Source organism: Paenibacillus sp. WLX1005, assembly GCF_046603685.1.
Lineage (GTDB): Bacteria > Bacillota > Bacilli > Paenibacillales > Paenibacillaceae > Saccharibacillus.
Window position 1 is genome coordinate 2266345 of sequence record NZ_CP176756.1, and the last position, 115343, is coordinate 2381687.

The 115343-nt window shown below is 46.5% G+C and carries 94 protein-coding genes, 1 tRNA gene, 1 pseudogene and 1 riboswitch (2 of these 97 only partly in view); of the genes and pseudogenes, 72 read left to right on the forward strand and 24 right to left on the reverse strand.

Annotation, left to right across the window (positions count from 1 at the left end):
- A protein-coding gene (locus ACE3MZ_RS09875) for a diguanylate cyclase (RefSeq protein WP_411346263.1) crosses the window boundary here: on the forward strand, positions 1–1447 show its 3' portion. 161 nt of this gene lie to the left of the window's left edge; only the last 1447 of its 1608 coding nucleotides appear in the window; its start codon lies beyond the left edge, outside the window; it ends in the stop codon at positions 1445–1447.
- Here the strand turns inward: ACE3MZ_RS09875 and ACE3MZ_RS09880 are convergent.
- The gene (locus ACE3MZ_RS09880) at positions 1444–1635 is read right to left on the reverse strand and encodes a hypothetical protein (protein WP_411346264.1); all 192 of its coding nucleotides are present in this window, start codon (positions 1633–1635) and stop codon (positions 1444–1446) included. The genes ACE3MZ_RS09875 and ACE3MZ_RS09880 overlap by 4 nt on opposite strands.
- 256 nt (positions 1636–1891) lie before the next feature.
- Here ACE3MZ_RS09880 and ACE3MZ_RS09885 point away from each other — a divergent pair, with 256 nt between their 5' ends.
- The gene (locus ACE3MZ_RS09885) at positions 1892–2299 is read left to right on the forward strand and encodes a MarR family transcriptional regulator (RefSeq protein ID WP_411346265.1); all 408 of its coding nucleotides are present in this window, start codon (positions 1892–1894) and stop codon (positions 2297–2299) included.
- Positions 2300–2571: 272 nt separating this feature from the next.
- Positions 2572–3162, forward strand: coding sequence for an NAD(P)H-dependent oxidoreductase (locus tag ACE3MZ_RS09890; protein ID WP_411346266.1), 591 nt, complete (start codon positions 2572–2574; stop codon positions 3160–3162).
- Between the two features lie 373 nt (positions 3163–3535).
- On the opposite strand, the gene ACE3MZ_RS09895 is transcribed toward ACE3MZ_RS09890, so the two are convergent.
- Complete coding sequence (locus ACE3MZ_RS09895) at positions 3536–5236, reverse strand: methyl-accepting chemotaxis protein (RefSeq protein WP_411346267.1); 1701 nt, start codon at positions 5234–5236, stop codon at positions 3536–3538.
- A 652-nt stretch (positions 5237–5888) separates the two neighbouring features.
- Between ACE3MZ_RS09895 and ACE3MZ_RS09900 the strand changes: the two genes are divergently transcribed.
- From ACE3MZ_RS09900 to ACE3MZ_RS09930, 7 genes are all read left to right on the forward strand, one after another.
- A complete protein-coding gene (locus ACE3MZ_RS09900; RefSeq protein WP_411346268.1) occupies positions 5889–7229 on the forward strand; it encodes an MATE family efflux transporter in 1341 nt (446 codons plus the stop codon).
- 150 nt (positions 7230–7379) lie between these two features.
- Entirely contained in the window at positions 7380–8480 is a 1101-nt protein-coding gene (locus tag ACE3MZ_RS09905; RefSeq protein ID WP_411346750.1) for an ATP-binding protein, read from the forward strand.
- Between the two features lie 133 nt (positions 8481–8613).
- Positions 8614–11181: a DUF5682 family protein gene (locus ACE3MZ_RS09910; protein ID WP_411346269.1), complete on the forward strand. Its 2568-nt coding sequence runs from the start codon at positions 8614–8616 to the stop codon at positions 11179–11181.
- The gene (locus ACE3MZ_RS09915) at positions 11178–12347 is read left to right on the forward strand and encodes a VWA domain-containing protein (RefSeq protein WP_411346270.1); all 1170 of its coding nucleotides are present in this window, start codon (positions 11178–11180) and stop codon (positions 12345–12347) included. The genes ACE3MZ_RS09910 and ACE3MZ_RS09915 overlap by 4 nt, the downstream gene beginning before the upstream one ends.
- Before the next feature lie 39 nt (positions 12348–12386).
- Complete coding sequence (locus tag ACE3MZ_RS09920; RefSeq protein WP_411346271.1) at positions 12387–15959, forward strand: DUF4132 domain-containing protein; 3573 nt, start codon at positions 12387–12389, stop codon at positions 15957–15959.
- A 23-nt stretch (positions 15960–15982) separates the two neighbouring features.
- Positions 15983–17821 (forward strand): SWIM zinc finger family protein, encoded by a 1839-nt coding sequence (locus ACE3MZ_RS09925; RefSeq protein ID WP_411346272.1) that lies wholly within the window; start codon positions 15983–15985, stop codon positions 17819–17821.
- A gap of 93 nt (positions 17822–17914) precedes the next feature.
- A complete protein-coding gene (locus ACE3MZ_RS09930) occupies positions 17915–18220 on the forward strand; it encodes a hypothetical protein (RefSeq protein WP_411346273.1) in 306 nt (101 codons plus the stop codon).
- A 306-nt stretch (positions 18221–18526) separates the two neighbouring features.
- Here ACE3MZ_RS09930 and ACE3MZ_RS09935 read toward each other — a convergent pair whose 3' ends face one another.
- Both ACE3MZ_RS09935 and ACE3MZ_RS09940 read right to left on the reverse strand, forming a co-directional pair.
- Positions 18527–19372: a WYL domain-containing protein gene (locus ACE3MZ_RS09935; RefSeq protein WP_411346274.1), complete on the reverse strand. Its 846-nt coding sequence runs from the start codon at positions 19370–19372 to the stop codon at positions 18527–18529.
- A complete protein-coding gene (locus tag ACE3MZ_RS09940) occupies positions 19359–20657 on the reverse strand; it encodes a helix-turn-helix transcriptional regulator (RefSeq protein WP_411346275.1) in 1299 nt (432 codons plus the stop codon). The genes ACE3MZ_RS09935 and ACE3MZ_RS09940 overlap by 14 nt, the downstream gene beginning before the upstream one ends.
- Positions 20658–20955: 298 nt before the next feature.
- On the opposite strand from ACE3MZ_RS09940, the gene ACE3MZ_RS09945 reads away from it, so the two are divergent.
- From ACE3MZ_RS09945 to ACE3MZ_RS09955, 3 genes are all read left to right on the forward strand, one after another.
- Positions 20956–21020, forward strand: a tRNA-OTHER gene (locus tag ACE3MZ_RS09945).
- Between the two features lie 523 nt (positions 21021–21543).
- Positions 21544–23139, forward strand: coding sequence for a TROVE domain-containing protein (locus tag ACE3MZ_RS09950; RefSeq protein WP_411346276.1), 1596 nt, complete (start codon positions 21544–21546; stop codon positions 23137–23139).
- A gap of 217 nt (positions 23140–23356) precedes the next feature.
- Positions 23357–24787 (forward strand): N-acetylmuramoyl-L-alanine amidase, encoded by a 1431-nt coding sequence (locus ACE3MZ_RS09955; protein WP_411346277.1) that lies wholly within the window; start codon positions 23357–23359, stop codon positions 24785–24787.
- Positions 24788–25097: 310 nt separating this feature from the next.
- On the opposite strand, the gene ACE3MZ_RS09960 is transcribed toward ACE3MZ_RS09955, so the two are convergent.
- The 3 genes from ACE3MZ_RS09960 to ACE3MZ_RS09970 form a co-directional block, all read right to left on the reverse strand.
- Positions 25098–26825, reverse strand: a complete 1728-nt coding sequence (locus tag ACE3MZ_RS09960; RefSeq protein WP_411346278.1) for a cellulase family glycosylhydrolase — start codon at positions 26823–26825, stop codon at positions 25098–25100.
- Positions 26826–27155: 330 nt separating this feature from the next.
- Positions 27156–27656 carry a GNAT family N-acetyltransferase gene (locus ACE3MZ_RS09965; protein WP_411346279.1) on the reverse strand — a complete coding sequence of 167 codons (501 nt, stop codon included), beginning with the start codon at positions 27654–27656 and terminating at the stop codon, positions 27156–27158.
- Positions 27657–27965: 309 nt separating this feature from the next.
- Positions 27966–28952, reverse strand: coding sequence for a glycoside hydrolase family 5 protein (locus ACE3MZ_RS09970; RefSeq protein WP_411346280.1), 987 nt, complete (start codon positions 28950–28952; stop codon positions 27966–27968).
- A gap of 269 nt (positions 28953–29221) precedes the next feature.
- Here ACE3MZ_RS09970 and ACE3MZ_RS09975 point away from each other — a divergent pair, with 269 nt between their 5' ends.
- The 4 genes from ACE3MZ_RS09975 to ACE3MZ_RS09990 all read left to right on the forward strand — a co-directional run bounded on the left by ACE3MZ_RS09975 (position 29222) and on the right by ACE3MZ_RS09990 (position 32489).
- On the forward strand, positions 29222–29782 hold the full coding sequence (locus ACE3MZ_RS09975) for a DinB family protein (protein WP_411346281.1): 561 nt from the start codon (positions 29222–29224) through the stop codon (positions 29780–29782).
- Between the two features lie 327 nt (positions 29783–30109).
- Positions 30110–30736 carry a YdcF family protein gene (locus ACE3MZ_RS09980; protein ID WP_411346282.1) on the forward strand — a complete coding sequence of 209 codons (627 nt, stop codon included), beginning with the start codon at positions 30110–30112 and terminating at the stop codon, positions 30734–30736.
- Between the two features lie 202 nt (positions 30737–30938).
- Positions 30939–31568, forward strand: a complete 630-nt coding sequence (locus ACE3MZ_RS09985; protein WP_411346283.1) for a hypothetical protein — start codon at positions 30939–30941, stop codon at positions 31566–31568.
- A 180-nt stretch (positions 31569–31748) separates the two neighbouring features.
- The gene (locus tag ACE3MZ_RS09990) at positions 31749–32489 is read left to right on the forward strand and encodes a spermidine synthase (RefSeq protein WP_411346284.1); all 741 of its coding nucleotides are present in this window, start codon (positions 31749–31751) and stop codon (positions 32487–32489) included.
- A 129-nt stretch (positions 32490–32618) separates the two neighbouring features.
- Here the strand turns inward: ACE3MZ_RS09990 and metE are convergent, their stop codons facing one another.
- On the reverse strand, positions 32619–34907 hold the full coding sequence (metE, locus tag ACE3MZ_RS09995; protein ID WP_411346285.1) for a 5-methyltetrahydropteroyltriglutamate--homocysteine S-methyltransferase: 2289 nt from the start codon (positions 34905–34907) through the stop codon (positions 32619–32621).
- 361 nt (positions 34908–35268) lie between these two features.
- On the opposite strand from metE, the gene ACE3MZ_RS10000 reads away from it, so the two are divergent.
- The 3 genes from ACE3MZ_RS10000 to ACE3MZ_RS10010 all read left to right on the forward strand — a co-directional run bounded on the left by ACE3MZ_RS10000 (position 35269) and on the right by ACE3MZ_RS10010 (position 37325).
- Positions 35269–35871 carry a hypothetical protein gene (locus ACE3MZ_RS10000; RefSeq protein WP_411346286.1) on the forward strand — a complete coding sequence of 201 codons (603 nt, stop codon included), beginning with the start codon at positions 35269–35271 and terminating at the stop codon, positions 35869–35871.
- A gap of 123 nt (positions 35872–35994) precedes the next feature.
- Positions 35995–36888 carry an NAD-dependent epimerase/dehydratase family protein gene (locus ACE3MZ_RS10005; RefSeq protein WP_411346287.1) on the forward strand — a complete coding sequence of 298 codons (894 nt, stop codon included), beginning with the start codon at positions 35995–35997 and terminating at the stop codon, positions 36886–36888.
- A gap of 56 nt (positions 36889–36944) precedes the next feature.
- The gene (locus tag ACE3MZ_RS10010; RefSeq protein WP_411346288.1) at positions 36945–37325 is read left to right on the forward strand and encodes a hypothetical protein; all 381 of its coding nucleotides are present in this window, start codon (positions 36945–36947) and stop codon (positions 37323–37325) included.
- Between the two features lie 3 nt (positions 37326–37328).
- Here the strand turns inward: ACE3MZ_RS10010 and ACE3MZ_RS10015 are convergent, their stop codons facing one another.
- Entirely contained in the window at positions 37329–38561 is a 1233-nt protein-coding gene (locus ACE3MZ_RS10015) for an MDR family MFS transporter (RefSeq protein WP_411346751.1), read from the reverse strand.
- Between the two features lie 242 nt (positions 38562–38803).
- Between ACE3MZ_RS10015 and ACE3MZ_RS10020 the strand changes: the two genes are divergently transcribed.
- The 3 genes from ACE3MZ_RS10020 to ACE3MZ_RS10030 all read left to right on the forward strand — a co-directional run bounded on the left by ACE3MZ_RS10020 (position 38804) and on the right by ACE3MZ_RS10030 (position 41351).
- The gene (locus ACE3MZ_RS10020; protein WP_411346289.1) at positions 38804–40270 is read left to right on the forward strand and encodes an aldehyde dehydrogenase family protein; all 1467 of its coding nucleotides are present in this window, start codon (positions 38804–38806) and stop codon (positions 40268–40270) included.
- 227 nt (positions 40271–40497) lie between these two features.
- Positions 40498–41016, forward strand: a complete 519-nt coding sequence (locus ACE3MZ_RS10025) for a VOC family protein (RefSeq protein WP_411346290.1) — start codon at positions 40498–40500, stop codon at positions 41014–41016.
- A gap of 191 nt (positions 41017–41207) precedes the next feature.
- The gene (locus tag ACE3MZ_RS10030) at positions 41208–41351 is read left to right on the forward strand and encodes a hypothetical protein (RefSeq protein WP_411346291.1); all 144 of its coding nucleotides are present in this window, start codon (positions 41208–41210) and stop codon (positions 41349–41351) included.
- Between the two features lie 225 nt (positions 41352–41576).
- Here ACE3MZ_RS10030 and ACE3MZ_RS10035 read toward each other — a convergent pair whose 3' ends face one another.
- A complete protein-coding gene (locus ACE3MZ_RS10035; RefSeq protein ID WP_411346292.1) occupies positions 41577–41930 on the reverse strand; it encodes a winged helix-turn-helix transcriptional regulator in 354 nt (117 codons plus the stop codon).
- Positions 41931–42301: 371 nt separating this feature from the next.
- Entirely contained in the window at positions 42302–42541 is a 240-nt protein-coding gene (locus tag ACE3MZ_RS10040; protein ID WP_367056988.1) for a hypothetical protein, read from the reverse strand.
- A gap of 425 nt (positions 42542–42966) precedes the next feature.
- On the opposite strand from ACE3MZ_RS10040, the gene ACE3MZ_RS10045 reads away from it, so the two are divergent.
- The 17 genes from ACE3MZ_RS10045 (at position 42967) to ACE3MZ_RS10125 (ending at position 61488) form a co-directional block, all read left to right on the forward strand.
- Positions 42967–43800: a hypothetical protein gene (locus ACE3MZ_RS10045; RefSeq protein ID WP_411346293.1), complete on the forward strand. Its 834-nt coding sequence runs from the start codon at positions 42967–42969 to the stop codon at positions 43798–43800.
- A gap of 202 nt (positions 43801–44002) precedes the next feature.
- Positions 44003–44806: an SDR family oxidoreductase gene (locus tag ACE3MZ_RS10050; protein ID WP_411346294.1), complete on the forward strand. Its 804-nt coding sequence runs from the start codon at positions 44003–44005 to the stop codon at positions 44804–44806.
- Between the two features lie 265 nt (positions 44807–45071).
- On the forward strand, positions 45072–45443 hold the full coding sequence (locus ACE3MZ_RS10055; protein WP_411346295.1) for a DnaJ family domain-containing protein: 372 nt from the start codon (positions 45072–45074) through the stop codon (positions 45441–45443).
- 266 nt (positions 45444–45709) lie between these two features.
- Positions 45710–48427 (forward strand): ATP-dependent helicase HrpB, encoded by a 2718-nt coding sequence (hrpB, locus tag ACE3MZ_RS10060; protein WP_411346296.1) that lies wholly within the window; start codon positions 45710–45712, stop codon positions 48425–48427.
- Positions 48428–48699: 272 nt separating this feature from the next.
- Complete coding sequence (locus ACE3MZ_RS10065) at positions 48700–49242, forward strand: general stress protein (protein WP_411346297.1); 543 nt, start codon at positions 48700–48702, stop codon at positions 49240–49242.
- 1 nt (position 49243) lies between these two features.
- Entirely contained in the window at positions 49244–49435 is a 192-nt protein-coding gene (locus tag ACE3MZ_RS10070) for a hypothetical protein (protein WP_411346298.1), read from the forward strand.
- 310 nt (positions 49436–49745) lie between these two features.
- The gene (locus ACE3MZ_RS10075) at positions 49746–49988 is read left to right on the forward strand and encodes a hypothetical protein (protein ID WP_411346299.1); all 243 of its coding nucleotides are present in this window, start codon (positions 49746–49748) and stop codon (positions 49986–49988) included.
- Positions 49989–50036: 48 nt separating this feature from the next.
- Positions 50037–51191, forward strand: a complete 1155-nt coding sequence (locus ACE3MZ_RS10080; RefSeq protein ID WP_411346300.1) for an acyltransferase — start codon at positions 50037–50039, stop codon at positions 51189–51191.
- Between the two features lie 76 nt (positions 51192–51267).
- Entirely contained in the window at positions 51268–51630 is a 363-nt protein-coding gene (locus ACE3MZ_RS10085) for a helix-turn-helix transcriptional regulator (protein ID WP_411346301.1), read from the forward strand.
- Between the two features lie 115 nt (positions 51631–51745).
- A complete protein-coding gene (locus ACE3MZ_RS10090; RefSeq protein ID WP_411346302.1) occupies positions 51746–52753 on the forward strand; it encodes a Gfo/Idh/MocA family protein in 1008 nt (335 codons plus the stop codon).
- A 206-nt stretch (positions 52754–52959) separates the two neighbouring features.
- Positions 52960–53964 carry an aldose 1-epimerase gene (locus ACE3MZ_RS10095; RefSeq protein ID WP_411346303.1) on the forward strand — a complete coding sequence of 335 codons (1005 nt, stop codon included), beginning with the start codon at positions 52960–52962 and terminating at the stop codon, positions 53962–53964.
- A 580-nt stretch (positions 53965–54544) separates the two neighbouring features.
- On the forward strand, positions 54545–55249 hold the full coding sequence (locus ACE3MZ_RS10100) for a metal ABC transporter ATP-binding protein (RefSeq protein WP_411346304.1): 705 nt from the start codon (positions 54545–54547) through the stop codon (positions 55247–55249).
- Positions 55195–56124 carry a metal ABC transporter permease gene (locus tag ACE3MZ_RS10105; protein ID WP_411346305.1) on the forward strand — a complete coding sequence of 310 codons (930 nt, stop codon included), beginning with the start codon at positions 55195–55197 and terminating at the stop codon, positions 56122–56124. The genes ACE3MZ_RS10100 and ACE3MZ_RS10105 overlap by 55 nt, the downstream gene beginning before the upstream one ends.
- 128 nt (positions 56125–56252) lie before the next feature.
- Positions 56253–57272, forward strand: a complete 1020-nt coding sequence (locus ACE3MZ_RS10110) for a metal ABC transporter substrate-binding protein (protein ID WP_411346306.1) — start codon at positions 56253–56255, stop codon at positions 57270–57272.
- A gap of 490 nt (positions 57273–57762) precedes the next feature.
- Positions 57763–58680, forward strand: a complete 918-nt coding sequence (locus ACE3MZ_RS10115; RefSeq protein ID WP_411346307.1) for a TetR/AcrR family transcriptional regulator — start codon at positions 57763–57765, stop codon at positions 58678–58680.
- Positions 58673–60166, forward strand: coding sequence for an MDR family MFS transporter (locus tag ACE3MZ_RS10120; RefSeq protein WP_411346308.1), 1494 nt, complete (start codon positions 58673–58675; stop codon positions 60164–60166). The genes ACE3MZ_RS10115 and ACE3MZ_RS10120 overlap by 8 nt, the downstream gene beginning before the upstream one ends.
- Positions 60167–60339: 173 nt before the next feature.
- Entirely contained in the window at positions 60340–61488 is a 1149-nt protein-coding gene (locus ACE3MZ_RS10125) for an NADH-dependent flavin oxidoreductase (protein WP_411346309.1), read from the forward strand.
- A 294-nt stretch (positions 61489–61782) separates the two neighbouring features.
- On the opposite strand, the gene ACE3MZ_RS10130 is transcribed toward ACE3MZ_RS10125, so the two are convergent.
- Entirely contained in the window at positions 61783–63402 is a 1620-nt protein-coding gene (locus ACE3MZ_RS10130) for an esterase/lipase family protein (protein ID WP_411346310.1), read from the reverse strand.
- Positions 63403–63701: 299 nt separating this feature from the next.
- Here ACE3MZ_RS10130 and ACE3MZ_RS10135 point away from each other — a divergent pair, with 299 nt between their 5' ends.
- Both ACE3MZ_RS10135 and ACE3MZ_RS10140 read left to right on the forward strand, forming a co-directional pair.
- On the forward strand, positions 63702–64916 hold the full coding sequence (locus ACE3MZ_RS10135; protein WP_411346311.1) for an MFS transporter: 1215 nt from the start codon (positions 63702–63704) through the stop codon (positions 64914–64916).
- 138 nt (positions 64917–65054) lie between these two features.
- A complete protein-coding gene (locus tag ACE3MZ_RS10140) occupies positions 65055–65501 on the forward strand; it encodes a nuclear transport factor 2 family protein (RefSeq protein ID WP_411346312.1) in 447 nt (148 codons plus the stop codon).
- 219 nt (positions 65502–65720) lie between these two features.
- Here ACE3MZ_RS10140 and ACE3MZ_RS10145 read toward each other — a convergent pair whose 3' ends face one another.
- The gene (locus tag ACE3MZ_RS10145) at positions 65721–66437 is read right to left on the reverse strand and encodes an AAA family ATPase (protein WP_411346313.1); all 717 of its coding nucleotides are present in this window, start codon (positions 66435–66437) and stop codon (positions 65721–65723) included.
- Positions 66438–66759: 322 nt separating this feature from the next.
- On the opposite strand from ACE3MZ_RS10145, the gene ACE3MZ_RS10150 reads away from it, so the two are divergent.
- The 4 genes from ACE3MZ_RS10150 (at position 66760) to ACE3MZ_RS10165 (ending at position 72828) form a co-directional block, all read left to right on the forward strand.
- A complete protein-coding gene (locus ACE3MZ_RS10150; RefSeq protein WP_411346314.1) occupies positions 66760–68322 on the forward strand; it encodes a catalase in 1563 nt (520 codons plus the stop codon).
- Between the two features lie 387 nt (positions 68323–68709).
- On the forward strand, positions 68710–69471 hold the full coding sequence (locus tag ACE3MZ_RS10155) for a DUF4085 family protein (protein WP_411346315.1): 762 nt from the start codon (positions 68710–68712) through the stop codon (positions 69469–69471).
- A gap of 54 nt (positions 69472–69525) precedes the next feature.
- On the forward strand, positions 69526–69678 hold the full coding sequence (locus ACE3MZ_RS10160; RefSeq protein ID WP_367057057.1) for a hypothetical protein: 153 nt from the start codon (positions 69526–69528) through the stop codon (positions 69676–69678).
- Between the two features lie 480 nt (positions 69679–70158).
- Complete coding sequence (locus ACE3MZ_RS10165; RefSeq protein ID WP_411346316.1) at positions 70159–72828, forward strand: cation-translocating P-type ATPase; 2670 nt, start codon at positions 70159–70161, stop codon at positions 72826–72828.
- Positions 72829–73144: 316 nt separating this feature from the next.
- Here ACE3MZ_RS10165 and ACE3MZ_RS10170 read toward each other — a convergent pair whose 3' ends face one another.
- Positions 73145–74470, reverse strand: a complete 1326-nt coding sequence (locus ACE3MZ_RS10170) for a hypothetical protein (RefSeq protein ID WP_411346317.1) — start codon at positions 74468–74470, stop codon at positions 73145–73147.
- A gap of 230 nt (positions 74471–74700) precedes the next feature.
- Entirely contained in the window at positions 74701–74874 is a 174-nt protein-coding gene (locus ACE3MZ_RS10175; RefSeq protein WP_411346318.1) for a hypothetical protein, read from the reverse strand.
- Positions 74875–75052: 178 nt separating this feature from the next.
- On the opposite strand from ACE3MZ_RS10175, the pseudogene ACE3MZ_RS10180 reads away from it, so the two are divergent.
- From ACE3MZ_RS10180 to ACE3MZ_RS10215, 8 genes and pseudogenes are all read left to right on the forward strand, one after another.
- Positions 75053–75166 (forward strand): annotated as a pseudogene (locus ACE3MZ_RS10180) (oxidoreductase); the annotation flags it as partial.
- 335 nt (positions 75167–75501) lie between these two features.
- On the forward strand, positions 75502–77571 hold the full coding sequence (locus tag ACE3MZ_RS10185) for a bifunctional aldolase/short-chain dehydrogenase (protein ID WP_411346319.1): 2070 nt from the start codon (positions 75502–75504) through the stop codon (positions 77569–77571).
- A 152-nt stretch (positions 77572–77723) separates the two neighbouring features.
- Complete coding sequence (gene rhaI / locus ACE3MZ_RS10190) at positions 77724–78944, forward strand: L-rhamnose isomerase (protein ID WP_411346320.1); 1221 nt, start codon at positions 77724–77726, stop codon at positions 78942–78944.
- Positions 78941–80416, forward strand: a complete 1476-nt coding sequence (locus tag ACE3MZ_RS10195) for a rhamnulokinase (protein ID WP_411346321.1) — start codon at positions 78941–78943, stop codon at positions 80414–80416. The genes rhaI and ACE3MZ_RS10195 overlap by 4 nt, the downstream gene beginning before the upstream one ends.
- A 21-nt stretch (positions 80417–80437) precedes the next feature.
- On the forward strand, positions 80438–81196 hold the full coding sequence (locus tag ACE3MZ_RS10200) for a DeoR/GlpR family DNA-binding transcription regulator (protein ID WP_411346322.1): 759 nt from the start codon (positions 80438–80440) through the stop codon (positions 81194–81196).
- 376 nt (positions 81197–81572) lie between these two features.
- Entirely contained in the window at positions 81573–82301 is a 729-nt protein-coding gene (locus ACE3MZ_RS10205) for a (Fe-S)-binding protein (protein ID WP_411346323.1), read from the forward strand.
- On the forward strand, positions 82298–83824 hold the full coding sequence (locus ACE3MZ_RS10210) for a LutB/LldF family L-lactate oxidation iron-sulfur protein (RefSeq protein ID WP_411346324.1): 1527 nt from the start codon (positions 82298–82300) through the stop codon (positions 83822–83824). The genes ACE3MZ_RS10205 and ACE3MZ_RS10210 overlap by 4 nt, the downstream gene beginning before the upstream one ends.
- On the forward strand, positions 83814–84626 hold the full coding sequence (locus tag ACE3MZ_RS10215) for a LutC/YkgG family protein (protein WP_411346325.1): 813 nt from the start codon (positions 83814–83816) through the stop codon (positions 84624–84626). The genes ACE3MZ_RS10210 and ACE3MZ_RS10215 overlap by 11 nt, the downstream gene beginning before the upstream one ends.
- 118 nt (positions 84627–84744) lie before the next feature.
- Here the strand turns inward: ACE3MZ_RS10215 and ACE3MZ_RS10220 are convergent, their stop codons facing one another.
- Complete coding sequence (locus tag ACE3MZ_RS10220; RefSeq protein WP_411346326.1) at positions 84745–86058, reverse strand: MFS transporter; 1314 nt, start codon at positions 86056–86058, stop codon at positions 84745–84747.
- A gap of 334 nt (positions 86059–86392) precedes the next feature.
- Here ACE3MZ_RS10220 and rpsN point away from each other — a divergent pair, with 334 nt between their 5' ends.
- Both rpsN and ACE3MZ_RS10230 read left to right on the forward strand, forming a co-directional pair.
- On the forward strand, positions 86393–86662 hold the full coding sequence (gene rpsN, locus ACE3MZ_RS10225) for a 30S ribosomal protein S14 (protein WP_411346327.1): 270 nt from the start codon (positions 86393–86395) through the stop codon (positions 86660–86662).
- 532 nt (positions 86663–87194) lie between these two features.
- Positions 87195–88934 (forward strand): carboxylesterase family protein, encoded by a 1740-nt coding sequence (locus tag ACE3MZ_RS10230; RefSeq protein ID WP_411346328.1) that lies wholly within the window; start codon positions 87195–87197, stop codon positions 88932–88934.
- A gap of 352 nt (positions 88935–89286) precedes the next feature.
- Here the strand turns inward: ACE3MZ_RS10230 and ACE3MZ_RS10235 are convergent, their stop codons facing one another.
- On the reverse strand, positions 89287–89775 hold the full coding sequence (locus ACE3MZ_RS10235) for a hypothetical protein (protein WP_411346329.1): 489 nt from the start codon (positions 89773–89775) through the stop codon (positions 89287–89289).
- Positions 89776–90135: 360 nt separating this feature from the next.
- Here ACE3MZ_RS10235 and ACE3MZ_RS10240 point away from each other — a divergent pair, with 360 nt between their 5' ends.
- The 4 genes from ACE3MZ_RS10240 (at position 90136) to ACE3MZ_RS10255 (ending at position 93276) form a co-directional block, all read left to right on the forward strand.
- On the forward strand, positions 90136–90507 hold the full coding sequence (locus ACE3MZ_RS10240) for an SH3 domain-containing protein (RefSeq protein ID WP_411346330.1): 372 nt from the start codon (positions 90136–90138) through the stop codon (positions 90505–90507).
- Positions 90508–90724: 217 nt separating this feature from the next.
- Positions 90725–91588: a CHAD domain-containing protein gene (locus tag ACE3MZ_RS10245; RefSeq protein WP_411346331.1), complete on the forward strand. Its 864-nt coding sequence runs from the start codon at positions 90725–90727 to the stop codon at positions 91586–91588.
- 108 nt (positions 91589–91696) lie between these two features.
- Positions 91697–92548: a PPK2 family polyphosphate kinase gene (locus ACE3MZ_RS10250; protein WP_411346332.1), complete on the forward strand. Its 852-nt coding sequence runs from the start codon at positions 91697–91699 to the stop codon at positions 92546–92548.
- A gap of 248 nt (positions 92549–92796) precedes the next feature.
- Entirely contained in the window at positions 92797–93276 is a 480-nt protein-coding gene (locus tag ACE3MZ_RS10255) for an NUDIX hydrolase (RefSeq protein ID WP_411346333.1), read from the forward strand.
- A gap of 186 nt (positions 93277–93462) precedes the next feature.
- Here the strand turns inward: ACE3MZ_RS10255 and deoC are convergent, their stop codons facing one another.
- On the reverse strand, positions 93463–94221 hold the full coding sequence (deoC, locus tag ACE3MZ_RS10260) for a deoxyribose-phosphate aldolase (protein ID WP_411346334.1): 759 nt from the start codon (positions 94219–94221) through the stop codon (positions 93463–93465).
- Between the two features lie 212 nt (positions 94222–94433).
- Here deoC and ACE3MZ_RS10265 point away from each other — a divergent pair, with 212 nt between their 5' ends.
- Both ACE3MZ_RS10265 and ACE3MZ_RS10270 read left to right on the forward strand, forming a co-directional pair.
- Complete coding sequence (locus ACE3MZ_RS10265) at positions 94434–95996, forward strand: xylulokinase (protein WP_411346335.1); 1563 nt, start codon at positions 94434–94436, stop codon at positions 95994–95996.
- Positions 95993–96757 carry a GolD/DthD family dehydrogenase gene (locus ACE3MZ_RS10270; protein WP_411346336.1) on the forward strand — a complete coding sequence of 255 codons (765 nt, stop codon included), beginning with the start codon at positions 95993–95995 and terminating at the stop codon, positions 96755–96757. Before ACE3MZ_RS10265 ends, ACE3MZ_RS10270 begins: the two co-directional genes overlap by 4 nt.
- A 125-nt stretch (positions 96758–96882) precedes the next feature.
- Here ACE3MZ_RS10270 and ACE3MZ_RS10275 read toward each other — a convergent pair whose 3' ends face one another.
- The 3 genes from ACE3MZ_RS10275 to ACE3MZ_RS10285 all read right to left on the reverse strand — a co-directional run bounded on the left by ACE3MZ_RS10275 (position 96883) and on the right by ACE3MZ_RS10285 (position 100291).
- Positions 96883–97599 carry a GntR family transcriptional regulator gene (locus tag ACE3MZ_RS10275; protein ID WP_411346337.1) on the reverse strand — a complete coding sequence of 239 codons (717 nt, stop codon included), beginning with the start codon at positions 97597–97599 and terminating at the stop codon, positions 96883–96885.
- 511 nt (positions 97600–98110) lie between these two features.
- Positions 98111–99643 carry a glycoside hydrolase family 30 protein gene (locus ACE3MZ_RS10280; protein ID WP_411346338.1) on the reverse strand — a complete coding sequence of 511 codons (1533 nt, stop codon included), beginning with the start codon at positions 99641–99643 and terminating at the stop codon, positions 98111–98113.
- 303 nt (positions 99644–99946) lie between these two features.
- Entirely contained in the window at positions 99947–100291 is a 345-nt protein-coding gene (locus ACE3MZ_RS10285) for a hypothetical protein (RefSeq protein WP_411346339.1), read from the reverse strand.
- A gap of 629 nt (positions 100292–100920) precedes the next feature.
- Here ACE3MZ_RS10285 and ACE3MZ_RS10290 point away from each other — a divergent pair.
- The 4 genes from ACE3MZ_RS10290 to ACE3MZ_RS10305 all read left to right on the forward strand — a co-directional run bounded on the left by ACE3MZ_RS10290 (position 100921) and on the right by ACE3MZ_RS10305 (position 105557).
- Positions 100921–101310, forward strand: coding sequence for a hypothetical protein (locus tag ACE3MZ_RS10290; RefSeq protein ID WP_411346340.1), 390 nt, complete (start codon positions 100921–100923; stop codon positions 101308–101310).
- Between the two features lie 381 nt (positions 101311–101691).
- Positions 101692–102294: an MSMEG_1061 family FMN-dependent PPOX-type flavoprotein gene (locus ACE3MZ_RS10295; RefSeq protein WP_411346341.1), complete on the forward strand. Its 603-nt coding sequence runs from the start codon at positions 101692–101694 to the stop codon at positions 102292–102294.
- A gap of 511 nt (positions 102295–102805) precedes the next feature.
- A riboswitch (purine riboswitch) is annotated at positions 102806–102906 on the forward strand.
- Between the two features lie 182 nt (positions 102907–103088).
- Positions 103089–104552: an NAD(P)/FAD-dependent oxidoreductase gene (locus ACE3MZ_RS10300; RefSeq protein ID WP_411346752.1), complete on the forward strand. Its 1464-nt coding sequence runs from the start codon at positions 103089–103091 to the stop codon at positions 104550–104552.
- A gap of 366 nt (positions 104553–104918) precedes the next feature.
- Positions 104919–105557, forward strand: a complete 639-nt coding sequence (locus ACE3MZ_RS10305) for an NAD(P)-dependent oxidoreductase (protein ID WP_411346342.1) — start codon at positions 104919–104921, stop codon at positions 105555–105557.
- A gap of 61 nt (positions 105558–105618) precedes the next feature.
- Here the strand turns inward: ACE3MZ_RS10305 and ACE3MZ_RS10310 are convergent, their stop codons facing one another.
- The gene (locus ACE3MZ_RS10310) at positions 105619–106470 is read right to left on the reverse strand and encodes an alpha/beta hydrolase family protein (RefSeq protein WP_411346343.1); all 852 of its coding nucleotides are present in this window, start codon (positions 106468–106470) and stop codon (positions 105619–105621) included.
- 162 nt (positions 106471–106632) lie between these two features.
- Between ACE3MZ_RS10310 and pxpB the strand changes: the two genes are divergently transcribed.
- The 5 genes from pxpB (at position 106633) to ACE3MZ_RS10335 (ending at position 112589) form a co-directional block, all read left to right on the forward strand.
- Complete coding sequence (gene pxpB / locus ACE3MZ_RS10315) at positions 106633–107547, forward strand: 5-oxoprolinase subunit PxpB (RefSeq protein ID WP_411346344.1); 915 nt, start codon at positions 106633–106635, stop codon at positions 107545–107547.
- Positions 107544–108575, forward strand: coding sequence for a biotin-dependent carboxyltransferase family protein (locus ACE3MZ_RS10320; protein ID WP_411346345.1), 1032 nt, complete (start codon positions 107544–107546; stop codon positions 108573–108575). Before pxpB ends, ACE3MZ_RS10320 begins: the two co-directional genes overlap by 4 nt.
- 159 nt (positions 108576–108734) lie before the next feature.
- Positions 108735–109652 carry a LamB/YcsF family protein gene (locus tag ACE3MZ_RS10325; RefSeq protein WP_411346346.1) on the forward strand — a complete coding sequence of 306 codons (918 nt, stop codon included), beginning with the start codon at positions 108735–108737 and terminating at the stop codon, positions 109650–109652.
- Complete coding sequence (locus tag ACE3MZ_RS10330) at positions 109649–110671, forward strand: TRM11 family SAM-dependent methyltransferase (protein ID WP_411346347.1); 1023 nt, start codon at positions 109649–109651, stop codon at positions 110669–110671. Before ACE3MZ_RS10325 ends, ACE3MZ_RS10330 begins: the two co-directional genes overlap by 4 nt.
- A 223-nt stretch (positions 110672–110894) precedes the next feature.
- The gene (locus ACE3MZ_RS10335; RefSeq protein ID WP_411346348.1) at positions 110895–112589 is read left to right on the forward strand and encodes a M3 family oligoendopeptidase; all 1695 of its coding nucleotides are present in this window, start codon (positions 110895–110897) and stop codon (positions 112587–112589) included.
- Between the two features lie 250 nt (positions 112590–112839).
- Here ACE3MZ_RS10335 and ACE3MZ_RS10340 read toward each other — a convergent pair whose 3' ends face one another.
- The gene (locus ACE3MZ_RS10340) at positions 112840–113271 is read right to left on the reverse strand and encodes a hypothetical protein (protein WP_411346349.1); all 432 of its coding nucleotides are present in this window, start codon (positions 113269–113271) and stop codon (positions 112840–112842) included.
- 474 nt (positions 113272–113745) lie between these two features.
- Here ACE3MZ_RS10340 and ACE3MZ_RS10345 point away from each other — a divergent pair, with 474 nt between their 5' ends.
- Positions 113746–114783 carry an NUDIX domain-containing protein gene (locus ACE3MZ_RS10345; RefSeq protein ID WP_411346350.1) on the forward strand — a complete coding sequence of 346 codons (1038 nt, stop codon included), beginning with the start codon at positions 113746–113748 and terminating at the stop codon, positions 114781–114783.
- Positions 114784–114990: 207 nt separating this feature from the next.
- Here the strand turns inward: ACE3MZ_RS10345 and ACE3MZ_RS10350 are convergent, their stop codons facing one another.
- A protein-coding gene (locus ACE3MZ_RS10350; protein ID WP_411346351.1) for a GntP family permease crosses the window boundary here: on the reverse strand, positions 114991–115343 show its 3' portion. Its footprint extends 1006 nt past the window's final position; the window shows 353 of its 1359 coding nt (coding positions 1007–1359); the start codon falls outside the window, past its right edge; the stop codon is at positions 114991–114993.

Sequence of the window (115343 nt, forward strand, 5' to 3'; positions counted from 1 at the left end):
AATTCATGCCAAGGAACTAAGCCGGATTACGCAAAGCTTGATTTACTCTATGCAATCGTCACTTGCCGAAACGAGCCGATACATAATGTTAGAGCCTACCAACGAACCTTCGGCTATACAAAAACAACTGGATTATTTTCGCAAATCGAATAGTTATTTTAACGCTGTACTGACGATGAATGAAAAAGGCGAGGTGCAATATTCATCGCCGGAGCAAGTGTATAATCCCGAGACGTTACCTGTTAACGATCAGATGGAGAAGGCATTGCTAAAACGCAGAGCGTACATTTCTACCCCTTACAGTGATCTGAATGGACGACTTGTCATCATGATGGGACATCCGCTGTATACAGCAGATGGACGTTATATGGGAATGCTGGCAGGTGTGCTATATCTCGAAGAAAGCAATCGTTTGAATGAATTACTGGATGAAGGTAGCAAAAAAGAAGACGGATCGTATTTCTACGTTGTCGACAACAAATCGAATATTATTTATCATCCGATAGAATCGCGCATCGGTAAACGGTTGGTCGGCAATTATATCATGGAACAATTGCAGGATGGACGAAGCGGTTATCAGCGCACGCTTAATGTCAATCAGCAGGAAGTACTTGCTGGATATGCGACTGTACCAGGGATTCGCTGGGGGATTGTATTTCAGACACCAGCAGAAAATACGGAAATCTTTTCCGCACAATTGGTTGAAAATATGTTGTTTTATTTGGTGCCGATTATTGTGCTGTTACTGATGATTATTTATCATCTGGCGGTGCAATTGTCCCATCCGCTGAACTCGCTTGCCGATTATGCGCGCAGCATCGGTGCTGAAGATGGAGATGGTATTCCGCCCCTGCATGCGGGCTGGAATTATGAAGCTCATGAGCTGCATCAGGCAATTATGGTATTAGAGCAGCAAACCCGGGAAAAAGAACGCCGATTGCAAAAAGAAGCGCATTATGATGCGCTGACTGGAGTACTCAATCGGCGAGCGCTCGTATCCATTATGCAAAACTGGGTTGGGAACCGGTACCACTTCACTGTGATGATGCTGGATATTGATCATTTTAAATCAATCAATGATACGTATGGTCATTCGATGGGAGACGATATGTTGAAATGTATGGCGGATGTGATTGCAGAGCAGATTCAGTCACAGGATTTGTGCTTCCGTTACGGTGGAGAGGAATTTGTGATTTTGCTGTATGAGATGGATGAGGATCAAGGTAGAGAAGTAGGGGAACAGATTCGTGAAGCGGCAGAGCAGTGTCCAACTCCATTTGATCGTGCGATTACGGTATCGCTAGGGATGACTGTATATGCGGGTGGTGATGAGAATTTGGAGGAATTGTTGGAGCAAGCCGATCAAGCGCTGTATAACGCAAAAAACACTGGCAGAAACAAAATGGTTGTCTACGAACATCCGACAGCCATCTCAGCCAGTGATTAGTGGACAAACATTGTTTTTGCGCGTTTAATTGTCCAATAAGGGAAAGTTAAGGAGCCTTGCTCCGTATGAATAACAAAAAAATTAGGATTATCATGAGCTTCGCAGGTGCCAATGTAGGTTTCACCGCTGATCAGATGCACATGCATCGGTGTCTGGTTGTAAATAGCTTCTTGAATAGCTGGATTCACTTTAACATTCTCCTTACACGTTGAAGTCGATAGCCTATGAGGCAATACTAGCAAATTCTACGACAAATTTCTACATTTTTTATCATTGTTAAACATTATTACCCTGTTTATTACCCTTTTATATGGATAATAAACAGGGTTTACTAAATTTTTACTATTTATTTTTACATATGGTTAACAGTCATTGCATAAATGTATTGCAATTACATAGATGTCTATATATAATAAGCATATGCCGAAATATCACGCAATATCTATGATTAGCAAAATTCGCGATGAACTGCACCGCTTGATCATATCCGAATTGGAGCAGCATGGTGTGGAAGGAATTGTTCCTTCACACGGCGACATTTTAGTTTTTCTATATCAGAAAAACGGATTATCGGTCAAAGAGCTGGCACAGAAGATTCATCGCAAACAGCCAACCGTCACTGTACTGGTAGACAAACTTGCCCGGCTTGGTTATGTACAGCGGGTCAAGAGTGAGGAGGATAGCCGGATTACTCTGATTCATTTAACAGATCAGGGACGAGAGCTAGAGCCATTATTTCATCAGATTTCCGCTACTGTCAATGCAGCGGTATACGATGGATTCACAGCGCAGCAGCAAGAACAGCTGGAACAGATGCTGGGTGTGATTTTACACAGGGTTTCGGAGCAGTAAGTATAGATTGCATATTGTGACCGAAACCTTCGTTTCTTGCTATAAGTCCATATGGAGTATCTGAATGCTGTGTGTAGGATCTGATATTTTTTTAGAATAATACATAGATATCTATGTTTATTAAAGAGTATCGTCTATGTGTCAGCGGTAAGCTGGCGAGTGTGCTGTTTTGTTTATAACATGGCGAATCCGATCATTGATCATACGTGATCTACTTTGTCTGCTATATAGCTATTCTATTAAAATTACAAACCCATTTGGAGGAATGAACTATGAAACACCTGATCGTCTATGCACATTCTAATGTTGAAAGCTTGAACCATTCTATTCTCGAAACGACGGTACGTGCACTTGAAGAGCAAGGTCATGAGGTTGTTGTGCGCGATCTGTACGCACTAGGCTTTAACCCGGTCTTCACACCAGAAGATAGTGCTGCTATGCGCGCTGGACAGACTCCGGTCGATATTCAAACTGAGCAGGAATATATTCGGAATGCGGACGTGATTACGTTTATCCATCCGGTATGGTGGACAGGCTTGCCAGCGATTCTGAAAGGATATGTGGATCGCGTATTCGCTTACGGCTTTGCTTATGCTTCGGACGAAAATGGTATTGTGCAGCTGCTCAAAGGCAAACAAGGTCTGATCATCAGCACCCATGGTACGCCAAAAGAAGTATACGACAGCATCGGTATGACAGATGGTCTAAAAATCACCTCTGACGATGGTATCTTTGGCTTTGTCGGTATTGAATCGGTAGGGCATCTGCTGTTCGGTAGCATCGGTTATTTAGATGAAGCGGGATATCAAGGCATTTTGAACGAAGTAGATTCGACTGTAAAACGTCTGTTTCCTAGCGCGTAATTTCTTGTAGCTTGTTTTGGATTGGAAGATAGCACTGTACAGAACTTTGATGCAGCATTTCATTGTGAACCTTGAATGCAAGATATTCTCATAAAAGTTTATTATCAGAACTTTAGTGCAAGATGTTCTTATAAAAGTTCATTGTCAAAACAAAGCCTGCGTTCCGTATTCGGAAAACGCAGGCTTTTGCTATGTTATGATATTTATTTAAAACTATCGCAAATGTGTAGGGATGAAGAACCAATACATTTTAGTTAATCATACATAGTAGTAATCCATACACAGTTAGTAATCCATACGGAGTTAATGATCGTAAGCTGTGCTCAATAACGAGAGGTTATACTCCAACATAACGAGAGACTATACTGCAACATTATACTTTGCAGGAAGCGACGATTTGTTGTAATTGTTCTGCTAGCTCGGATAGATGACGAGCAGAAGCAGCAACATCGTCCATCGCGGACATTTGCTGTTCGCTTGCGGCGTTCATCTCTTCAATACCTGCGGATCCTTGCTGTGACAATGCACTTAGATGTTCCATCGCTTCAGCAATGCCGATGGAGTGCCCGGTCGTTTGTACAATCAGCTCACTGGAAGTTTGTACTTGCTCTGACGTACGGGCTACCGCTTCACGAATAGCTGCGAATGCTGTGCTTACCCGTTCGCTACCTTGTACTCCCATCTCTACGCTATCCACTGAGTCCTGTGCTTGTTCCACAGCAGCCTGACTTTCTTGTTGCACATCCAAGACAAGACTAGTAATCCGTGTAGATGAATCGGCGGTGCTTTCGGCAAGCTGCCGGATTTCTTCCGCAACAACGGCAAAGCCGCGACCTGCATCGCCAGCGCGTGCAGCTTCGATGGAAGCATTAAGAGCAAGCAGATTGGTTTGACGAGCAATTTGTTGAATGGCGGAAGAGGCGAAGCCGATCTGCTCAGATTTCTCATTCAACCCAGTCAACACTTGCAACGTTGCCTCGATATGGGTAGCTACTTTACGAATAATAGAGGCGATATGGTTGACTTCATCCTGACCTTCACTGGCGGCAGTTTCCATATGATGCGACAGTGTAATCACTTCATTGCTATTATCAGCGATAATCTGCATCTGTTCAGACATATCGCTGGCAGCACCAGTTACTTCGATGACTGTATTGGCTTGTGTAATGAATCCGTTGGACAATTCACCGGAAGATGAAGCGATATGAGAAGAGGCACGAGCGGTCTGTTCTGCTCCAGCTGTTAGTTCCTCGGCAGAAGCTGTCAATGAAGCAGCGCTTTGGTCAACTTGGCGAATCATCATACGCATACGATCAGCAAGCGTATTAAAGGCAACCGATACTTGACCGATCTCATCGCGTGATACATAGGCGGATTGCACAGTCAGATCGCCGGAAGCTGCTTGCTGCATCAGGAGCTGAATCCGGCGCAGAGGACGGGCAATCAACAGAACGATCCAGACGCCGATACCAAGCGATAACAATAATCCAGCAAATAGGACAACAGCAATAATGATCGAGTTGCGGGCAAATTGGTGATCAGTCATTGTGTTACTGTCACTGGCATCGTCCAGCAGGTTTGTACGTAAAGCTGTTAATGACTGATTCAGCTGCGTTTTGGCATTTTGCAGATCGGTATAGGCTTGTAATGCAGCATTCCGATCATTGCTCGTTATAGCAGAAATTGTACGCTCACGCGCACTGGCAAACTGCTCCGCTAACGGCAGCAACTGATCATATTGCTGCTGGTCATCAGCATCAAACGTAAACTGATTCAGTTGATCGGTCATTGTACGATTAGCAGTTGCTGCTTGACGAATTTCGTCTATTAGTGTTTGTCGTTGACTACGATCTTCAACATTCATCAATTGCAGCAACCGGGTATCATTGGCACTGTAGTTGATAATCATATCGTCCATCAGCGTAATAGGAACGATATTGTCATCGTACATAGTAGATGCTGTATTGGACATATCGCGTGATGTGCTAATGCCATAGTACCCGACAATAGAGAAAATACACAGATTTATGGCAATCAGCAGAATTATTTTGGTACGTACTTTCATATGTTTCATCGTTAATCACTCCATGATTTGAATTTTGTATAGTAGATGACCTAGGATGCGATGGTATATGGAATGAGCGGACATGAAAAGATAAGTCAGTATCCTATGTAAAACTGACAATACACGTATATAATAAATGTTAAAAAATGGTTGTTATACGTAATATATCGTAGTTCCTTATCAAAGTATGTGCATGTGCGTATACTCAATGATCTGTATTTAGCATCTATTATCCAACAATCTTGATAAGATGTCGGTATAAGATGTGCAGTGGTTCATCTCCTTTCGCGATTCAGACTGAAGGAACTATATCGTCTGTCATTCCATACTTTGCTTATATGTCGGAAAGGGGATTTACATTGTTTAGAGCAAATATAGCGATTGTAGCAAAAAGTACGATTCTGTTCATATTCAGAGGAAATAAATTCAATATAAAGTAAAATGATGGATTATAAACCTTCTAACGGATGTATGTGAAAGAATATATAACTATATTGCGTGACACTTCTCTTGTAAACAAACGTGGAGCAGGCGGTTTGCGAATACTTGTGCATACGGTATACTCAAACGGTGCTACATTGTACGTCATCATGAGATCAATCATCATCATCGTAGATGGCACGTCAGCATAAGGTTTGTAGAAACGACAAAGGAGCGGCATATGAATACTTCTGCTATACATACTACACTTCCATCGCATCGCGATTATATTTTGCTTAGTTTGCCGCTGATCGTATCGACGATTACAACTCCGCTACTCGGGCTAGTGGATACGGCGGTAGTTGGGCATTTATTTGATCCGGCTTATTTGGGTGGAACAGCGATTGGAACGCTTATTTTTAATACGATGTATTGGTTGTTTGGCTTTTTGCGTGTAAGTACATCTGGCTTTGCGGCACAGGCGCGCGGCAAGAACGATATGCTGGAAGGCATGGCAGATTTGATTCGTCCGCTAATGATTGCGCTGGTGATCGGACTGGTATTCATTGCTTTGCAGGTGCCGATTGTACAGACATCGTTATGGTTGATGCGACCGACCGATGAGGTGGCACACTGGGCGGCGGTATATTTTCATATTCGTGTCTGGGGTGCACCGCTGACGCTACTTAATTATGTATTGATCGGCTGGTTAATGGGCATGGCGCATATCCGGCAAACACTCATTACACAGATTACGATGAATGTGGTGAATATGATTTTGGCAATCTGGTTTGTACAGGGATTGCACTGGGGCGTAGCGGGTGTGGCGGCAGCGACGTTATTCGCCGAAGCGCTGGCGTTGTTGATCGGATTATGGTTTGTCTGGCGTTCGCCGTATATGGAGCTGGTTGGGCTACGCTGGAAAGGATTGTTTAGCTGGAACAGTCTGCGTCCGATGTTTCGCGCCAACAGCGATCTGCTGGTCCGAACGATCTGTTTGCTGACGATGTTCAATATATTCACAGCGCAAAGTACGTCATTCGGACCGGAGCTGCTGGCAGCGAATTCGATATTGCTGCAAATTCATTATGTGATGGCGTATTTCTTCGACGGACTTGCCAATGCGAGTTCGATCTATGCCGGACGTGCGAAGGGTGCACAGAGTTTGCCATTGTTGCAGCGGAGTTTGCGCTTATCATGGGTATGGACAAGTGTGGTGGCATTGCTGCTAACGCTTATCTATGCGCTTGGGCGAGAAGCATTCATCGGCTTGTTCACGGATAATGAGGCAGTAGCGGGATTAGCGATGCATTATCAGGGCTGGCTATTGCTGTTTCCGCTAAGTACGGGGTTCGGGCTTGTCTTTTACGGTGTGTTTACAGGGATGACATTGACGGCACCGATTCGCAATTCGATGCTGTTATCGATTGCACTATTTATCGTCAGTTGTCTCGTGCTGATTCCGTTGTATGGCAATCATGGGCTGTGGATTTGCTTTATCGTATTCGGCTTGGGGCGTTCGTTATTTCTGCTCCTGTATGTGCCGGGACTAGCAAGACGAGCACAGATGCAGGTGGAATAAAATGCACAACCAAACCATAGCAAAAGTCTTACTTTAGGGTAATAAATAAGGACGATCTTCCCATTTTGCTGCTGTGACTACACAGAAGCAGAATGGGTGTGTTACTATGGGAACATATGATCCTGTTTAATGAGGAGGATTCACATGGCAATGGAAATGATCAAGCCGCCCGCTGAGGTGTTATATGCCCGCGAATTGCAGGCATTGCAGCAGGAGGATACAGGGAAGCGTCCGCCCAACTGGCTATTATCACCGGCATACATACGAGATTTTATTATTGGTCGTCAGCGTCCTGCAGAACTGGATGGCGAGACGGTAGAGATTACGCGCAAGTTTTATGGTAATGACATTCTGATTGAACGGGCAATTGTGACGCTTGCCGGTAACCGTGGACTCATGCTAGTCGGCGAGCCGGGCACAGCGAAGACGATGCTAAGCGAGCTATTGTCAGCGGCAATTTGCGGTAGCAGTACGAATACGATTCAGGGTACAGCCGGTACGACCGAGGATATGATCAAATATTCTTGGAATTACGCGATGCTGCTGGATCAAGGACCGTCGGAGCAGGCGTTGGTGCCATCGCCGCTTTATCATGGGATGAAGCATGGTGTGTTAACACGTTTTGAAGAAATTACGCGTTGTCCGTCTGAAGCACAAGATAGTTTGATTAGTATTTTGAGTGATAAGGTGTTGAATATTCCAGAGCTAGACGGTGGCGTATTATTCGCCAAGCCGGGCTTTAACGTGATTGGTACTGCCAATATTCGGGATAAAGGGGTAAATGAGATGAGTAGCGCCTTGAAGAGGCGCTTTAACTTCGAAACGATTCGCCCGATTTCAAATGTGAAAATGGAAGCACAGATTATTGAAGATCAAGCGCATAATCTGCTGCTGCATAGCGGTATTGAGATTCCGGTAGAGCGGGATGTAGTAGAGCTGCTGGCAACGACCTTTATGGAGCTGCGTACTGGTAAGACGCGCGAAGGCTACAAGATTGATATTCCGCAGTCAGTCATGAGTACGGCAGAAGCGGTATCGGTGTATGTACAGAGTGCAATGACTTCGTATTATTACGAGGATGGTACAGTTTCCATGGATCGGCTCGTGCAGAATATGCTCGGCACTGCTGCCAAAGAAGATGAAAAAGATCTGGGTGCGCTCAAAACCTATTTCTCCCGTGTTGTAAAGGAACGGGCGCGAGATAGCGAATTGTGGTCAGCATATTATGAAGCGAAGAAATGGATTCGCTAATCGTCTCTGAAGTTACGATCTGTACCTGTATTTGGCTCTCTGTACATGTATGTTGGTCTATAAATAAATCTGTATGTGACGGAAGTTGTATGGATCTCCACTGTGACATGGAAGAAAGGAGGAGTGAACATAGATGGGCGATACAATGGTGACAGGCACATATAATACGTTTGCAGATTGTGATGATCTCACAACAGGTCTGGATATGGAAGATATACAAAGAGAACGGCTTAACGGTGATACGGATAGCAACTTGGATACAGATACACTCCATTCTCATACGATAAGCAGAGCTGAGTTAGAATCTATCTTTGCGCAGCATGTCTTTGATATGCACAATCCGGTGCTATATGTGCCTATTCGTCATCATAGTCCGGGCTGCTCGCATCACCTATTACAAATGATCGCTCGTTATGAGCCGGAGATCATTTTGATTGAAGGACCGGAAGCTGGAGATGCGCTCATTCCAGTACTATCTGATCCCAATACCGTGACGCCTGTCAGCTTGTATTATACGTATGAGCAAGGAGAGGAGCGTGCTGCTTTTTATTTTCCATTATTGGATTATTCGCCGGAGTATGTAGCGATTGGCGAAGCGGCGCGACTTGGTATCCCGGCGAAATTCATCGATCTCAATTATCGTCGTCGTTCCGTAGCACAGGACGAGTCCGAAGCAGAACGATCTACAGCAGAACCATCTACCTCGTATCAAGATGAGCATCTGCTGACAGGATCATCGTTTATGCAAGCATTATGCCACAAGCTGAATTGTCGCAGCTTTGACGAGCTATGGGATCGCTGGTTTGAAAGTGGAGCGGCGGATGTAGATACATTTCAATATATGCAGGATGTATTCGTGTATTGCACCTTATCGCGGCTGTGCTACACCTCATCTCAATTGGAGCAGGACGAGACGCTGTCACGCGAACGTCATATGCTGCATCATATTCAGGCGGCGCAAGCGCAATACAACAAAGTTCTATTACTCACTGGCGGATTTCATACATATGGATTGATTCAACACAAGAGCAATAATCACGCCACTTTATCTGTATCAGTAGATGATTCAACATCGGCAAATGGAAGCAAAACAAAGCGTACCCCAGAGCTGCGTGAGCAGATATATCCTATGGTGTATACATTTCAGGAAGCGGATCGGCTCAATGGATATGCAAGCGGTATGCCATATGTAGCGTATTACGATCAGCTATGGCAAAACATGCAGAACGGTATCAACCATCCTGCGTCACAGACGGCTATCGTCACACTGTCCCGCTTAGCGAAGGAATTGCGCAGTGAACAAGAAGCGGTATCGACGAGTGATGCGATTGAAGCATATAGCCTGTTTCAAGGACTGGCTATATTACGAGGTCGTCAGGAAGGCGGAGTATATGAGCTGCTGGATAGTGTGACGTCTTGTTTTATCAAAGGTGAGCGCACATTGGTGTCCGACCGACCGCTAGATCAGCTCCGCATTCTATTGACTGGTGATCGTATTGGGGAAGTAGCGAAGAATCCATTTACAGTACCGATTGTGGAGGATTTTAAACGTCAGGCAGCAGCTTGCAAATTGCAGCTGGGTACGACTGGGAAACATAAAAAGGTGCTAGATCTGCATACTCGTCCACGACATCGACAAATCAGCCGACTGCTGCACATGATGGAGTTTCTCGGAACAGGTCTGGCAGTACGTCAATCGGGACCAGATTGGATATCTTACACGAATATCAATCTGATGCGGGAAACATGGACATATTCGTATTCCTCTTATACGGAAGCACGATTGATTGAACATTCGATCCATGGCGGAACACTGGCAATCGCAGCGACCCGGCGTGCGGAGCAGGAGGTAGCTGCACTATCCCAACATAACAGTGGTGCAACGGCAGAGTGGCTGCTGCGTGTACTGCTAATGGGATTGGAGCAAACCGCTACCAAGCTGGTGGAGCAGACACGTCAGGCATTGCGGCATGATGGCAGTTTTCTATCTTTATGCCGGGCGTTAACAATGCTGGAACGTATTCATGAACATCGTCGATTGCTGGGACTACGGGAACATGATCATGCGCTGCCAGAGTTATTGCAGGAAGCATATCATCAGGCGGTAGCGGCAATCGATACGCTGCAACAAGTACATCCCGATGATCATAGCCAAATAGTACAGGCGCTTAAGCAGCTATACATGCTGTCGCAAGCGGAGTCAGGCACCTTTCCACCTGAGCCGCTATATGATCGTCTGTCAGAGCTATTGGATCAGCTCAAATTGGTACCGGCACTGGAAGGTGTTAGTGTGGCGATTCTGTCGCGTAGTGGATATTTGCCAGAGCATGAAATGACAGAGCGAGCGCGTGCTTATATGCAAGGCACACCGGAACAGGTGAAGCATACAGCGGCTTATTTGCAAGGTGTATTCGCGGCTGCACGGGATGCGTTTCTGTATGAGCCTGCTTTGCTCAAATCGTTGAATCAGCTGTTATCGCAATTGTCCCATGACGATTTTGTGCAGATGATTCCAGAGCTACGGCTGGCATTTACCTTTTTCACCTCTACAGAAATGCAGATGATTGCCAGTCAAGTAGCGAGTCTATACAGCATATCTACAGCAGAGCTAGAGCAACCGGCGCTGGATGAAGCATTATTGCAGCATACCTCTGCACTGGATCAGGCGATACGGAAAGAAATGGAGCGGTGGATATTATGAATAACGATCATACAGACCATACACAGCATGCTGAAAACCAGCGTCAAACGTTGAATCGCTGGCGTCTGCTATTAGGAGAAGCGGCGGAGGAGTCGCTGGCTGAGTCAGGACAATATGATGCACAGCAATTTGCCTATCGGGAGATGGATGAAGTGCTCGGTTATTTATATGATCGCGAATACGGCGAGGAGCAAGGCTATCGTGATCGTACAGGTGGACGCGGTTCGTCCCAGCTTACCGTACCGGGCTGGCTGGATCATGTACGACGTCTATTTCCCAAAGATACCGCTGAGATTCTGGAAAAGCAGGCGCTAGATCGATATGGATTAAGTGAATTGTTATTTGACAAAAAAGTACTGGAATCCTTAGAACCGAATATGAGCCTGCTCAAAAATATTATGCAATTCAAAGGTCGGATGAAGGGCGAAGTGCTGCATAGTGCCAGAGAAATTGTACGCAATGTGGTGGAGCAGCTACGCAAGCAATTGGAGCAGGATATCCGTACGAGTATCATTGGCAAACGTAGTCGGTATCAGAGCAGCAATGTACGTTCGCTACGCAATCTCAATATGAAGAAAACGATTGAACGTAATCTGAAAAATTATGATCTTCGCAACAGGCGCTTTGTAGTGGATCGGTTGTATTTTGACGGTAACATTCGTCCGCACAATCGCTGGAATATTGTTATTGCGGTTGATGAGAGCGGTAGTATGCTGGATTCGGTCATTTATAGCGCGATCATGGCGAGTATCTTTTACCGATTGGATACGCTGCGAACGAATCTGGTCATCTTCGATACACAGGTGGTCGATCTGAGCGATCAGTTGGAAGATCCAGTTGATCTGCTAATGAGTGTACAGCTAGGCGGTGGAACCCATATTGCCAAAGCCCTTCGCTACGGCGAGACGCTGATCCAAGACCCGGCGCGTACGATCTTCATTCTAGTGAGTGATCTGGAGGAAGGATATCCGATTCAGCATATGTATGCTGCCTGTCACGATATTATGGAAGCTGGCAGTCAATTGATTGTTTTGCCGGCATTGAATTTTGAAGGAACGGCGGTATATAACCGTCATGCCGCGCGCCGTTTGACCGATATAGGGGCACATGTTGCCGCTGTAACGCCGAATCGGTTGGCGGAGTGGATTGGTCAGATTATTCGCTAGCTCGTCCGTAGGACATTTTAAAATGAGAAAGGGGAATATATGATGTTAAATCAGACTTCCATTGATCCGTTGTTGGAGAACTTTGCCCGTCATTGCTCGGAGGAATATTCCAAATTAACCGACCGCAAGCAAGAGATTCTGGACTATATCACCGGAGCAACCGATACCAAGCCGGATATGATGAAAAACTCCAATCAGTATGCTTATAAGACGTTTGAGTCGCTAAATAAATTGTCCAAAAAAGAACATAATGATGCCTTCTATCGCGCCGTTGCTCTTGTGCTGCATACATCGAGCAATTGGGATGGCTACTATTACAATAACTGGTACATATTCGAATTGTGCATGCGCAGCAGCATCACTCCGCTTACACTTGCAAGCCGCACACAATATTGGGAACAGGTAGAGCGTGAAGGTCGCTCTGCATTGCAAGGGATCGCCCGATATGCAGGGCATGAAATCATTGAAAAAGCAATTACGTTTTTGTTATCCAATAGCGATCTGAATCGTCCATCTTCATCGGTATTTAAGCAAAAAGGCAATCAAGTTGCTCGTATCGATTATGCCGTGCAATTGTTACTACTTCTGCATCTGTATCGGGAACTGGACGAGAAGTACGTTCAGAAGATCAGTAAGCAGTTACCGCCATTATTAGAATACACAGTAGCGCATGATAGTAAAAAGCTGAATCGTGAATTGCAGCAAATGTTACAGAGTATATTGCCGGTACGGTTAAGCAATTCCAATATGACTTCCGATCTGGATCTGGATGCAGATTTTCTGCAAAGCCAGCGTGAAGTCGAATGGACACGTCGTTTTCCATCCTCTCAGCCATCCAAGCAAATGATCAAAAGCGATCAGATCTATCGTGAATTGGTGTATGTGCATACGGCATTCTATTACATGCTGACACTACATGGTGGCAAAAAGAATCTGTTGAAGCAACCTGATGCTATCGCTGAGCAGCTGCTAGATGCGATTCGTGGATTGCATGAAGTGTTGCCGCTCGAAACGAGACAATATTTGACCCAGTTATCCGGTCGCAATTTGGATAGATCGACGCTGGTAGATGGCATTGTATCGCTCGATAAACCGTACGGCTTGATTGAAATGATCCGCAACGAGCTGAACAATTACTCCACATCATGGAATACACTACGTAATACGATTGCTGCCAATCATCAGGTCAGTGAGCATGCAATGGCGATTTCACGTAATGCAGCGACACGCGCGCTTATCTTCAAAGTGTTGCTGGATGCCGGTCATGTGCAGTCACCCAATGGATCAGCACAGCTGGAACAGCTTGTACTACAAACGCTGGAAGACCGACTGGATAGCAATAAGGCAGGGCATACACTTGCAAGCTATGTAAAAGGAGATTTGGACATAGCCGCTGTGCATACGAATGATCATGTACGTGCGCTATGGAACAAGGATCAGCGCAATTCAAGAGCAAGTCAGATTCTGTTGGCAATTTCCTATTTGCCAGTACGCTCGGAGCTATTCCGTCGTTTCCTCATTGCCATCACTCAACCGGATATTCCCCTATTGAATGTATTGTCGATCCTGTACAAATCGCCTTTTTTCAAAGGTTCTGAAGTGCTGAATGTATACAGTGACGACGCAGAGATTGATACAGATGAATTGCTGGCAAGTATGTTGCAATTGCAAGGACGTCCAGAATATTACTATATATCGATACCGACATCGGAATATTCCGCTATCGTGCAAGCGCATATGCTACAAAGTATGCAGCAGTACAGTAAACTGCCGCTGGATGGACGTACACTCGTGCTGGAAACGATCTATGATGCGTATGAACAGCTGGATATGAAGCAACGAGCAGAAGCACTGCGTATCGGTCTTGGTGATTCCTCCAAAAAGATCAATGCAAAAGCGCGAGCCGAGTTTGCCCGTCATGTCGATAGCGAATTGTACACTACTGTCTACAGTCAGGAGAAAAAGGCGGCGGTCAAAGAATGGATTCTGGATTCGCTGCGTAGCCTCGATAACGCTGGCGCGATCTATGCGAATCTGTTGAAAAAGGAAAAGTCGCAGAGCTTCCGCGACTTGATCGAGGTGCTGATGAATACAGCGGATCAGCCGCCACAAGTGGCACATGCCGCCATCGCTTCCAAGACGGATGCCAAGAAGTTGAGCCGTATTCAGTGGTTGCCCGTAGATTTGTTGCCTCAGCTGCAAACAACAGACGGTTCGCCGCTGGATGACAATATCAAACGTTATTTGCTACTGCAATCGCTTGATTTTACAGCGTCGCCGAACGAGCGTCTGCATGAAGTGAAGCAGTACGCTTCTCCGCAATCATTGGCTGATTTTGCTTTTGAGCTAGTACAGTTGTGGATGCAGCAGGGCGCACCTGCGAAGGAGAAATGGATATTGTATCTGGCAGCGATGTTTGGTGATCGTCGCCTGATCAATATGCTGGGCAGTCAGATCAAGGATTGGACGGAAAATAGTCGGGGTGCGATCGCCGCAGAAGCTGTACGTGTGCTGGCTTATTTGAACGATACCGCCGCATTGATGCTGATTGAACAATTATCTCGTACCATTAAAAATCGTCAGGTCAAAACCGCTGCTGCCGATTCCCTGCATCTGGCAGCCGAGAATATGAATCTGACGCCAGAACAACTCGCAGACCGTCTCGTTACTACACTGGGATTAGACAGCAAAGGCGAATTGGAATTGAGCTATGGTGAACGCGCATTTACCGTAAAGGTTAACAGCGATCTGCAATTGAGCGTGATCAATCAGGAAAATGGCAAAATCGTCAAAAGTTTACCTGCCGCGTCTCAAAAGGATGATGAAGCTCTGGTGAAACAGTCCAAGTCGACGTTTACCCAGTTAAAAAAAGACCTCAAAACGATGGTGACGTTGCAAACGCAGCGCTTGGAAGAATCCTTATCCAAACGTCGTCTATGGACGACAGACGAATGGAACGATTTGTTTGTTCATAACATCATTATGCGCCAGTTTGCGGTTAGTCTGATCTGGGGCGTCTATACAAATGGTGAGTTGACTGCAACGTTCCGCTATATGGAGGATGGGACATTCAATACAGTAGATGAGGATGAATATGAGCTGGAGCAGGACGCACAGATCGGTCTTGTACATCCGCTGGAATTGGAGCCACAACTACTGGCAGATTGGAAGACCCAGCTGGAAGATTATGAAGTCGTACAGCCATTTACCCAGTTGGATCGGCGTATCTATTCGCTGGAAGAAGAGGAGCTACAGCGCCGTGAATGGACAGCTGTACCGAGCGGTGAATATTCGCCAACCGGTTTCCCAAAAGCAATGGAACGTTACGGCTGGTTCAAAGGTGAAGCGCAGGATGCAGGCTTCTATTATGAGTTGTATAAGCAGTATGACCATCTCATCGCTGAACTGCGATTCAGCGGTACAAGTATTTCGTATTATGAAGGTATGGAGGATATTTCGCTGGAAGAACTGCGCTTTTACAAAAATGATCAGCAAGATCAACGTCATCGTTACTATGCTCCAGACAAATCGTCGCTGCTGGTAGATGTGCCGGATCGCGTATTTAGCGAAACGGTGTACGATATTCTGCGCGCAGCAGGCGAGATCGACTGATCTCGGCGGAGGTAAATCAATGTATGGAACCATTTGAACACCGATTCCGGCAGTTTATTGCCGGCTGTACCGAAGATTATTTGATTCGTTATGCCAATAAGGGATTATATAACCGTGCGCAAAAGGACATGGATAAAGGCATCACCGTAGACTATCAATGGAATGATAACGAGAAGGTACGATGCACGTTAAGTGACGGTATTGTTGTACAGTTGTCGTATCAGATGGAACAATGTGAATGCAGCTGTCCAGCTGAAACGATATGCAAGCATATTTTGATTGCAATCCTGTATGATCAGCGTCACCATCTAACTGGTTCTGGTTCTGGTTCTGGTTCTGGTTCTGGTTCTGGTTCTGGTTCTGGTTCTGGTTCTGGTTCTGGTTCTGGTTCTGGTTCTGGTTCTGGTGACGAGGACAAACGTGTCTATCGCGACAAATCGCCTGAATCGGAACCTTTATCCGAACAACATCATGAAACCGATAAAACCAATGCGATTTCAGAACAATCATTTGCTACTGATCGATTCCGCTGGGTACTAGATACGCCACTTTCCCAATTGCTGCGGTCATTCACAACCGCTCAGCTGGAAGAGGCAGAATTCAGACTTGCCCGTCCGCAGTCCATTGAGCTATTGTATGATACTTTGCTGACCGTGCGGCTGAATGATTACGGAGTAGAGGTATCTTTTAGCCATGATGTCAATTCCGATCCTGCCACTGCGTTATGCACAGTAAAAGGCAAAGATGCTCAATTATACAAACTGGAAGCATTGCTGCGTTATCGACAGCATCAAGGTTTGCAGGATGAACATATGCTAGAGCAGTATATGTATAATTTTGAGCAACATCCGCAGGTCATGAAGGAATGCCGTGAGTTGTTTGGCGAATTGCTGCAAACGGGTTTGGCACGATTACCACAAACGGTGACCGCCCGGCTGGAAACGCTGGCAGTTGCCGCTCACAGTGAAGCATTGCCCAATTTGGAAACTATGCTGCGCGGGATTCAAGGCGAACTGGAAATGTTTTTCGCTCGGCATGTGCGGTTTCGTATGGATGTTTTGCTGAATCGCCTGACATCGGCTTATTTGACGCTGGATGCGTGGGAGCAACAGCAATCTCCGGCACGGCGTGCTGAATTGGCAGGTAGCTTTCGCAGCAAATATTATCGTGTACCGATATTGGAGCTGTATGGCGTTGGGGCAGAGCCTTGGGAGACCACTTCCGGGTACAAAGGCATTACCTATTATTTATACAGTCTCCGTGATCGGCAAATGTATACGTATAGCGATACGCGTCCGGTCTACTATGAAGCCAATTCCTTTCCATACAGTATCCAGTACAATCAATCTTGTCCGTGGCGGGAACATCTGTCATTGCGGCAGTTTGGTCAAGAGCAGTGGCAATTGCGTGGTGTGAAGACGAATCGGGATTATCGTCTGTCTGCGGGTGAGATTGGTCATATGGAGCAACAGACGCGATCTGCCGTAGAAGATGTGGATTTTGGAGCTTACACGCTGTCATCATTGCAGCAGTTGAAGGATGATCTACAGCCATCCTTATTTGGTGAAAAACAAATGTCCTTGTACATGCTACATCTGTCATCCATCCAATCGGTGCAATTTGATCATCTGACTCAGACTACGATCATTACAGCGCACACGTCTGCTGAAGAACTCGTCCGTCTGATTATTCAGGATCATCCCGAGTGGCGCAAAATGGTACAACAACTAGAGCGTAGCACTGCTTTTCATAAGCTGACGGATATGTATGCGCTGGTGCAGAGTGATGGGGTGCAGCTATATCCGATCAGTTTTCTGCAGAAGGATCGTCTCATTAACTTGAAGCTAGACGGAGCATATTAATAGAAAAATCATCAAAAAATATAGAATGGATCAAAATGGGGATTTCTACGTAGCAAGCGAATTTCTGAAGGTGGGGAAGGGGTGTGAGCTGAATTGAATATAGCGGAGCGATTGCTGTATGATCTGAATCATTGGCTACAGGGCGTGTTGCTTCGAGGTGTTGCCCAGCTGTCGGTGGACGAACTATCCCAATTGGAATCGATGGAGCAGATCGCTTCCTCCCTACGTATGGATACACTGGCTCAACTGCTTCAACAGCAGCAACAACAACTGCTTCAACAGCAGCAACAACAACTGCACAATTATCTACTGCATGCTGGTGACCAGCAGCCCGTGGTGGCAGCGTTTTTCCGATTAAGTGCGTATGCACGTATGGCGGAGAATACAGGAATCTCGTAAATATGGATGGGGTAGTACTATCTACATGCTAGCTAGGATCGACAATCTTAATTAGTATCAACCACGCCAGCTGTGCTTAATAACTCTAACTATTCTCAACATTGCTAGCTAGCCTTAACACAAAGCAGAACGAAACATCGGAACGAAATAAAACAACAAAACAACGAAACTAAACAACGAAACTAAACAACCAAAAACGAAATAAAATAACGAAATAAAACAGCCGGAGCGTTGACTATGGAATCAACTCCATGGTGTATCGCTCCGGCTGTTACTTTGCTATACATTTAAACATACGCAATGACATCACTCGCGAAATGCTTCATCCTCGATCTGCTCCGATTCCTCTACATGCACATCGCCATAACGAGCCAATGCCCATAGCGCTGTCTCGCGCATGCGTCGTTTCAGATGATCCCCTTCTACCACCTTCACCCGTTTGCCAAGAAAGCGTAGTCGGTTCAGTACATACTCACTTTCGCTCCCCGTAAAATGAACGTGAATCCAGTACGTATGCAGCTCCTCATCAAACTCTACTTTTTTATCAAAACAGGAAAAAGCGTGCAAAATTCGTGTTAATTCCTCATTGTAGGTCGGCACTACCTGCACGACTGCTTTGTGACGATCCATCTGCACAAAGTTATCCATTCGTTCCTTTGCCTTTTTGTACGTTCGGTTTGACATCTCATGCTGCTCTACCGATTGGAGATGCGCTAGTCTTGTAATCATCGGAGCGAAGCGAGTTACGTTGAACCAGTATAGATACCATTCGCGTCGTGCCATCGAATACTCCAATCGCCATGGAATGCCCGGCTGTGGTGCGATTGGTTCACCATATTTGTTTAGTCGTCCTAGCAGCATGCCCTGATGATGACGCATGATGCGGCGCAATGGACGAAGCCAAGGGAGGTAGCTTTGCCCATCAGTTGTACCTGCTTTTTCAATCAGCGTATGCTCTAGTACGGGCGGTTCGTCATCCAAAGTACATTGCTCCAAACGAGCGCGTGTCTCCTCATCAAAAGCATAGGCTGCTGCCGGATGAGACAGCATCATGCGCAGCCATGAACGCTCTTGCGATGTGAGGGTATACAGATCATTTTCTTCCAGTCGCGATGAGAGCTGGTAGCTGAATATTTTCTCAAACAGATTCATAGTAATCCAGCAACTCCTTCCATTCCTCGATCAGTGATTGCCGCAAGCCCTTCGGTTCTAGTACTTCACAGCTTGAGCCAAAGCTGCGTAGCCACGGACGAATCTCCACCCAGCCATTCACAACAATCTCAAACACAAAGCTATGCTGATCTTCTTCCGTAATATTGCCCCACTGTCCCTGCATCATCACCCGTTCGCGGATAAAATCGCTGGCAGGAAATGCCGGCTTGAAAAAGCGAGCTTTCACTGTAATTGGAGGTCCGGTATCAACAAGCCAGCTATACTGCAATTTCTGATGAATTTGGTGTAAACGCTGTTGAAATAGTTCCGTGTCCGCCGCTTGTTCACCGTTCAGATCGACCATGCCATCCATACGAAACTTGGCAATTCGCCCACCTTCCAGTGTTCCAATCAGATACCAGCGTCCATATTGATGATCGTATACTACTTGAAGCGGCAATATGTGCTGACGACGCGGCTCCTGCTCTGGTGCAAATAATGGATTCGTATGACGTGCAGCGTAGGAACGTTTGCGGCTAGGCGAATAATATTGAAACGAAATATACCGCTGTTCACGAATCATGCGCAGCACTGTGTACAAATGCGCCTCATCCAGAATGCGCGCGTCATAATGATATCGATAACCAAACGGCTCTAATAGCGTGTCATCCCACTGTTCTGCCGGAATCGTTGCTTTGAGCGCTTTTTTTAAATTATCGCGTAGCAGATAGCCCTGTACTGATGGAATTCGCGTATTTGCCATCACATCAACAAACTCATACAGCTCGATTAACTCTTCTTGTGATAAACATTCTGTCAGCTCGTGATTCAGACGATACCGATACGGTCGTCCACCTGGCTGACGGCGAATGACGCCAATCTCCTCCAAATAGCGCAGATCAGAACGAATCGTTTTCTCATCCGGTGGCGCAAAGTCATATTCCGCCAATTGCTCATCGCACGCATCCAGCAGTTCGGCGGCAGTTCGGTCTTGCTGCTTGAGCGAAGAGAGCAAAATTGGCAAGCGACGACTTTCTGATTCTTTCATCGATTTGGCGCGAAACAGAAACATCAGTACCGGTTCTGCGGAATCGGCATATCGATAGCGAAACAGATCGGTCAGATCATGTTCACCGTTCACTTCTTTTAGTCGTCGGATCGTTTTATCAAATGTATGTACAGAAATACCTAGGCGTCCAGCGAACTGCTGACGGTCAAATGCGCCGCCTGTCAGTGCCAACAGACGTAAAAATTGAATTTCTTTATCAAAGCTCTCTCTTGCCATCTTCATGTTCCTCCCATGCTGGTATAGCTGTACAGCATATTGTAGCAAAGAGGGCTGTAATTAGAAATCGTTACATTGCAATCATGCACCAGCGCCAATCGAAATAGGTAAAAATATAAACAAATTCGATTTCGCCATACTTTCGCCCTGTTGACGACTTTGGGGATATGCGAAGATAAGGACATCAAAGAAACGCCAAGCAATACAGAAAAACATATAGCAACTGAGTAAGTCACACGTAAGTAATACACAAGCAATATAATGCAGTGCCATGCAACACAGCAAATGTGATATCCGAGGCGCCTGAAAGGGTTACTTCGACTGTTAATCGACCGGTCGCCGGTTCGAGTCCGGCTTCCGCCGTATGTGGCGGAATAGCTCAGATGGTAGAGCGGTAATGGACCTTTTCACCTTTTTCCTCGGATATGCTTTTTGTTTAGCTTCATCTCAGAAGCATCACACATAGCACGTCATCAATAACGGAGCGTGCAGATTTGCATATCATAGAATACGAACATGTAGATTGTAAAAGCAAGTGTAGCGTGAAGACATGGAAGCAATTGCAGCAAGTAAAGTAGACACAATGAGTAGCACGAAATGTAGCAATGCCTGTACTTGCGAATACTATGTCAAGTACAACGGTGCCCTGTCACTGCACAGGCACCACCTATTTTCAAACAATACGATAACGATATACCGTCCGAGGCGTCGGAAAGGGCTACTTCGATCTGAATTCGACTTTTGCTTTACTGGCTCATAGCTGTCAGATTGACGCCAAACGCCTTTTCCATTTTTTCCTCGGATTCCTTACATACTGCCAACGCGCCATTACCAATAGATCAACAGAATGTTGAAAACATACACGCTCTACAAGGAGGAATATATCATGAGTCGTGCCAAGAAAATGCTAGACCTCAAACCATCCAAGCTAACCGTCAATCGTGAAGCGTATCCTGCCTATAACCGTAGTGTAGAGGAAGAGTATGTGCAGCTCCTGCTGACGAATACATTTGCCAATACGTTTTATGCGGATAGCCGAGAGTTGATTAACGAAGCGCACAGCATGCATGAATTGATGCTGGAGCTGCATCCAGAGTTTATGGCGCGGGCGCTTGTCTATGCACGCGACAAAGGCTTTATGCGACTGCAACCTCTATATGGTCTGGCACTGCTGTCTGCTGCCCAGCCGACATTGTTTGCTCAAACATTTCCGCATGTGGTGAAAATTCCATCCGATCTGGCGGACTTTATGACCATTTTGCGTGGTCAAGGTCGGGGGCAGGGTGGACGTGCGGTTAAGCGACAGGTTGCCGCCTTTTTATCCAGTATGAGTGAATACTGGGCGCTCAAATATAATGGACGTGGACGCGGCTTCTCGCTTGGTGATGCGGTTGCTACCGCTCATCCAAAGCCTCACAATGCCCAGCAACAAGCGTTGTACCGATATGTACGCGGGCATGAAACGGATTTGACCAATTTGCCACAACTGGAAGCATTGGAACAGCTTAAACGATCACAAAACGATCAGGAACGTATATACTGGATTCGTCAAGGCAAACTGCCCTACGAGACCGTGACGAGTGTGCTTCAACCGAGCGTTGAAGTGTGGGAAGAACTGATGAAGCAGATGCCTACATTTGCGCTACTTCGTCATCTCAACACACTGGAGCGTCAGGGCGTATTCGGTGGTCATGTTCACGAAGGGAAACTAGAGTTAAAAACATCCGGTAAGCGGGTATGGAACCCTAAAACGTATGTGACCAAAGTGAAAAAGCAAAACTTGAACTATGTTACTGAACGGTTGACCGATGCCGAAGCGTTGCGTAAATCACGCATTCTGCCATTCCGTTTTGTGAAGGCTTTTCATGAAGTGGAAAATGAGGCGTTGCGCAAACCGCTGGAACAGGCGGTGGAGTTAACCTTTGCCAATTTGCCTGATCTACCGGGACGGACAGCGATTTTCTTGGATATTTCCGGTTCGATGGTTGGCGAGTATTTGCAGACCGGTTCGGTCTTTGCACTGGCATTATACAAAAAGACCAACGGCAATTCGCTGTTCTGGCTGTTCGATACATTCGTGCAGGATGCCAAGCCTTCACGCCATGAATCCATTATGTCACAGGCAGCACGTATTCACGCACGCGGCGGTACGAATACGGGTGCTCCATTGCGCAAGCTGATCCATGATGAGGAAGTGGTCGATCAGATTATTATGATCACCGACGAGCAGCAAAATCACGGTAGCCAATTTTACAAAGAACTGCAAACGTATCGTCACCAGATCAACCGGAATGCCAAAGCATTTATTATCGATATTGCACCGTACCGTAACGCGATGGTGCCACCGGAGGATATGCGAACCTTTTATATTTACGGTTGGAGCGATCTGGTATTGTCCTTTATTTCGCGTACAGTGAAAGGCTATTCCGGCATGGTGCAGCATATTGAACAATTGCAACTGGATGCAGCAGAGCATACTTGAGTAACAAGTGACATAGTATTCAAGTTATTCAAGCAAAATCATAAACAAATCATAAATTTTTTGGATATACACTATGCAAATGAATTGGCATAGTGTATATTTTTTGCCTGTGGGAAACTTTTTCAACAAGGATGAGTCTAACTTAACAAATGCTGCAATACATACAACTGGACAGGATATCCTCATCGTTCAAATTCACAGGAAAGAAGATGACAATATGCTCACGTCTCTGCAATATCCGCTACTCGTAAAAAGGAAATGGTTGTTACCTTTGTTGTTGCTAGTACTGTTTAGCATGCCATTGCCTGCATCCGCTGCAACGCAATCTACGCAAACAACGATTATATTGAATGATCAGACGCTGACCGGAGCAAAAGACGTCATGACCGTTAACGGTTCCACGATGGTGCCAGTGCGCGTCATCTCAGAAAACCTCGGCTATCAGGTAATCTGGAATAAGAGTAATCAGCAAGTAACTGTAAGCAATGGGGCATCGCGGATTGCCATGACAATCGGCATGAATACCGCAGATAGCTCGAATGGTACGGTTACACTGGATCAGCCTTCATTTATTCAATCCGGTGTTACATACGTTCCACTGCGGTTCGTTAGCGAGCAGATGGGGCTGGACGTACAATGGGACAATGCTTCCAAAACCGTATCTTTGCAAAGTAATATGTCATCTATGCCCGGTATGAATGATGATGGCGATACAACGGACGATGGTGCTGCTACGGCAACGCCGCAGGTAGATGCGGTCAGCTTTAGCGATAACCGTCTGCTGATCTCGGCGAATGCCGTAATCAAGCCGCAAAGCTCGGTGCTGACGAATCCGAATCGAATTGTTATTGATCTGCCGGGTGCTACATTCAGCGATAAGTTTTTGCAAGGAAAAGTGTTGGAGCAGGGTGATGTGCAGACGCTCGCTGTCCCTAATTCGACTGTTGTCAAACAAATTCGCTATTCTATATACAGCACAACGCCAGCACAGGTGCGTCTCGTGATCGACTTGTATCAAAGTCAGCCCTACACAACATATGCACAGGGCAATCTGATCTTCGTCGATCTGAACACTAGCAGCAATACGAAACCGATCGGTACCAACGGGAAAAAAGTAGTCGTGATTGATCCCGGTCACGGTGATACGGATTCCGGTGGCGTTGGCATCACCGGCGTATTAGAAAAGGATGTCGTATTGAAAGTCGGCAACAAAGTTGCCGCTCTGCTCAAAAAAGAATCGCAAATCGATCTCATCATGACGCGTACCGATGATACGTTTATCCCGCTGGACAATCGGGTGAAAATTGCTGAGCAGGCGAATGCAGATGTATTTTTGTCGATTCACGGCAATGCCGCACCGAATATAAACGCCAGCGGAACAGAAACATTCTACGCTGATACAGCGCGTAGTAAAAAACTATCCGACATTATTCAGAAGCATGTATTGGAAGCGACCGGCTTCAAAGATCGTGGCTCCAAACAAGCAAACTACGTCGTCATCCGCAAAACGACGATGCCCGCAGCGCTGCTGGAAATCGGCTTCCTAACCAACAAAACGGAAGAATCGATCATCGTACAGGACGACTTTCAGAATAAGGTAGCACAAGCGATCGTCGACGGATTGAAGGAATATCTCGGTATCTCGTAAATCGTAAATCGTAAATCGTAAATCGTAAATCGTAAATCGTAAATCTTTACTCCTGACTCCTCAAGGATAACGCGCTATCATCTGCTTATGCGCTTATGAAATGTATAGTTTGCAGTAAAACAAAAAAGATCGCATTTAATAATAAATGCGATCTTTTTTCTGCATAACTTTCTGCATAAATTGTTGTATGACTTGCTGCATAACATTGGATGTTCGTACTGATCTCAAGTAATGATGCTATACAGCACATACATATTCTAAGATGAACATAAGCTAAAGCAGCCACACTGTCGATACAGACATCGCTTGCTTAGGAAGTCGTACCTGTTACAGTGCTGCCATTTTTGGTGATTTTGTACGTTACGGTTTCGCCGCTCCAGAAGTAGAATTTCAGATTGACGACGCCGTCCTGCGTTTCATTAAAGAATGCTGGTTGCAGCTTGATGCTGTTGCCGCTATAGTTCGGGCTGAAAGCGGTCTCGAATTCTTTGTACGAAGTCCAGTTTTGTGGACCAGCATTGCCGCCGGAAGCGTAAGTGGCTTCCATCGTTGCCAGTTGGTCACCATTGAATTGCGTTGGAATGCTGAACGAGCTAGTCGTTCCTTGTGCATTGCTCAATGTTGGTGTGCTGTACAGGATTACTTTGAATTTCCAATCCGCGCCTTTGTTGAATTTGGCAGTTAATGTAGCGGTTGTTCCCAATTTACCCGAAGCGACCAGTTTGGTCAGTTGTGCTGCTTTGATTGTCAGCATGCTACCACTGATGTCGTAATCCGTGCCTTTTTGCAGAATGGTATTACCTGCGCTCAAAGAAGAGAACGTATTGCCATTCAGATTCAGATTGATTTTGCGATCCTGAATGGTTGTGCCTTTTTTAACATAGATCAGATCACTTTCGGCAGTAGCGGAGCGTGTCGTCCAGCTTGTTTTGATCATATTAAAAAGTTCAGGATCAGACCACGTGAAGGCAGTACGGCTGAAATGTTGACCGTTGTCCCATAGCATAGTAGCGATTTTCTTCTGCTTGGTGTAATACCCGATATACTCGAAGAATTTTAGCTTTTCACCTTGTTCGATGACGCCAGTGCTCTTATCAAAGCCGAGCAAACCGTATTCACCAAGAATGACCGGAATGCCTTTTGCGGTAAATGTATTGTACACATTGTCAAAAGTCGTCGTAATATCCTGCTGCACTTCGCTATTGAACTTGGTGTAACCGGCGATATTCACACTGAATGGCCAGAAGCCGTAATAGTGGACAGTAGCGATAATATTGCTGTCACCCAGTTTGGAAATAGTGTTGTACAGTGCGGTCATACGAGTCTGCGTTGGCGATGCTTCTAGTGTTGACAGAACGAGTGGACGGGTTGCATTTTGTGCACCAGAAGCACGTACGATTTTGTGGAACGATACATTCAGTTCGTCCAGCAATTGTTGTTGCTTCGTTTCGTCTGTAGTACCACCATCGGTAAAGCGTGGTTCGTTAACACTTTCAAAGGACAGCTTGGAGGAGGTATTTTTGAAGCGGTCAGCAATCTGTTTCCAGACAGCATTGTAGCGCGCCAGTACGGTATCATGCTGGGATTCCATTTTGCTGATCCAAACCCAGGAATCATGATGCACATTGATCATGACGTACAGATTTTCGTTCAATGCCCAGTTAACCACTTCTTGCACACGATTCAGATAAGCCGGATCGATCGTATAGTTGGGAGCAGCGCCAATATGGGAGTCCCAGGTGACTGGAATACGGATACTTTTGTAGCCTTGAGCAGCGATCTGTTTGATAAGAGCCTGTGTAACGCGCGGATTGCCCCATGCCGTTTCATCTGCACCGACAGAATCGAGCGAGTTGCCTAGATTCCAACCCGGCTGCATAGCATCGACATACGATTGCACGCTAACAGCGGCTGCTTTTGGTTGTACAGGAACTTGTTCCTCGGTACTTGCAGCCGAAGCAAAGGAAGGCAGCAGCGATACGAGTAAGGCAGCAGCCATCGTGAAGGAGAGAAGCGATTTGGACCTGCGTTTTGTCATAATATTCTCCTTTATAATGAATTTTTAAATATTGAAAGCGCTTTCTGATTTATAAATTATCATAGTCGTTGTTTAAAAAACACCGTCATAATTGCATCTAAAATCATATGAAAATTAGTGATTTTCTAATAAAAAGATAAATATATAATATATGGGAAATGACGATGTGTATTAACGGAAGTACCACATGGGCTATACTGCAAAATAGATCATACTTAGCCTTAGATGATCCATTTACATACCAAAAAACCGGCAATCTGTGGACACAGTATATCTGTCCAATCGCCGGTTGTTGCTGTATTTATGAAAAGATAATGTATATGTTATCGATTACAAAAAAAGCACCATTAATTCCTCATCATGATACGTATTATCGATCTTGAGTGCTCGCCAATCTTTGCCATATGCTTCAAAGCCGAGTGCCATATATAGGCGTTTGGCAGGCTCGTTATGTGCCATCACGGATAAATACAGCTGCTCAATCACACCTGTGCGGCGTGCCTGTGCAATCGCTTCCTCCATTAACCGACGACCGATGCCTGAGCCGCGCTGCTCCGGTTTGACATACATCGCCACGATATTGGCACGATGGCTGAGTTTGGTTTTACTTTGTGGAATGAGCGTCACCGAGCCGATCAATTCCTGTTCAAACCAGGCACCAAGCGTCACGCGTCCTTCTGTGCCGAGCCGACGGGCGAACCGATCAAGCGGCCATGCTTGTTCTTCTTCATAACTAGAAGCAAATGCTTCCGGATACTGCGCCAGTGCCTCTAATCGAAGCTGGCGGTATGCTTCGGCATGGCTGTTATCCAGTGGATGGATATTCATCATGAGCCTCCTTTTGTCCGGTACAAATAATATGTACAAATCAATCCTGTCTATTATAGCCTGATTGGTAGGCAATTGTCTGTGTACATTTACCAATGATTTACGAAATGGGTGTAGAAATGGATCATCAATGTCCCATTCATCTCAAAATCCCCTGTTGTCGATACATCAACAGGGGATGGGAATGAAAACAAATGAGGAAGATTCTATTTTCATTTCAGCTTTGAGTGGAATCCGAATATCAAGTATGCACGATCCGATCACCATCTATACGTGTGATCGGATAATAGTTGATCCAACAAAACAGAATCGTTATTGAAAAATGCCAGCTTTTTTGGATGTTGCTTTGATGCCATTGGTATCGTTCACTACCGTATTGCCAAATGTAGTTAATGTACCGTTCGGACCGGTAGCGAGATCAAGATAACTCAGATCGCTATTGTTGCCATACCATGACCAAGCGAGCCAGCCTACTCCTTTTTGCTGACCATAGCGCATAATTGCCAGTTCATCCACATCGCCATTCGTATGCTGTCCGCCAAATTCGCCGATGATTAGCGGCAGACCTTTGTTCAGTACAGCTTCCATATTGGACTTGACGATAGCATCCGTGCCACCAGCATATTCATACATATGGATGGAGAAAATCGTATTTTTCAGCGTATCGGCGGCAAATACACTCTGACCGTAATCAACGATTGATTGCGGGTATTGTCCCCAACCAGCGGCATCGACAATTAGTGTGTTTTTGATTCCGGCATTGCGTAGCTTGGGAATTGCCTGCTTGTAACCGTCTGCCCAGGCACTGCCATTCCATGTGCCGTACCATTCGTTAGCAATATTGACGATCACGCGATCCTCTTTGCCAATCAGCGCATCCTTGATGCTGATCCAGTAATTGACGGCAGCATCGAGTGAAGCATAATCGTCTTTGCCAGTAGCATCATGCACCTCCAATACAGCAATCATTTTGTTCTGATTGACGAGCGAAATGATATTTTTGACTGATTGCACATCATCTTTGGTATATTGTACGCCGTTCGATAGCACAATACGTACGGTGTTCGCACCGGTTTTGGCGATAGCAGGGATGGCAGCGTTAAGATCATTTTTGAACCACGTATGCGAATGATTGACCCCGCGCATCACAAAGACTTTACCAGTAGAATCATATAGTTTGGTACCGTTTACATAAAAGCCTGTAGCAGCAGAAGTTGGGGCAGCGAATAACGAGATTCCACCAAACATCAGCAAGATAGTCAGTGCCGATAGCAAACTTTGACGAAGTACATTGTTCATGTGTGAGCCTCCGTATCATAATAGTTTGTGAAGTATTTACTGGTATATTTTAACATTCATGATGAGGGATAGAGTATAAAATAACAGAAACGTGTACAGACCTACTCTTCCTTATTTTTAGATCATCATGTCACATTCCGTGTTCATCCAATTAATTGTCAACAAATTGGTAACATTCATGTAAACAAAGATCACAAAATAGACATTGGCGAGGAACAGAATCCGGGTGTACACTGAGAACATACTTTTACTTACAAGGAGGAAAGACAATGGAAAATGCCCAGTTTGGCCCGCTATTTGTAGAGATTTCTGTTCATCGAATGTGTGATCTGTACCGTAACAAATGCAAGACTGCACTGGAACATATGACTCAGGAACAGCTATGGACACAGCCTTATCCCGGCGCCAATACAACCGGTGGCATTGTACTGCATGTTGCCGAGCATATTCATCGCAGTGTACTTCGTCTGAATGAACGAGAAAGTCTGCTGCCATCTGGCTTTTCCCATTACTTTCCCGATACGTATGAACAGCCAGAAGAAGTAATTGCACGCTTGGATGCAGAGCTGGCTTCGTGGACTGAATCGGTCAATCGTCTGTTGGAGCATCCGCAGCGTATTCAGCCAGATCATGTGCACGATATTTATCATTTGGTAGAGCACGCCAGTTACCATCTCGGTCAGGTCATTGATCGGGCAAAAGCGGCAAGTGGAGCGGACTTTGACTTTGCACGCAACGGTCTGAACGAACGCTATCTGCGCAGCCAGATCGACCAGAACCGCCGCCGTCAGGAGTTTCTGGCACGCAATCAGGAGATCTATACGCTATAAAATATTAGCGATAAACCATCAACCTAGTCATTACGCTGTGTAAAGTGAACAGCCAATGGTTTTATTTAATAGCAATAGCAATAGCAATAGCAATAGCAATAGCAATAGCAATAGCAATAGCAATAGCAATAGCAATAGCAAGCGGCGTTCCGGCTTTCGGATCGTCGCTTTATTATGTCCACTATGCACTGTTATCCTACTCATGAATTGCAACTTTGTTGTAAATGCCGGATAATACATAGGGACTGTTTTCGTTGATCCATGTGCAGCTTTTCGTAGAAGGATCGACGGTCATTCCAACAATACATTTGTTATGGAGAATCAATCATGCCTGAATCGACTCAACACAAACGACAGATTTACACTCGACTGGCGATGCGCGTATGTATCGCTATATTGATCGCTTATATCGCATTGTTTGCCTTTTCTGCTTATTCCATTTGGAACTTTGCGGATAAAAATCAGGTGGCGACAACAGATGCTGCGGTCGTGCTTGGTGCAGCCGTAACTGACGGTCAGCCTTCGCCTGTATTCCGCGAACGTATCAATCATGGGATTTGGCTATATCAACAAGGCTTGGCGTCCAAGCTGATCTTTACCGGTGGTACAGATGAAGATGGACAACCGTCCGAGGCGGAAGTAGCACGTACGTATGCGATCAGTAAAGGCGTAAAAGCCGCCGATATCTACACCGATACTACATCTCGTTACACTTCGGAAAATATCCAGCATGCTGCCACTATTGCCAGCGCACATCAATTGCAAAAGCTGACCATCGTCAGTGATCCACTGCATATGAAGCGGGCGATGCTGATGGCGAAGATCGACGGACTGAAAGCCCACTCCTCGCCAACGACAACATCTGCTTATACCAGTCTAAGCAGTAAAATCCCATTTTTATTACGGGAGACGTTCTATTACACCGGGTATCTGATTACGGTTCCTTTTCGCTAATATATTATCGATCTGTAGCGATACAGAATGGTAATCCTTCACATCAACATAGGTAGGAAACGATATTCAAATCCAGTGATTGGTTGCTAATACATGCAGGTTAATAAAGGCAGTATACGTATTTGCTGAAACTATCTAGCTGTTTGCTCAATCTACCTTTCTATTAAGAAGGTCGTGTATCAAACACATTGGAGGAACGTACATGCGCTATGTACTGCTGATTGTCTGGCTTGGATTTATCGGATATGCGTTTTTACTGGCACCGGACACCGTCGGTCCTGATCCGTACTTGCGATCTTTACTAACTTTGCAATCAGATGAGCCGTCCTTGCTGGCGATGTTCACGCTGCTCGGTTTATTTCCGTTATCGTATGCGTGTCTGCTGCTGCGCACGGATGATCGTGTAGTGCCCGCGTGGCCGTTTGTGATCGGATCGTTTGCGCTCGGTGCATTTGCTTTGTTGCCGTATTTTATTGTAACTGCTTCTGGAAAATGGGGAGAACGTACTCACCGCATCCGTACAGCAGATTCGATTCGCCGAAGCACCGAAGGGGCGGCTACGCATTGGATTTTGCTAATACTGACTGTGTTTGTGATGGGATATGGTTTGCTTGGCGGTCATGGAGCGGCGTATCACCAGGCATTTGATACATCGGCATTTGTGCATACGATGACGATTGATTTTGTGATTCTGACGATAGTATCTGTCTATGCGATTCATGTGGATGAGCGTATGCAGCGTCAGCCCGCAGGCTTGGCGTGGATCGGCTTGATCCCGATTGTTGGACTATTGCTGTATGTATGGCGGACAAGAGAACCGGTACAATCGTAATGGAACATATGTCAGCAAAATCAAATATACTGGAACAGAAGGTGCCTTTGCTGATATGCTCAGTGATGCACCTTTTGTATTAACTACGTCATTTATGATGCTGGAACAGCAGTTTTAACTGGATATTATCTTACTGGATACTACATATCCTATACTTGTTATGCGAAGGAGACAGCCGTCGTGAATATTTTACATCGTCAATCCAGTGCGTATGAGCAGATTATTGTGTACGAAACGGATCGACTTTATGAGGAAAAGGGTCATTTTCGCGTGTTGCAATTTGCCAATGCAGATGTGCAGGGAGCGCTTGATCTCAATGATCCACAGCGGATCGTCTTTGAGTATCCGCGTGCGATTATTCATCTGCTGGAACATAATGTGCAGGAGCTAGAGCGGCTATACATTATCGGTCAGGGGATTGGTACGCTAGGGAATTATTTTGCCGATCGTGACGTACAGATTGCTGAGCTGGATGTAGAGGTAGCTCGTCTGAGTGTAAAATATTTTGGCTGTAACGCGGAACATATTCTGATCGGAGATGGGCGCGGCATTTTGTCGATGCAGCCGGATCAGCATTATGATGGGATCGTATTGGATGCGTTTGGCGAAACTGGGACGCCTCTGCATCTCGTTTCGCTGGAATGTCTGTATCTCATGCGGAGCAAGCTGCATGATGCCGGTTATATCATTATGAATCTGATCGGGCGAGGACCGAATGATAGGCGGCTTCATGCGATTTATACAACATTGTGTGAAGTGTTTGCGTATGTGCAATGCTTTCAATTGCCAGTGGAAAAGAACAGCGATGTGCGCAATATCATCATGATGGCTGGTAGCGCTCCGATTCGCTACCAGCTACGTCAAATGGCAGGTTTTACGGTGATGCAGCCAGAAATAGCGTACGTTTTGTATGATGAATAGAGTCATGGCGAGGATAGTGCACAAATTGGATACTAGAATGAAAAATCGGCAGCGACTCAAACAGTCGCTGCCGATTTCTTTATATTCATAACCAATCATAGCATACCTGCATTCATCAAAACGATGAACTTATACGTTCACTTCTTGCTCCTGACCGAGTTGACGGCGAATATCGTGAGCGGCTTCAACCATCAGCTTCAAGGCAGCAACCGTTTCTGGATGCTGACGTGTTTTCAGACCGCAGTCTGGATTGATCCAGAACAGCTTTGGATCAAGAACACGCAGGGCGCGCTCAATCAATTGTACAATTTCTTCTTTTGCCGGTACACGCGGGCTATGGATATCGTATACACCAAGACCGATGCCTTTGTCATATCCGTGCACTTCAAACGAAGAGATCAGCTCGCCGTGACTGCGTGATGTCTCAATCGAGATCACGTCTGCGTCCATCGCTTTAATTGCGTCGATAATATCGTGGAATTCCGAGTAGCACATGTGCGTATGAATCTGGGTCGTTTCTTTCACCGCAGCAGTGGAGAGACGGAAGGAGCCAACGGCCCAATCCAGATATTCCTGCCATTTGGAACGTTTGAGTGGCAGACCTTCACGCAATGCTGGCTCATCCACCTGAATCATCTCAATACCAGCAGCTTCGAGCGCCAGAATCTCTTCCGAGATCGCGCGCGCAATTTGATATGATACTTGACTGCGCGCAATATCGTCACGAACGAACGACCAGTTGAGAATTGTTACCGGACCGGTCAGCATGCCTTTTACCGGCTTGGAAGTTAATGATTGCGCATATTTCGTTTCTTTGACCGTCATTGGCTCGATAAAATGTACATTGCCGTAAATAACGGGCGGTTTGACGCAACGGGAACCGTACGACTGCACCCAGCCGTTTTTGGTAAAAGCAAATCCGCCTAGCTGCTCACCGAAAAATTCAACCATATCGGTACGTTCAAACTCACCATGCACCAGTACATCCAGACCAAGTTCCTCTTGAATATCGATCCATTCACGGATTTCATTTTGTACGAATTGCTCATATTGTTCTGGTGTCCATTCACCGGTTCTCCACAGACGACGAGCACGACGCACTTCTACCGTTTGCGGGAAGCTTCCGATTGTTGTAGTTGGCAGCACAGGCAATTTCCATTTCTCATCATGGATACTGCGGCGCTCGTCGAAGTGTACATTACGATCAGCACTTTGCTGCGAATCCGGCTCCAGCGCTGTACGCCATTCGGAAGAAGCAAGACGGGATACGGCTTGACGACTTTGATCCAATTCCGATTGCACAGCAGCTCCGCCAATATTGGCAGCACGAGTTAGCAGCGCCAGTTCTTCCAGCTTCTGATCGGCAAAGGCAAGTGCATCGCGTAATACTGGCTTTAGCGACGTTTCGTGAACCGTTGTTACCGGAACAAATTGTAGGCTGGCAGATGGTTGCAACAAGATGCGGTCACGGGATACCGTTTGAGCGATCACGTTGATCAGACCCAGCTTCTCCTCCAGATTGGAGCGCCAGATGTTACGACCGTCGATCAGACCGACACCGATTACTTTATCTTCAGGGAAGCCCCAATCATCAAGGGAATTCAGATTCTGCTCCAGACCGTATACAAAGTCCAGACCAATTCCCTGTACCGGCAGATCGATCAATTTCCCGAATCCGTCCACACCTTCAAAATACGTTTGCAATAGCAAATTGGTCTGTTTGGAAGCTTCATTGAGCTGGGTGTATGCTTCCTGCACCAGTGCCCATTCATCAGCGGATACGTCCAGTGCCAACGATGGCTCGTCGATCTGCACCCAGTTTGCGCCAGCTTGATTCAGCTCGCTCAATACTTGTGCATACAGTGGAACCAGTTTGTTCAGCCAACTAGCGAATTCGTCAGCTTCGTAGCCCTTGGATAATTTGAGGAACGTATACGGACCGAGAATGACTGGCTTCGCTTCAATACCCAGCTCTTGCTTCGCTTCCAAATACAACTTCAACGGACGGTTCTCCGTCAATTGCGGAGTCAGACCACTCAGTTCCGGTACGATATAGTGGTAGTTCGTATTGAACCATTTTGTCATTTCACCAGCTGCTGCGTCTTTCGTACCGCGGGCGATACCGAAGTATTGCTCCAATGTCACTTCGCCGCCGCTATAACCGAAACGGGATGGCACCAGACCGAATGTGACGGCTGTATCCAGTACATGATCATAATATGAGAAATCGCCAACCGGGATCAGGTCGATGCCGGATTGCTGTTGCTTGCGCAGATGATTCAGACGCAATTCCTTCATTGTGGATAAGAACGTTTCTTTGTCGCTTTTCCCACTCCAATAGCTTTCCAGTGTTTTCTTCCATTCGCGATGTTCACCGAGACGTGGGTAACCGAGGTTGCTGCTAAGTACTCTTGGCATAATTAATTCCTCCTGAGATATGAATGTGATAGCGATTCAGCATGTGATCGCTGTGGTTGCTTATGATATTACATGATCCTGTCGTAATGTGGTTATACGTTTTGGCTATACCATTTCATAGTATGGAACGATAACGAAGCCAAAACCGTGCAAACCGGGCGGTTATGTTTTGCTTTTGGAAAACCGCTCAAGCGGTGGTACACTAAGAAAGTTCAGCATTGTGATCCTCTGTTATATGCTCTTGCTATAACTGCATAGCAATTCCATGCATTTGATCGGGTTTATGACGGTTTATGAGATGAATGAGGTATATAACAGAGTCATATGCACGGAAAAGAAGAGAAAAGAAAGGGGAGCAGGAATGAGCTTTTTGTATTTTTTCTGGGGATTTTTGTGTCAGTGGGGATTAGGGCTGATCACTTCAATCTTTAGTGTGTCGGGATTGACGGGTGATTGGATTGATCATCTACCATTACTTATTGGCTATTTGTTATTTTTTATTGGATTTACCAAAATGCAGACGTTATCTCCGATACTGGGTAAAGGAAAATGGGGGGCATTGATTCTGATGGTATTATCCATCGTTCAGATGCTGATCCCTGCTGGTAATGGCATGACCAATCAGTCGCTGCTCGGAACCGTACTAACGGTAGTCGTTATTTTGCCGGAAATGTATATGATCTATCATCTATGTACTGGCATCTCGCAGATGGCGGATCATCAATTGCAACCAGATTTGCGAGATACAGCGCAAAAGCGCTGGCGTTTATTTATCTACTGTCAGGTGACGATTGTGCTGGCGCTACTGACTGGGTTATTTGCCGATGTTACACAGCCGAATGCTTGGACAGTCGTAACTGGCGTGCTGAGTCTAATGTATGTAGTGCTGAATCTGGTTGTGTACATTCTGATGGTAACGCTAGTCTGGAAAGCACATAAGCAATTGGAACTGGCACCACAATAACACGTTTTTACTGCATGCGTATCTTAATGCAGCCATAATTCGTTTACCTTGTATAGAAGGAATAGCATAAGCCAATAGACAATCACTATTGTATGCTGATCAGAACAGGGAGGATGCAAATCAATGACAAATGTACTCGTACTCGGTGGAACACGCTTTTTTGGTAAAGATCTGGTGGAATTGCTGCTGGACAAGGGAGTAGATGTCACACTATTGACACGCGGTCAGACCACAGACGATTTTGGGGATGAGGTGCGACGATTGGTGGCGGATCGTACCGATGCGAACGCATTGCGTGAAGTGATCGGTAGTCAAACGTATGATATCGTATATGACAATATTTGTTATAACGCACAGGAAGCGCGTGAAGCAGTGAGTATATTTGCTGGTAAAGTAGGGCGTTATGTCGTTACCTCTTCACTATCCGTTTACGATTATGGCAGTACATCGCTGTCTGAGGAGCAGGTGGATACGTATCATTATGATATCGATCCAGATCCTGATGCCAAGCTTGATTATGCAGAAGGCAAGCGGCAGGTAGAAGCTGTCTTTTTCCAGCAGGCAGATTTTCCAGTGGCAGCTGTACGTTTCCCCATTGTGCTAGGACCGAATGATTATACGAAAAGACTCCATTTCCATGTAGGACGCATACTGCGCGGCGAGAAGATTGTGATCTCCAATCCCGATACCGTGATGAATTATATTCATGAACAAGAAGCAGCAGAATTTCTATACTGGTTAGGGCTGGATTCTGAGCTAACAGGTCCAGTCAATGCACGCTCTGACGGCGAACTGAGCTTGCTGGAAACGATCAATCTGATTGAACAGGAAACGGGCTGTAAAGCGGTTGTATCCAGTAAAGGTGAGGAATCAGAGCAATCACCATTTGCTGCACCGGATTCATGGGTTATGGATACATCCAAAGCATACAATGCAGGCTTCCGCTTTTACCAATTGTCTGAATGGTTCCCATTACTCGTTAGCCACGTTGCGGGTGAAGAAAAAGGTGCGTTGTAATAGAACAGAGAGAATGAGAGAAAAGAAGTGAGTTTAGGGAAATGAGGAGTTTCGACATGAAGAAAAACCGAATCAGCAATGACCTGTTCGCTGGCGATGTGCCGTTAGTCGATGGAATCATCGAACAGGTCGTGCTGTTAATGGACGAGGCGAAGGTATATTTTACAACCGATAGCGGCAGCAAAGCGGTGTTTACATTTCACCAAACGCTGTCGGTATGGGATCGTCGTTCAGCAGGGCAGGAGATTGGCGGCATGGGGACGCTGCCGATCCAATATTGCGGGTTGCTGCTACGCGAACGTTTGTTAAACGATGTACAAGCAGGTGAGCTAGAGCAGCAGACGCTGGATGATGCATCGGTGTACTCTTTTATCAATAGCTGGAACGAGGAGCCGATTCTGGAAATCGTTGCCGCAGAAATGACAATAAGCAGCTGAATCTCAGCTGCTTTCTTTTTGCTGTCGTACAAGAAGATAACGATAAGCAGCAATGAACAACGGAATACCGGGTGCGCAACCAATCGCCAGCCATAGGAAAATAAACACACCTTGCGTCGCTCCCAGACGATCCAGCAGCATGCCACCCATAATCGGCGCCAGTACATTGCCCAGATTGTTAAACCCGATCGTACCAAAATACGTGCCTTTCCATTCCGGTTGTGCAATGCGATCAATAAACACATCCATCATCGTAAACAACAACACTTCCCCCATCGTGAACAGTATCGTTACGATCAGAAATTCAGTCAACGATGTACACATCCCGTACAGCACCAATCCGATACAGATCAGTACATTGCCTGTAATTAACGATACCGCCGGAGAGAAGTGTGATACATAGCCGATTAACGGATATTGAATCATTAGCACCGTTATCGCATTCAGCGTGAGCATATAAGCAAACCAACGACTGCCTTCACCTGCTGATAGATTTGGCAACAGCGCCATATATTGCGGCAAGGTAGAATTGAGATGCCCATAACCAAGTACCGCAAAGATCATTCCGAGCAGTACATAGCGGAATACCGAATCTTGATATACTGCCTGCATAGCCTTGCGCATAGTGATGGTCGTAGATACTTGATTGCCCTTCTGTGCAACCGCAATAGCAGGATATCGCCGAAATTGCAGTACGAGAATAAGAGAGTAGATCAGATATATCCCGCCTGCTACTAGAAAAGCCGTTCCCGAAGTGCTTGAACCCATCCATACGCCAAGTAACGGTCCGACTACAATGCCGAGGTTGACCGCCGTATATCGCAGATTGAATACGAGTACCTTCTGCTCTGGCGGTGTTACGTCTGACAGCAATGCCCGTGACGCTGGTTCAAACAACGAACGACATATCCCATTCAACATATTCAATACGAAAAACATCCACACCGCCGTCGCTCCGGCAAACGCGATCCATACAATGGTCCAGCACACAATCGCGATTAGCATGACGCGCTGTTTACCTATTTTGTCCGATACATACCCACCATAAAAGCTGGCAAAAACGCCGACCAATGAACTCACCGCAACCGTCACACCGGTAGCCGTTGGCGTTGCCCCAAGCGTAGTCGTCAAATAAATTGCCAGAAATGGCAGACTCATGGACGTGGACATCCTTGCAAATAATGTGCCAATAATTATTGTCCAGGCAAGCGGATGAAGGGTACGTAATGTACGTATATGCCAAACATTCAAACCTGATCCGCTCCATTATTAGAAATTTTCATGTCATTTATGCTACTCATTGTACCACTATACCACTTCAACTTCTCATCATCCTCTTGCTGTTTGTCTTCCGTAATATACGGGTAAAGGATACCCAGGTGCTTTTAAAATGGTAATGTACTAACTTATAGTTATTTAATCGGTTAGCAGATAAAGATAGAGCATCGTGTGGACTTACTTTAAAGGAGGATGACATCATGACACTGGTACAATCGAAATTTGCAAAATGGAACAAGCAGTTTATCGCAGGTGAGTGGGTAGAAGGCACATCGGATAAAACGATCAAAAATATCAATCCATACAATGGAGAATTACTAGTAGAAATGAAAGCATCCAGTGAAGATGATTTGGATAAAGCATATAAAACAGCTCATACAGCAGGTCAAGAATGGGCGAAGACCGCACCAGGCGTACGTGCACAGGTCATGTACAAAGCCGTTCAACAAATCGACGAGCGCAAAGACGAAATTGTAGAGCTACTAATCACCGAATCCGGTAGTACACGGATCAAGGCAGAACGTGAATGGATGGCAGCGCGTCGTGTTGTTGAAGAATCCGCTTCCTTCCCTTACCGGGCGAAAGGCGAGATTATTGGCTCCGATACACCAGGCAAAGAAAATCGCGTCGTTCGTGAAGCCAAAGGCGTAATCGGTATGATCGGTCCATGGAACTTCCCGCTTCATCTCTGTATGCGTTCTGTAGCTCCGGCACTTTCTCTCGGTAATGGTGTCGTCATCAAGCCTGCTTCAGACACTCCGATTACTGCCGGGCTGCTCATTGCTGATATTTTTGAGAAAGCAGGTCTGCCAAAAGGTGTACTTAGCGTCGTAAGCGGCAGTGGTAGCGAGATTGGCGATGCGTTTGTCAAACATCCAATTCCCAAATTGATTTCCTTCACCGGATCAACTGAAGTTGGACGCGGTATTGGTAAACTGGCGGGTGAGAATCTGAAAGACGTCGCGCTGGAACTAGGTGGCGATAATGCCATGATTGTACTGGACGATGCCGATATTGATCGCGCTGTTGAAGCTGCGGCATTCGGCAAGTTTTTCCACCAAGGACAAATTTGTATGGCGCTGAACCGAATCATTATCGACGATTCCATTTACGATACATTTACCGATAAATTTGTAGCCAAAGTGAAAGCATTACCATATGGCGATCCATCTGACAAACAAACAGTTGTCGGTCCGCTTATTCATGAAAAAGAAGTGGAACGCCTGCTGGAAGTGATCGACAAAGCGCAGCAGCATGGCGCAAAACTGCTGTATGGCGGCAAAGCCGACGGTAGCGTATTGCAACCAACTGTACTGAGCGAAGTAAAAGAAGACAATCCAGCTGCCCAAAAAGAACTGTTTGGTCCTGTTGCCTTACTGATTCGCGCCAAAGACGAACAGGATGCTCTGCGCATTATGAATAGCAGCGAATACGGATTGAGCGGTTCTGTATTCACGACCAATCTGGATCGTGGCTATCAGGTGGCACAACAGATGGAGACTGGTATGATTCATGTTAACGACCAATCTGTTAACGATGAAGCGCATGTCATGTTCGGCGGTGAGAAGGCATCCGGTGTCGGTCGTTTTGGCGGCGACTGGGCAATCGACAAATTTACCCGCACCCGCTGGATCAGCGTACAGCATCAATACCGTGATTTCTTTTAACTAGTAATAACAAGGTCAACACCTAAACACGAATCACAATACCAACACCAAATAGACTATTTTTAGGTTGGTTGGACATAGCTATACATCGTATTGCGATATTATGTATACCGGCAGTGCTATCCCATCGTACGGGCGTGCACTGCTGGTATTTCTGTTGTTCCCATATGCATGATTTCAAGCAGATAACATAAACATAAAACAAATAGACGAAAGGGTGGATAGGCATGACACGAGGAATTGATCATATTGGGATTACCGTACCTAATATCGAACAAGCGACTTTGTTTTTTGAACAGGCATTTGACGCGAAATTGGCATACGAAAATATCGGACAAAAGGATGCCCCGCAGGAAGGCAGTGGAATTGAACAGAAATTGGGTTTGCCACAAGGAACTAAAGTGCTTCGTATTCGCATGCTGAGTATCGGTCACAGTGCAGGCATAGAACTGTTCCAATTTGTGCATACGCATCAGCAGCGTCCTGCGCTTGCGAGCGATTATGGGTTGCAGCATGCAGCATTTTATGTAGACGATATTCATGAGGCTACTGCACGTTTTGAAGCAGCAGGTGGTGAATTGTTAAGCACGCCGTCACCACTGTCGGGAGACATTGAGAGTGGAGAAGGCAATATGTTTGTATATGGTCGTACTCCATGGGGAATGGTGATCGAATTGATCTGCTATCCGGCAGGTATTCAATATCCTTCGGATAGTCAAGCAGAGCGTTTTACACCCGGTAAGTAAGTCCATAGTCTATAGTATGGCTCACAAGCAAGACGGCAAATAGACTGTAAAAATAGGACTGTTTTAACCTTATTGTAACCTATAAAACAGTTTAATATTTCGGGGAAAAGGTTATTAATGGATACCGGAACATTTTGGCAACCATTTGCCGGAAAGAATACTTTGGCGACTGAATAAAGGGGTGAGCAGGCATGTCTATTGATCGTTTTATACTGGAAAAGCTCGGTCGGGAGGCGGATGAACATACACGTACGAATCTGTTGCGGCTGTTCATTATTCGTATTCGCAGAGCGGAAAAAATCGAAGCCGGCCGATCCAAAACACTGATCAGCTAGCGATCGCATCCTGCCACAACACTAGCAGCCTAATCCAACCACTGAACCTTATGCAACGAATCGCTCGTATCTCGTATGATGATGTTATCTATGATGGATCTATAGCAATCGCAGATCCCTTTTATATGTAGCATACGAAGAGTAAGATCACAACAACTCATACTAACGCAAAACAACCGACTTTCCCTAAGGAAGGTCGGTTATTTCTATTGTGGCAGGTTTCTGCTATTTGGCAACTTCACTATATTCGGTATCTGCGCATTGGCTAGCTGGTTGAACCCAATCTTGGGACCAATCCTGAATGCCGCGAATTACGGTTTCCAGCGCCAGACCTTTGGAAGTTAATTCGTATTCAATGCGTACAGGCGTTTCCGGATAGACATGACGAACAACCATTCCTTCATGCTCCAGATCCTTCAAACGCTCTGATAACAAACGACCGCTTACAGGAAGCGACGACTGGATCGAACAAAAGCGTTGGGGACCATTCAACAACTGATAAATGATCAGACCATTCCAGCGTTTACTTAAAATCTGCATCCCTTTTTCAAATCGGGGACAAAGCATTGATGTATCCATCTATATCACCTCTTTTGTAAACTTATTATAGCACATAATATACATTTGATACAGACTAACTTTTTGGTTATGAGATAACTTTACGGTTATTTCTTTTGAAAAGACACCAAATTACTTAAAGTTAACTTGTTCTTCATTCGGTATGTCTCCATAGTAACATAGATTTTACGTATAATTGATAGTTTGACATAAAAATGCCGAATTCCTGCTCCTATGATGGATTGACAGAAATTCGGCATTGGAATTGCATCCTATCTTATTATGTAGGTTGACTCTATTCACTCAAAAACAGAAAGGGCCGTGCGGAAAATCAGTCCGGTTCCCAGGCCCGTCAATGCAACGTAATACGTATGTTCTTTCTTTGATCTAACTCAGTAAAGCGATAATGCAAGCGTATCACTTTCACGGTAAGTATGCAGAATTGCTTCGGAGCCGATAACCTCGATACTGATCACAGTGTTCAAACAGTTTTTAATCATCTTTTTGCCGTTTGTAATTTTACTCTCAAGGGTTCTGCGCAGCAATCGCAATAATTTGGATACTGGCTGTGTATTATCGGCGTTAAAGTAAACGGGCACCATTTTGTCCTCTAACAGAATTGTCGTTTTCACTATTAATCACCTCATTAGTATGATAAATAATTCACAGTTAACGGTAAAGCCAATGTCGCTGTTCCTTTGGGGTTGGGGGTACTACCTATCCGCTAACTTGAGTTTATTGTAATCACCTTTCCTTAAAGAAAACTTAAAAGAACCTGATATTCACCTAAAACATTGTTCTTTTTTGATCAAGAAGACATCAAATCCTCATAAACATGGCATGATTAATAACGTTAACTTTCATTTGAAATACAGAAATATATGCGAACACTACATAACAATAGAGAAATATTTGAAAATAATTGACAAAAATAAGTCTATAGTGCTACATTTAAATGGGAAATAAGAACCATAAAACTATTTTTGATGAACGTGAATGCCCTTTTATATAGATATAAAAGCTTACATGTCATTATTGGAGGGAGAACATCCGCCATATGTTTGCCTTGGACGTTTTAAATGGCAAAAAGCTGATGCTGACGGAGAAGGAACTTTCTTTTCTGGCGGGTACGATGGGATTCAGCCGTTTATCGGGTTTGCATCCGTCATCTGTACCAGATCAGGGAGAAGAATGGATGAATGGGCTGAAACAGGTGGGTGTATCCCTGTTACAAAAAGGCTATATCAGCGGAAACGAACTGGAGAAGCTGCTTGCCTCATCACCATCTAGCGATTCAGAGTCTGTTTTTGCTACTGCGTATACATGCGGTTGTTGCTTGCGGTGCAGTTTTCCAGCCAACGAACAAGAACCGGTGATACAAACGCATTACTATTTAAATAAAGATGGAATTTTTGAGATTAAGCCTGCCGCAGGTATGAGTGGTCAGTACGAAATGGAACGCGCTGGTGCATTGGAGCAGGCAGATGAACTGGTATTGCAGCCATTACAATTAAATTGTTATCCAGCTGCGGAGATGCCAGCATTATCGTTTTCGAGACAATGGTTTGATGAGCATGTGCATCTGCGAGACTTGTTATATTTGCCAGAGATGACTACAGAACTATTTGCCATGACTGGCGATGAAGAAGGAGCAGGGCTATTTGCAGGTGTGATTGCCGATAATCGTCTCTATGCAGAATTGCAATTTGCCTGCTGGACGGAAGAAGGCTGGTCAAGACAGCACGCAGTACTATTAGCAGATGACAATACCAATTGGATTGTAAGGCAGCTGAATCGTCAGGAAAGTGATTGGGTGATCGCAGTACCATTGGATCGCGAACATTTTCATACGATTTTGCTAGATTGGATGGAGCAGTCAACCAACAGATAAGGTATAGCATATTGAAAAGTTGAAAAGCCGGATCGGGAATTTTACTAACCGATCCGGCTTTTTGCTGTGAATCATTGATCATTTTCGTTTAAATACCGTTCAATTATGTAGGATTGTGATTATAATGGTAACGGTTTGGGGTAATTGTTGGAGCGAGATAATTAGCATTTGCCATTAACTCATCCGAAGGAGTGAAATAAATATGGAACAAACCATCAATCCGCAGCGTTTTGCAGGACAGGTTGCCTTTATCAGCGGTGCAGGCTCAGGAATCGGCCGCGCAAGCGCACTCCGATTTGCCGCTCATGGTGCAAAAGTAATTATTTGCGATGTATCCGAAGAGCGCATTCGTGAGACAGAGGATGAGATCAATCATGTGTATCCTGACTCTGCCAAAGCTTTTGTTGCTGATATTGCTGATGAAGAACAGGTTAAGGCAGCGGTACAGCAAGGAGCGGAACATTTTGGCAGTTTGGATATCGTATTTGCCAATGCGGGTATCAATGGAACAGTAGCACCGATTGACAAGATTGGTTACGAAGACTGGCAGCGTACTATTAATACGAATCTGGGCGGTACCTTTCTGACTGTCAAATATGCGCTTCCCTATATGAAAGAACAGGGCGGTAGCATCGTAATTACTAGCTCCATCAATGGTAACACGACATTTGCTAGCTTCGGGATGTCAGCGTATAGTTCGTCCAAAGCAGCGCAGGTCGCTTTTGCCAAAATGGCAGCGCTGGAACTGGCGCAATTCCGTATTCGAGTCAATGTGATCTGTCCAGGTGCGATCTCTACCAATATTGATCAAAGTACCGAACGCAATGAACTGGTGGAGAAGATTGCCATTCCAATCGAATTCCCGAATGGACGTCAGCCATTAGCAGGGCAATCCGGTTCGGTCGACAATGTAGTGGATCTGGTTACATTCTTATCTTCATCCGAAGCTTCTCATATTACAGGAGCACAGATTGTCATCGATGGCGCAGAATCACTGCTTTGTTGATTGATTTGTTACTGTGTGTTGCTAATACATGTATATCATAATGATTGAAATGGACATTGTCTGACTGGCATAAACATAATCCGTTCTGAAGCGGAGAATCCTTTATACAATTGTTTCATCACATAACTAATTATAAGTCGAACGTTCTACCTGTTATTGGCAGGAGAATCGTTCGGCTTTTTCATTCTGTTGATTATTGGAATGAAGCAGTATGATATAGTAAACAGTACATTACATTGCTAGAACGCAAAGGAAGGTGACGCTTATGCTGTCATGGCTGGCGGATCAGAAGATTGAAGAGGCAATGAGAAAAGGCGAGTTTGACGATTTGCCCGGCAAAGGCAAGCCGCTGGAGCTGGAAGATTTGTCACATGTACCGGCGGAATTGCGCTCTGCTTATAAAGTAATGAAACATGCGAATTTGATTCCAGAAGAATTAAGTTTACGACAGGAGATGTTGACGCTGACCGATCTGATTGCAGCTTGTCAGCATGATGGCGAACGTCGTGAACTACGTAAACGGTTGGATGAGAAGACATTACGACTGAATATGCTGGCAGCTCAGCAGGATTGGAATAGCAATCCATCCTACGGCAGATACGAGAGCAACATTCGCCGTAAATTGACTGGTTTATGAGGACGAGCAAGCTGGCGAACGGATTAAGTTGGTTTTTGTAGGTTTTGATTCGTTTGTAAATATTTTTGGCTATTTTCACTATACAATAGTGGATAAACGGTTAATCATGGGCTGTAGAATGTAGAATGTAGAATGTAGAATGTAGAATGTAGAATGTAGAATGTAGAATGTAGAGCTATAAGGCTATAAAAATACAATGGTATAGATGATATTGTGATATACATTGGAAATCCCAAAATTTACCGAGCGGGAAAGGAACTATTGCATTGGCAGATATTCATTCTTTACCGATCGATGCGCTGATTCCACAATTGCTGCATCATTTGAATACATCCGGTACAGCGGTGCTCATTGCTGAACCGGGAGCAGGGAAGACGACGCGTATTCCGCTGGCACTGCTGCATGAGCCATGGTTGGATGGACGGCGCATTATTATGCTGGAACCGCGTAGATTGGCGGCGATCTCGGCGGCACGTTATATGGCATCAGCACTTGGTGAATCGGTTGGACAGACGGTTGGATACCGGGTGGCACTGGATACGCGTGTGAGCGAGCGGACGCGTATTGAAGTTGTGACTGAAGGTGTGCTGACTCGTATGGTGCAGCAAGATCCTTCGCTGGAACAGGCAGGCATTATTATTTTTGATGAATTTCATGAGCGCAATCTACATGCGGATCTGGGACTTGCCCTCACGATGGAGAGCAGGTCTCTTTTGCGTGATGATCTGCGTGTACTGATTATGTCGGCGACGATGAATCCAGAACCTGTGGCGCGGCTGCTGGACGATGCGCCTGTATTAATCAGTACTGGACGTAGTTTTCCTGTGGATACGATATATGAATCAGGCGAGTCGGCGTTTAACCTGTATAATCGTCCCGGTGCATATATGGAACAGAAGGTTGCGGCAGTCATCGGAAAAGCGTTATCGCAGCATGATGGAGATATGCTTGTCTTTTTGCCCGGTGTACGAGAACTACGACGTACGCAGCAGGAGCTACTTCGTTCAGGGCATGAACAGTTAGCACAAACGGATATTGTTATGTTACATGGAGGGTTGAAAGCGGAGCAGCAAGATCAGGCGGTACGCCAACGACAGGCTGGACGCCGTAAAGTGATTCTGTCCACATCGCTAGCAGAATCAAGCGTAACGGTGGATGGAGTACGTATCGTAATAGATAGCGGATTGATGCGTACCCGTGTGTTGTCTCCTGCTACGGGCATGGAGAAAATGGAAACACGTCGTGTATCTGTCGATGCCGCAGATCAGCGCCGCGGACGTGCTGGCAGACAGGCAGCTGGAGTATGTTACCGCTTATGGAGTGCAGAAGAACATCGTATACTGCCAGCTGAACGGGTCCCAGAAATGCTACAAAGTGATCTGACACCGCTGGCATTGGAAGTATCGGCATGGGGTACACATGTGGAGGAGATGGCATGGTTAACTCCGCCACCTGCTCATCTGTATCAGCAAGGGCAACACCTGCTGCAACAGCTGGAAGCGCTGGATGAACAGCTACGTATTACGGAGCATGGACGACGAATGATTACACTTGGGAGCCATCCGCGACTAACGCATATGATACTGCGGACAGGAGAGGTAGAACCGACTTATGTAGAGCTAGCGTGCCAGATGGCTGCTTTATTGCAGGAACGTGATATTTTGCCACCATCTGCGGGTATTGATCTGGTTGATCGCGTTAGAGCTTTGCACGGAGCAGGCAATCATACGATAGATCAGTATGTGTTGGAGCGAATCAAAGAATGGAGCACACGTTTCCTGCGACAATATCGACAACTAGCAGTAGAGTACAAGCAAGGCACATCAAATACGACTCTAGCAAACACATCTCATGCATCTCTGGCAAATACATCGCATACATCTCTAGGAAATGAACCTATTAGCAAGCATCAACATGTAAACAGGGCATTTCACCCCAATACTGCGAGTCATAATAAGCATAACAATCAACCTGACGATAAACAGACGGATCATCAGCAGATCGAACTGTGGGTTGGTGCATTATTATCTCTCGCGTACCCTGACCGGATCGGGCAAAATCGGGGCGATGGGCGTTTTCGACTGCGTATCGGTCGTGGGGCGCAGATCGGTAATCGTTCGCAAGTAGCCAGTTATTTACAGACAGCGGCGTATATTGTAGCTGCCGAACTGGACGATCATGGCAGTGATAGTCGCATTTTGCTGGCGGCTGTCGTAGGAGAAGATCAATTGCGTCGTCTGCATGAACATCATATGGAAGAGGTCTCGCAAGTTCATTATGATGCTGAACGTGAAAGTATCCGCGCGCAGCGCATTACGCGGCTAGGTGCGATTGTATTGCGTGAAGTGAATGATCCTCATCCAGCGGTAGAAACTGTCCAGCAGGCACTTCTGACAGCGCTGCGTACGCATGGGCGGGGACTGAATCTATTGCAATGGACGCGTTCAGCGGTTCAATTGCGTCAGCGCTTGGCATTGATGCATGTGGTTCAACCTGATCAGTATCCCGCGATGGACGATGAATCTTTACTAGCGGAAGCGGACGAATGGCTATTGCCATATATGGATACGGTTCGCAAGTTGTCTGATCTGCGGCGTTTACAGGCAGGCGAACTGCTGTTGAATCGACTAAGTTGGCAACAGCGTCAGGAGATGGATATATTGGCGCCTACTCATATTCAGGTGCCAAGTGGATCGCGTATCCCGGTCGATTATAGTGATCCCGAGCGTCCCTTTATCGCGGTGCGGTTACAGGAAATGTTTGGCTGTACAAGTACGCCGCTGCTCGGCAATCGTATTCCTGTTACGATTCAGTTGCTGTCTCCCGCAAGTCGTCCAGTACAGGTGACTAGCGATCTGGAGAGCTTTTGGCAACATGCTTATTTTGATATTAAAAAAGATCTGAAAGGGCGCTATCCGAAGCATCATTGGCCGGATGATCCCTTTGCCGCCCAGCCGACCAATCGAGTGAAACCACGTAACTAATAAATGTACAATAAACCTGGAACGAAGATAGGAATATGGCAATGTAATCGTTTAACAACGAAGTATATCGGGTAAATACAAGAACAGCCTTCTCACCGAATGCAAGGATAGAAATGATATCCTGCTTCATCTCAAATAAAGGCTGAATGACAATAACAGAGCCTTACACATTGAATAGTAACGCCTGTATGAATGCAACGATTATGCACAGGATTGCAGGCTATATTTTGTACACAAATACTTCAACAGGTTCTGCCAGGGAGGTAAATGGAATGAACAGGAAAATTGTGGGCGTATTCGAAACGAACCGCGAAGCATCAAGTGCCATCAATGATCTCAAACATCATGGATTTAACTCAGATGAGATTTCCGTTATTACCAAAGACCGCGAAGAGCTTCGTCAGATTACTGACGAGACCGATACCAAAGCGCCAGAAGGTGTAGCTGCTGGTGCAACAACAGGTGGTATACTTGGCGGTACGGCAGGGCTGCTGGCAGGTCTGGGAGCACTGGCAATACCAGGTATTGGCCCTATTCTAGCGGCAGGTCCAATTGCAGCGACTATTGCAGGTGCAGCAGTTGGGGCAGGTGCAGGCGGTCTTGTTGGTGGCTTGATTGGACTGGGTATTCCAGAAGAGGAAGCTCAGCAATATGAAGGTTATGTAGAAGAAGGTAGAATTCTGGTACTGGTCGATGAGGATGAACGATACGATCACGCTTATGGCGTTTTCCGTAACAATCGTTCACTGAATCAACAAACGTACCGGAATCAAACGAATATACCAACAGGCAATTCAACAACAGGAGGCAATTAATATGACAAACAAAGAGCATGATGAAAATAAAGAAGTGGAAAACAAAGAAATTACGCCGGAGAATCATCGTACCGAAGACCATCCGAAGCATTCGGAAACAAGCAGCAAAGTAAAGCCTAAAGATACGAACGAGGATAGCCAGGGTTCGGACAACAAGATTACGTCCTACTCCAACGGCGGTTATGGTGTGTAAATACACTGCCGATATGAAGTGACGCTGGTAGCCTGAATAGGCTGAACATTGCGGCAATTCAACTAGAAATTTCAGTTCGGGCATGGAATGGAATATATACATTTCCAATTCGATGTCTACACAAAGACCTGTCTTCGGTACATGATTACCGGAGGCGGGTCTTTCGTCATTTTTCGTCAATAACCGTCATAATCTCTACCTGGTAAGCAAGGATTAGGTCATAAATGCCCTATCCGTTTTGATAGATTGACGGTATACTGACAGTGGAAGGCGCAATGTCTTCCAAACTATAAATGGGGAGGTAATACGGATGCAAGCTGTAATGCCAATGCCAGCAGACAAATTGGTGGATCACCAGACGTCAGGCTCCGGCTCGGGCAAAGAGAAAAAGAAATCGCGCCGTAAATGGATGAATAAGCTTCGCAATGAATTGCGCATGCCGGGTGCTCCACCACAAGAACCCGCTCAGAGTCCACAAATCCCAGTTCCGCAGATGATCTCGGAATCGGAACGATTGGATTGGAGTATGGATCGCGCACTAATTTGTAAATAATGCAGGATCACAGCATGAATGGAATCGGAAGGATGACGATCAAGCAGAATGGCTTCCAAACAAAGACTTGGCGAAATCGAAATTTTGCGTGGCATGGCTTTTGCCGCCGTTGTGCTACAGCATTCGATTGCTCACTATTCCGTTGTTCCCGAATTGGCGATGGCGGATGGTACAAGACTCACATTACTTTTAATAGCGGCCAAATTTGCGGTACCGGCCTTTATTTTCATTACAGGGTTGGTACTTTTTTATAACTATGACGGTGAACTGGCGTATGGTTCGTTTATCCGCAAGCGTTTTAAGGATATCGTAGTTCCTTATTTGCTTTGTTCATTGTTATATATGGTGCTGAACGGTATATTGCTAGATCAGCCACCGTTCGCATGGTTACCGGATATGCTGGGATTCTGGATCACAGGTAAGTCCAGTTATCATCTATGGTATATCGTTATGATTATTCCGATGTATTTGCTATTTCCGCTGCTGCGAAGTGTTGTACGGCGTCTGGATCTTGTGATTCGTGATAACGGGCGCAGGGCGTTGCTAACAGTAGTCGGATTAACGGTAGGATATGAAGGATTGTTGTTGCTGCGTCCATGGCTGACGGATATGTTCCATGCCTGGCAGGTTCCGGGATTGTCGGCATACTTTACGATTTATGCCGATCGCAACATTGTATATTATTTGTACTACTTTATTCTCGGAGCACTCGCCGGGTTACATATCACTGCTTTTCTGAAGCTATTGCAACGGCTCAAATGGCCGATTGTGATCTCATGTGTCATTTTCACACTGTATTATGCAGGACTTGTGCTGGGTGGTCATTTTCCACCGGGACCGGGCTTTGGTCCGCGATTCATGGCACTCATTCTGTTGCAGCCGTGGATGGCGCTATTTCTGGTGTCGCTAGTGTTGGGGGTGTACATGCTGGCCCTGCATATTCATAACACTGCTGGGATACGTCAAAAGCAAATGTGGATCACGCTCAGTCGATATTCCTATGGCGGATATTTGGCGCACGCACTGATGCTGCGCTATGCCTATGCGATTGACGACTGGTTGTTCAGCGGTTGGGATGTAACGCTGCGCACCGCAATCGTATGGTTGCTCGCGCTCATATTGTCAGTAGCTGTAACGTATGCGCTGTCTCGACTTCGCTTCGGTACATGGCTAACTGGCATTCCTTATCGAAAAGCCCGCTAGGGCTTTTTTTGTTGTTCAAAACGGTGAAAATTTCATATAATAGAATAAGCAATGGAAAGCGAAGGGAGGAAACGAAATGGCATTTATGATTGCACAGCGAGCGTTTATCAAGCTGTATCTGATTACTATGGTAGAAGAGCATCGCGGCTATGGCTACGAAATGCTGGAAAGCATGAAAGAACGCTTCAAAGATTTCGGGTATTCGCCTCCGCAAAGCGAGATTTACCGAGCATTGCATGAATTGGTGCATGAGGGTATTTTTTACCGCACCAAACAGTTAAAAGGTAACGATCCGAAGGTTGATTTTCAGGAAATTGTTATATATCATTTTACAGATGATGGACCGGAAAAGGCGAAGCTGTATAAAAAGCAGGTCAAAACCGATCTGGATCGTTGTATCGGGATGTTGAACCGTGCTGAAGCAGACAATTACAGATAATTCTACGCTCGGAAATCCGGGCGTACTGTTCAACAAAGAGGTGACGACAGGCAATTGTATCATTCTTAACCGCAGGCAGATTGATGTAAACTGAAGCGAAGGGAAGAATGCAATCATGACTGAGCGTAAATTGCAGTGGGGCATCATTAGCACTGCGGAGATTGCTGTAAGCGCAATCATACCTTCCATTAAAGAATCCATGCGCAATGAAGTGTTAGCAATCTCCAGTCGAAATGTGGAGCATGCCGCTGAAGTTGCTGCGCGCTGTGGAATCCCGCGCTTCTATGGTAGCTATGAAGAGCTGCTCGCCGATCCAGATATCGATGCCGTCTATATTCCGCTGCCTAATCATCTGCACAAAGAATGGACGATCAAATCGGCAGAAGCGGGCAAGCATGTACTGTGCGAGAAGCCAGCGGCACTCGAAGCAGCAGATGCAGCGGAGATGGTCGATGCGTGTCGTAAGCAGGGGGTTACATTTGCCGAGGGATTTATGTATCGGTATCATCCTAAGCATGCTCGGGTACGTGAGATTATTCAGTCTGGCGAGATCGGCATGGTACGTAGCCTACATGGTCGCTTCACTTCCAACAACGCTGACGATCTGGAAAATGTACGGTATCGACGTGAGATGGGCGGTGGATCGCTGTATGATCTGGGCGTGTATCCGGTGTCGGCCGCGCGCATGTATTTTGGAGCAGAACCAACTGCTGTGACTGTGCATGCGCTATTTTCAGCCAAGCATGATTATGTCGATATGATGGCTTCCGGGCTGCTGGAATTTCCCAATGCGCGCTCTGCCACATTTGAGTGTGGGATGTGGGCATATCCAAGTTGTGCGCTGGAGATTATCGGTACGAAAGGACGGATCAAGCTGCCGTATGCGTTTCGGCGTGATGATCACAGCGATGAGCCGCAGATTACGATTTATACCGATGAAGGCAAACGGGAGGAACATATCGATGTAGCGAATCATTTTACGCTGCAAGTGGATGCGTTTGCGGCAGCGGTGCTGGATGGTATGCCTTTGCCATATAGCCCGGAGGATGCTATCCGTAATACGAGAGTGATTGCTGCCTGTCTGGAATCGGCACGCAAGGGCGAGAAGATTCGGATTGTATAAAGGGCTTGTTTGGCGTTGGGTACGTGGGCATTTCAAAAATACGTGATTATCTGCGGGAATATCCATCAGTAGATGATTATAGATGGACAGGGTGTCATTGTTTTGCAGACGAGAATTATGATATATTTTGTATGATTAATGTTTGTGTTGATTAGCATATGTAATTGTAAAGGTAATAAGTTCATGAGACGAAAAGGGGAATAGTCATGTCCAATCATTCCAGTACGTTTGAACAAGCTTATCAAGGGGAACCTGCTGTATGGCTGCGCTATGGTGATCTGGAAGCTGCTGTATTGCCCGGTGTGGGCGCCAATCTGATTGCGTATCGTGATCATGGTAGCGGTTACCGATTTTTGCGTGAGCCGGAGGAGCAGGAGATGGATGCGTTCCGCGCGAATCCCGGTGTGAACGGTATTCCGGTGCTGTTCCCGCCGAATCGGTACGAAGATGGTACATTTACTTGGAATGGTCGTACGTATAATTTTCCAATTAATGAGCCGGAAACGAACAATCATCTGCACGGCTTCTTGCATACGATTGTATGGGATGTTGATTTCCATGAAGCGAATGAGCAGGAGAGTCGGGTTGGACTGAGCGTGAGCATTGACGAATCCCATCCTGTGTACAGCTATTGGCCGCATTCATTTACAGCAAAACTGGTATACACGTTATCGGACAATGGATTGCAGCAGCAAATTAGCATCCAGAATCATGGGAATGATCCGATGCCGATGATGCTGGCATTCCATACGGCGCTTAATGCTCCATTTGCACCGGATAGCACGGCGGAGGATGTAACGTTCCATGCAACGATTGGTCAGCGTCGTCAGATGAGCGAGCGTATGCTGCCAACGGGTGAATTCCAGCCATTGTCGGCATGGGAGCAGCAGTTGAAGGATGAAAGTGTAAACCCATACGGCGAAGAGATGGATAATCATTATACCGCTGAGCCGCGCAACGGTCGCAATATCGCGGAGATTGTCGATCATCGTGTTGGTGTGAAGCTCGTTTATGATGTTGGAACAGGCTATAAGCACTGGATGATCTGGAATTGCAAAGCATCCGGCAGCTTCCTCTGTCCGGAACCGCAAACCAATCTGGTCAATGCGCCGAATGTGAATGTGTCAGACGAAGAGAAAGGCTTTATCAGTCTCAAGCAGGGCGAGATCTGGGAAGAAACATCCCGTCTCTATGTGGTGAAGTCGCTGTAAGGTAAGCGGTATTTGTGATCCAGCTAAGATTGGCGATATATGACTTGTGATAATTGCGATTGGTAGGAAGATGGGATATAGAACAAATGTGAAGCAGGGTATGCCAATGTGCAGAACCCTGCTTTTGCATGATCACAATAGAGTGAAGATAGCTGTATATTAGCTGTGTATCCCTTTTGAATCTAATGATCTCTTAATAAAGGCGCAGCGTGATCACAACGAATAGAATTACATAATGTTAGATATGAATATAATGTAGTAATAAGGCTGCACTAATGTGAAAAGGAATATGAAAAGCTAAATCGTAATTATTTTGTTTAAACCCTTGACAATGCTAACATGGCAGGAGTAAAGTAGGTCAGGTGATATTCGTAATATTTACGAACAGAAGATAATGAATCAAAAATGATAAACAACGATAAACAGCAACAGCTGATTAGAATCAAGTTGCTTGTTATCTCTAATTGGATTGCAATCTGCTCATATAGTCCTGAATATAACGGCTCTTTTGCCGATATGTACAATAGAAGATATCATCACGAATTGCAGTGATGGCAATATAGGAAAGGAAGTGCTTCATTTGTTACTGGCGTCAATGCAGGACGTAGTGTTCGGCTATGATCGCGAACCGGTCGTGAACCGGCTTTCGATGGAAATATACAGCAATGAATTTATGGCGTTAAGCGGACCGAATGGTGCTGCTAAGACAACGTCACTCAAGCTGCTGCTCGGTATTCTGAAGCCGTGGAGTGGACGCGTACAGATCAACCGCAATGAAAAGGGCGGCAAACCGGTGATCGGCTATGTGCCGCAGCAGGTAGCTTCCTTCAATAGTGGCTTCCCAAGTACCGTATTTGAACTGGTGCGCTCGGGTTGTTATATGCGCCTTGGTCTGTTCCGAGGCTTTAAGCAAAAGCAGGAAGCACTTGTACGCAGCTCATTGGAAGCTGTTGGCATGTGGGAGCTGCGGGATCGCAAAATCGGCGAGCTGTCTGGCGGACAGAAGCAGCGCGTCTGTATCGCTCGCGCACTTGCTCAGGAGCCGGATGTGCTCATTCTGGATGAACCGACCACCGGTATGGATCTGGAGAGCCGCAGAGGATTTTACGAATTGATGAGTCATCATGTGAAAAAGCACGGTCGTACCGTCGTCATGGTGACACATGGGCTGGAAGAAGCGGAACCATATCTGGACCGTACGATTCGGCTTCAACGAGAGGAGGGTGGCGGATGGGCATGTTTGACTACGAGTTCATGCAGCGTGCGTTTTGGGCCGGAGGAATGATTGCCATTATTGCGCCGCTACTCGGTGTATATCTGGTACTGCGTAGACAAGTGCTGATGGCGGATACGCTATCACACGTTTCACTGGCTGGTGTCGCGATTGGTGCTATTGCCGGAATCAACCCGTCAATTGGCGGATTCATCGTCGCCATTCTGGGCGCGCTCGTAATTGAACGGTTGCGACAAAATTTCCGCGGGTATGGCGAAGTGTCGATTGCTGTTATTATGACGGGCGGTCTGGCGCTGGCGCTCGTATTGATGAGTATGGATTCTGGCTTAAACCGTAGCTTTAGCTCGTATCTGTTTGGCTCGATTGTAGCTGTTAGCACAGAGCAGCTGTCGATTATTGGAGCGGTGTTCGCCGTCGTGCTGATTTTCTGGGTATTGATGAGACGACCGCTATATAATATTACGTTTGACGAGGAGACGGCACAGATTGGCGGTACGCATGTACGCTGGTTGTCGCAAACGTTCTCTGTATTAACAGGTATGACCGTGGCGGCAGCGATGCCGATTGTCGGCGTATTGCTTGTCTCCGCATTGATGGCATTACCAGCCGCGTTGTCGCTGCGTTTTGCCCGCGGGTTTACTTCTGCGCTTATCATGGCTGTGGCAATCGGGCTGATCGGTATGTTTGGCGGTCTGACCACTTCCTATTATGTAAATACACCGCCGGGAGCGACTGTAGCATTGCTGCTGCTGTCCTTCCTGCTGATCGGGCTGGGTATCCAGCGGATCGTCAACCGCGTTCGCCGCGGCAATGATAGCGGATATGCACCAGATCTGGATAGCCGCCGTTTTTGGCAGCGCCAGAATACTGGTGCGCAAAAGAGTAAAGTACAAACCGAAGTGCTTCACAAAAACGGAAACGTCTGATCCTGACATTCGGCACTTAGCCGATCAGAACCAGAACAGTCAAACGTTTCACCATCATCATGCAGCAGTGCTTTTAGCGAGCCTGCTGCACATTATTCTATCAGAATGGGAAAGGGGAACATCAATCCATGAACAACAAACGGAAACGGATGACAATACCTGCCGCAGCTCTACTTAGTCTCGGGGTACTGCTTGCCGGATGTGGCAATAGCGGGGACAGCGCATCATCCACAAATGGCACAACTTCTAATGGAAGTTCCGGTAACAAGCTACACATCATCACTAGCTTCTACCCAATGGAAGAATTCACCTCCAAAGTTGCCGGAGATCTGGCTGATGTAGAGACGCTGATTCCAGCTGGAACCGAGCCACATGATTGGGAACCAACACCGCAAGATATTGCCAAAATGACGGAAGCTGACATGATCGTATACAATGGTGCTGGTATGGAAGAATGGATCGATCAGGTCAAAGATTCACTTGGCAGCAATGGCCCAACACTCGTTGAAGCCAGCAGTGGTCTGCAAATCCTCGAAGGCACCGAAGAGGAAGAACATGAACATGAGGGTGACGATCATAGTGCCGAAGAAGCTAGTCACAGTGAAGAAGGGCATGATCATGGCGGATTCGATCCACACGTCTGGCTGTCTCCCAAACAAGCACAGGCTGAAGTGCAAAATATCGAAACCGCACTGGCAAAGCTTGACCCTACCCATGCCGACCAGTACAAACAAAATGCCGACGCCTATATCAAAGAACTATCCCAGCTAGATAGCGACTTCTCAGCTGGATTGTCCAGCGCGAAACGTAAAGACTTTATCACACAACACGCAGCCTTTGCTTATCTGGCACGCGACTACGGTCTGACGCAAGTGCCAATCAGCGGCTTGTCACCAGAACAAGAACCAACCGCTGCCCAAATGGCGGACGTAGTCAACTTTGCCAAACAACATAACGTCAAAACAATCTTCTTCGAGACACTGGTTTCCCCACAAATCGCCGAAACCATCGCCAACGAAGTCGGCGCCCAAACCGCCGTCCTCAACCCACTCGAAGGCCTAACCGCAGACCAAATCAAATCCGGCGAAAACTACATCACCGTCATGAAAGAAAACCTCGCCGCCCTCGAAAAAGCACTAAACGAATAAAATCAAGTACACGCTAATCACAACAAGGACTGACCTGCACCCCAGCAGATCAGTCCTTGTTCTTATTCCCCCAATTTTCAATAACGCAAAAAGGTCTACATATTCCAACCTACTACTTCCCGGCGGCAGCCTATCTTTTTTTGTGGTTCTCTTTACACCATATGCCATAGACAGCACGTAGCGAAGCAAAGGGAATGGGGGAAAAAGGGCGACCTTGGAGCGGGGGAATCTACAGTCATTCCCCCCTATTCGTAGATTCCCCCGCTCCACCGGAGCCCGTTCCCCCATCCCTTTGCGTAGCGCATGAACTCCCCGCCACATCCCGTCCAAAAAACCACCCTCCAACAAAAAATATAATAAATTTTACATACGACCTGTTTGACTTTAGAAATAACGAGGTATAAAATAGTAAGTAGAACTAATGAGTTCTCAAAGTACTACAAGGTTCCAATGAGTGTTTTCGAATTCCACACGTAGGAGATGCAGCAACATGGCAGACGATCGCAAAAAGCTAGTTTTACAAGCAGGTGGACAATTATTCGCAGAGAAAGGTTATTTCGCCACCACCGTGCAGGACATTGCTGAGCAGTGCAACATGTCCAAAGCATCTATTTATAAAATGTTCAGCTCCAAGGAGGACATTCTGCTACAGATCGTCCGCACATTGCATGAAGACATTGTCGATTCGTCCAGCATGCTGCATTTTGATGACGATGTGCCACCGCATGAACAGCTGGTGCGCAAGGTGGAAGTACAGTTGCAATCGTTTATTACGAAGCATGATTTCTTTGTCAGTCTGAATCAAAATATGCCGATTGAACTCGGCTCGCAAATTCGGCAAGTCATGCTGGACTTCAAACGTATGATGCTCAACTGGCAAAAGGAAGCGCTGCTAGAGGCATTTGGCAGTCGGATTGAACATATGGTCTGGGATCTGGCTGTATGTATGCAGGGCATGACGAGAGAGATGATTTTCCTGAATCGACTGGAGCGCAAGCATCGGGTGGAATCGGATAACATTATGAAGGTCGCCCAATTAATTGTTGATACAATGGAAGCGATGATTGAGAAACGGCTGGAGCAGGAGCCGGTCATTGATGAGCAGGTAGCCGAGCGGCTGAATCTGTTCGTGCCGGACAGTAACGGTCGTTATTTTGGAGAAAGTGAATGGCGTAAATGTATGCGTGAGCTAACACAGGCGGTTCACCGGAACAGTCCGGAGCATGTGAAAGCAGATCTGATCGCGGCGGTAGAACGACTGGATGCTGAGCGCAGAAAAAAGATACCGCAGGCATTCATGATGGAAGCCTTAATCTCCTATCTGAAGCAACGGGACGAATTACAAACCGAAGTTGCTTACCTACAACACGTATATTCCGCAAACTGGGAGGACGAGAAACATGGATAATGCTGTAACCGAGCCGCGACCAAAGTTAAATATTGGATTGATCGTTGGCATCATGTTGGCAGGGGCGTTCGTAGCGATCTTAAATCAGACGCTATTGGTAACTGCACTGCCGCATATTATGAGAGATTTGGATATTGATGCGACTGCTGCGCAGTGGCTGACTACGATTTTTATGCTGGTGAACGGAATTATGATTCCGATTACCGCTTATTTGATTGATAAATTCAATACGAGAGCGCTGTTTATGACATCGATCGGGCTATTTGCCATCGGTACATTGATTGCTGCCATTTCGCCAAGCTTTGGCTGGCTGCTGGTCGGTCGTGTCGTTCAGGCGGCAGGAGCTGGGATTGTTATGCCGCTGATGCAGACCGTGTTCTTGGTTATTTTTCCAAAAGAAAGCCGCGGAGCAGCGATGGGGATGATCGGTCTGGTCATTTCGTTCGCTCCGGCAATTGGACCGACATTATCAGGCTGGGTCGTAGATACATTCTCATGGCGTGACCTGTTCTACATTATTTTGCCGATTGCTGTGCTTGACCTGATCATTGCCTTTTTTGCTTTGAAAAATGTGGGCAAGCTGCGCGATCCGAAATTGGATATTTTATCCGTCATTTTGTCGACAATCGGTTTTGGCGGATTGCTGTACGGATTCAGTACCGCATCCAAAGGCTGGGATGATCCAACTGTCATTATTACGATTGTAGTCGGTCTGGTTAGCCTGCTGCTGTTCGTCACTCGTCAATTCAAGCTGGAACAACCGCTGTTGGAGTTCCGCGTATTCAAAGATCGGTTGTTTACGATTTCGATGATTATTACGGTAATCGTATTTACAGCGATGATCGGTGCTTCTACACTGCTGCCGCTGTATATCCAGAATGCACGTCATCTGTCGGCAGTGCAATCCGGTCTGATCGTCTTGCCAGGTGCGATTCTCATGGGCATCATGTCGCCGATTACCGGACGGATTTTTGATAAAATCGGTGCGAAGAAATTGGGCTTTACCGGGCTGTTGCTGTTGACGGTCGGTACGATTCCGTTCACGATGCTGGGCGACCAGACACCTGTATGGCTGATCGTGGTCATGTTCGCAATGCGGATGCTTGGATTGTCGATGGTGATGATGCCAGTAACGACTGCGGGTCTGAATCAGCTCCCGACGCATCTATTGTCTCATGCGACAGCGATGAACAATACGTTGCGTCAGGTTGGAGGCTCGATTGGTACAGCGGTGCTGATTACCGTCTTCACTAACGCTTCCACATCAGCAGCATCTGCTGGGCAAAACGCTGATCTTGCGATGATTCACGGTACGAATATGGCATTCCTCGTCGCTTCGGTACTTTCTGTAATCGCGCTGTTTATGATGTTTTTCCTCAAAGAACCGCCGCGGGTGAAGCCGGAATCCGGCGAATCGTCAAGTTCTTCTGAAGAGAACAAACGCAGTACATCCAAACAACAAACCAAACCGGTATCGCAATCTTGATACCGGTTTTGCTTTATATTGTGTACATGATAATGCGTGCACATTTATTTATTTTTATCAATACTTGTGGAAAATTAAATTGTTTACTATAATATATATTGTTACTTTAAATAACAATCTGTCCACACGATAGATTGTACCCATTATTCTATACAGAGACAGGAGAGATCCCTTTGAATCCGAAATATAACGCATTGTTTGAGCCATTTACACTGAATGACGGTATCGAACTAAAAAACCGCATTGTGCTTGCACCGATGACGCACTCTTCGTCCAATCCAGATGAAACGATCTCAGACGCTGAGTTGGAATACTACGCTAGCCGTACAGGTGGCGTTGGTCTGGCGATTACAGCTGTCGGTCACGTAACACCGGGTGGTAAAGGTTTTGCTGATCAATTTCGTGTTGTAGGCGACGAGTTCTTGCCAGGTCTGACTCGTTTGGCAGAAACGCTGAAAAAGAATGGCGCCAAAGCTGTACTGCAAATTTTCCATGCTGGTAGTCAATCTCCGGCGGAACTGGTAAATGGTGATGTGACTGCACCAAGCTCTGTCCCAAGCACACGCTTTGACGGACAAGAGGGCGCAGCTCCACGCGAATTGACTGCTCAAGAGATCGACGATATTATCGCAGACTTTGGTAAAGCGACTGCCAATGCAATCGCAGCTGGATTTGACGGCGTGGAAATTCACGGCGCTAACGGCTACCTGATCCAACAATTCTTCTCCCCGCACTCCAACCGTCGCGAAGACAAATGGGGTGGTGATGTACATGGTCGTCTGGCGTTCCCATTAGCTGTTGTGGACGAAGTACAGCGTGTAGTGAAAGAACAAGCCAAAGGTCCTTTCATCGTTGGTTATCGTTTCTCCCCAGAAGAACCGGAAACACCAGGGATCACAATGGCAGAAACACTGGTGCTGATCGACGCACTATCTGAGAAAAATCTCAGCTATCTGCATGTGTCTCTGATGGAATACAATTCTGTACCGCGCCGTGGTGTAGACGATACTCGTTCCCGTCTGGCTATTATTCAAGAACGCGTTGGCAACAAAGTACCAGTCATCGGTGTAGGTTCGGTGAAAACACCGGAAGATGCTCTGGCTGCACTGGAAACAGGCGCACCACTTGTTGCTATCGGTCGTCAACTGATCGTTGAACCGGCATGGGTAGAAAAAGTAGAATCCGGTCGTGAGCAAGAGATTGCGTACACCATCAGCAAAGGCGATCAACAAGCGCTGACTCTGCCAGATCCACTGTGGAACATGGTCATCAATATTCCGGGCTGGTTCCCTGTTGTAGAAGCGGAAGAGTCTACAAAGTAATTCAAGACACTGCGAATGAGTCTGATTTGCGGATGTATTAGATCTGAAATAGAATATTTGACGACGACTTGACGGAGCAATCAGTTTGGTTGCTGATGTCGAGCGCCATAATAAAAGCAACCCCGGTATGCACATTCGCTGCAACCGGGGTTATTTTACATAATGAGGTTGAAAAAGCACCATTTTAAACGCCAACGCCAACGCCAACGCCAACGCCAACGCCAACGCCAACATTAACAGCTACGCTATGTTTTATACTGATATAGCATTATATAGGCATGCACAACGCAACCGCTAATCCTGATGAGAATACGTAGTACCATTGGCATCGACATACACCGATTGGATTAATGTCCGTTTATAGGGTGCGCCAGTATCTGTTTTGCCTTCAATATCGCTGGTGATGACGTAATTGGATGGCTTGCCAGACGTTGGCGTTGGTATACGTTCTTGGATCGCATCGGAGGTGAGCGAACGCTGCTGCTCGGTCGGTGCTGCGATACGTTTGCCGTGAACGTCATAATAATCAACGGTGTACGAGATGCTAGTTTGCTCATGATCCAGCCCTTCTGTCTGTACATTCATATTCAATGTATTGGCAGAGAGTGAGCTGTTCAGACTTGCCTGATTGTTACTGCCTGTGAAGACGGCGGTCATCAGGTAGGCGCCGGATGTGCGACTGATCGCTTTCACCTGCCAGTCTCCAGCAATGGGTGTGTTCAGTTGGGCAAGCTGATGATACGCGCCTTTGAAAATCTCATCATCCGGCTGGGCATTCACCTGTACCTGCTGCACATCGCCAGTCGGTGAGATCAGTTCCAGCGAAGTAACTGGCTGGCTACTAATCCAGTCCAATGTTACGGATTGCACGTTGTCTTCTACGGTCAATGTCTCAGTTGCGGTGCCATTGTAATTGCCACCACGTACATAATAATGACCATTTGCCGAAGAACTATCGGTATTGTCGTCAGTAGAAACGTGCGGCTGGTACACGTCTTCATATACGCTTGAGGTAACAGAAGAAGTCGACAGAGCAGGAGTAGATGCTGCGCCACTTACTGTACCGATATACGGCTTGAACAGATTGAAGGTGTAAGAGCCGGTACGCACGGTTGCATGATTCCACGGTCCCTTTTGAATCAATTGGCTTCCCGGTAATACCGCGCTATCTGTCGTCACAACGCCATCGTTGCTGCCGAAGACAGACAGATAGGCACCGCCGAATGTGTAGGATGCTTTGGATGAGCCAGACCATTGATCACCGCTCATCGTGTAAAAAGGAACCTTGTTCACATCGGCATCTTTTGCCATTTCGGAGCGGAAGTATTCCATATAAGACGTTTGCAGTGAACTGGTGCCGGGGCTTTGCGAACCGATTAGATCGGCAAGCCAGCCTGCCCAGCTACTGTAAGCAAGATCAGCAAGCTGTGAACCGTGATGCGGGCTACTGAGAGTAATGACACGGCTCACATACGGATAGGCGTTGTAACGAACGAGGGCGGATTGGGTATCAACGCCGCCTTTGCTATGGGCGATGATGACGAGCTTTTTGCCGTACTTTTGGCTGATCTCCTTGATCTTCGCCGCCAGCAATTCGCCGTCCTTCCACATGTCCTCTGGTGTACCGGAAATGTCATACATATTAATAAAGGCAGTCTGGTATCCGTTGTTGTACGCATAGTCGTACATGTCATTTTCGTTGTACCAGACTTTGGCTTGACTGGTCAGACCGTGGACGAACAGCAGCACTGGCTTGTTAGGATCGATCTGTGCGGGCGATTGTCCGGCAGCCCATGCCCCCGGAACATCTGCGACCGCTGGCGTAGCAGGTGCCATATGCGCCTGTGAAGGCAGCATGGGCAGAAGCATACTGGCTGTAAGTGCAGACGCTAACAGCTTTTGTTTCCATTTCATTATATATTCCTCCTTTGATATGTAGGCTGGATATATGATGTATCCTTCATTAATGTATAGTATATTTGTTAATGCTGTTACCTAATTATCGACTTCTTTTGTTTAACTGCACAAAAATGATATTAAAAATTTTAATAATTCCCTAATAAATGTGAGGTAATTTTTCATCGATTGAGTATAATAGAATTCGTGACTACATAAACGCGGCGGTCGTACCATGGTAATGGGAAACGTTACCTGTTGTTATACCAAAGTATGTAACAAAAAGTACAAGCCAGCCGGGAAGAAGGGGTTAACGTATGGAAAAGATGGAACTGCTGCGCAATCCAAAACAGCGCAAACTGCTGTTCAGCGCAGGTTTCAGCTGGATGTTTGATGCGATGGAGGTTGGCATGATCTCCTTTATCGCGGCGGCATTAGCGAAAAGCTGGCAATTAAGCCCGCAGCAAATTGGCTATTTGACGAGTATCAACTCAGTCGGTATGGCAGTTGGTGCGATTGCTGCCGGTTATCTAGCAGATCGGTATGGACGCAAATCGATTCTGCTCTGGACTTTGCTTATTTTCTCGATTGCGAGTGGATTGTCAGCATTGGCAACCGGATTTGGTGTCTTGCTGCTGCTACGCTTTATCGCTGGCTTCGGGCTTGGTGGGGAATTACCAGTTGCTTCGACACTCGTATCGGAATCGGTTGCGGTCAAGGATCGTGGGCGTGCGGTTGTATTGCTTGAAAGTTTCTGGGCATTTGGCTGGATCATCTCCGCTGTTGTTGCCTATTTTGTCATCGCCAAGTACGGCTGGCAGTGGGGCTTTATTATCGGGGCAATTCCGGCGTTGTATGCGCTCTATCTGCGCCGCGCTATTGAGGATTCGCCACGTTATACAGCTGCTGGTGCGGGGAAACGTGCTTCCTTCGGCGAAGGGCTGCGCGATATTTGGAATAGTGAGCATCGTCGTACTACGCTGATGGCTTGGATTCTCTGGTTTACGGTTGTCTTTTCGTATTATGGTATGTTCTTGTGGCTGCCGTCAGTGATGGGCTTGAAAGGCTTTACGTTGATCAAAAGCTTTGAATACGTATTGATCATGACGCTGGCGCAATTGCCGGGTTACTTTACAGCTGCGTATTTTATCGAGAAATTCGGTCGCAAATTCGTGCTGGTGCTGTATCTGGTGCTGACGGCGGTCAGTGCGATCTGGTTCGGCTTTGCCACTAGTGAACTCTCGTTGATTCTGGCGGGCATCTGTCTGTCATTTTTCAATCTCGGTGCATGGGGCGGACTGTATGCGTATACGCCGGAGCTGTATCCGACGCGTGTGCGTTCCACTGGTGTCGGCATGGCAGCAGGCTTTGGGCGAATTGGCGGCGTGATTGCGCCATTCCTCGTCGGTATGCTTGTAGGTAAAGGGGTGGCGGTTAGCTCGATCTTTATCATTTTCTTCGTGGCGATTTTGATTGGTGCGGCTGCGGTGCTGTTCCTCGGCAAGGAAACGAAGGGACTGGAGCTGGATTAACGTCTGTTGATACGGCTTTGCCATTGTTGTTAAAACAGAATGAATGCCGTTTCCAGTATTGTCATATCTCATCACAGCAACATAATGTTATAATGAACGACAGAAATACAACTTATTTGCGATGATGGAGGATATGAGATGAATAGTGACTTTCTGACAGGCACCGAGCTGCTACTGGCGTATGAGGATATTCGGATGACCAAATCGCGATATTGCCGGTTTATCGATACGAAGGATTGGGAAGCACTCAAGGACGTATTTGCTCCTGATGCGGTGGCGGATTTCAGTACAGAAGGCAATCCGATTCCCGTGCTGGAAGGACGCGATACGATTGTAAATGTATTTCAAGAGCTGGTAGATCCAGCAGTTACCGTACATCAGGTGCATGGCGCGGATATTGAGCTGGTATCGGCTACAGAAGCGAACGTGCTATCTCCGATGGAGGATTATGTAACATTCCCTGAGAGCAATCCCAATAAGTCGTTCCACGGTTACGGGTATTACCACGAAACCTTTGTGAAATTGGATGGACGTTGGGTGATTCAGCATACGAGCCTGAAGCGTTTGCGCCTTGATATTCTGTAAGTTGTGGACGGGAACGATGGTCTTGATAGCAGTAATCAAGATGTAGTATAGGTGGCTTTATCCGTTACGAATGATTTCCATTGTAGAAGAAAGGGGCGTTATCACCGCGTGGTGGTAGCGTCCTTTTTGGATTTGTCTCGTATTGTAAGGTTTTTGTAGTGGGGGACGATGCATGTGTACATAGAATGATTAACAATTACTCTTTTCCAAATAATTCACTTAAAAGGAATCCGGTTTTTCCAAAAAGCGGCGGGTTAATTGGTAATGCTCTGTATCTCGATAATCAATACGCTCTAATGAGGAACCATCGAACGAAATAATATCTGCACCCGGATAACCCATTAAGATCGGCGAATGGCTGGCAATAATAAACTGCGAACGTGGCGCCAGATCGTGGATGATGCGCATAAAAGCAAGCTGACGGGCAGGCGATAATGCAGACTCCGGCTCATCGAGCAGATAGATCGAAGGCTGACGTGAACGACCGAATCGATGTTGAAACAGGGCAAGAAAGGATTCACCATGAGAACGATGATGTAGCGACTTCCCGCCATAGTTGGCAAAGAATGTCTGTGTACAGGGATCTTGCTCACTTTCATCAATATGACTGGCAAACTGATAAAACGATTCCGCTCGCAAAAAGAATCCTTCTGTTAGCTTGGGCAGCCAAGATAGGCGGATATAATCGCCAAGTGCCGATTCGGCAGCTTCTACCTGATACGCATTTTGCCGCGAACCTCCAGCAGTGTGGAATCCACATTGGTAAGCGATCGCCTCTAGCAGGGTCGATTTACCGGAACCATTTTCCCCGACAAAAAAAGTAACAGGCGCATGCAAGCGCAGACTATTCATTTTGTCGATTAGTGGCAGATGGAATGGATAGACGGAATAATCTTTGATTTTCTCATGCAGTAAAGTAATTTGCTGTAATGCCATAACAAACTCCTCTCTTACAATAGAATCAGCAAACCGTAGATTGATGTTGTACGTATGTATGTATCGAAATCTTGCAAAATGATGAACCTCAATTCTCATTTATAATATATCATCTCCTGCTTTCATCGAATCTTCATTCACAAAATGGACAAAATTATGAAATCGGTTCACTTTTTCGCCTAAAAGTGTTTTATAATGGGCACAAGCAGGTAAAAAAAGGTAATGTGGTTGCTTGTTCCCAGAGTGTACCACCTGTTTTCCTGTGTCAATGTGTAATGAAGGTTTCAGCAAACTTATACTTTCTTGAAAGGCGGAACATGTTATGGCAGATGAGAACAATAAGAACCCGCAATCAAATGATCAAGAAGAAAATGTAACGCTGACGAACCGACAGGGCCATCCTGTCACCGACAACCAGAATGTACGTACTGTAGGCAACCGTGGTCCCGTTACACTGGAAAACTACAACTTTCTCGAAAAAATAACCCATTTTGACCGTGAACGTGTACCTGAGCGTGTTGTGCATGCCCGTGGAGCTGGTGCGCATGGCGTATTTGAAGCGTACGGTACGGTTGGCGATGAGCCGGTATCCAAATATACCCGTGCCAAGTTATTCCAAGAAAAAGGCAAAGAAACACCGGTATTTGTACGCTTTTCCACGGTTGTTCATGGCGGTCATTCACCAGAAACATTGCGCGATCCGCGCGGCTTTGCTACCAAATTCTATACCGAAGATGGAAACTGGGACTTGGTCGGCAACAATCTGAAAATTTTCTTTATCCGTGATCCGTTGAAATTCCCGGACATGGTACATGCGTTCAAACCAGATCCGATTACGAACGTACAAGATATGGAGCGTTTCTTTGATTTTATCGGAAACAGCCCGGAATCTACACATATGATTACCTTCCTGTTCTCCCCATGGGGCATTCCGGCGAATTATCGCGAAATGCAGGGATCAGGTGTAAATACGTACAAATGGGTCAACGAAGCAGGTGAAGCGGTATTGATCAAATACCACTGGGAACCGCTACAAGGCATCCGTAATCTGTTACAGGATGAAGCGAACCAGATTCAGTCGCTCGACTTTAACCATGCTACGATTGATCTGTACGATGCGATTGAGAACGGCGAATACCCAGAATGGGAACTGTGTGTCCAGATTATGGAAGACAACTATCATCCAGAGCTGGACTTTGACCCACTCGATCCGACCAAGCTGTGGCCAGAAGATCAATTCCCATTCCTGAAAGTCGGAAAAATGACGCTCAACCGCAATCCGGTTGACTACTTCAATGAAGTGGAGCAGGTCGCATTCGGTACAGGTGTACTGGTGGATGGACTGGACTTCTCGGATGACAAGTTGCTGCAAGGACGTACCTTCTCGTACTCCGATACCCAGCGTCACCGCGTTGGCTCCAACTATCAGCAACTGCCGATCAATGCGCCGCACAGCCGTGTAGCGACGAATCATCAGGGCGGACAAATGCGTTATCAGAGCGATCGTGCGCCGGGTCAGAACCCGCATGTCAATTATGAGCCATCTTCACTAGGTGGTTTGAAGGAAGCGCCAAAACCGGGTAAAGATCACGAGCCGGAATATTATGATGCACGTCTAATGCGCGAGAAAATCGACCGTCCAAACGACTTTGCTCAAGCAGGTGAAACGTATCGCAATTTCGAAGATTGGGAACGCGATGAGCTAGTCAAAAACATCGGCGGCAATCTGGCGCAATGCAACGAAGTGATTCGCAATCTGGTGCTGAACAATATTACGCAGGCAGATGAAGAGTACGGCAATCGTGTACGCGAGGAGATTACCAAAGCGGAAGCGATGGGAAAACCGACTCATCGTGCTCATGCGCCGAAAAAAGCGGATAGTTAAGCATAGGATACGAATTGATACCGATTCAGGCAACGATGTAAGGAAGAAAAAAATGAAATTTCGAATGACATCTTAAAAGTTTTGTGTTGATATAACTACAGCACAGTATACTGATTTTGATTGTGGCAGTTTACGTAGTTGAACGACATACAATGCTGGCTTTTTGCATATTGGCTAGAGATTGAATTGATATAATACAAAGGATCAGTTCGGGTTATACCCGGCTGATCTTTTTTTGTGATTAAATGGAATTGATCGTATAGCGAAATATATATCTACAAACGAAATAAATGCAGGGGTTTGAAATTCAATACAGTAGATAGAGGGAGAAGTTTTAGAAATGTGGAGTTTGAAGTATACTGATGTAGGAAGAGAAGGGGAGAATACATGAAATACTGGACAAAAAAGGTGTATGAGGAAATGCAGGCATTTGGTCTGCCAGGATTTTATGAAACGGAAGCAGAGCTTGAAGAAGCGAGGCAATGGGCAATCGAAGATGGTCATGACTTTGTGGAGAGAGCGATTGAATATAATGAGTATCGTATGCCGTTATGGGAACAATACTTACCGAGAGAATTAGTAGAGTACGCTCGTAATCATCAGATGTTAACATGTTACTTGCCTGAGCCTAAGGTACTGCAAGCAATGCAACATGCGAAACAATACTGGGAAGACAAATGGATTGGACTCTGTAATCAATATGCTCAACAGTATCAAAGCATTCTGAATCAACTGCCTGCTGGTGCGATTGAATTACAGGAGAACTGTCATATTCATGATGCAAAAATTATAGCAGTGCGAGAACTGCCGAATAATCAACAAATACATAATACAGAATCTTATAAAACGATAGAGATTAGACTGGCACATGACAGTGAATATGGCTATCGATTTACTTTTGAGGGAGTTACACAATTTATATATGATGTGGATATTCTGAATAATATCTGTCTTTACAAAGAGATCGATAGAGAGGGAGAACAGCATTTTGCTTTTGGAATGTTGCTCTGTAATGCAAAAGGAACGCAGGATAGCATGAATCAAATGAGTATCGTATTTCAAAGCGTGACGGTTGAACAAGGCACTCATTTGGGAGCTACGAATTACTCTCATGCAAGCAAGTCATACGGCTTATCTTTTGGAAACTAACTGACTCGTTTAATTGTGCTGGATTCATGGTAATGGATAACAGGAGGCGATTGTATGAAAATTATTATTACGCAGGAAGAAGCGGTACAAAAAGGCATCTGGAACGATGTGATGCAAATGTTTGGTGTGGAGAACGAGGACGAAACCTATCCGCAGGAGCAGTTTATTTTGTCCGAGGAACAGGCTCGCAAGGTAAAGCTAATCTGATCTTATAGGCGCATCAAACGCTAGCTATTGCGCAAACACATAGCAAAATTATGAATATGGATGATTCTCCAATACGAATGATTCTGCATTCCTACCACAATGAAGCCAAAAAGTCCGACTTTTGCTAAGCTAGCAAGGTCGGTTTTTTGGCTTTTGTACATGTTATCCTCCACCTGCTGCATTATCAATTCCATCTGCCGCGTTATCAATTCCAAAAGCGATCCGCATCGTATTATAATTATTCACTTTATCTCATACTCATATGTATGCTTCGCAATATACTACAATTATGCATAGTATTGTCACCAAATCTACATCGTATTTAGTGAAACCAATCGTCCATTCAAGGGTAAAGAAATAGTATGGAATGTCGGTTGTTAGCGGATATTTAACTACATACATAACAACTGTATATGACCAGTCATATCCTCTTCATACATCGCACGATCATAGCAAAATTCAGAGACAGGAGTGGTAGGAATGGAATTTTACAAGGTCAGCGCGGAGGAAGCACTGGCGGAAGTGAATAGTAGTGAACAGGGCTTGTCTTCCAGTGAAGCACAGCAGCGTTTGGAAGCGGATGGATATAACGAGTTGAAAGGCAAGGAACGTACACCAACGTGGAAGCTATTTGTGGAAAATGTACGAGATCCGATGGTAATTGTGCTGTTGATTGCTTCCATTGTACAAATTGTGCTTGGTCATGTGGTGGAAGCAGGCATTATTATTTTCGTGTTAATTCTGAATGCGATCATTAGCGTCGTGCAGACGCGTAAGGCGGAAAGCTCCATCGAAGCGTTGCGCCAGATGTCCGCACCGGAAGCGAAGGTGATTCGGGATGGTCACAAGCAATCGTTACCTGCACGCGAGCTGGCAAGAGGAGATATTATTTTGCTGGATGCTGGGGATTATGTGCCGGCGGATGCGCGTTTGCTGGAATCCGGCAGTCTCAAAGTGGACGAAGGTATGCTAACTGGTGAATCGGAAGCGGTGGAAAAGCATATTCGCACGATCGACAGCGAATCACCGATTGGAGATCGCAAAAATATGGTGTTCAGCGGTGCACTGGTCGTCTATGGACGCGGGACTGCTGTCATTACAGGCATTGGGCAACAGACGGAAATTGGTAAAATCGCTGGTCTGATCGAGAGCGCCGAATCGAAGCAAACGCCGCTGCAACGAAAGCTGGAAAGCTTTAGCAAAAAGCTGGGTGTATTCATTTTGCTGCTCTGTATTCTGATCTTTGGTGTAGAGGCGGCTCGCATCTGGTTAGGCAATGAGACGGTCGATACAACAGCAGCTATTCTGGATGCATTAATGTTTGCTGTCGCGGTCGCGGTTGCTGCTATTCCAGAAGCGTTATCATCCATCGTGACGATTGTATTGTCTGTCGGCACGAATAAGATGGCAAAGCAGCATGCTATTATCCGTCGTCTGCCAGCAGTCGAATCACTCGGCTCCACCAGCGTCATCTGTACCGACAAAACAGGTACACTGACTGAGAATAAAATGACGGTCGTCGATTACTTTTTGCCGGACGGAAGTCGTGACGATTTTCCTGATGATCCAGAGCAATGGTCGGTCGGTGAACGCAGACTGGTGCATATCGCGGTGCTGTGTAACGATTCCCATATCGATGAAGAAGGCAAAGAGATGGGTGATCCGACCGAGGTCGCTTTAATCGCCTTTAGTAACGCGAAAAATAAGCATTATGGCGAAATTCGCGATAGCTTTCCACGCGAGGCGGAGCTGCCATTTGACTCCGACCGCAAGCTAATGTCCACCGTGCATATATTGGAAGGGCAGAAGACATTGTTAACGAAAGGCGGACCGGATGTGCTGATTGGGCGCTGTACTATGGTGCTGGTTGGCGAAGAGGTCGTACCACTGGATGATGAGATTCGTGAGCGCTTGGTGGCGGCGAATGAGGACTTTTCCGAACGGGCATTGCGGGTATTGGCGTATGGTTACAAAGAGTTGGAACATGATCACAGCGAGATCGGACTGGACGATGAACATGACCTGATTCTGGTCGGTTTGACCGCAATGATCGATCCGCCGCGTGAAGCAGTGTACGGTTCGATTGAACAATCTCGTCGTGCGGGTATTCGTACGATTATGATCACAGGCGATCATAAGACGACAGCTCAAGCGATTGGGCGCGAGATCGGTCTGATGGATCAGGATGATATTGCATTGACTGGACAGGAATTAGACAAGCTATCTGATCAGGAGCTGGACAATAAGCTGGAGCACATCTCTGTCTATGCCCGTGTTTCCCCGGAAAATAAAATCCGTATCGTACGCGCATGGCAGAAAAAAGGTCAGATTACCGCGATGACTGGCGATGGTGTCAACGATGCTCCTGCACTCAAGCAAGCGGATATCGGTGTAGCGATGGGCAGTGGAACCGATGTTGCCAAAGATTCGGCAGCGATGATACTGACAGACGACAATTTTGTTTCTATCGTTAATGCGGTGAGTGTAGGGCGTACCGTATTCGATAATATCAAAAAGTCGATTGCTTATTTGTTCGCTGGTAATCTGGGAGCGATTATCGCTATTATTTTTGCATTGATCATGGACTGGGTGAATCCATTTACGGCAATCCAGCTTCTATTTATCAATCTGGCAAATGATTCGTTACCAGCAATCTCACTCGGAATGGAAAAAGAAGAGCCGGGAGTAATGGATCGCAAGCCGCGTGATATTGATGAAGGCATCTTCGCTGGTGGTACGATGCGGGCAGTTATTACACGCGGACTGATCATCGGGATCGCGGTCATCGTGTCACAGTATATCGGCTTACAGCATTCGCCAGAGCTGAGTGTAGCGATGGCATTTACAACGCTGATTCTGGCGCGCACCTTGCAAACCTTTGCGGCGCGCTCCAATGTACAGACTGCGATTGGTGCCGGATTGTTCAGCAATAAATATGTCATCGGCTCGGTGCTGTTGTGCTTTGTGCTGTATGGCATGACACTGTTGCCGGGAGTTCGTACATTCTTCGCTATTCCAGATAGCTTTGGCGTGCAGCAGTGGTTGATTGCAACCGCTTTGGCAGTAGGCGCACTCATTGTAATGGAGCTGGAAAAGATCATTCGCCGCGCCACCTCAGGCGGTAGAAAGGCACAACCTCATACGGCTTGATTTGCCAATTTTAGCTACTACGTTCTACAAATAGTAGCAGTACAAAGAATAGGGATGAAAATAGGAAAAGTATAAATACCAAATTAAAAAGTACAAACAGTAAAACGAAAAGAGCGTGCAGGGAGAATGCCAATCCCCTGCGCGCTCTTTTTATTTAACACATAACACTATATTTGAGATGTAAAACTATGTTTGAGATATAAAATTGTATTTGAGATGGAAACCTGTGTTTGAGATATAAAACTATGTTTGCGATGGAAACCTGCATTTCAAATGCAAGACGTCATTTAAGTTGTAAGAGACAACGCCCGCTTCTTTACCAGCGGAGTGGTACACGGTCATTCCACAGTATCCAGCGATACGTTTCCAAAATGGGAGCAGTGCCAATATTGTACTCATGCATACTACCATGATGCAGATCAAGCCAATGTGCCATGCCACTATACGTACCGACAATCAGCCAGCGTTCATCCGGTGAGATGGTCATGCCTGCAATCGTACCGCTCAGATAATGACGCCAGATTTCCACTCCCTGATGATCAATCAGGCGCAAATACCCGTAAGCGTCACCCAGAATATTACCCTGCTCCAAAGCAACCCCGGCATACACACGCATCTCCTCATCGACCAATTGCAATTCATCATACGCACCAATCTCACCACGTTGCACCGCCGCCAAATTCACTCTAGCTGTCGCCCCATTGTAGAAATGGCAAGCGTTATACCAGACCGCAGTACTCTCCACATTGAACAGACTGTAATGCGGATAGCTGGACTGCGGCGCAAATGTATGTCGTTGCTGCGTCGGCATATGCAGTAGCCCATGCTCACTACCCTGATTACCATAAGCGATCCATTGCTCATCTATAGACACAGCACCATGAACCATGGACGACCAAGTGCTATCGTAATCTGCACCATATTCCGTAATCTCTTCTGGTGAGGGGGAGAGGATTGTTATATTTCCCTTTGACAGGACATACACACCATATTCGCTAACAAGCAGCAGCGACTTGCCCTGATCAAACGGAATCAGTTGCAACAAGGAATATACAGCAGACTCAGCTGTTGCTAGTGATTGTATATTTGGCAAAAAGTCAGCAATCGTAGATTGAATACTTTGCCATTCGTAATAAGCGACTTCTATACCTTTTAATTCAAGATCAGGATGCATAATGATAGAGATGCCTTTTTCATCCGCGAGCGCGACATAGGCACCGTCCGGGGAGAATCCAGCACGACGTACATCCTTTACCAGAATGATCTCATCCTCTGTAGCCAGACAGATTCGGCTTATAGAAGCACCAATACCAGTTTGTAATAGCACACGTGTACCCGCAAAGCCAAGTGGAAATACTGGCTGCAACGTAGTAGACGCTGCTTCTTCACTGAAAAGGGCAAGTAGTGGAGAAGAAGCAGGCGGCAGTAAGGTATGCAATTGCTCGATCTCTCCTGCGGCATTCGCTGCTTCAATCATATGCATCACTTCAGGTGCTAATCTATATCGTTCATCTTGCGGTTCTTCCTGCTGAGCTGTCCAATCGGTTTCAACGCCAATACGTACAAATTCATTAATGTCTTGCGCATACTGCTTGCTTTGTTCTCGCCACTTTGCAGCGACGACTTCATGTAGCCATTCCATCTATGTACCTCCTGCGTATTGATATCGCTATTGTAACAGAAGGGAAAAGAGGAACTCAAAAATAGTGGCGAAACAGATCGTTTGAGCCAAAATGGATAGATAGCAATCGCGTTCTAAAATCCAATAACCCAAAAGATCGCATCATAAAAAAGGCAGTACAGATCGTTATGATCCATACTGCCTGCTGTATACATTGATCTGGATTCCTGTAGCGATCTGATTACGCCAGATTACTTATCGGAATCTTTTTTGTCTTTGTTGTCATCGTCGCCCGAGGCAATTGGAGATGGTTTGGATACCCAATCATCTGCTTGGGTTTCAGGATTGGCACCCTGTTCCTTTTTGTGTTTCTCCATTAGTGTATCTTCCGAATTCGGATTTTCCATATTGTTGTCTTGTGTCATGATGCTCTCCTCCTCGTGAATACTTCACTTTATTTTGTTCAGTAATGCTCTGTTCTTAATTACCCGATTGCAGAAAAGGGAAACATATATATGTCAAAGTCGTCTTATTCCATAACGTGCAGAAACGAGCAGAGAAATATACATGTACATACGAAATATGTAAGAGGAGATATTTAGCATGAAAAATATGATCCTGTTGTTGACTCGCCTGATGTTGAGCATTGTGTTTTTATGTTATATGTCACAGAAGTTGTTTGGATGGTTTGGCGTTTACAGCATCAAAGGTATTGGAAATACGGTCATATGGCATATCAAATGATCGTGTTTCTTTTTGTATAAAAGTCAGAATATCTTGCACATTACTTTACTTATTACCGATTAAGCGTTACCAATTTTAAATATATTTTTGTTTATTTCCGATTTATATATTTTCAAATAAAAACAGAAGTGATATACTGCAAACAAAGGAACCGCTATTTGGCATGATATTCCAGACCAGCGGTAGCATAGTAGGCAATACAATCAACAATATCTGTAATGCAATCAACTGTGCATCGAGCGGTAGCAATGAACAGGAAGGTACCTATTCGTGCTGCCACAACGACACAGAACAATGGAGGATAACGTATGATACCGAATCAATGGAATGCACAGCAGGCAAATAGTATACAAGAAGGTGTGGACAAGCTTGTATACCGATCCAATCTGATTGGCTCTGATCGCCGGGTATGTAACTGGGGCGGCGGTAATACGTCTAGCAAAGGGACAGTACAGGATTTTCGCGGTCGTGATGTAGAAGTGATGTATGTAAAGGGTAGTGGCTCCGATCTGGCGTCAATGAAGGCGCAGCATTTTACCGGATTGCGTCTCGATGATATTGTTCCGTTGTTTGAACGGGAGGAGATGCCGGACGAGGAGATGGTCGCTTATCTGGGCAATTGCATGATCGATGCCAAAGCGCCGCGTCCATCAATTGAGACGCTGCTGCATGCGTTTCTGCCGTTCAAGCATGTCGATCATACGCATCCTGATGCGATCATTAGTCTCTGCTGTGCAGATAATGGCAAAGAGCTGGCGCGTGAAATTTTTGGAGATACGTTTGTCTGGGTGCCGTATATTCGTCCGGGCTTTACGTTATCGAAAATGATCGCTCAAGGCGTACTGGATCATCCTAACCCGCAACTAGTACTGATGGAAAAGCATGGTCTGGTTACATGGGGCGAAACGCAGGAAGAATGTTACAATACAACCATCGAGATCATTAATCGCGCTGCACAGTATATCGAAGACAAAGCGAAGCAAAAGCCTTTATTTGGCGGCGAGAAATTGCAAGCGTTCTCATCGGAACAGCGCAAGCATCTGGTATCCAGTATTATGCCTGCGGTGCGTGGTGCGGTTAGCGATAGCAAGAAGATGATTTTGACATTTGACGATGGTGACGATGTGTTGGCATTTGTGAATGGTACAGATTCGGCTGCCTTATCGCAGGTCGGTGCGGCTTGTCCCGATCATCTCGTACATACGAAGATGAAGCCGCTATTCATCGATATTGCGCCAGATGCAGATGATGTGGATGGGTTGAAGCAGGCAGTTATTGAGGGCATTCATCAATACAAAGAAGAGTACCGTGCGTACTTTGAGCGCAATCATCAGGAAGGCGATGTGATGTTTGAGCCAGCACCGCGTGTCATCCTGATTCCGGGCGTCGGTATGATCAACACTGGCAAAAGTCATGCCATGTCGCTCGTTAGCGGTGCACTGTATCATCGGGCGATTGCTGTCATGGGTGATGCGACCGCATTGGGCGAGTTCGTGTCGCTAAGCGAATCGGAATCGTACAACGTCGAATACTGGCCGCTGGAATTGTATAAATTGTCGCTCGCTCCTGCCGAAGCAGAATTTTCCCGGCAGATCGCACTTATTACAGGCGGCGCAGGCGGAATCGGCAGTGCAACCGCACGTCGCCTTGTGAGCGAAGGCGCACACGTTGTGCTAGCAGATCTGAATCTGGAAGGCGCGCAAAAGATAGCCGACGAGCTGAACGAAGCCTTCGGTCCTAACCGCGCACTGGCGGTGAAGATGGATGTGACGAATGAGCAACTGGTATCGCAAGCATTTGCCGACACGGCACTTGCATATGGGGGTGTCGATGTTCTCGTCAACAACGCTGGTCTGGCAACATCTAGTCCGTTTGACGAAACGTCGCTCAAGGAATGGGAACTCAATATGAATGTGCTCGGAACCGGCTACTTCCTCGTAGCGCGTGAAGCTTTTAAAATCATGAAGCAGCAAGAGCTGGGCGGTAGTATGGTCTTCATCGGCTCCAAAAACTCCGTCTACGCTGGCAAAAATGTAACAGCATACAGTTCAGCCAAAGCGCTGGAAGCACATCTGGCACGTTGTATTGCAGCCGAAGGTGGCGAGCTGGGTATTCGCGTCAATACGATTTTGCCGGATGCGATTCTGCAAGGATCAGCGATCTGGAATTCGAACTGGCGCAACGAACGTGCCGCTGCATACGGCATTGAGCCGGATCAGCTGGAAGAGCATTATCGCAAGCGGACGACGCTACTGGTTAACATTTACCCGGATGATATCGCCGAAGGAGTGGCTTATTTTGCTTCATCCAGAGCAGCGAAGACGACCGGCTGTATGCTAACGATTGATGGCGGCGTTCCGGCAGCCTTTACTAGATAAAAGAACCGCTTAGGATCATAGTTATCATTTGATCGATTATTTTGATCGATTATGATGTATTACCAATCTATTGCGATCTGGAAATCATATATGCGAATGTTGTTGTACAAGTTTCACCTAACTTCACCCAACCCAATCAAGGAGGCATTATTATGTCCGACAAAGCGTATGCCTTATTCGAAGAACAACAGCAAGCCCGCGGCATTGACCTGAATACTGTCAAATCCCGCTTACAAGCATTGCAGATCGAGACTCCATCTTGGGGCTACGGCGATTCCGGTACCCGGTTCAAAGTGTTCCAAAAAGAAGGCGTGCCGCGCAATCCGTTTGAAAAGTTAGAAGATGCGGCGCAGGTGCACAAAGTGACCGGGCTTTGCTCCTCGGTAGCGATCCACATTCCATGGGACAAAGTGGACGATTACGGCAAGCTGCGCAGTCATGCCGAAAGTCTGAATTTGAAAATCGGTGCGATCAACCCGAATCTGTTTCAGGAAGAAGATTATATGCTGGGCAGTGTAACGAACGCCGATCCAGCAATTCGCCGCAAAGCGACCAACCATCTGCTAGAATGCGTCGATATTGCCCGTGAAACGGGGTCACGCGATATTAGTCTCTGGTTTGCTGATGGTACGAACTATCCGGGGCAGGGCAGTATTCGCCAGCGCAAGCATTGGATGCTAGAATCACTGGCGGAAATGTACAAATCGTTGTCGCCGGGGATGCGGATGCTGATCGAGTATAAGGCGTTCGAGCCTGCCTTTTATCATACGGATATTGCTGATTGGGGCATGGCGTACAATTATGCGCTCAAGCTCGGCGAACAAGCACAAGTGCTGGTCGATACAGGACATCATCTGCCGGGGGCGAATGTGGAGCATATCGTATCGTATTTGATTGATGAAGGACGTTTGGGCGGATTCCATTTTAATAGTTATAAATATGCTGATGATGATCTGATTGTCGGGACGATCAATCCGTATGAGCTGTTCCTGATCTTCTATCAGATTCTGGATGCGGCGGATAGTGGAGAGCAACGTCTGGTAGAGGCGGTCAACAATATTGCGTATATGATCGATCAATCGCACAACATCGAGCAGAAGATTCCAGCGATGATTCGCTCGGTACTCAATGTGCAGACGCAATATGCGAAGGCACTGCTGGTCGATCATCGTGAGGTGGCAAAAGCGCAGGCGCGCGGCGATGTACTTGGAGCGGAGGATGCGGTTCGTCGTGCATTTGAATTTGATGTGACACCACTGCTTCATGCTGTACGCGAGGAGCAAGGATTGCCTGCGGAACCGATGAGAGCGTATTTGGACAATCAATATGGCAGCAGTATTCTCGCACGCGGCAAAGGCGGTGCAAGCTGGTGACGATTCTTGCTTATGATCTGGGGGCAGGCAGCGGCAGAGCGATCGTCGGCAGACTGAACGATAACCGGATCGTGACGCAGGAGATTCATCGGTTTAGCAATGATCCGGTTAAAGTGGGCGACCATCTGTACTGGGATATTTTGCGGCTGTATCACGAAATTCAGCAGGGGCTGATCATTGCCAAGCAGGAGCAGATGCTGCCGGACAGCATTGGTATTGATTCGTGGGCAGTTGATTTTGGATTGATCGGTAGACAGGGCGAATTGCTTGCCAATCCGTATCATTATCGGGACTGGCATATGCACGGCTCGATGGAACGATTACAAGAGGAATTGACGGCAGCACGTATATTCGAAGCGACAGGCATTCAATTTCTCAGCTTTAATACGATCTATCAGCTAGAGTCGATGGGACGGGCAGAATCGCCGCTGCTCAAGGAAGCGCAGCGTTTTCTAATGATTCCCGATCTGCTGCGGTACTTTCTGACGGGTGAGATGATCAATGAATTTACGAATGCGACGACGACACAGCTGTACAATGCTAGACAACAGGAGTGGGATCGTAAGCTATTATCGCATATTGGATTATCGCCCTCGCTATTCGGCAAGCCGGTGCAGCCGGGAGCGGCAGCTGGACATTTGCGTTCGTCGCTGCGGGTCGATCTGGGCTTGCCGGATATCCCGGTGACGGCGGTTGCGGAGCATGATACAGCCTCTGCTGTTGTGGCGGTACCAGCATTGTCGGATTCGTTTGCCTACTTGAGCTGTGGTACATGGTCGCTGATGGGAACGGAAGTGAAGGAGCCAGTGATCAACGAGCAGGCACTGGAGCTGAACTTCACCAATGAAGGCGGAGCGTACGGTACATTCCGATTGCTGAAAAATATTATGGGGCTGTGGATCTTTCAGGAGTTCAAGCGTGAAAGCGAGCGCGGTGGACACCATGTATCGTATGCTGATTGGATCAACGATACGGAAGCGGCTCCGGCATTTGCCGCTTTTATTGATCCAGATGACCAGCTGTTTTTGCATGCCGGGGATATGCGTTCTCGTGTGCGTCAATATTGTCGTCAGACCGGGCAACAGCCGCCGGATGGATATGGTGAGGTAGCGCGCTGCATTTTCGAAAGTCTTGTTTTAAAATATCGTTATGTACTAGAGCTGACCGAGCAGCTGTCAGGCAAGACATTCGACGGTCTGCATATGGTCGGCGGCGGCATTCAAAACCGCTTGCTCTGTCAATGGACAGCGAATGCAATTCGTCGCCCAGTCTGGGCAGGTCCGGCAGAGGGAAGCGCGATTGGCAATTTGGCGGTACAATGGATAGCACAGGGGACATTCCGCGATATCCGCGAAGCAAGAGCCGTCATCCGTGATTCTTTTCCAGTGGAGATCTATGAACCGCAGGAACAGGACGCATGGGAGGACGCTTATGGACGCTTCCGCCGATTGACCGCAGTGCCCGTACAATAACGATGCGGAGTTGAGGACTTGATGTTAGTAGCGGAACGGTATGACATGATTATCAAACTGGTCAATGAAAAAGGCAGCATGCGCGTCACCGAATTGAGTGAGCGTTGTCAAGTAACCGAGGAGACGATTCGGCGTGATCTGGATCGACTGGAGCGTCAGGGAATGCTGAAGCGGTCACACGGCGGCGCGGTCAGCGTTAAGGATGAACAACCGGAGACGCCCTTTTCCGAACGGGAGATTATGCATGCCGATGAGAAGCGGCGGATTGCCGAGCAAGCGGTCAAGCTGATTCAGCCGAATGACCGCATACTGCTTGATGCGAGTACGACAGCGTGGTATATGGCGGCAAGTCTACCAGACATTCCGCTGACTGTACTGACCAATTCGATCCGGGTAGCGACCCAGCTTAGCAACCGTGAGAAGATTCAAGTGATCTCTACTGGTGGACAGCTGGTACAGCGCTCGCTGTCCTTTGTCGGTCCACTGGCAGAGCGTTCGCTGGATACGTATTATGTTAACAAGTTGTTCTTGTCCTGTCAGGGCGTGCATCTGGAACGCGGGGTGAGCGAATCCAACGAATTGCAAGGACGCGTGAAGCAGAAAATGGTCGGCATGGCGGATCAGGTCATTTTGCTGGCAGATGCGAGTAAATTCGGTGTACAGGCATTTGCCCATGTGATGAATCTGAATGAGGTGGATGAGCTGATCACCGACAATCGCTTGCCAGGTGAGACGGTACGACAGTTGGAAGAACACGATATTCGTGTGACGCTCGTCTGAAGATGCTTGATTGTGAGCAAATAGTTCAAGGCGTTGTGGAAGATTATAGGTTAAAGCAAATGATACGAGAGCGATTGGAACCGTATATCAAGTCAATTCATGATGCAACATACGCTCATTATTAGATGGATGGTATAGTTCTTATTCGCAGATGAGACACACTTGCAGATGACCCACAATTCGCAGCCCGGCGTATGAACCGGGCTTTTCTATTCTAATGATGTGAAAAGGGATTTCTATCCATTCCAAAGTAGATGAGATGTGTACGTTTATTACAGTTATAGTCGTCTCATACATGACAATTCGATTTTTATTTGTAAGCGGTTGCTTCATAAATGGATATCTTACCAACAATCCCGCAGAAAGAAGGTGCAGCATGAAAGTTTCCCTATTTATTACCTGTTTGAGCGATGCAATCTATCCGCAGGTTGGTGAAGCCATGGTCCGCTTGCTGGCAGCCCACGGGGTCAAGCTGGATTTTCCGCCCATTCAGACATGCTGTGGTCAGCCGTCCTATAACAGCGGCTATTGGGAGGAGACACGCACAACAGCGAAGACGATTCTAAAAGCATTTGAAGATAGTGATTTTGTTGTTTCACCGTCGGGATCATGTACGTATATGATCCATCATTATCCTGAATTGTTCAAAGATGATCCGCATTGGTTGGAGCTAGCACATGAACTGGAAAAGAAGACGTATGAATTTACCCAGTTTCTCGTTCAGGTGTTAGGTGTGGCGGATGTAGGGGCGCATTTTCCGTATAAAGTTACGTATCACCCGTCGTGTCATGGCAGTCGCTTGCTTGGGGTCAAAGATGAGCCGATGGAGCTGCTGCATCATGTGAAGGGCTTGGAGCTAGTGCCGTTACCATTTGCCGAGGATTGCTGCGGGTTTGGTGGTACATTTGCAGTGAAGATGGCGGATATTTCCGGTGCGATGGTAACGGAAAAGGTCGATCATATCAAGGAAACCGAAGCGCAGGTGTTGGTAGGGCTAGATATGGCATGCCTGATGAATATCGCCGGCAATTTGCGTCATCGCGGGGAACAGGTACGCGTGATGCATCTCGCCGAGCTGCTGTATGAAGGGGTGATGGTCACATGAATACGGCACATTCTACACACGGAACAGTTAAGGATCGGGCAGACGTGGCACTGAATAACGATTTTCTACGTAAAGCGGTACGATTCACCACCGAGCGTCTGCGTAGTGGCAAACAGGCAGCCGCGATGGAGCATGGCAACTGGGAAGAATGGCGGGAGCGCGGGCGGCAAATCCGACTGCATACGATCGCACATCTGGATTATTATCTGAATCTGTTCGTGGATAATGCACGCAAAAATGGAGTTCATGTCCATTTTGCACCGGACACAGTAGCGGCGACAGATATCGTGATGACCATTGCTCGCCACAAGCAGGCACAATCGGTCGTCAAGTCCAAGTCGATGGTATCTGAAGAATTGCATATTAATCGTGCGCTGGAGCTAGCAGGAATCGAAACGGTAGAAAGTGATCTCGGCGAATATATTATTCAGCTTGCCGGGGAAGGACCTTCCCATATCGTCATTCCCGCTATTCACAAAAATCGCTATCAGATCGCCGAGCTGTTGTCCGAAGATGCAGGAGAGACGCTGCCGCCAGATACAACCGTGCTGGCAGGATACGTTCGTCGCAAGCTGCGTGAGAAATTCCTCGGCGCGGATATCGGTATGACTGGTTGTAACTTTGCCATTGCTGAGACCGGTTCGATGGTTTTGTTTGAAAATGAAGGCAATGCGCGCATGGTGACCACGGTGCCCAAAACGCAAATTACACTAATGGGCATGGAACGCATCATTCCGTCATGGGAAGACCTTGAAGTGATGGCGACCTTATTACCGCGTTCTGCTACTGGTCAACGGCTAACGATGTACATGTCAGGCATTACCGGACCGAAACGCACAGCCGATGGCGATGGTCCAGAGGAAATGCACATCGTGATCGTCGATAACGGTCGTTCACAGCAATTAGGTGATCCAGAATTTCAGGAGCTGCTGAATTGCATTCGCTGTGGCGCTTGTCTGAATGTCTGCCCCGTATATCGTCAGATCGGCGGTCATTCCTACGGCGGCACGTATAGCGGTCCAATCGGTGCCGTATTGACACCGGCGCTTAATCGCAATGTGGCGGAATGGGACGATATTGCCAACGCATCCAGTCTGTGCGGAGCATGTTACGAAGCATGCCCGGTCAAGATCCCGCTGCACGATATGCTCGTCTATTTGCGCCGCCGCAAAGTAGAACGCGGTCACGGCAATCGCTGGGAATCCATCGGTATGAAAGGATTCGCAACCGTTATGGGCAATTCCAAACGGCTTCATTTGGCGCTGAAGATGGGGCAGCTATTTCAAAAGCCGATCGTAAAAGATAACGGTATTACACTCAAACTCGGTCCGCTCAAAGGCTGGAACACGTATCGCATCATGCCGAAGATGGCGGATCATTCCTTCCGCGATGGCTGGTCAGAGTTGCAAAAGGAAACAGAGCAGCAATCTCATCAACTGGATGATAGCATCAAGGAGCGGATGGAGCGTATCGTGCGTGAACGAAGCCAGCGCAAGACAGGAGGCGACACACATGAAAACTGATTCCAAGCGTCCAAACCATGAACAGAACCATGAGCAGAACAACGTAGCATCCGATAGCGAGCCATCATTTACGTCTACCGATTCTCAACAACCAGATTGGTTACAAGAGCTGGAAGAACGTTCTCGTACAGCTCAAAAGGATTTTATCGACAATATTTCCACTAGGCTCAAGCGTCCAATCATGACAGAGCCGCCACAGCATCCGTTTCGCGGTGCACCGTCGTTCTGGGCAAACTTTGATTGGAGTGAAGAAGAGCGGATTCAGCGTTTTACCCAGTATTTTCAGGAAGTGGGCGGGCATGTAACGCGTGTGGCGGATTGGCAAGAAGCGGGTCAATGGATCGCCGAGCACGCTTGTCATCTTGGTGCGCAGTATATCGTGCGTCAGCAATTGCCAGAGCTGGAACAACTGCAATTGGAGACGCAGTTGCCAGAAGCGCATATTTCCGTTTGGAATAGTGATCCGGCACAGCCGTGGAAGGCGCGCGCCGCCGAAGCAGATATTGGCGTCGTGCTTGCAGATGGCGCTGCTGCATATACGGGCACCGTTATGGTTACTTCTGCTGCACAGCAGGGACGCTCTGTTAGTCTGCTGCCGACGGTATGCGTTGTGCTGTTGCCTAGAGAACGGCTGTTTACACGATTGGGTGAGCTATTGATTCCACTGGATACGCGCGGACGAGAGCATTTGCCAGCAGGTGTCCATTTTATCTCCGGTCCTAGTCGGTCGTCTGATATTGAAAATGACTTGACGATTGGTGTACATGGTCCGGGTATTATTTATACGCTGCTGATTGGATGAGGTTGGGATGGAATACTGTGCATCAGTCCACCTTATCAGTCCACCGAATCACATGTATAGGTTAGAGCAGTGTAGCACATACATGGGCAATCATATGCCCGATATGCGCTGCACTGCTCTATACTTTTTTGACCATAGAAGGCGACATACGCTTGTCTTTCACACGAACCAATCCAGTAATGCCAATCAGCGTCAACAACGAACCGGCAAGTACGAACGCTGGCGTCACACCCGCAGACGTAACGAGCAGACCACCCAGCAATGGACCGGTAGCTGAACTGGCAGAAGTGAGACTACTCACTGTACCGAATACACGCCCTGTCATATGCACCGGGGTATGCTGTTGCAGCAACACCTGAAATGGTATAAAAGCAAATCCCGCTCCGATACCGACCAGCCAGAATGACAACAGTAGTAAGCCCGTTGTCAGCGATCCAGCATGAACCATTGCCGCAATCGGACCAACTACTACGAAGACCAATCCCATCAAGCCAGCCCCGGCACTCATTTTGGACAAATGAGAGAAGTTCAGTCGTGAGCTTAACCATGCTGCTGTCAACGTCCCAACTCCGCTTGCAGTCATACACCAACCAAGCAATGACTGCTGAATACCCGGAATCTGGCGAAATAGCACAATCGTTTGCGAATCGGCAAGCTGCAATACGAGTAGCACCATACAGAGCAGCAACGTGCCATAACCGATGATGCGCATATGTAGCATATACCGAACGCCCGTCACCAGATCGCTCCAAAATGAACGCTGACGTTCCCTTTCTTCCGGCTCCGCATCACGACTTGCCGTCTGCATCGCTTGCCGCTGATATTCACGTCCCGGCAAAGCGAGCAAAATCAAGCCCGACAGTAGAAATGTCGCCGCATCCGCCACAAAGCTCCACTGAACTCCGGCAATCGCTAACAGTAGTCCACCTAGCGCAGGTCCGGCGATTTTACAGCCCTGTTCAATCGAGGAGCTGATCGTTACCGCTTGGGGCAATTGAGGTGGCGGAACGATTTCGCGTAATTTGGCATTTTTGGCAGGAGAGAACAGGACGTCAAATATACTTTTGCCGATGAGAATGAGATAGACATGCCATAGTTGCGTAGCCCATAACAGACTGAATACGAGCAGCACACGGATCAAGTCGGCGAATATCATCAGCCATTTGCGATTTAGACGATCCGCGAGCACGCCTGCCAGTGGTCCACCAACTAGCATCGGCAGTACGATACACAGTGTGGTCCACGTAATCTGCATCGGTGTTGCCTGCCAGACCATGCCGATCATCGTTAATAACGCTAGCAAATGAAGCCAGTCGCCCAGATTAGAGATTAGCTGCGCCGACATTAACACGATAAAATGCCGATTGCGATGCAGCGGTGGTAATGATGGATGGTCTAGCGCTCCATCACCATTCAGTGATTGTAGATTCATACATCATTCTCCTTTGCAATTGAATTCGGATATGTAGGATTGCTATTGCATGTATTGTAAAAAAAATACAACGCACTGTCCTCAGCCCACGGCAGGAGAAAAAGTGGACAACAGCCGTAGATACGCAGCAGTAGCCCTAACCAAAAACACATCTGTTCACTACATACAGACCGAGCAATACATCGGAATAACAACCGACCATATCATCTATAAAAACGCTACATTATCTATAACAAGCAGCGCCTATACAAAAAGGTTGCCAATTTAAGCTTGTTATTCTATACTATTTAATAGTAATTATTACGATTAATAAAAAATAAGGAGTGTTCCCTCTATGGCTAAAAAATCCAAAGTCGTCCGTCAGCGTCAGCGTGAAGCGCTGGTGGCTAAATATGCGGAGAAACGCCGCCAATTGAAAGAAGCAGGAGATTACGAAGCGCTGAACAAGCTACCACGCGATTCATCGCCCACTCGATTGCATAATCGTTGCCAAGTAAGCGGTCGTCCGCATGGTTATCTGAGCAAATTCAAAGTGTCACGGATCGTCTTCCGCGAGCTTGCCTATCAAGGTCAAATTCCCGGCGTGAAAAAGGCAAGCTGGTAATCCAATCGCGTTGTTGATCTTTGGCATCGTACAATGGATTCCTTAACTATTGTCATTACGATTGCACTGCATGATGGAATGATGGATTGTACCTTATGATTGAACGATGGTGGAGCATCTCCTGTCTGCTTCCATTTCCATGCAAGACAGGAGATGTTCTATATATCTGTTCATCTAGCGGTACATAGTCGCCTTATAATGAGCAAGATCTTGATTGTAAAACCAAAATACATATGCAGATATGGAAGTACGCATTTCAGCTAATACCCATTTATTGGTCCTTGAAAGCGTTACAAAATGTGGTATACTTATCTGCACATGAAGGATTGTTACCGGATCGTCCGGGCGAAACCTGATTTGGCTGCTTTACTGTTGCGATAGACAGTGAGCAGACAAGTCGGGTTTTTTGCTTTTTCAGGACGATTTTCCATACGACTGCAATCGTTTACATATAAATCCCAATGAATATCGCAGTTTGAAGGAATACGGCACATTCTTCGTCTATTTTTCACAACAGAGAGGCAGGGGTATAATGAGTACAGGAAACGAAAACAGATGGTATCTAGCCGCAATGATGGCACTGTTGGTATTGTTCGGTACTGCTGGCACATGGAGTACCGCGGGAGCAGCAGCAGCAACGACAGGAAGTGAATCCAGTATGTACGCATATCAGGCAGACATTCAGCAGCCAACCTCGCAGGCTATATGGAACGGCACCAAATCGACCAGCGCCAATACGCTGATGTGGCTTGGTGTTCCTTATGCTCAGGCACCGGTAGGTGAACTGCGCTGGCGTGCACCACAAGCGCCTCAACAAACACCGGAGCAGACAGCCGAAGCGACTAAATTGCCACAAGTATGTACGCAGCTTGCGAATGGCAAAGTGACAGGTAGCGAGGATTGCTTGTATTTGAATATTTATCGTCCAGCGACTAGCGATGTACAGTTGCCGGTACTGGTCTTTTTACATGGTGGCGGGAATGTAACTGGTAGTGGCGGTTCGTTTGACGGTCAGGCGCTGGCGGAGAAAACGAATGCCGTGATCGTGACTGTCAATTATCGTCTTGGTCTGCTGGGCTGGATTCGTAATCCGGCGCTACACACAGGCGACGCTGCCGAAGATTCAGGGAACTTTGCCTTGCTGGATCAGATTCAAGCGTTGAAATGGGTGCAGCAGCATATCGAGAGCTTTGGCGGTAATACCCACAATGTCACGTTGGGCGGTCAATCCGCAGGTGCGCGTGATGTGCTGGCGCTGACGATCTCTCCGCTTGCCAAAGGACTGTTTGCCAAAGTGATGCCACTGAGTGGCGGGATGACGACTACCACTCCGGCTGTCGGTGAAGCCTACGATAACGACAAGCTGGCAGATGTACTCGTGAAAGCTGGTCAATCGGAGACCAAAGCGGAAGCATTGAACTACCTGAAGCAGACGGATGCAACCGAATTGCAACAAACGCTGCGCGGACTGGATAGTAGTCTGCTTGTGCAAGCAGTCGGTTCCGTTATGATTCGTATGTCCGAATTCCCGCATCTGTTCACCGACGGAACGGTGCTGCCAAAGCAGGGATTTGACGTTGTAGATAGCGGCAACTATAACCGTGTACCGATGCTGATCGGCAGTATGCAAAACGAGTTCAATGCGTTTGCCGCATTCGATCCTACGTTCCTGCCAAGCTTCAGCAAACATACATGGGAACCAACAACCGAAAAACAATTCTGGCAGGCAACCGCATATGGCAGCCAGTTATATTCTTCTTTTAACGCGGATCAGGTAGCAGCCAAGTACAGCAAAGATAGTAAGGCGAAAAACATCTATGCCTACCGCTTCGCATGGGGTGCACAGGATGCAGGACTGAAAGCACCAGCGAAATACGTTGCCGCTACGCATGGCGTCGATCTTGATTTTCTGACCGGTGCGTTTGACAAGAGTGCGTTTGCCGGATTGTTCCCAGGCACGCTGTATACCGATGCCAATCAAAAAGGACGTCTGGTATTGACCGCACAATATCGCGAATACGTAGCGAATTTCTTGCATGGCAATAACATCAGTGCAGGCGGCTTGACCCCGTGGAGTACATGGCAACAATCAGGCAAATTGCTCAAGCTGGATGCGACAGAAACGAAAGCACGCACCAGCATGATCAAAGGCAATGCCAACGCCGCAGCTATGAAGAAAACCATTCAGGCATCGCTGAACCAATCGTCAACATCCGTTGTATGGGATACTGTGCTAAACGGTCGCTTCTTCTTCGAGCCACAGTATCAATAACATCGATACAATCAAGCGATGACATACTTGTTCAAGTGATGGCGTTTAAGCGGTAGGATTACATTTTATTTTGTGAAAGAAGTCCTATGATATCGACCGATCAAAGTGGACATTCGGCAAAGCTGAATAGATAGAAAATAATGAAAAAGCCGCCGCAATATATACATTGCGGCGGCTTTTGGTGTTCGTGATAATAGTTGTGATTGTGATTGTGATTGTGATTGTGATTGTGATTGTGATTGTGATTGTGATTGTGATTGTGATTGTGATTGTGGAAATATCGATGTGCGAAACCAATCAGCATCCCAGCGATAAACTTGTGTACGATATATGTCCCATAACAACAAGCATGTTAAGCGGACGGACTGGATACGATCGATGATGCTGACGATTTCAAAGCATCGCCTGCATCTGAATAATCAGTGCGGAGCACAGCTTTGTAATACTTGTTTTTGTGACTGACGATAATACAATCCTTGGTACTGCGATTGCGGAATTTGTAGATCGGCGAATCGACATTCAACACATTGCTGTCGCCATTTTTGTACGTAGTATCGATCATGGAATTATTCTCGTCGACTTCTTCAAAACTACTAATATTACGCTCTACCTTGCCGAGGCGTGGACCAACCTTGACAGTACTAAGCGCAGGCTCCATCATGATGCGATATGTACTGTTACGAAAATGTACAATGGGATACTCCCACGAAGACGTGGATACGATCTGGTCGGCAGGTCCGGCAGTTGCAGGCAACGTAGCGGATGCCGCCTGTTCGGCATTTATAGTTGCAGGCGCAAAAATAAGCGACGCGATAACAGGTAAGAACAAATACGCTCTCATAGCTGCTTTTTCAAGCTCCTTTCGTGGTGACGAATCCTCTCGTTCCAATGGAACAAAACGGACGTTACACTCTATCATAATACAAATGCAGTAACGTTTTCAAAGTTTGCAACTTACATTATGATATTGCCTAAGCTAATTATATATCATAAAGGAGGAGAACAGGTGAACAAAATTGGCAAAAATGATGCTTATTATGCAGATTTTGTTCAATCCTAAACATAATGCAACATGTTTTTCAGCATATTCGATCGCAAAATAATACTGTCTTCCAATTGCATTTAAGTCTGAATTGTTATTGTGACCGTCCTATATTGTAAAATGAGAATACATGAATCGGCATAGGAGGAAATCAAACAGATGAATACATATATCGTCGTGAAATCACATTGTAGCAACTATCCGAATCCCATCACATTTCAAAAAGGCGAAGGGGTAGTTGTCGGTGAGCGTTATGATGGGCCTGAGGAATGGCCAGACTGGTATTTTTGTACGAACAGTGATGGAATCAGTGGATGGGTGCCCGGACAAGTATTCGTACGAAGCGAACAGCAACCTGCCCAGGGGATTTCGCTTGAGGACTATACCGCACTGGAAATGAATGTATTGCCCGGCGAGATCGTCATCTCACAGCGAGAGCGTAACGGCTGGGTATGGTGCATGCGCCAATCGGACGAAGCAGAGGGCTGGTTGCCGCTAGATCATCTTCAGCTTGTAGAGGATGCCTTATAACGGAGCATTTGTGCGTATACATCCTGCACAACAAGGTGAAGTGTTTGCGTGTTATGAAACTTGTATACCTTTATTACAATATTAAAAATCGTCGAAACAAGTCCTGCCGCATTGCAGTAATAGATGTCATCTAGCTGCCCGATATGGTGCAAGGTATGGAATGAGCGGGTAACAGGGAATATAAGGCACACCAGTCTACCAACAGGAGTGATTAACCGTGACCTCATCAGCGACTCATCAGCGTAAAGATAAATCGGCACAATGGCATGACGTATTAAGCGAACTGTACAGCAAATTTCAGCAGCATGGGGAGCAGGCAGTGGATACGTTTGACGATGAAGATGTACATCAGGCGCGGGTCAATTGCCGCAAGTTAATGACTCTATTGCGCATTCTCGATCCGAATGATCAGACCGAACTACTGCCGCTATTCAAAAAGGCACAAAAGCGCTTGGGCAAAGTTCGCGACGAAGACGTACTCATCGACGCCTTCAAACAACGCCGCAAGCAGGCAAAACAGCAAGAACAAGATCATCTTGTCAAACTGTTAAAAGCCGTCATCAAAGAGCAGAAGCAGCACCGCCGCTTTTACCGCAAAAAATTGACTAGCAAGCTGCCCCAATTGCAGGGTAAAAAGCTCCACAAAAAATGGAAACCTTTTTTGGAGGAGCAACTGCCGAAGCTTGTTGCCGATTCCGACGTCAATCGGTTGATGCGAGAACTGGAAATCTCGTATGAGCAAAAGAAAAAAACGTATCGTCAGATTGCCAAAGAGCAAGGAATGGAAGCCGATGATACCCTAGCAGCACTACACAAAGTGCGGATCGCTGCCAAAGAAATTCGTTATACTGCCGAAGCGGCAAGCTTTGCGCTAAATGCCAAATTTCGCGATCACGAACAATTGTACAAAAACATTCAAAAGGAATTGGGTCACATCAATGACCGTCATGTATGGATCGAAGCGCTAGAAGAATTAAAGCCAAAGCGTGTCACATTCGACGTTGAAGTACGGGATGCATTGATCGACGAATTGCGTAACGAGATGAATGCTGCCATTCGTGAGAACGAACGAGTCATCTAACACATATAATGCCATCCATATTGCTAGATTTAGCAAAAATGCGGGTAATATGTAGATACTGACACTCCAGTCACATCAATCATCATTCTACCCAAAGGAGCGATTTGCATGTCCAAGTCAAAAGAGAACTGGGTTCTCGCATCTGGTGATTCCATCTCATTGAAAGATATCGATCCTCAAGATACCGGTAAGTATAAAAATCGCGAAGATACGCAGGCAGAACGCGAGCAGTTGTCCGCTATTTTCGAAGATCTTCAACCGAAGCTGTTTGCAAGTAAGAAAAAATCCATTCTGTTCGTTTTTCAAGGTATGGATTGCAGTGGGAAGGATGGCGTCATTAACAAGGTCTTTTCCATTTGTAACCCAGCGGGCATTGACGTATACAGCTTCAAGGCGCCCACACCGGATGAGCTGAATCATGATTATCTATGGCGTGCGCATCAGCATGTGCCGGGTTATGGCTATCTGGCTGCGTTTAATCGCTCCTACTATGAGGATGTATTGATTACCCGCGTACACGGTCAAGTGAGTGACAAGAAGGCAAAACAGCGCTTCAAGCAGATCAATCAATTCGAGAAAATGCTGGAGCAAAATAATGTGCGTGTCGTTAAGATTTTCTTGCATATCTCCAAGCAATTCCAATTGGAAAAGCTGATCGACCGCATCGAAAAGCCGCATAAAAACTGGAAGTTCGATGAAAGTGATCTGCATGAACGTCAGTATTGGGAAAAGTATCAGGAGTGCTATGAAGATGTATTCAAGCATTGCGCCACTGAGAAAAATCCATGGCATATCGTACCAGCTGATCACCGCTGGTATCGCGATCTTGCCGTGCTGCAAATTGTGGTGAATACGCTAGAGGAACTGGATTTGTCCAACCCTTCACCAATTCCTGCGCTCAAGGAACATCTGTCTGATATGTATGCGGAGCTAGAGAAAATCAAAAAAAATAATGAATGATTGCTAATATATTCATGATGATACCCCTGTCTACGTTTCCGAACAGACAGGAAGCAATGAGAAGAAAATAGAATGAATATAGAAGCAAAAGGTCGTATTTGAATACTCAATACCACCTTTTGCTTCTATATCGATATCCATATATTGAATCGATGTACATATACTTATAAAAAACCAATTCACAATGCTTTAAGTCTACCTATACCATGTGTAACAAATCCAATACGATACGGAAATGGAGAAATCATATGCTTGCCAAATGGGTAAATCGGATTCCGCGTGACTGGCTTGTCACCATGTACAAAATCATGCCATCCAAGCGATTCAAAGATTGGGTCGTTCGCCGTTCACAGGTTTCTTTTCTCGTGGCGGTACTTGGTGTGTTTACCAATGAACAAGGCGAAGTATTGCTGCTGCGTCATTCCTATCGCGATACAGAGCCATGGGGCATCCCTGGCGGTTGGATGGAGCAAGAGCAACCGGAGGAAGGTCTCATACGTGAGGTAAAAGAAGAAACCGGACTGGATGTACATATTCATCGGCTAGAACGCGCGATTCGTCGCAGTAATCCTAATTGTATTGATCTGATCTTCAGCGGCACAGTAGAGGAAGGTACGTTTCTGCCGAGTACAGAAATTACCAAGATTATGTTCTGCAAAGTAGGCGAGTGGCCTAGCGGTATGCCGCGTTCCCAGCAGTTCATTATAACGGCGCTATTGCAAAAATAGCATAGCACTGAACGTAGAACGGATCCATTTCGATATCATACTTGAACATAGCAATTCCAAAGGAATGATGAATATGCCTGCCAGCATCATTACTTGGATTTGTTATGGAATACATAATCGATTCCAATCTCAAATCTGCAAATCACAAAATCATGAAATCACAAAATCATGAACTACAGTATCCATTCAATAACGATTGTCCTCCGACAAATCGGATGACGTTACTAGTTCCGGCACGGTCAATCCAGCACGCGTATACGCATCTTCCAAAATCGTCAATGCTGAACGGACGCCGATGCCGAAGCGGTCGCAACCGGCAGCGCGCATGTCCAATAGCGTATCCAGATCGCGAATCCCACCTGCGGCTTTGATCTGCGCGGCATTGCCAATCGTAGAGCGAATCAGTCGGATCGTATCGACCGTTGTCGGCTTTGGACCCCATCCCGTCCCCGTTTTAACAAAAGCAGCTCCGGCTGATACAACCAGCTCACTGCCTCTGCGAATCTCATCATCGGTCAAATAGGCGATTTCTAGAATGGCTTTGACTGGAACACCGTTAGCGGTATCAACGACGGCTTGTACATCCTGCTGTACTCGCTGAATATCGCCAGACTTGAGTGCACCGACGTTAATCACCATATCGAGTTCAAGACAGCCCATTTGCAACATTTCACGCGCTGTGTGTACTTTCATCGATACGGTATCGGCTCCAGATGGAAAACCGACGACTCCCGTGACTACCGTATCTGGCGTGTGCGTTAACTGCTGAATAACATATTCGGTCATATACGGCATCGGACTAGCGCAAATACAGTGATACGTCTTTACAATCGCAAGTAGTAGGTCAACTTCCGCATGGGTGACATCGGTTCGTACGGCACTCACATCGACCCAGCGTCCAATGTCAGCTCCAAGCTTGATCGTATTTGAGTCAGTATGTCCCATTTTGTATCTCCTTTTATGAAAGATAATTATCTTTATTGTTATCAATATACCGAATGAGATAGACAAATACAAGTAAAAGCAAAATAAAAATGAAAGCGCTTGACAAAAGATAGTTATCTTTACTATATTCAAAACAAAGAATATCCTTCTCAACAAAGCTAATGACAGCAACGTGCACTACAGCATGCCATATCTGGAAAGAAGGGGACTGAATGTCGTATCTTATCGCGTACGATCTGGGCACTGGCGGAGTCAAAGCTTCGCTGTATAATCGTCAGTTGCAGACGGTTGCGCGTTCTTTTACTGAATATGCTACTTATTATCCGCAGCCAGATCATCATGAACAGCGTCCGTCAGACTGGTGGCAGAGCATATCGCAATCGACGACGCAATTGCTATCGACCGCAGGAGTTGAAGCTTCGCATATAGATGGCATTAGTCTATCCGGGCATAGTCTGGTTAGTGTACCAGTCAGCCGTACGGATGGTGTGTTGTTGGAGCAGGTTCCGATCTGGTCGGATACGCGCGCGGAGGAAGAAGCGGCAGCATTTTTCCGTCAGGTGGATGAGGAGCAATGGTATATGCGTACGGGAAATGGATTCCCTGCGGCTTGTTATCCATTGTTTAAGCTCATGTGGATGCACAAGCATCAGCCGGATCTATTGGCTCGTACCGATGTGATGCTTGGCTCCAAAGACTATATCAACTATATGCTGACTGGTGCGACCTATACCGATCCTTCGTATGCTTCCGGACTGGGTACTTATGATCTCAAGCAGGGCGTATTGGTGGATGAATGGTTGGTGACAGCGGGCATTCCGGCACATCTATTCCCAGCAATCGTACCTTCTCATGAGATAGTGGGGCGGGTAACAGCAGAAGCGGCAGCCTATACAGGATTGGCGGAAGGTACGCCGGTAGCATGTGGGGGCGTAGATAATGCGTGCATGGCGCTTGGTGCGGTAGGCAGTGAGGAAGGGTGCAGTTATGTATCGCTTGGTTCATCCAGCTGGATACCTGTAAATTCCGCAGAGCCGGTGCTGGATGTGGAGACGCGTCCGTATGTATTCGCTCATATTGCGGAAGGTATGTATACGAGTGCTTATTCTATTTTTGCTGGGGGAAGTTCATTACGCTGGGTGCGTGATCAACTGTGCCCGGAGTTGGCGGGACGAGAAGATGCATATGAACGCATCAATGATATGGCGGCTTGTGCACCGGCAGGCGCGAATGGTGTTGTATTTGATCCTAGTCTGGCAGGCGGTACTTCACAAGATCACAGCATTCATATTCGCGGCGGGTATATGGGTCTGCATCTGGCAACGACGCGCAACGATCTGATTCGTGCGGCGATGGAAGGCATCGCGCTCAACCTGAGGCTGTCGCTGGATCTGCTGCGCAAGCACACGACGGTAAGCGAACAATTGTTATTTTGTGGTGGTGGCAGTCGTAGTGCATTATGGCGACAGATGTTTGCGGATATATTCGATATGGATATTGTGAAAACGAATATTGATCAGGATGCCGCTTCACTTGGAGCGGCGGCGATTGCAGCACGAGCCGTAGGCTGGTGGCACGATTACAGTGGTATTGGAGATGTGCATCGTATAGAGCATATCAGCAAGCCAGAATCATCCAATCGCGATCTGTATCAGCGTCTGCTGCCGATATTTCAACATGTTCATGAACAGGCGGCGGCATTGGGCGAGTATATGCATCGCCATACGCAGGAAGTTGCCTCACCCATTGATGACAGAGTGGAGGAATCAATATGAAACGCGATGTATTTGATACTAGCTTCCGACTGGATGGCAAGACGGCGATTATTACGGGCGCAGCATCCGGCATCGGATTGGCGGTTGCCCATCTGTTTGTGGAAAAGGGTGCGTCGGTCGCATTGTTGGATCTCAATCTGGAGCAAGCCGAGCAGGCGGCAAACGAATTGGAACGCGCGGCGGCATTTGCCGTTGATGTGGGGGATAGCGCTTCGGTGGAACAAGCGGTCTTGGCAGTCAAAGAGCATTTTGGCGGGGTCGACATTCTGGTAAATAGTGCAGGAATCGGGCCGGTGGAGTGGGCGGAGCATTATCTGGAAGACGATTGGCATCGGACGATGCGAGTGAATCTGAACGGCACCTTTTTTATGGCGCAGCAGGTTGGTCGGGAACTGATTGCCGCCAATCGAGGTGGCAAAATCATTAGCCTTGCTTCGCAGGCAGGCATCGTAGCTATCGACCGCCATGTTGCCTACAGCGCCAGCAAAGCGGCAGTCATTTCCATTACCAAATCACTTGCCTACGAATGGGGCAAATACGGCATTCAGGTCAATGCGATCTCGCCAACCGCTACGTATACGCCACTGATCGCCGGATATTGGGAAGGCGAGATCAAGGACGAGGCGATTGCCAATACGCCAGCAGGACGCTTTGCCGAACCGGGTGAGATTGCGGCGGCGGCATTGTTCCTTGCCAGTGAAGCGTCCAATATGGTCACAGGTGCCAATCTGGTCGTGGATGGCGGATATACGATTCATTGATTGGACAATATGGAGCGCACTATACAAACCAAGCGCACACCTAATGATCGGCAAATCATTTACAACGTCATCATGCTAACAATGTCCTACTGACAACTCATATAGTATAAATGTACATCATCCAATCAGCGTCTGCCTTCCAGGTAGACGCTGTATTCGTATTTGTCAGCAACGAGTTTGGTAATGCTGTATTCAAACGGACCTTGTTCCGTCGAGGTTAGCCGTTTGCTGCACAATAAGGGAGCGCCGAGCGGCACTTGCAAGATTTGCGATTCGGTAAAGTCGGCAGCGACTGCGGACAGTCGTTCCCACGCATTCAGCAGAATCAGATGATATTGCTTCTCCAAAAACGCATACAAACTGTTAAAGGTGTTGCTGTATTGCTCTAAGCCAGGCACTTTACTGGCACGTAAATAATTGTTCATCAGCGCGATGGGCGCATGGTCAGCATATTGCACACGCTGAACCCGGTACACTTGCTGTCCCGCAGGTAATTGCAATTCATGAGCGATATGCTCTGGCGGCGTGATGAGTTCAATCGACATGCCGCGCGTTTGTACATCGTATCCTTTGGAGATCAGTGTTTCGGTAATGGAGGTGAGGTGATTGAGGCGCTGGGTGGTGGAAGTATCGAGTACTTCAGTGCCTTTGCCCTGCGTTTTGCGAACGAAGCCTTCGCTATGTAATTGTTCAATCGCTTTGCGAATGGTGGTGCGGCTAACGGCAAAGCGCTGCTCCAACTCAGATTCGGTTGGCAGCAGATTGCTGGATGGATATATGCCTTCTTTGATATCTTGTTTGAGCAGACTGTATACTTTGCGATAAGCAGGGATATTGTTCATGAATCGTACTCCTTTGGCAATCCATCAGCAGGTATGGACAAATGTATAAGCTGATCTTGCCACAAAAAGCATATTTGTTCAAGTAAAGGTCATGATCTTTGACTTCTCCTAGATTACAAAGTAGTTATACACTCCCGCCCTGAAAGTGATGCAATGCATTATGATTTAATCCATTTGCGAAACCAGCTTACCGATCCACTGTAATCAATGATAATGAAGTATAGTGATCTCGATAAAATTAAAGCGTTTTAACTTTTGAACAGAGTGAATAGAATGAAAACAACGAAAACAACAAATACAACGATCCTGTTGTTACCTAGCACTATACTCCATACGAATCCATGGCAGGATGTCCATTGCTTGCCTGTTCGGTGCAACGCTCCGGCTACCATGATCCGATCCAACAATCCCCAACAGGATTCTTTACTGCATCATTCTTGGGAGGAGTGTACAATTACAATTCACCTAATGCTCTGCAAAAAGGAATACGCTACAAAGAACAATAGTTTAGTTACCACTTCAACGTAACGACCGATTTGGCAGGCACAGAGTAATTCACAGATTGACTATTCCAGTTCACCTTAACCGTACGCGCATTATTTTGCGAATTGTACAGCACGATTACCTTGGAACCATCACTATTTTTAAACGCTACACTTTGTAGATCGCCAAAGGTGTTGGAATCAATCCGATAAGCGCCCGGATTGACAAATTTGCTGAAATGACCGAGCAGATAGTACTGCTTCATGTAGGTCACTTTATCCTCTGGATTGCTAGAGCTATTGTCCGAATTCTGGATAGTGACCATGCCTTTGTTTGTATTGTTGTCGCCGATCACACTCGGACCGTCCTTCTGATCCAGGGCAGCATTCCACAGAACAATCGATTTGGACCAGTTACGGGTCATGCCGATAAATTCATTGATCATATTGTCAAAGCCCTGTGTCGTACCGTTCACCGGATCATTCCAATCGCCAAAACCACCTTCGGTAAACCAGATATCTTTATCTGGATGTGCATTATGCATACTGGTCATTGCGGTAAAATCACCACCATAATGATGGAAAGCACTGCCTGCGATATATTGAGACTTGCCATTATCCTTCAAGCCTTGCACAACGGTACGCGGGAATGTCCAGTTATCATAGTTATGATCATATGCGATAATCTTCGTATTCAATCCAGCGGCACGTAGCGCTGGTCCGAGATAATCGCCGATCATACCAATCTGATCCTGTTCATTCATCAGCATACCCGGATAACGTCCCGGCTCGAACAGCGGTTCATTTTGCGGTGTAACAGCATAGATCGGAATCCCCTGTGCCTGATACGCTTGTACAAATTTGACAAAATAATTGGCGTATACCGGATAGTTTTCCGCTTTTAACTTACCCGTACCGTTTTTGTCATTGGTTGTGTATTTCATCCATGCTGGTGCGCTCCATGGAGAAGCGATCACTTTGATTGCCGAATTTTTCGCCAGTGCGGCTTTGACCATCGGGATGATGTACGGTTGATCACGAGAGATACTGAACTGGTTCAATGCCGTATCACCGCTTACATCATCGTAAGTATACGTACTCCAGGCAAAGTCGCTTGCGCCCATCGGCTGACGCAGCATACTCATGGAGATTCCGGAGCTGCCAAACAGATTGCCCATCACTTCGTTGCGCTTCGTACTGCTGAGCTTGTAATTGAGCAGCCAGGCAGACGCATCGGTCAACGATACACCGAAGCCGTCCATCTGCTGGTATGTCGTGCCTTCATTGACGTTCACTGTGTAATCCGCATTGCCAGTCGAACTGCTAAATGTCAGATCGCTCTGCCGGGTCAAACGACGATCTGTACGCAGACCGACCTTGGGCTCGGTATTCGGATCGGCAGTCGTTACCCATACTTGCGCTTTTTCATTAGCGGCATGGGCAGAAGAGGGCGCGACAGAGACGAGCGGCGTGATGACCAGACTGCTTAATAGTACGGCATGAAGGCTTTTTTTGAATATCGACATCATATACACCTCGGTTTGCAGTTGTAAGCGTTTCACCGAACATCGACCATATTATCAGGAACGAATAGGATTTACAAACTAAATTTTACATAATTATCTATTTTTGAGTACTCTATTTTCATATGTGTAGGAGACATAAAAATAGCCTTCGATCATATAACCGAAGGCTGTAAAACATATTTCATTTCAAATAGCGCTAACACTCTGTTCATCTACATGCGCTATTCTTATACTGGCATTAGCATATTTGATAATAATTCTGTAATTTTATAGCTAGAATGAGATTGCCGCAGTGTGATGACAATACAACGAGATGCGGCGGGAGTCAGGAAGAAGATCCTATGATCCGACAGACAGTGTGTACGTCGCCCGCTCGGTATTCAGACGAACGCGCTGATCGGTCGCTTCGTCGATGCGCAGATCATGCGTGATGATCTCATACGTGTCGCTTGGTACGGGCACACTTTCGCCATCCGCATTTTGTGTACGACCTTCGCCGCGCAGCAGAAGGGCACTTTCCAAATAATCATCTATTTCATTATCCTGATCGCGCTGATCAACTGCCGACAATGTAAAGTGAATCACATCGGTATCATCCAGTTCTTGCTTCTCGATAATCAGAATCTTGCCAATCTGTTGTTCCAACCAATCTTGCACTTGTTGAATATCGTTGTGTTCGCTCATAATCATCCGTCCTTTGTCTGGTATTTAGAAGTAGTTCAGTATAAATTAGAGTTGGTGCTACAAGGATGCATTGGCCAATGCCTTCTACCCACCTATTTACCCGAAGGCGTCATTTCGTAATCGCCAAATGGCAGGATTGCTTCTTTATTCATATCTAGTGGAAATGATCATTTCTAGTTACTGAACTAGCAGACGACAGGAAACGGCACGTATATACGAGTTCATGTGGGTCTTTTACCGCATTTACAGGTGGCGCTTACTCAGGCATACTTTGAATACAAATGTAATTACCAAAAGAATAGTTATCATCCTAAAAATAGTGATTTATACGGTTTTCAGCTATTCATCCAAACTTTGCTTGTTTTGCAACCGGGATGAATGTGCAACAGGAGGCTGGGACTTTGTCCTGATTCTGGTTACTTTAAAGTAATAAACGTAATACTTTTAGCATATGATTCTCACAATCATCTATGGCTTATATCGCATTTTTGGCAACAATTGATTCAAATATGATTTTACGCGTTATATCCAAATGACTTCATGTTTAAGCCATCGAAGCCCACAATCAATGCTCATATACATAGACAAAAGAGCATCTCCGGCAAACCCGGGGGATAGGAGGAGTATAGATGAATAAGAAAAACGGCGGCAACGTGAATCAACGTCACTATGATATTATTGCTCTGCATATGATGGAATGGAATCCAATGAAATTACGCGAATGGTGCTTACCTGACGAATATAATATCGAAATTGAACATATTGTTAACATTTTGCCGAATGTCCATTCCTCTCAAGAATTAGGACAACAGTTGTTTTGGATCATGCAAAAGTATTTTGGTCCGTATGCCAAGTGCAGCAACGCAGAATGCCAGCAGATTGCTGATCTGATGTATACCGATTTGCAAGCTGTACCTGAAACGGCAAAGCCTATTGCATCGTTCCACTTTTACGAGGATCGCCTTGTGCTGGGCACATATGAGGGCGGGTTGTATCGTCGTACGCGTTCGTCTGACTAAGTAGCAGTTTCATAAGAACGAGTTGTATAGAACGGTGTATATTCATATGACCGATCTGTAATATAAGAATGACAAGCCAAAGAACCTGTAACCCGCGACACTATGACGTGGGTACAGGTTCTTTGATTTGTAAAGATTCGCTGTAATCCAGATTAATACATATGTTCATCCAGTATATGTAAACTTGTACAAATAACAAATTTAAAATAAATACGATATAATAAACCAATTACGACGGATTATATCCTTACAGGCAGGTATCGTTCTTATATGCAGGTATCATCTCTACAGGCGAACGTTCAATCTGATTCAAGTATGACTTGGTATACCCTGCACATGGACGACAATTATACATGTACATATTCCAAAGGAGGAATTGTTATGCAACCTGCAAAAACGGCGGTTGAACCGACAGAGCAGTATATTACTTCGCTGGAAGAATTAAGGCAGTATACTGGCGAACCTCACGAGCATATTATGAAAAAAACGATCTCCGTTGTGGATCGTCATGTGGCGTATTATTTATCCTTATCGTCGTTGTTTTTCCTAGCGACTTCGGATGGAGAAGGACGATCTGATGTATCTCCGCGCGGCGATGGACCGGGTTTTGTTAAAGTATTGGATGACAAGCGCCTGATCTTCCCTGAACGTCATGGCAATCGTCGCGCTGATTCTCTCTGCAATATGCTGGAAAATCCGCAAATCGGTATGATTTTCCTCATTCCGGGAATGGATGAAGTACTGCGTGTGAATGGGCGTGCACGGATTACCAATGACGCCGCACTGCTGGAAAAGATGGAGTGGAGCGGCAAGACGATGGGACTTGGCGTCGTAGTGGAAGTAGAGGAATGTTTTGTTCATTGTCCGCGTGCGTTAAAACAGGGCGGAGCCTGGAAGCAGGAAAAATGGGCAGATGCCGAACAATTCCCATCAACGAAAGAGATGTTCTTGGATCATTTACGTTTGAATGGAATTGAGCTGTAAGCGTAATATTAAGCGGTAAATGTAATAGTAAGTTATACATGCAATATTGAGCTGTACATGCAGTATTGAGGTGTAACTGTAATCTAATGAACTGTGAATGAGAAGGGGCGAGTGCATCTGTAGAAGATGTACTCGTCATTTTTGCATTTTCGTAGACAATATGCTGATGAACGGACGTCTGTTACAGTGAAGTCGGGTGGATTTTTCTGTTACATATCGTACTGAAACGCGTCAAAATCACGTATTCATGATGGATAAGCTACCTGTCTAACTTTCGTGATTGTAGAAAAAAATGAAATCTACACAATACAACTCTGTAATGAAAGTAAAGTTCGTGAAAATGAAATGAAAAAGTAATTACATACCCATATTGCCGAATTAAAATAATGAAAAACGAACATTTATGAAAATATAGGGTTGACCATTCGGATATTTTTCGGTACTATACGACTGTAGCCTGTTTTGAAATGACATCGCTATGCAAATGCGTAACTGAAAAGCGTACATTAATCACAATACTATAATAAATATTCGTATATCCTCGAAAATAAGGTTCGGGGGTCTCTACTAAGGAACCGCAAATTCCTGGCTACGGATAGGATGCTTTGGCATACCTGTTCGCAAGCCGGGAATTTTTTGTCGTGATAGATACGGTAGCCTTGTTTTGTCATGCCCAAAATGGCCGTTTGGGGTGACATGTAAGTACTCGGCTTGTGTGACCGGAGCAGGTACATGAAGGAATACAGCAGCATCCGTATACAACCAAAATGATGATGACAGATGGGGGACTTATGATGAACACATACGATTGCATCGTTGTAGGAGCGGGACCAGCAGGAATTTTTGCTTGTTATGAATTGACACGGATTGCACCGGATTGGAAGGTACTATTGATTGACAAAGGGCATAACATTTACAGTCGCAATTGCCCGATCATGCAGGAGAAGATCCAATTCTGTCCGCCGCCAGCTGGTAAAAAGGATTATGCAGGCTGTCTGCCCGCCTGCTCTGTTACCGCAGGTTTTGGTGGTGCAGGTGCATATAGTGATGGCAAATTCAATATCACAACCGAGTTTGGCGGCTGGTTGACCGATTATTTGCCGGGGTCGCGTGTGGAGGACTTGATCCGTTACGTGGACAGCATCAATCTGGAGCATGGCGCAACCGAGAACATTACCGATCCAACCACCGATGTGATTCGCGATATTGAGCAGCGTGGCTACGCGTCCGGGCTGAAGCTACTGCGTGCTGAGGTTCGTCATCTGGGCACCGAGCAAAATCTGGAAATTCTCAAATCCATCTATGAATATCTGAATACACGCATCGATATGGTCTACAAAGCCGAAGTGGAAGACATTATCACCGTCAAAGAAGATGGCAAGCATCGCATCACAGGTATCGTCACCAAAAAAGGCGAAACTTACGAATCTGCCAATGTGATGATCGCTCCAGGACGTGACGGTTCTGCATGGCTGACTGATATTTTGAAAAAGCGTCGTCTGAAAATGTACAACAATCAGGTCGATGTAGGTGTTCGTGTGGAGACGTCCGATGTGGTCATGCAGGAGATTAACAAGCATCTGTATGAGGGCAAATTCATTTTCAATACGTCTGTCGGTACACGCGTGCGTACTTTCTGTAGCAATCCATCCGGGCACGTTGTCGTCGAGAATCATAGCGGTGTGATGGCAGCCAACGGTCATTCATTCAAAGACCCAGCGCTCGGTTCACGGAATACGAACTTTGCCCTGCTCGTCTCGCACAAATTCACAGAGCCGTTCGACAAGCCGAATGAATATGCGCGTGAGATTTGCCGACGGGCGAACGATCTGTCTAGCGGTGGTGTCATTGTACAGAAATTCGGAGACATTTTGCGTGGACGACGCTCCACAGCTGACCGGATCAAAGAAGGCTTTTTGGAGCCAACATTAAAAGAAGCGGTTCCGGGCGACCTCGGTCTCGTCTTGCCTTACAACACGATGAAAAGTCTGGTCGAAATGGTACATGCATTGGAAGGCGTCACGCCGGGGATTGCTTCCGAACACACACTATTTTACGGCGTGGAAGCCAAATTCTACTCTGCGCGTCCGAAGCTGAATGATAATCTGGAAACGGAGATTGACGGTCTGTACTGTGGCGGTGATGGAGCAGGTGTAACCCGTGGTCTGGCACAGGCAGGCGCAGCTGGCGTCTGGATCGCTCGTAGCATGTTTGCCAAAGCTGGCAGCAGCACCCGTGTTCCGGCAACTGTTGTTTGACGTTTACTGTTCAGCAAGCCTATACAGTTGCTAGATTCGTAACGATGAATGATAAACCAAACAATATACTATGTCATAACATACAAAAAGCTGATTCGCTATACAGAATCAGCTTTTTGCGTGTATTCATTTGACAAGGGAATCATGTGTATTTTATATTGATCATATAAAACTTACTAAAAGTAATAAAGTTTATAAATGTAACTTTTGTTATTCTACAGTACGATCTGCATGTTGACCAAGATGAATACGTCATGACGAGCGTTGCTATGCACAACAAGATCGATGAGAATAACGATTGCAAGGTCTCGTTCGGGTAATAGATGGATAACAACATATTCTATAATAGGACGGAGTGAATGAACGATGAAGATTGTTATTTTTGGGGCGAGTGGACGGACGGGTACGGAGCTGATGGTGCAAGGATTGGAGCGTGGTCATGAAGTCACGGCATTCGTCCGTAATCAACAAAGCATCCAAACGCAGCATCCCCATCTACATATTGTACAGGGCGAAGCGACCAATGCGGAGCAGGTGAATAAGGTCATACGTGAAGGCTCATATGATGTGGTCTTTTCCGCGCTAGGTGCCAAAAGTCCATTTCGGCGTGATCTGAAGCTGGTCGAGGCAGTGCGATACATCGCCAGTGCGACATCCAATCACTCCTCGGCTCAATTGCTGCATATATCGTTTGTCGGTGGACGTGAAGACGCAGGCAAGCTGGGAATCTTGTACAAATATATTACCCCGGTCGTAATGAAAAATTTGCTGGCTGATCATCGTGCCAAAGACGAGATCATTATAAGTAGTGGAGCAAACTGGACACTAGTACAGCCGCCGATTCTAACCAATGGAGAACGAAACGGACACTATATCGCCGAGACACAGATCAACCGATTGCCATCCAGCAAACTGAAGATTTCGCGTGCTAATCTGGCACAATTTATGCTAGAGCAAGCAGAGCAGAACGCGTACAGTCGCCAGACAGTTATGGTTAGTGAATGATGGATTGAGCGATGCTCATACGAGTAAATCGGTTGTGTACTCTTCTTTTGAGGCATTTTGGTTACTTATGCTGTATCCATTCGAACATACGGGCAATCGCCTGCTTGTGCACATCTTCGGGCATATGATGTCCGTATTCTTCATACCACTGCACATCATAAGGCTGTCCAAGCTCTTGCAGACGTCGGATCATCAATTGTCCGTGTGAAGGCTCCACCTGCTCATCTTGTTGTCCATGAATGATCAATGTGGGGCATGGAAAATCCTTTGCCAGTGCAGAAGGGGAACGGGCTTCGTAGCGTTCTGGGTATTTGCCAGTGGAGCCGCCGATTACGCGCTTGAGCATCCGTCTCAGATCGATCCGTTCTTCATACGTTTGCGCCAGATCGGCGACTCCACCCCACAAAATAAGCGCCAGCATATGGCGCTTTTTATTGTGCCAGCGAACGGCTGCTTGCGCTGCATTCACCGAACCACGTGAGAAGCCCATAATCGATACTCGCTGCTCCTTCACAAACGGCAAAGACGCCAGCCAATCTAGCCCGGACAGTACATCCTGTACATCGTCGCCGCCGAATTGATCCCGTCCTTCACCACCTTCGGCACCTCGATAACAGGGAGCAAATACGACCTGTCCATGCTGAGCAAACCGTTCCAGCCATGTCATCCGCACACTGCCGACCCTGCCGATACCGCCACGACAATATACCAATGCGGGATAGACATCGTTCTGCACAGCTTGCTTTGGTTTGTGTAATGGACAGGCGATTTCCTCTACAGACAGATCATCCCTTTTAAAACATTGTTGTATATGGTTCAGCAAAGTATCCGGTTTTAGGTATGTGCCGTATGGCAACGCCAGATAGCCTTTCACTTTATATTCATCTGACAGATAAGTTATGCGGTAGATCATGGTGATCCTCTCCTTTGGTAGCTCTTGTTGTCCGTATCTATGTTACCCATTATCGCATATTCCAATAGACGTTGCCTCGACAGCATTTCCAGCAATCGGTACAATGAATGGAAGAGCTTGAATGCGTGGTTGGTATACAACAGGTCAGCAGGAGGGAAGAACATGAATCAGGCATGGACATTGCATCCGCTTGGTGATGCGGCAATTTTGATTGAATTTGGAACTGTAATTCGCGAAGATATTTTGGCAAAGGTGCAGCAGGGCATGGCAATGCTGGAGCAGTCTCCTTTTCCGGGGCTGGTGGAGTGTGTTCCTTCATATACGACACTGACGGTATATTACGATCCGGTCAGTGTAGCCAGTTGGACAAATGCTTCTTTGCTAGATTACATAGTGGTAAGAGATTCTCAACATACAGAACCTATACAGGATTATACGTCGCATCTGGAGCATATTCATAGGGGCAATCCGGCTACAAACGTGGATGATGATCTGTTGCTTGATACATTATGGCGGGGTACTCCATATGATCGGGTATGTGCTTGGTTAGATGCATTGTTAAGCCGTATTGCTGTTGCCGCGGACGATCTAAAAGTAGAACATACTGTAGTGGAGATTCCGGTTTGTTACGGTGGTGACTATGGACCTGATCTTGCTCATGTGGCTGCGCACAACGGGTTAACAGAGCAGGAAGTGATTGCTCTGCATAGCGGTGGAGATTATCTGGTATACACATTAGGGTTTGCGCCGGGCTTTCCGTATCTGGGTGGACTATCGAAGCAATTGGCAACACCACGGCGTGATACACCGCGCGTACGTATTCCTGCTGGTTCGGTAGGCATTGCAGGGATGCAGACGGGCATTTATCCCCTGGAAACACCGGGTGGCTGGCAGCTGATTGGACGCACGCCGTTATCGTTGTTTCGTCCGCATCGACAACCACCTGCCTTATTAAGCAGTGGCAATCGACTTGTTTTTCGTCCCATTTCTGAGCAGCAGTATGTGGAATTATATGAGCAGGATACACGTATGAATTTGCCGGATTCTATTCATAAACCAGGGGAGGAGATGGAATGAGTCTATCGATCGAAAAGCCGGGATTGCTAACGACAATTCAAGATATCGGACGCATCGGGTACGGACAATATGGCATCAGTCGCTCTGGTGCGATGGACGGATTGGCACATCGGCTTGCCAATTGGTTGGTTGGCAATCCAGATCATGCAGCAACACTGGAAATGACGTGGTCAGGCATGACCGCTTTGGTAGAGCAGAACTGTTGGATGGCGATTACGGGTAGTGATATGCAGCCGTGCGTTCATGGCAAACCGGTACCGATGTGGCGTCCGGTATTTGTTTCGGCAGGAAGTCGATTGGTGTTCAAGCAGTCAGTGAGCGGGTGTCGTGCCTATATCGGCATTGCAGGCGGCTGGCAGGGGGAGCAGATTATGGGCAGTGCGAGTACCTATTTGCGCGCTGGTCTGGGCGGACTGGATGGTAGGCCTTTACAAGCAGGCGACAAAATTAGGGCTACTCAATCATACTCGGGTCTCTCTCAGCAGATGTTACGGAAATCTGCGGTATCGTTGCAGCAGAATGATGTTACTGCTGTGAACTGGCGAGTCAGTGCCAATCTCATTCCACAATATGGCAAGCAGGCAGTGATTCGCGTATTACCGGGCAGGCAGTGGGAGGACTTTGACGGACCGATGCAGCAAATGCTGCTGGAACAAGAGTATCGCATCACACCACAATCGGATCGCATGGGCTATCGGTTATCCGGCTCAGAGCTGCAAACGATGCAGCCCCAGCAGTACATTTCCGAAGCCGTCAGTCATGGTACGATTCAGGTGCCGCCAGATGGACAGCCAATTATTTTGATGGCAGATCGGCAGACATTGGGCGGTTATGCGAAGATCGCTCAAGTGATCAGTCTCGATCTGCCAAGGCTTGCTCAGATGGCACCGGGCGATCAGATTCATTTTCAATTGATTGATATGGAGGAAGCGCAGCGATTATATGTAGGATGGGTACGAGAATTGGCGGTGCTGCGCCGTTTTATTGCTATGAAGTTGAATGAACTGGGGCCGAGTGTCAGATACTGAAGTGATTTGAATAATCGGATGTAACCATGCAAAACATAAAGAACACAAGAACACAAGAACACTAAAAATGCGATGAGCGCGAAGAATGCCGTGAGCGCAAAGAACGCAAAGACATAGCATCTTCGTAAATATATATGTTAGAAGATAAGGGGGATACTTATGAACAATCATGCTGAGAACAGTGATACCAACAATAGTAATGTAGATAACCGCGATACGAAGAACAGTCATGAAGACAACCGTAATGCCAAGAGCAGGAATGCAGACAACGTAACTGTGAATCGGCAGACGCCGATTATACTGGATATCAACTGCGATATGGGTGAGAGCTTTGGTGCTTATGTGATCGGTAATGATGAACAATTATTCGCAGAGATTACGTCTGCCAATATTGCCTGCGGCTTTCATGCTGGTGATCCGGGTGTGATGCGGCGAGCGGTGCAAGGGGCTTTGCGACACGGCGTAGCGATTGGAGCGCATCCGGGATTGCCAGATCTGGTCGGATTTGGGCGGCGTCATATGAATATTTCACCGCAGGAAGCATACGATCTGGTTACTTATCAGCTAGGGGCGCTGCATGCTTTTGTCAGTCAGGAAGGCGGCAAGCTGCATCATGTGAAGCCGCATGGAGCGTTATACAATATGGCGGCGGTATCGCGCCCGCTGGCAGATCATATCGCAAGAGCGGTTGCTGCCTATGATAGCGACCTGATCCTGTATGGATTGTCTGGCAGTCTACTCATACAGGCAGGGCAAGAAGCCGGATTGCAGGTGGCGAGTGAAGTGTTCGCTGACCGCACATATCAGTCAGATGGCACGTTAACGCCGCGTCAGCAGCCAGATGCGCTCATTGACGATACGGCAGTTGCGGTGGAGCAGATCATCCACATGCTCACAACTGGTACGGTACGTGCAGTGGACGGTACACAGGTTCCTATTCAAGCAGATACGGTGTGTATTCATGGGGATGGTGTACATGCGGTGACGTTTGCCCGTGAATTGAATAAATGTCTATGTGATGCGGGTGTACAGTTAAGCGCTCCAGGTATATTAACAGGAAAAGAGGAACAGGCTTGATAAAGCAGTACGATTCGCAAGACCAGCGTCATGAGGTATCCAGCTATTTGTATACATACGCCTGCCACGAGGACGAGCGAGAATTATGTGCGCTGGAGCTGAAGCGATTGCTGGATACAGAACCGCAGCCCGGTTATGTGGAAACGCCAATCGCGATCTCGCCAGAACGTAGCCCGTTTGTGCATTATCGGCTGGATATCCAGTGGGAAGCCCATTCGCTGGAAGCACTGGAGCAGCTTGCTGTACAGATCAATGTGCTGAATGAGCGGGAAGATGCGGATTTGCCCACTTTCTATTCGCATGGAGACGAAGCGCTACGTACGTTCAAATTACTCTGTCTGGATGCACAGCAGACATTTTCCTATGAAGAGAAGCGTCAACTGGAGCGTCGCATCGGAATGTGCATACATGGCAAAGCGCAAATGAAGCAACCGCAATTGTTATTCGGTATGGCATACAGCGGTGGACGCTGGGTGCTGGGCAGGTGTTATTTGGCAGAATCAGTCTGGTTGCAGCACAATGACAAGCCGCGCCATTATTCTACGGCGCTCAGCACGCGTGTTGCCCGGGCAGCAGTCAATATTGCTTTGCCGCATCCAACTGGACGTACGCTTATCGACCCATGCTGTGGCATCGGTACAGTGCTGGTAGAGGCTTTGTCGATGAATATAGATATTGTCGGTTATGATCTCAACCCACTAGCTGTACAGGGCGCGCGCGAGAATTTGCAGCACTATGGGATGCCCAATATTGTTAGTATCGGCGATCTGCGTCAGCTCAAAGGCAGCTATGATGCGCTAATTCTTGATCTGCCTTACAATCTGTGTTCGGTTCTGGAAGAAGATGAACGTTTGCACATGCTGCAAGCAGCAGCAAGACTAGCGCACACACAGCTTGTTATTTCTACTGAAAATATCGCAAATTCGCTAGCGGAAGCTGGGCTGACTGTTCAGCATATCTGTCATTTGCATAAAGGCAAATTCACACGATACCTCTGGTTATGTAGTTATCAATTCTAAAATAAAGTTGCTATATATACCCATTTTCCGCAAGGTGAATGGGTATTATTGTAAAATAAAATCATGTAACAATACGCATACCTATCGCTTTACATCGACAAATTGTATTATTTTTTATATTTTTATTCGACCAGCGGATAAAAAATCTGTTCATGTATTGTGAAATTTAGTAACATATAATTAGCCGGTAGATTCCGAGTTTATGACAGTGAGGTGCAAGTGTATGAAGTTTAGCGAATTTACGTACAAACGTCCGGATATGGACCAGTTGAAAGCGGAATTTGACCAGCTGCTGAACCGTTTTACAACAGCGTCCAGCTTTGACGAGCAGGATGAGGCAATGGCAGATATCAACAAACTAAGCAATGCGTTTTCGACGCAGGTGCAGCTTGTATCGGTACGTCATTCGATTAATACCGAAGACGAATTTTACAAAACCGAGCAGGAATTCATGGATGAGATTGGCCCTGTTTTTCAGGAATACATAGACAGCTACTACAAGGCGCTTGTACATTCCGCCTTCCGCAGTGAGCTGGAGCAGAAATGGGGACATCAGCTGTTCGCATCGGCTGAACTGACGTTGAAAACGTTCCATCCTGACATCATCGGTGATCTTCAGCAGGAGAACAAGCTGGCAACCGCGTATGCGCAGCTGATCGCTTCGGCAAAAATTCCATTCGAAGGCGAAGAACGCACGCTCAGTCAGCTGGCACCATTCGCGCAGTCCAAAGACCGCGATATGCGTCAACGTGCTGGTGAAGCTACGTATGGTTTCCTTGCGGAAAACAGTGCCGAGCTGGATCGCATTTACGATGAATTGGTCAAAGTGCGTACAGGCATCGCCCGCAAGCTGGGGTATAGCAACTTTACTGAACTTGCGTATGCGCGCATGGGACGTACCGATTACGGTCCAGAACAAGTAGCAGCCTTCCGCAAGCAGGTTAAAGAATATATCGTACCTGCTGCATCCCGTCTCAAAGAACGTCAGCGTAATCGTCTCGGCGTGGAGCGTCTGGCTTATTTTGACCAGAACTTCAGCTTCCCGACAGGCAACCCGCTTCCGAAGGGTGATGCTGATTTTATTATTAACAATGGTGCCAAAATGTACTCCGAGCTGTCGCCGGAGATTGATCAATTTTACAAGTTTATGCAGGACAACGAGTTGATGGATCTGCTCAGCAAAAAAGGTAAAATGGGTGGCGGCTATTGCACCTTCTTGAACGATTATCAAAGTCCGTTCATTTTCGCCAACTTTAACGGTACATCCGGCGATATTGACGTGCTGACTCACGAAATGGGACACGCATTTCAAGTGTATGAAAGCCGCAACTTCAAAGTGCCGGAATACATCTGGCCAACCTATGAAGCGGCAGAGATTCATTCGATGAGCATGGAATTTTTTACATGGCCGTGGATGGAGCTGTTCTTCAAGGAAGATACAGACAAATACAAATTTGATCATCTGGCAAGCGGACTGATCTTTATCCCTTACGGTACCGCGGTGGATGAATTCCAGCATATCGTGTATGACAATCCAGATTTCTCACCAGCTGAACGCAAAGCAGCTTGGAAATCGTTGGAGGAGAAATATCTTCCATACTGGGATCAAAGCGATAACCCGTATCTGGAAGGTGGCGGCTTCTGGCAGAAGCAAGGGCATATCTATGAAGCGCCATTCTACTATATCGACTACACGCTGGCACAAATCTGCGCATTCCAGTTCTGGAAACGAATGCACGAGGACCAACCAGCTGCATGGGCAGATTATGTAAACCTGTGCCGTCAGGGTGGTAGCAAATCGTTTACTGAGCTGGTAGAAGTGGCAGGTCTGATCTCACCGTTTAAAGAAGGCTGTGTATCATCCGTTATTGGCGATATCGAAGGCTGGCTGAACCAGATCGACGATAGCAAGCTGTAAACAGAAAAGCTGTTTGGGTCTATTGCATATGAGTTGCCAATGTTACAGTATACACGTTGATTGTGTAGCATTGTGAAACGGAAATAGAAATACAATAACTCCACTATTTGCGATGGAAGTTGAAGCTTCCTTGTCCAGATCATATAGAAATAACCGGCTTCCCTTACGGAGAGCCGGTTGTTTTGCATTACAGTGGTTTTCAACATACAGATATTAAGATTCAATGATAGTTGTACAGATTGTTATAGTATTAGTAAAGAAGATCCAATCCCCCACTTTTGGTGTCAATTCCATCAAAGCTGAATGTAAACCGATACGTACCGGGATGCTCCTGAAGATCAACGCCATTTTGATGAGGGAACTGCTGAATTTCTTGACCTGCATGCAAGATCGTTACTGTATAAGGTTCCCATTTTTTACGTTCCTCAGAATATTTTTCAATAGAAAAAATTGCTTTTTGACTGTCCGTTAATTGAAAGTTTGTTTTTACATTGAAAAAGTAGCCTTGACCAAAAGTAGCGCTATAGTAAATTGGATTAGCTGGTGTAACTTTATATTTCCAGTGCGCTTCAATAAAACCGGCAGCACCTGCAATAGGTGCAACAGCAAGCAGCAACATCATCAGAGATAGTGTAAGTAACATCACCTTTTTGCGGATCAACAAAATTGCAGATATACTCATTATGATGCTCCTTTCTAAAACCATAGTGGATTGTGGGAACTATTGAGCAATGGAACCTCCTTTCGTTGTAAAGGGATGAGTAAAGGTTTGCTTGACTGCCAAATGACTCATGCTGTTCAGGTGCGATATGTATTCTTTTATAAAACTATAATTTTCTTTTATGACTACAATTTACCATTTGAAATCGAGTATTACTAGGTTACTTAGTCATTTTTTTGGGATGAATGATCAATCTTTTTTATATATACGCTAGAAATAACTGCAATGCTATATTCAACATGCCCAATAGATGGAGGGAACTTGAGAATGCACAATCAAACATGGGATATTCCCTTGCACAAACTGGATATTCCTCAGTCCATATCGAGGTATGTTCCACCACTGACTGAATCACTGAATGAACAAAGAATGCTAAACGATTATATAGCATATTTTTTTGAGCATAATGAGGCATTGGATACGTGGAAGCATTGTGTGGAAGTTGCGAATCAGGCGCAGCAGCTGGCACAGCGGTATGATCAGGATGTGCACATCGCGGTGCTGGGTGGGTGGCTGCATGATATGTCTACCGTCATTCCAGACCAGCACAAGCTGGAGTTGGCGCTACAGTTGGGGCTGGAGGTAGTAGATGCGGAGCGACAGGTTCCTTTTCTACTGCATCAAAAATTGTCTGCGTGGATGGCGGAGCATGTATTTGGTTTGGACGAGCCGGCATTACTCAGTGCGATCAGTTGTCATACGACGTTAAAAGGAAAGATGGCGCAGATGGATAAGTTGCTGTTTATCGCGGATAAGCTGTCGTGGGCATCGTCGGATTCGGCACCATATCTATCTTTGATGCGGCAGGCGGTGGATGGTTCGCTGGATGATGCGATTGATGTGTATGTTGATTATATTTTCGGTGAACCGGGCAGGTTGGCGGTTGTGCATCCGTGGATGCAGGCAGCGCGGCGCACGCTGGAAATGGAGCGTTATTATCGTTCATTGAGCACGTTATCTTCGCCAATCGTGTGGGGACCGGTAACGGCTTCTTTTCAGCCAGCAGCGCAGTTGTCGCCACAACAGCAAGCGTTGATTAGCAATGTGTCGATTGTGCCGATGGTCGGCAATCAGGTGGTGATGATTCGACTGACCGATGGACGCTGGGAATTGCCAGGCGGTACGATGGAACCGGGCGAGCTTCCACTGGAAGGATTGCGGCGCGAAGTGGTAGAGGAGATCGGTGGGACGCTGCTAGACTATCAGGTGTTTGGCTATTTTGACTGTCGTTCCTCATCAGATGTGCCGTACCGTCCGCATATTCCGCATCCGCAATTTATCCGGTTGGCGGGATATGGGCAGGTGCAGCTGGATGGTCAGCCGCTGAATCCGTTGGATGGAGAGCAGGTGGAGATTGTAGATGTAGTGAGTATGGAGGAAGCAGAGCAGCGCTTTCGTAGTACAGGACGTCATGATCTGGCGGACTTTTATCTTATGGGATACAAGGCTTGGCAATATGATCAATCGGAGTAGTACAAGATTCAGATGTGTATAGGATTGGAACGACTACGCTTACTTGCATATCGTTTGTATGAATATACGTAAGGACATGTTGCATGAAATGTTCTATATGAACACTCACACGAAAACACTTCCTGCTGGAACAAGCTGCGCTAGCATTGCCAAGCGTACTTGAGTCCAATCAAGAAGTATTTTTAAGTGGCAAATATTCCGGTGAATCTACACAAACACACTCAGAATCATCACAATACCAAAAGCGACAAAACCGAGTAGCGTCTCCATCACGGTCCATGTTTTTAGCGTATCTGGTACGGACAGATTCAGATATTGCTTCACAATCCAGAAGCCTGAATCGTTCACATGCGATAAAATGATAGAGCCTGCGCCGGTAGCGAGCACGAGCAATTCAGGGCTTACACCCGGCATCGTAACGGCAATCGGTGCGACAATTCCGGCAGCAGTCGTCATGGCAACGGTAGCCGAACCAACTGCTGCGCGAATCAGACCGGCGATCAGGAAGGCGAGCAAGAGTGGTGACAGATGCGCCGTCTGGGCAAAGGCAGCGATAGCAT

Coding starts and splice junctions, on each gene's coding strand:
- ACE3MZ_RS09885 (WP_411346265.1), top strand. CDS start 1,892: ATGATTAGCAAAATTCGCGATGAACTGCACCGCTTGATCATATCCGAA.
- ACE3MZ_RS09890 (WP_411346266.1), top strand. CDS start 2,572: ATGAAACACCTGATCGTCTATGCACATTCTAATGTTGAAAGCTTGAAC.
- ACE3MZ_RS09895 (WP_411346267.1), bottom strand. CDS start 5,236: ATGAAACATATGAAAGTACGTACCAAAATAATTCTGCTGATTGCCATA.
- ACE3MZ_RS09900 (WP_411346268.1), top strand. CDS start 5,889: ATGAATACTTCTGCTATACATACTACACTTCCATCGCATCGCGATTAT.
- ACE3MZ_RS09905 (WP_411346750.1), top strand. CDS start 7,380: ATGGAAATGATCAAGCCGCCCGCTGAGGTGTTATATGCCCGCGAATTG.
- ACE3MZ_RS09910 (WP_411346269.1), top strand. CDS start 8,614: ATGGGCGATACAATGGTGACAGGCACATATAATACGTTTGCAGATTGT.
- ACE3MZ_RS09915 (WP_411346270.1), top strand. CDS start 11,178: ATGAATAACGATCATACAGACCATACACAGCATGCTGAAAACCAGCGT.
- ACE3MZ_RS09920 (WP_411346271.1), top strand. CDS start 12,387: ATGATGTTAAATCAGACTTCCATTGATCCGTTGTTGGAGAACTTTGCC.
- ACE3MZ_RS09925 (WP_411346272.1), top strand. CDS start 15,983: ATGGAACCATTTGAACACCGATTCCGGCAGTTTATTGCCGGCTGTACC.
- ACE3MZ_RS09935 (WP_411346274.1), bottom strand. CDS start 19,372: ATGAATCTGTTTGAGAAAATATTCAGCTACCAGCTCTCATCGCGACTG.
- ACE3MZ_RS09940 (WP_411346275.1), bottom strand. CDS start 20,657: ATGGCAAGAGAGAGCTTTGATAAAGAAATTCAATTTTTACGTCTGTTG.
- ACE3MZ_RS09950 (WP_411346276.1), top strand. CDS start 21,544: ATGAGTCGTGCCAAGAAAATGCTAGACCTCAAACCATCCAAGCTAACC.
- ACE3MZ_RS09955 (WP_411346277.1), top strand. CDS start 23,357: ATGCTCACGTCTCTGCAATATCCGCTACTCGTAAAAAGGAAATGGTTG.
- ACE3MZ_RS09960 (WP_411346278.1), bottom strand. CDS start 26,825: ATGACAAAACGCAGGTCCAAATCGCTTCTCTCCTTCACGATGGCTGCT.
- ACE3MZ_RS09965 (WP_411346279.1), bottom strand. CDS start 27,656: ATGATGAATATCCATCCACTGGATAACAGCCATGCCGAAGCATACCGC.
- ACE3MZ_RS09970 (WP_411346280.1), bottom strand. CDS start 28,952: ATGAACAATGTACTTCGTCAAAGTTTGCTATCGGCACTGACTATCTTG.
- ACE3MZ_RS09975 (WP_411346281.1), top strand. CDS start 29,222: ATGGAAAATGCCCAGTTTGGCCCGCTATTTGTAGAGATTTCTGTTCAT.
- ACE3MZ_RS09980 (WP_411346282.1), top strand. CDS start 30,110: ATGCCTGAATCGACTCAACACAAACGACAGATTTACACTCGACTGGCG.
- ACE3MZ_RS09985 (WP_411346283.1), top strand. CDS start 30,939: ATGCGCTATGTACTGCTGATTGTCTGGCTTGGATTTATCGGATATGCG.
- metE (WP_411346285.1), bottom strand. CDS start 34,907: ATGCCAAGAGTACTTAGCAGCAACCTCGGTTACCCACGTCTCGGTGAA.
- ACE3MZ_RS10000 (WP_411346286.1), top strand. CDS start 35,269: ATGAGCTTTTTGTATTTTTTCTGGGGATTTTTGTGTCAGTGGGGATTA.
- ACE3MZ_RS10005 (WP_411346287.1), top strand. CDS start 35,995: ATGACAAATGTACTCGTACTCGGTGGAACACGCTTTTTTGGTAAAGAT.
- ACE3MZ_RS10010 (WP_411346288.1), top strand. CDS start 36,945: ATGAAGAAAAACCGAATCAGCAATGACCTGTTCGCTGGCGATGTGCCG.
- ACE3MZ_RS10020 (WP_411346289.1), top strand. CDS start 38,804: ATGACACTGGTACAATCGAAATTTGCAAAATGGAACAAGCAGTTTATC.
- ACE3MZ_RS10025 (WP_411346290.1), top strand. CDS start 40,498: ATGACACGAGGAATTGATCATATTGGGATTACCGTACCTAATATCGAA.
- ACE3MZ_RS10030 (WP_411346291.1), top strand. CDS start 41,208: ATGTCTATTGATCGTTTTATACTGGAAAAGCTCGGTCGGGAGGCGGAT.
- ACE3MZ_RS10035 (WP_411346292.1), bottom strand. CDS start 41,930: ATGGATACATCAATGCTTTGTCCCCGATTTGAAAAAGGGATGCAGATT.
- ACE3MZ_RS10045 (WP_411346293.1), top strand. CDS start 42,967: ATGTTTGCCTTGGACGTTTTAAATGGCAAAAAGCTGATGCTGACGGAG.
- ACE3MZ_RS10050 (WP_411346294.1), top strand. CDS start 44,003: ATGGAACAAACCATCAATCCGCAGCGTTTTGCAGGACAGGTTGCCTTT.
- ACE3MZ_RS10055 (WP_411346295.1), top strand. CDS start 45,072: ATGCTGTCATGGCTGGCGGATCAGAAGATTGAAGAGGCAATGAGAAAA.
- ACE3MZ_RS10065 (WP_411346297.1), top strand. CDS start 48,700: ATGAACAGGAAAATTGTGGGCGTATTCGAAACGAACCGCGAAGCATCA.
- ACE3MZ_RS10070 (WP_411346298.1), top strand. CDS start 49,244: ATGACAAACAAAGAGCATGATGAAAATAAAGAAGTGGAAAACAAAGAA.
- ACE3MZ_RS10075 (WP_411346299.1), top strand. CDS start 49,746: ATGCAAGCTGTAATGCCAATGCCAGCAGACAAATTGGTGGATCACCAG.
- ACE3MZ_RS10080 (WP_411346300.1), top strand. CDS start 50,037: ATGGCTTCCAAACAAAGACTTGGCGAAATCGAAATTTTGCGTGGCATG.
- ACE3MZ_RS10085 (WP_411346301.1), top strand. CDS start 51,268: ATGGCATTTATGATTGCACAGCGAGCGTTTATCAAGCTGTATCTGATT.
- ACE3MZ_RS10090 (WP_411346302.1), top strand. CDS start 51,746: ATGACTGAGCGTAAATTGCAGTGGGGCATCATTAGCACTGCGGAGATT.
- ACE3MZ_RS10095 (WP_411346303.1), top strand. CDS start 52,960: ATGTCCAATCATTCCAGTACGTTTGAACAAGCTTATCAAGGGGAACCT.
- ACE3MZ_RS10105 (WP_411346305.1), top strand. CDS start 55,195: ATGGGCATGTTTGACTACGAGTTCATGCAGCGTGCGTTTTGGGCCGGA.
- ACE3MZ_RS10110 (WP_411346306.1), top strand. CDS start 56,253: ATGAACAACAAACGGAAACGGATGACAATACCTGCCGCAGCTCTACTT.
- ACE3MZ_RS10115 (WP_411346307.1), top strand. CDS start 57,763: ATGGCAGACGATCGCAAAAAGCTAGTTTTACAAGCAGGTGGACAATTA.
- ACE3MZ_RS10120 (WP_411346308.1), top strand. CDS start 58,673: ATGGATAATGCTGTAACCGAGCCGCGACCAAAGTTAAATATTGGATTG.
- ACE3MZ_RS10130 (WP_411346310.1), bottom strand. CDS start 63,402: ATGAAATGGAAACAAAAGCTGTTAGCGTCTGCACTTACAGCCAGTATG.
- ACE3MZ_RS10135 (WP_411346311.1), top strand. CDS start 63,702: ATGGAAAAGATGGAACTGCTGCGCAATCCAAAACAGCGCAAACTGCTG.
- ACE3MZ_RS10140 (WP_411346312.1), top strand. CDS start 65,055: ATGAATAGTGACTTTCTGACAGGCACCGAGCTGCTACTGGCGTATGAG.
- ACE3MZ_RS10145 (WP_411346313.1), bottom strand. CDS start 66,437: ATGGCATTACAGCAAATTACTTTACTGCATGAGAAAATCAAAGATTAT.
- ACE3MZ_RS10150 (WP_411346314.1), top strand. CDS start 66,760: ATGGCAGATGAGAACAATAAGAACCCGCAATCAAATGATCAAGAAGAA.
- ACE3MZ_RS10155 (WP_411346315.1), top strand. CDS start 68,710: ATGAAATACTGGACAAAAAAGGTGTATGAGGAAATGCAGGCATTTGGT.
- ACE3MZ_RS10160 (WP_367057057.1), top strand. CDS start 69,526: ATGAAAATTATTATTACGCAGGAAGAAGCGGTACAAAAAGGCATCTGG.
- ACE3MZ_RS10165 (WP_411346316.1), top strand. CDS start 70,159: ATGGAATTTTACAAGGTCAGCGCGGAGGAAGCACTGGCGGAAGTGAAT.
- ACE3MZ_RS10170 (WP_411346317.1), bottom strand. CDS start 74,470: ATGGAATGGCTACATGAAGTCGTCGCTGCAAAGTGGCGAGAACAAAGC.
- ACE3MZ_RS10175 (WP_411346318.1), bottom strand. CDS start 74,874: ATGACACAAGACAACAATATGGAAAATCCGAATTCGGAAGATACACTA.
- ACE3MZ_RS10185 (WP_411346319.1), top strand. CDS start 75,502: ATGATACCGAATCAATGGAATGCACAGCAGGCAAATAGTATACAAGAA.
- rhaI (WP_411346320.1), top strand. CDS start 77,724: ATGTCCGACAAAGCGTATGCCTTATTCGAAGAACAACAGCAAGCCCGC.
- ACE3MZ_RS10200 (WP_411346322.1), top strand. CDS start 80,438: ATGTTAGTAGCGGAACGGTATGACATGATTATCAAACTGGTCAATGAA.
- ACE3MZ_RS10205 (WP_411346323.1), top strand. CDS start 81,573: ATGAAAGTTTCCCTATTTATTACCTGTTTGAGCGATGCAATCTATCCG.
- ACE3MZ_RS10210 (WP_411346324.1), top strand. CDS start 82,298: ATGAATACGGCACATTCTACACACGGAACAGTTAAGGATCGGGCAGAC.
- ACE3MZ_RS10215 (WP_411346325.1), top strand. CDS start 83,814: ATGAAAACTGATTCCAAGCGTCCAAACCATGAACAGAACCATGAGCAG.
- ACE3MZ_RS10220 (WP_411346326.1), bottom strand. CDS start 86,058: ATGAATCTACAATCACTGAATGGTGATGGAGCGCTAGACCATCCATCA.
- rpsN (WP_411346327.1), top strand. CDS start 86,393: ATGGCTAAAAAATCCAAAGTCGTCCGTCAGCGTCAGCGTGAAGCGCTG.
- ACE3MZ_RS10230 (WP_411346328.1), top strand. CDS start 87,195: ATGAGTACAGGAAACGAAAACAGATGGTATCTAGCCGCAATGATGGCA.
- ACE3MZ_RS10235 (WP_411346329.1), bottom strand. CDS start 89,775: ATGAGAGCGTATTTGTTCTTACCTGTTATCGCGTCGCTTATTTTTGCG.
- ACE3MZ_RS10240 (WP_411346330.1), top strand. CDS start 90,136: ATGAATACATATATCGTCGTGAAATCACATTGTAGCAACTATCCGAAT.
- ACE3MZ_RS10250 (WP_411346332.1), top strand. CDS start 91,697: ATGTCCAAGTCAAAAGAGAACTGGGTTCTCGCATCTGGTGATTCCATC.
- ACE3MZ_RS10255 (WP_411346333.1), top strand. CDS start 92,797: ATGCTTGCCAAATGGGTAAATCGGATTCCGCGTGACTGGCTTGTCACC.
- deoC (WP_411346334.1), bottom strand. CDS start 94,221: ATGGGACATACTGACTCAAATACGATCAAGCTTGGAGCTGACATTGGA.
- ACE3MZ_RS10265 (WP_411346335.1), top strand. CDS start 94,434: ATGTCGTATCTTATCGCGTACGATCTGGGCACTGGCGGAGTCAAAGCT.
- ACE3MZ_RS10270 (WP_411346336.1), top strand. CDS start 95,993: ATGAAACGCGATGTATTTGATACTAGCTTCCGACTGGATGGCAAGACG.
- ACE3MZ_RS10275 (WP_411346337.1), bottom strand. CDS start 97,599: ATGAACAATATCCCTGCTTATCGCAAAGTATACAGTCTGCTCAAACAA.
- ACE3MZ_RS10285 (WP_411346339.1), bottom strand. CDS start 100,291: ATGAGCGAACACAACGATATTCAACAAGTGCAAGATTGGTTGGAACAA.
- ACE3MZ_RS10290 (WP_411346340.1), top strand. CDS start 100,921: ATGAATAAGAAAAACGGCGGCAACGTGAATCAACGTCACTATGATATT.
- ACE3MZ_RS10295 (WP_411346341.1), top strand. CDS start 101,692: ATGCAACCTGCAAAAACGGCGGTTGAACCGACAGAGCAGTATATTACT.
- ACE3MZ_RS10300 (WP_411346752.1), top strand. CDS start 103,089: ATGAACACATACGATTGCATCGTTGTAGGAGCGGGACCAGCAGGAATT.
- ACE3MZ_RS10305 (WP_411346342.1), top strand. CDS start 104,919: ATGAAGATTGTTATTTTTGGGGCGAGTGGACGGACGGGTACGGAGCTG.
- ACE3MZ_RS10310 (WP_411346343.1), bottom strand. CDS start 106,470: ATGATCTACCGCATAACTTATCTGTCAGATGAATATAAAGTGAAAGGC.
- pxpB (WP_411346344.1), top strand. CDS start 106,633: ATGAATCAGGCATGGACATTGCATCCGCTTGGTGATGCGGCAATTTTG.
- ACE3MZ_RS10320 (WP_411346345.1), top strand. CDS start 107,544: ATGAGTCTATCGATCGAAAAGCCGGGATTGCTAACGACAATTCAAGAT.
- ACE3MZ_RS10325 (WP_411346346.1), top strand. CDS start 108,735: ATGAACAATCATGCTGAGAACAGTGATACCAACAATAGTAATGTAGAT.
- ACE3MZ_RS10335 (WP_411346348.1), top strand. CDS start 110,895: ATGAAGTTTAGCGAATTTACGTACAAACGTCCGGATATGGACCAGTTG.
- ACE3MZ_RS10340 (WP_411346349.1), bottom strand. CDS start 113,271: ATGAGTATATCTGCAATTTTGTTGATCCGCAAAAAGGTGATGTTACTT.